The sequence below is a fragment of the Cupriavidus pauculus genome (assembly GCF_022179805.1).
GTDB classification, from domain to species: Bacteria; Pseudomonadota; Gammaproteobacteria; order Burkholderiales; family Burkholderiaceae; genus Cupriavidus; species Cupriavidus pauculus_E.
Genome location: NZ_BPUO01000001.1, coordinates 390666 through 503139, shown reverse-complemented (window position 1 = coordinate 503139; position 112474 = coordinate 390666). Strand labels below are relative to the sequence as shown.

The 112474-nt window shown below is 65.1% G+C and carries 106 protein-coding genes and 1 tRNA gene (2 of these 107 only partly in view); 73 read left to right on the top strand and 34 right to left on the bottom strand.

Going from position 1 to position 112474, the window contains the following annotated elements:
* The 3 genes in view from MFF62_RS02530 to MFF62_RS02520 are tightly spaced (at most 6 nt apart) and all read left to right on the top strand, a layout consistent with a single transcriptional unit that may run on beyond the window.
* Positions 1-2117, top strand: the 3' portion of a protein-coding gene (locus MFF62_RS02530) for an ABC transporter permease (protein WP_404990560.1). The gene continues 439 nt to the left of window position 1, outside the view; only the last 2117 of its 2556 coding nucleotides appear in the window; its start codon lies off the left edge, out of view; it ends in the stop codon at positions 2115-2117.
* A gap of 6 nt (positions 2118-2123) precedes the next feature.
* Positions 2124-2543: a group II truncated hemoglobin gene (locus MFF62_RS02525; protein WP_238259450.1), complete on the top strand. Its 420-nt coding sequence runs from the start codon at positions 2124-2126 to the stop codon at positions 2541-2543.
* The gene (locus MFF62_RS02520) at positions 2530-3132 is read left to right on the top strand and encodes a DUF924 family protein (protein WP_238259448.1); all 603 of its coding nucleotides are present in this window, start codon (positions 2530-2532) and stop codon (positions 3130-3132) included. Before MFF62_RS02525 ends, MFF62_RS02520 begins: the two co-directional genes overlap by 14 nt.
* A gap of 21 nt (positions 3133-3153) precedes the next feature.
* On the opposite strand, the gene MFF62_RS02515 is transcribed toward MFF62_RS02520, so the two are convergent.
* Positions 3154-3849 (bottom strand): DUF1120 domain-containing protein, encoded by a 696-nt coding sequence (locus MFF62_RS02515; RefSeq protein ID WP_238259439.1) that lies wholly within the window; start codon positions 3847-3849, stop codon positions 3154-3156.
* A 208-nt stretch (positions 3850-4057) separates the two neighbouring features.
* Here MFF62_RS02515 and MFF62_RS02510 point away from each other — a divergent pair, with 208 nt between their 5' ends.
* Positions 4058-4777, top strand: coding sequence for a TetR/AcrR family transcriptional regulator (locus tag MFF62_RS02510; RefSeq protein WP_238259437.1), 720 nt, complete (start codon positions 4058-4060; stop codon positions 4775-4777).
* The gene (locus MFF62_RS02505) at positions 4774-5358 is read left to right on the top strand and encodes an LOG family protein (protein WP_238259435.1); all 585 of its coding nucleotides are present in this window, start codon (positions 4774-4776) and stop codon (positions 5356-5358) included. Before MFF62_RS02510 ends, MFF62_RS02505 begins: the two co-directional genes overlap by 4 nt.
* Positions 5359-5428: 70 nt before the next feature.
* Here the strand turns inward: MFF62_RS02505 and MFF62_RS02500 are convergent, their stop codons facing one another.
* From MFF62_RS02500 to MFF62_RS02465, 8 genes are all read right to left on the bottom strand, one after another.
* Positions 5429-5923, bottom strand: coding sequence for a diacylglycerol kinase (locus MFF62_RS02500; protein WP_238259432.1), 495 nt, complete (start codon positions 5921-5923; stop codon positions 5429-5431).
* The gene (locus MFF62_RS02495) at positions 5853-6968 is read right to left on the bottom strand and encodes a glycosyltransferase family 4 protein (protein WP_238259430.1); all 1116 of its coding nucleotides are present in this window, start codon (positions 6966-6968) and stop codon (positions 5853-5855) included. Before MFF62_RS02495 ends, MFF62_RS02500 begins: the two co-directional genes overlap by 71 nt.
* A gap of 136 nt (positions 6969-7104) precedes the next feature.
* Positions 7105-8109, bottom strand: coding sequence for a UDP-2,3-diacylglucosamine diphosphatase (locus MFF62_RS02490; protein ID WP_238259428.1), 1005 nt, complete (start codon positions 8107-8109; stop codon positions 7105-7107).
* Between the two features lie 108 nt (positions 8110-8217).
* Positions 8218-9240, bottom strand: coding sequence for an esterase/lipase family protein (locus MFF62_RS02485; protein WP_238259426.1), 1023 nt, complete (start codon positions 9238-9240; stop codon positions 8218-8220).
* The gene (locus MFF62_RS02480; protein ID WP_238260125.1) at positions 9237-9776 is read right to left on the bottom strand and encodes an RDD family protein; all 540 of its coding nucleotides are present in this window, start codon (positions 9774-9776) and stop codon (positions 9237-9239) included. Before MFF62_RS02480 ends, MFF62_RS02485 begins: the two co-directional genes overlap by 4 nt.
* A 118-nt stretch (positions 9777-9894) precedes the next feature.
* Positions 9895-10707 carry a DUF3106 domain-containing protein gene (locus tag MFF62_RS02475; RefSeq protein WP_238259425.1) on the bottom strand — a complete coding sequence of 271 codons (813 nt, stop codon included), beginning with the start codon at positions 10705-10707 and terminating at the stop codon, positions 9895-9897.
* A 2-nt stretch (positions 10708-10709) separates the two neighbouring features.
* Positions 10710-11150: a DUF3619 family protein gene (locus MFF62_RS02470; RefSeq protein ID WP_238259423.1), complete on the bottom strand. Its 441-nt coding sequence runs from the start codon at positions 11148-11150 to the stop codon at positions 10710-10712.
* Positions 11147-11713: an RNA polymerase sigma factor gene (locus tag MFF62_RS02465; RefSeq protein ID WP_238259421.1), complete on the bottom strand. Its 567-nt coding sequence runs from the start codon at positions 11711-11713 to the stop codon at positions 11147-11149. The genes MFF62_RS02470 and MFF62_RS02465 overlap by 4 nt, the downstream gene beginning before the upstream one ends.
* A 386-nt stretch (positions 11714-12099) precedes the next feature.
* Here MFF62_RS02465 and MFF62_RS02460 point away from each other — a divergent pair, with 386 nt between their 5' ends.
* From MFF62_RS02460 to MFF62_RS02430, 7 genes are all read left to right on the top strand, one after another.
* Positions 12100-13863 (top strand): acetolactate synthase 3 catalytic subunit, encoded by a 1764-nt coding sequence (locus MFF62_RS02460; protein ID WP_238259419.1) that lies wholly within the window; start codon positions 12100-12102, stop codon positions 13861-13863.
* Entirely contained in the window at positions 13863-14354 is a 492-nt protein-coding gene (gene ilvN, locus MFF62_RS02455) for an acetolactate synthase small subunit (RefSeq protein ID WP_238259407.1), read from the top strand. Before MFF62_RS02460 ends, ilvN begins: the two co-directional genes overlap by 1 nt.
* Positions 14355-14484: 130 nt before the next feature.
* Complete coding sequence (gene ilvC, locus MFF62_RS02450; protein WP_238259398.1) at positions 14485-15501, top strand: ketol-acid reductoisomerase; 1017 nt, start codon at positions 14485-14487, stop codon at positions 15499-15501.
* A gap of 266 nt (positions 15502-15767) precedes the next feature.
* A complete protein-coding gene (locus MFF62_RS02445) occupies positions 15768-16421 on the top strand; it encodes a phosphatidylserine decarboxylase (protein ID WP_238259396.1) in 654 nt (217 codons plus the stop codon).
* 31 nt (positions 16422-16452) lie between these two features.
* Positions 16453-17355, top strand: a complete 903-nt coding sequence (gene pssA / locus MFF62_RS02440) for a CDP-diacylglycerol--serine O-phosphatidyltransferase (protein WP_238259394.1) — start codon at positions 16453-16455, stop codon at positions 17353-17355.
* 70 nt (positions 17356-17425) lie between these two features.
* On the top strand, positions 17426-17929 hold the full coding sequence (lysM, locus tag MFF62_RS02435) for a peptidoglycan-binding protein LysM (RefSeq protein ID WP_238259392.1): 504 nt from the start codon (positions 17426-17428) through the stop codon (positions 17927-17929).
* A 285-nt stretch (positions 17930-18214) separates the two neighbouring features.
* Complete coding sequence (locus MFF62_RS02430; RefSeq protein WP_238259389.1) at positions 18215-19756, top strand: 2-isopropylmalate synthase; 1542 nt, start codon at positions 18215-18217, stop codon at positions 19754-19756.
* 121 nt (positions 19757-19877) lie between these two features.
* On the opposite strand, the gene MFF62_RS02425 is transcribed toward MFF62_RS02430, so the two are convergent.
* Positions 19878-20417: a hypothetical protein gene (locus tag MFF62_RS02425; protein WP_238259387.1), complete on the bottom strand. Its 540-nt coding sequence runs from the start codon at positions 20415-20417 to the stop codon at positions 19878-19880.
* Positions 20418-20517: 100 nt separating this feature from the next.
* On the opposite strand from MFF62_RS02425, the gene MFF62_RS02420 reads away from it, so the two are divergent.
* The 48 genes from MFF62_RS02420 to ureG all read left to right on the top strand — a co-directional run bounded on the left by MFF62_RS02420 (position 20518) and on the right by ureG (position 67402).
* Positions 20518-21801: a branched-chain amino acid ABC transporter substrate-binding protein gene (locus MFF62_RS02420; RefSeq protein ID WP_404990556.1), complete on the top strand. Its 1284-nt coding sequence runs from the start codon at positions 20518-20520 to the stop codon at positions 21799-21801.
* Positions 21802-21967: 166 nt separating this feature from the next.
* Complete coding sequence (rpsO, locus tag MFF62_RS02415) at positions 21968-22231, top strand: 30S ribosomal protein S15 (RefSeq protein WP_238259385.1); 264 nt, start codon at positions 21968-21970, stop codon at positions 22229-22231.
* 454 nt (positions 22232-22685) lie between these two features.
* The gene (gene pnp, locus MFF62_RS02410; RefSeq protein WP_238259369.1) at positions 22686-24854 is read left to right on the top strand and encodes a polyribonucleotide nucleotidyltransferase; all 2169 of its coding nucleotides are present in this window, start codon (positions 22686-22688) and stop codon (positions 24852-24854) included.
* Between the two features lie 160 nt (positions 24855-25014).
* Positions 25015-26019: an NAD(P)H-quinone oxidoreductase gene (locus MFF62_RS02405; protein ID WP_238259366.1), complete on the top strand. Its 1005-nt coding sequence runs from the start codon at positions 25015-25017 to the stop codon at positions 26017-26019.
* A 144-nt stretch (positions 26020-26163) separates the two neighbouring features.
* Positions 26164-26901 carry a triose-phosphate isomerase gene (gene tpiA / locus MFF62_RS02400; RefSeq protein WP_283205300.1) on the top strand — a complete coding sequence of 246 codons (738 nt, stop codon included), beginning with the start codon at positions 26164-26166 and terminating at the stop codon, positions 26899-26901.
* Positions 26902-26951: 50 nt separating this feature from the next.
* Entirely contained in the window at positions 26952-27320 is a 369-nt protein-coding gene (gene secG, locus MFF62_RS02395) for a preprotein translocase subunit SecG (RefSeq protein WP_238259364.1), read from the top strand.
* A gap of 209 nt (positions 27321-27529) precedes the next feature.
* Positions 27530-27614: transfer RNA gene (locus MFF62_RS02390), tRNA-Leu, on the top strand.
* Between the two features lie 172 nt (positions 27615-27786).
* Positions 27787-28146, top strand: coding sequence for an NADH-quinone oxidoreductase subunit A (locus MFF62_RS02385; protein WP_124684872.1), 360 nt, complete (start codon positions 27787-27789; stop codon positions 28144-28146).
* 6 nt (positions 28147-28152) lie between these two features.
* Positions 28153-28635: a NuoB/complex I 20 kDa subunit family protein gene (locus tag MFF62_RS02380; protein ID WP_008643342.1), complete on the top strand. Its 483-nt coding sequence runs from the start codon at positions 28153-28155 to the stop codon at positions 28633-28635.
* 1 nt (position 28636) lies between these two features.
* Complete coding sequence (locus tag MFF62_RS02375) at positions 28637-29236, top strand: NADH-quinone oxidoreductase subunit C (RefSeq protein ID WP_238259352.1); 600 nt, start codon at positions 28637-28639, stop codon at positions 29234-29236.
* A 10-nt stretch (positions 29237-29246) separates the two neighbouring features.
* Complete coding sequence (locus tag MFF62_RS02370) at positions 29247-30500, top strand: NADH-quinone oxidoreductase subunit D (RefSeq protein ID WP_238259349.1); 1254 nt, start codon at positions 29247-29249, stop codon at positions 30498-30500.
* Between the two features lie 220 nt (positions 30501-30720).
* Positions 30721-31221: an NADH-quinone oxidoreductase subunit NuoE gene (nuoE, locus tag MFF62_RS02365; RefSeq protein ID WP_238260119.1), complete on the top strand. Its 501-nt coding sequence runs from the start codon at positions 30721-30723 to the stop codon at positions 31219-31221.
* A gap of 1 nt (position 31222) precedes the next feature.
* A complete protein-coding gene (gene nuoF / locus MFF62_RS02360) occupies positions 31223-32518 on the top strand; it encodes an NADH-quinone oxidoreductase subunit NuoF (protein WP_238259348.1) in 1296 nt (431 codons plus the stop codon).
* 13 nt (positions 32519-32531) lie between these two features.
* Positions 32532-34904: an NADH-quinone oxidoreductase subunit NuoG gene (gene nuoG, locus MFF62_RS02355; RefSeq protein ID WP_238259345.1), complete on the top strand. Its 2373-nt coding sequence runs from the start codon at positions 32532-32534 to the stop codon at positions 34902-34904.
* A gap of 18 nt (positions 34905-34922) precedes the next feature.
* Positions 34923-35987 carry an NADH-quinone oxidoreductase subunit NuoH gene (gene nuoH / locus MFF62_RS02350; protein ID WP_238259343.1) on the top strand — a complete coding sequence of 355 codons (1065 nt, stop codon included), beginning with the start codon at positions 34923-34925 and terminating at the stop codon, positions 35985-35987.
* Between the two features lie 71 nt (positions 35988-36058).
* Positions 36059-36550, top strand: a complete 492-nt coding sequence (gene nuoI / locus MFF62_RS02345; protein ID WP_238259333.1) for an NADH-quinone oxidoreductase subunit NuoI — start codon at positions 36059-36061, stop codon at positions 36548-36550.
* 159 nt (positions 36551-36709) lie between these two features.
* Positions 36710-37351 (top strand): NADH-quinone oxidoreductase subunit J, encoded by a 642-nt coding sequence (locus tag MFF62_RS02340; protein ID WP_238259331.1) that lies wholly within the window; start codon positions 36710-36712, stop codon positions 37349-37351.
* A gap of 16 nt (positions 37352-37367) precedes the next feature.
* The gene (gene nuoK / locus MFF62_RS02335) at positions 37368-37673 is read left to right on the top strand and encodes an NADH-quinone oxidoreductase subunit NuoK (protein ID WP_029050842.1); all 306 of its coding nucleotides are present in this window, start codon (positions 37368-37370) and stop codon (positions 37671-37673) included.
* A gap of 59 nt (positions 37674-37732) precedes the next feature.
* Positions 37733-39823: an NADH-quinone oxidoreductase subunit L gene (gene nuoL, locus MFF62_RS02330; protein ID WP_238259329.1), complete on the top strand. Its 2091-nt coding sequence runs from the start codon at positions 37733-37735 to the stop codon at positions 39821-39823.
* Positions 39824-39850: 27 nt separating this feature from the next.
* Positions 39851-41317 carry an NADH-quinone oxidoreductase subunit M gene (locus MFF62_RS02325; RefSeq protein ID WP_238259327.1) on the top strand — a complete coding sequence of 489 codons (1467 nt, stop codon included), beginning with the start codon at positions 39851-39853 and terminating at the stop codon, positions 41315-41317.
* Between the two features lie 18 nt (positions 41318-41335).
* A complete protein-coding gene (gene nuoN / locus MFF62_RS02320) occupies positions 41336-42811 on the top strand; it encodes an NADH-quinone oxidoreductase subunit NuoN (RefSeq protein ID WP_238259325.1) in 1476 nt (491 codons plus the stop codon).
* A 17-nt stretch (positions 42812-42828) separates the two neighbouring features.
* A complete protein-coding gene (locus MFF62_RS02315; RefSeq protein ID WP_238259323.1) occupies positions 42829-43137 on the top strand; it encodes a DUF2818 family protein in 309 nt (102 codons plus the stop codon).
* 41 nt (positions 43138-43178) lie between these two features.
* Positions 43179-43823 carry an NUDIX domain-containing protein gene (locus MFF62_RS02310; protein WP_238259321.1) on the top strand — a complete coding sequence of 215 codons (645 nt, stop codon included), beginning with the start codon at positions 43179-43181 and terminating at the stop codon, positions 43821-43823.
* Between the two features lie 162 nt (positions 43824-43985).
* Positions 43986-44948, top strand: coding sequence for an esterase/lipase family protein (locus MFF62_RS02305; protein ID WP_238259319.1), 963 nt, complete (start codon positions 43986-43988; stop codon positions 44946-44948).
* Positions 44945-45925 carry a lipase secretion chaperone gene (locus tag MFF62_RS02300; RefSeq protein WP_238259317.1) on the top strand — a complete coding sequence of 327 codons (981 nt, stop codon included), beginning with the start codon at positions 44945-44947 and terminating at the stop codon, positions 45923-45925. Before MFF62_RS02305 ends, MFF62_RS02300 begins: the two co-directional genes overlap by 4 nt.
* Positions 45926-46118: 193 nt before the next feature.
* Entirely contained in the window at positions 46119-46586 is a 468-nt protein-coding gene (locus MFF62_RS02295; RefSeq protein WP_238259315.1) for a DUF1178 family protein, read from the top strand.
* Between the two features lie 90 nt (positions 46587-46676).
* Positions 46677-47879 carry an acyl-CoA dehydrogenase family protein gene (locus tag MFF62_RS02290; protein ID WP_238259313.1) on the top strand — a complete coding sequence of 401 codons (1203 nt, stop codon included), beginning with the start codon at positions 46677-46679 and terminating at the stop codon, positions 47877-47879.
* Positions 47880-47892: 13 nt separating this feature from the next.
* Positions 47893-49011: an acyl-CoA dehydrogenase family protein gene (locus MFF62_RS02285; RefSeq protein WP_238259309.1), complete on the top strand. Its 1119-nt coding sequence runs from the start codon at positions 47893-47895 to the stop codon at positions 49009-49011.
* Between the two features lie 64 nt (positions 49012-49075).
* Positions 49076-49528: a MaoC family dehydratase gene (locus tag MFF62_RS02280; RefSeq protein WP_238259307.1), complete on the top strand. Its 453-nt coding sequence runs from the start codon at positions 49076-49078 to the stop codon at positions 49526-49528.
* Between the two features lie 143 nt (positions 49529-49671).
* Positions 49672-50145: a MaoC family dehydratase gene (locus tag MFF62_RS02275; RefSeq protein ID WP_238259306.1), complete on the top strand. Its 474-nt coding sequence runs from the start codon at positions 49672-49674 to the stop codon at positions 50143-50145.
* A 593-nt stretch (positions 50146-50738) separates the two neighbouring features.
* Positions 50739-51707, top strand: a complete 969-nt coding sequence (cyoA, locus tag MFF62_RS02270; protein ID WP_238259304.1) for a ubiquinol oxidase subunit II — start codon at positions 50739-50741, stop codon at positions 51705-51707.
* 8 nt (positions 51708-51715) lie between these two features.
* Positions 51716-53689 carry a cytochrome o ubiquinol oxidase subunit I gene (cyoB, locus tag MFF62_RS02265; RefSeq protein WP_238260110.1) on the top strand — a complete coding sequence of 658 codons (1974 nt, stop codon included), beginning with the start codon at positions 51716-51718 and terminating at the stop codon, positions 53687-53689.
* Positions 53690-53694: 5 nt separating this feature from the next.
* The gene (gene cyoC, locus MFF62_RS02260; protein ID WP_238259303.1) at positions 53695-54339 is read left to right on the top strand and encodes a cytochrome o ubiquinol oxidase subunit III; all 645 of its coding nucleotides are present in this window, start codon (positions 53695-53697) and stop codon (positions 54337-54339) included.
* On the top strand, positions 54340-54690 hold the full coding sequence (gene cyoD, locus MFF62_RS02255) for a cytochrome o ubiquinol oxidase subunit IV (RefSeq protein ID WP_238259302.1): 351 nt from the start codon (positions 54340-54342) through the stop codon (positions 54688-54690).
* 514 nt (positions 54691-55204) lie between these two features.
* Complete coding sequence (urtA, locus tag MFF62_RS02250) at positions 55205-56461, top strand: urea ABC transporter substrate-binding protein (protein WP_238259301.1); 1257 nt, start codon at positions 55205-55207, stop codon at positions 56459-56461.
* A 112-nt stretch (positions 56462-56573) separates the two neighbouring features.
* Positions 56574-58211, top strand: coding sequence for an urea ABC transporter permease subunit UrtB (urtB, locus tag MFF62_RS02245; protein WP_238259300.1), 1638 nt, complete (start codon positions 56574-56576; stop codon positions 58209-58211).
* A gap of 1 nt (position 58212) precedes the next feature.
* On the top strand, positions 58213-59412 hold the full coding sequence (gene urtC, locus MFF62_RS02240) for an urea ABC transporter permease subunit UrtC (RefSeq protein WP_238259299.1): 1200 nt from the start codon (positions 58213-58215) through the stop codon (positions 59410-59412).
* Entirely contained in the window at positions 59409-60257 is an 849-nt protein-coding gene (gene urtD / locus MFF62_RS02235; RefSeq protein ID WP_238259298.1) for an urea ABC transporter ATP-binding protein UrtD, read from the top strand. The genes urtC and urtD overlap by 4 nt, the downstream gene beginning before the upstream one ends.
* Before the next feature lie 2 nt (positions 60258-60259).
* On the top strand, positions 60260-60952 hold the full coding sequence (urtE, locus tag MFF62_RS02230) for an urea ABC transporter ATP-binding subunit UrtE (RefSeq protein ID WP_238259297.1): 693 nt from the start codon (positions 60260-60262) through the stop codon (positions 60950-60952).
* A 128-nt stretch (positions 60953-61080) separates the two neighbouring features.
* On the top strand, positions 61081-61962 hold the full coding sequence (locus tag MFF62_RS02225; RefSeq protein WP_238259296.1) for an urease accessory protein UreD: 882 nt from the start codon (positions 61081-61083) through the stop codon (positions 61960-61962).
* A gap of 24 nt (positions 61963-61986) precedes the next feature.
* Complete coding sequence (locus tag MFF62_RS02220; protein ID WP_238259295.1) at positions 61987-62289, top strand: urease subunit gamma; 303 nt, start codon at positions 61987-61989, stop codon at positions 62287-62289.
* Between the two features lie 49 nt (positions 62290-62338).
* The gene (locus tag MFF62_RS02215; RefSeq protein ID WP_238259294.1) at positions 62339-62977 is read left to right on the top strand and encodes a HupE/UreJ family protein; all 639 of its coding nucleotides are present in this window, start codon (positions 62339-62341) and stop codon (positions 62975-62977) included.
* 21 nt (positions 62978-62998) lie between these two features.
* The gene (locus MFF62_RS02210; RefSeq protein WP_238259293.1) at positions 62999-63304 is read left to right on the top strand and encodes an urease subunit beta; all 306 of its coding nucleotides are present in this window, start codon (positions 62999-63001) and stop codon (positions 63302-63304) included.
* A complete protein-coding gene (ureC, locus tag MFF62_RS02205; RefSeq protein ID WP_238259292.1) occupies positions 63304-65022 on the top strand; it encodes an urease subunit alpha in 1719 nt (572 codons plus the stop codon). Before MFF62_RS02210 ends, ureC begins: the two co-directional genes overlap by 1 nt.
* A 4-nt stretch (positions 65023-65026) precedes the next feature.
* Entirely contained in the window at positions 65027-65599 is a 573-nt protein-coding gene (gene ureE, locus MFF62_RS02200; protein ID WP_238259291.1) for an urease accessory protein UreE, read from the top strand.
* A gap of 12 nt (positions 65600-65611) precedes the next feature.
* Positions 65612-66070, top strand: a complete 459-nt coding sequence (locus MFF62_RS02195) for an endonuclease domain-containing protein (protein WP_238259290.1) — start codon at positions 65612-65614, stop codon at positions 66068-66070.
* Positions 66067-66759 carry an urease accessory protein UreF gene (locus tag MFF62_RS02190; RefSeq protein ID WP_238259289.1) on the top strand — a complete coding sequence of 231 codons (693 nt, stop codon included), beginning with the start codon at positions 66067-66069 and terminating at the stop codon, positions 66757-66759. The genes MFF62_RS02195 and MFF62_RS02190 overlap by 4 nt, the downstream gene beginning before the upstream one ends.
* A 19-nt stretch (positions 66760-66778) precedes the next feature.
* Entirely contained in the window at positions 66779-67402 is a 624-nt protein-coding gene (gene ureG / locus MFF62_RS02185) for an urease accessory protein UreG (protein WP_238259288.1), read from the top strand.
* A 48-nt stretch (positions 67403-67450) separates the two neighbouring features.
* On the opposite strand, the gene MFF62_RS02180 is transcribed toward ureG, so the two are convergent.
* The 3 genes from MFF62_RS02180 to MFF62_RS02170 all read right to left on the bottom strand — a co-directional run bounded on the left by MFF62_RS02180 (position 67451) and on the right by MFF62_RS02170 (position 70214).
* A complete protein-coding gene (locus tag MFF62_RS02180) occupies positions 67451-67816 on the bottom strand; it encodes a helix-turn-helix domain-containing protein (RefSeq protein WP_238259287.1) in 366 nt (121 codons plus the stop codon).
* Between the two features lie 316 nt (positions 67817-68132).
* Entirely contained in the window at positions 68133-68825 is a 693-nt protein-coding gene (locus MFF62_RS02175; RefSeq protein ID WP_238259286.1) for a glutathione binding-like protein, read from the bottom strand.
* A gap of 126 nt (positions 68826-68951) precedes the next feature.
* Positions 68952-70214 carry an acyl-CoA dehydrogenase family protein gene (locus MFF62_RS02170; protein WP_238259285.1) on the bottom strand — a complete coding sequence of 421 codons (1263 nt, stop codon included), beginning with the start codon at positions 70212-70214 and terminating at the stop codon, positions 68952-68954.
* A gap of 162 nt (positions 70215-70376) precedes the next feature.
* On the opposite strand from MFF62_RS02170, the gene MFF62_RS02165 reads away from it, so the two are divergent.
* Positions 70377-71321 carry a LysR family transcriptional regulator gene (locus MFF62_RS02165; protein ID WP_238259284.1) on the top strand — a complete coding sequence of 315 codons (945 nt, stop codon included), beginning with the start codon at positions 70377-70379 and terminating at the stop codon, positions 71319-71321.
* A gap of 225 nt (positions 71322-71546) precedes the next feature.
* A complete protein-coding gene (locus MFF62_RS02160) occupies positions 71547-72707 on the top strand; it encodes a CAP domain-containing protein (RefSeq protein ID WP_238259283.1) in 1161 nt (386 codons plus the stop codon).
* 65 nt (positions 72708-72772) lie between these two features.
* On the opposite strand, the gene MFF62_RS02155 is transcribed toward MFF62_RS02160, so the two are convergent.
* From MFF62_RS02155 to MFF62_RS02140, 4 genes are all read right to left on the bottom strand, one after another.
* Positions 72773-74016 (bottom strand): IS3 family transposase gene (locus MFF62_RS02155; protein ID WP_238259282.1). Its coding sequence is split into 2 segments (ribosomal slippage): positions 72773-73660 and positions 73663-74016, totalling 1242 coding nucleotides; the frame shifts between segments, so codons are not numbered across the junction.
* An 89-nt stretch (positions 74017-74105) separates the two neighbouring features.
* Positions 74106-75419, bottom strand: coding sequence for a hypothetical protein (locus tag MFF62_RS02150; RefSeq protein WP_238259281.1), 1314 nt, complete (start codon positions 75417-75419; stop codon positions 74106-74108).
* On the bottom strand, positions 75416-76018 hold the full coding sequence (locus MFF62_RS02145) for an RNA polymerase sigma factor (RefSeq protein WP_238259280.1): 603 nt from the start codon (positions 76016-76018) through the stop codon (positions 75416-75418). The genes MFF62_RS02150 and MFF62_RS02145 overlap by 4 nt, the downstream gene beginning before the upstream one ends.
* A gap of 21 nt (positions 76019-76039) precedes the next feature.
* The gene (locus MFF62_RS02140; RefSeq protein WP_238259279.1) at positions 76040-77746 is read right to left on the bottom strand and encodes a vWA domain-containing protein; all 1707 of its coding nucleotides are present in this window, start codon (positions 77744-77746) and stop codon (positions 76040-76042) included.
* Between the two features lie 231 nt (positions 77747-77977).
* Here MFF62_RS02140 and ggt point away from each other — a divergent pair, with 231 nt between their 5' ends.
* The gene (gene ggt / locus MFF62_RS02135) at positions 77978-79882 is read left to right on the top strand and encodes a gamma-glutamyltransferase (RefSeq protein ID WP_238259278.1); all 1905 of its coding nucleotides are present in this window, start codon (positions 77978-77980) and stop codon (positions 79880-79882) included.
* 86 nt (positions 79883-79968) lie between these two features.
* On the opposite strand, the gene MFF62_RS02130 is transcribed toward ggt, so the two are convergent.
* From MFF62_RS02130 to MFF62_RS02115, 4 genes are all read right to left on the bottom strand, one after another.
* Complete coding sequence (locus MFF62_RS02130; RefSeq protein ID WP_238259277.1) at positions 79969-80973, bottom strand: Bug family tripartite tricarboxylate transporter substrate binding protein; 1005 nt, start codon at positions 80971-80973, stop codon at positions 79969-79971.
* Between the two features lie 400 nt (positions 80974-81373).
* Positions 81374-82450: a phosphotransferase gene (locus MFF62_RS02125; protein ID WP_238259276.1), complete on the bottom strand. Its 1077-nt coding sequence runs from the start codon at positions 82448-82450 to the stop codon at positions 81374-81376.
* A gap of 73 nt (positions 82451-82523) precedes the next feature.
* A complete protein-coding gene (locus MFF62_RS02120) occupies positions 82524-83303 on the bottom strand; it encodes an oxepin-CoA hydrolase, alternative type (protein ID WP_238259275.1) in 780 nt (259 codons plus the stop codon).
* A gap of 74 nt (positions 83304-83377) precedes the next feature.
* On the bottom strand, positions 83378-84901 hold the full coding sequence (locus MFF62_RS02115; RefSeq protein WP_238259274.1) for a 3-hydroxyacyl-CoA dehydrogenase: 1524 nt from the start codon (positions 84899-84901) through the stop codon (positions 83378-83380).
* Positions 84902-85076: 175 nt separating this feature from the next.
* Between MFF62_RS02115 and MFF62_RS02110 the strand changes: the two genes are divergently transcribed.
* Positions 85077-85718, top strand: a complete 642-nt coding sequence (locus MFF62_RS02110) for a glutathione S-transferase (protein ID WP_238259273.1) — start codon at positions 85077-85079, stop codon at positions 85716-85718.
* Positions 85719-85925: 207 nt separating this feature from the next.
* On the opposite strand, the gene MFF62_RS02105 is transcribed toward MFF62_RS02110, so the two are convergent.
* Both MFF62_RS02105 and MFF62_RS02100 read right to left on the bottom strand, forming a co-directional pair.
* Positions 85926-87095 (bottom strand): pyridoxal phosphate-dependent aminotransferase, encoded by a 1170-nt coding sequence (locus MFF62_RS02105; RefSeq protein WP_238259272.1) that lies wholly within the window; start codon positions 87093-87095, stop codon positions 85926-85928.
* A 69-nt stretch (positions 87096-87164) separates the two neighbouring features.
* Positions 87165-87665, bottom strand: coding sequence for a putative toxin-antitoxin system toxin component, PIN family (locus MFF62_RS02100; protein ID WP_238259271.1), 501 nt, complete (start codon positions 87663-87665; stop codon positions 87165-87167).
* A gap of 40 nt (positions 87666-87705) precedes the next feature.
* On the opposite strand from MFF62_RS02100, the gene yaaA reads away from it, so the two are divergent.
* Together yaaA and MFF62_RS02090 are read left to right on the top strand one after the other, a co-directional pair.
* On the top strand, positions 87706-88491 hold the full coding sequence (gene yaaA / locus MFF62_RS02095; RefSeq protein WP_238259270.1) for a peroxide stress protein YaaA: 786 nt from the start codon (positions 87706-87708) through the stop codon (positions 88489-88491).
* Positions 88492-88516: 25 nt separating this feature from the next.
* Entirely contained in the window at positions 88517-89659 is a 1143-nt protein-coding gene (locus MFF62_RS02090; protein WP_238259269.1) for a M14 family metallopeptidase, read from the top strand.
* Between the two features lie 238 nt (positions 89660-89897).
* Here MFF62_RS02090 and MFF62_RS02085 read toward each other — a convergent pair whose 3' ends face one another.
* The 3 genes from MFF62_RS02085 to MFF62_RS02075 all read right to left on the bottom strand — a co-directional run bounded on the left by MFF62_RS02085 (position 89898) and on the right by MFF62_RS02075 (position 92781).
* Entirely contained in the window at positions 89898-90653 is a 756-nt protein-coding gene (locus MFF62_RS02085; protein WP_404990539.1) for a BspC domain-containing protein, read from the bottom strand.
* A gap of 250 nt (positions 90654-90903) precedes the next feature.
* Positions 90904-91776, bottom strand: coding sequence for an N-formylglutamate amidohydrolase (locus MFF62_RS02080; protein WP_238259268.1), 873 nt, complete (start codon positions 91774-91776; stop codon positions 90904-90906).
* An 18-nt stretch (positions 91777-91794) separates the two neighbouring features.
* Positions 91795-92781 (bottom strand): tripartite tricarboxylate transporter substrate binding protein BugE, encoded by a 987-nt coding sequence (locus tag MFF62_RS02075; RefSeq protein ID WP_238259267.1) that lies wholly within the window; start codon positions 92779-92781, stop codon positions 91795-91797.
* 175 nt (positions 92782-92956) lie between these two features.
* Here MFF62_RS02075 and MFF62_RS02070 point away from each other — a divergent pair, with 175 nt between their 5' ends.
* Complete coding sequence (locus MFF62_RS02070; RefSeq protein WP_238259266.1) at positions 92957-93859, top strand: LysR family transcriptional regulator; 903 nt, start codon at positions 92957-92959, stop codon at positions 93857-93859.
* Positions 93860-93883: 24 nt separating this feature from the next.
* Here the strand turns inward: MFF62_RS02070 and MFF62_RS02065 are convergent, their stop codons facing one another.
* The 3 genes from MFF62_RS02065 to MFF62_RS02055 are packed head-to-tail and all read right to left on the bottom strand — an operon-like array spanning position 93884 to position 96562.
* Positions 93884-95059 (bottom strand): vWA domain-containing protein, encoded by a 1176-nt coding sequence (locus tag MFF62_RS02065; protein ID WP_238259265.1) that lies wholly within the window; start codon positions 95057-95059, stop codon positions 93884-93886.
* Positions 95060-95072: 13 nt separating this feature from the next.
* Complete coding sequence (locus MFF62_RS02060) at positions 95073-95666, bottom strand: GNAT family N-acetyltransferase (RefSeq protein ID WP_238259264.1); 594 nt, start codon at positions 95664-95666, stop codon at positions 95073-95075.
* A 17-nt stretch (positions 95667-95683) separates the two neighbouring features.
* On the bottom strand, positions 95684-96562 hold the full coding sequence (locus MFF62_RS02055) for an AAA family ATPase (RefSeq protein WP_238259263.1): 879 nt from the start codon (positions 96560-96562) through the stop codon (positions 95684-95686).
* A 504-nt stretch (positions 96563-97066) separates the two neighbouring features.
* Here MFF62_RS02055 and MFF62_RS02050 point away from each other — a divergent pair.
* Both MFF62_RS02050 and MFF62_RS02045 read left to right on the top strand, forming a co-directional pair.
* Complete coding sequence (locus tag MFF62_RS02050; RefSeq protein WP_238259262.1) at positions 97067-97411, top strand: c-type cytochrome; 345 nt, start codon at positions 97067-97069, stop codon at positions 97409-97411.
* Positions 97412-97424: 13 nt separating this feature from the next.
* Positions 97425-97823: a c-type cytochrome gene (locus tag MFF62_RS02045; protein WP_238259261.1), complete on the top strand. Its 399-nt coding sequence runs from the start codon at positions 97425-97427 to the stop codon at positions 97821-97823.
* A 64-nt stretch (positions 97824-97887) separates the two neighbouring features.
* On the opposite strand, the gene aroG is transcribed toward MFF62_RS02045, so the two are convergent.
* Positions 97888-98967: a 3-deoxy-7-phosphoheptulonate synthase AroG gene (aroG, locus tag MFF62_RS02040; protein WP_238259260.1), complete on the bottom strand. Its 1080-nt coding sequence runs from the start codon at positions 98965-98967 to the stop codon at positions 97888-97890.
* Between the two features lie 150 nt (positions 98968-99117).
* Between aroG and MFF62_RS02035 the strand changes: the two genes are divergently transcribed.
* Positions 99118-99312 (top strand): hypothetical protein, encoded by a 195-nt coding sequence (locus MFF62_RS02035; RefSeq protein WP_238259259.1) that lies wholly within the window; start codon positions 99118-99120, stop codon positions 99310-99312.
* Positions 99313-99449: 137 nt separating this feature from the next.
* Entirely contained in the window at positions 99450-100505 is a 1056-nt protein-coding gene (locus MFF62_RS02030) for a class I SAM-dependent methyltransferase (RefSeq protein ID WP_238259258.1), read from the top strand.
* A gap of 67 nt (positions 100506-100572) precedes the next feature.
* Here MFF62_RS02030 and tldD read toward each other — a convergent pair whose 3' ends face one another.
* From tldD to MFF62_RS02015, 3 genes are all read right to left on the bottom strand, one after another.
* The gene (gene tldD, locus MFF62_RS02025; RefSeq protein WP_238259257.1) at positions 100573-102033 is read right to left on the bottom strand and encodes a metalloprotease TldD; all 1461 of its coding nucleotides are present in this window, start codon (positions 102031-102033) and stop codon (positions 100573-100575) included.
* Positions 102034-102102: 69 nt separating this feature from the next.
* Positions 102103-102927 carry a carbon-nitrogen hydrolase family protein gene (locus tag MFF62_RS02020; protein ID WP_238259256.1) on the bottom strand — a complete coding sequence of 275 codons (825 nt, stop codon included), beginning with the start codon at positions 102925-102927 and terminating at the stop codon, positions 102103-102105.
* A gap of 62 nt (positions 102928-102989) precedes the next feature.
* On the bottom strand, positions 102990-107294 hold the full coding sequence (locus MFF62_RS02015; RefSeq protein WP_238259255.1) for a YhdP family protein: 4305 nt from the start codon (positions 107292-107294) through the stop codon (positions 102990-102992).
* Between the two features lie 232 nt (positions 107295-107526).
* Here MFF62_RS02015 and glnE point away from each other — a divergent pair, with 232 nt between their 5' ends.
* Complete coding sequence (gene glnE / locus MFF62_RS02010) at positions 107527-110397, top strand: bifunctional [glutamate--ammonia ligase]-adenylyl-L-tyrosine phosphorylase/[glutamate--ammonia-ligase] adenylyltransferase (RefSeq protein ID WP_473700880.1); 2871 nt, start codon at positions 107527-107529, stop codon at positions 110395-110397.
* 61 nt (positions 110398-110458) lie between these two features.
* Positions 110459-111025: a rhombosortase gene (gene rrtA, locus MFF62_RS02005; RefSeq protein ID WP_238260106.1), complete on the top strand. Its 567-nt coding sequence runs from the start codon at positions 110459-110461 to the stop codon at positions 111023-111025.
* Positions 111026-111044: 19 nt separating this feature from the next.
* Here the strand turns inward: rrtA and mprA are convergent, their stop codons facing one another.
* On the bottom strand, positions 111045-112474 hold the 3' portion of the coding sequence (gene mprA, locus MFF62_RS02000; protein WP_238259253.1) for an MprA protease, GlyGly-CTERM protein-sorting domain-containing form. Its footprint extends 208 nt past the window's final position; the window shows 1430 of its 1638 coding nt (coding positions 209-1638); its start codon lies off the right edge, out of view; its stop codon occupies positions 111045-111047.

Here is a 112474-nt window from a genome sequence, read left to right as displayed (position 1 = left end):
GCGCCGAAACCAGCGCGGAGGGCGTTCCCGCGCCCGGCACCGTGTGGGTGGACGAGGCGCTGCTGATCTCGCTGGGCCTGCGTGTGGGCGATGGCCTGCAGCTTGGCGGCAAGACGTTCCGCATCGACCGCATCATCACGCAGGAACTGGACCGTGGCGCGGGCTTCATGAACTTCGCGCCGCGCGTGCTGCTGCCGATGTCGGACCTGGCCAGCACCAAGCTGATCGGCTGGGGCAGCCGCGTGACCTACCGCCTGCTGGTGGCGGGGCCGGATGCGGCCGGGGACGTCTATCGCCAATGGGCGACCGCCGAGATCGAGCGGCGCCATCTTCGCAATACGCGTGTGGAATCGCTGGAATCGGGCCAGCCGCAGATGCGCGCCACGCTGGACCGCGCCGAGCGGTTCCTGTCGCTGGTGGCGGTGCTGTCGTCGATGATCGCGGCGGTGGCCATCGCCATGTCGGCGCGGCGCTTCATGCAGCGCCATACCGACGCCACGGCCGTCTACAAGTGCATGGGCCTGTCGCGCGGGCAGATCCTGGCCGCGTTCGGCATTGAATTCACGCTGCTGGGCCTGGGCGGCGCGCTGGTGGGCGTGGCGCTGGGCTATGCGGCGCACTACGGCCTGCTGGCGTCGCTGGGTGGCATCCTCCAGGTGTCGCTGCCGCATCCGACCGTGGTGCCCGCGCTGGTGGGCGTGGCGGCGGGGCTGGTGCTGCTGACCGGCTTTGCGCTGCCGCCGCTGCTGGCGCTGACCCGGATCGCGCCGCTGCGCGTGCTGCGCCGTGACATCGGCCTGCCGCCCGTGTCGGCGTGGACGGCCTACGCGCTGGGCCTGGGCGCCTTTGTCGCGCTGCTGATGGTGGCCGCGCGCGATCTCAAGCTCGGCCTCACCACGGCGGGCGGATTCGTCGGCGCCGGTGTGGTGTTCGCGTTGCTGGCGCTGGGGCTGCTGATGGCGCTGTCGCGCACCATGCGCGGTCGCGCCCGGGGCAGCGTGGGCTGGCGCTTCGCGCTGGCCGTGCTGGAGCGCCGCCGTGGCGTGACGGTGCTGCAGACCGTGGCGCTGGCCGTGGGCCTGATGGCGCTGCTGCTGCTGGGCATGACCCGCAACGACCTGGTCGATTCCTGGCGCAATGCCACGCCGGCCGATGCGCCGAACCGCTTCATCATCAACATCCAGCCCGACCAGCGCGAACCGCTGCGCGCCATGCTGGCCAGGAGCGGGGTCGACGACCTGCTGTATCCGATGGTGCGCGGCAGGTTGATCCAGATTGGCGACCGGCCGGTACAGGCCAGCAGCTATCCCGACGGCCGTGCGCGCAACCTGGTGGAGCGCGAGTTCAACCTGTCCTACATGGACCACGTGCCCGATGGCAACGAAGTGGTGGCCGGCCGGTGGGAAGGCGGCGCGTCGGTGGAGGAGGGCATCGCCAAGACGCTCCACATCCAGTTGGGCGATACGCTGCGCTTCGATGTGGCGGGCCAGATCGTCGAGGCGCCGGTCACGTCGCTGCGCAAGCTGGAATGGGGCTCGATGCGCGTGAATTTCTTCGTGATCCTGCCCGTCGCCAAGATGCAGGGCCTGCCCGAGACCTACATCACGTCGTTCCACCTGCCGCCGCCCAAGGCGGCGCTGGGCAATCAGCTCACCTCGGCATTCCCGAACATCACCGTGGTGAACACGGACCTGATCCTGCGGCAGATCCAGAACGTGCTCGACCAGGTGATCGCGGCCGTGGAATTCCTGTTCGTGTTCACGCTGCTGGCCGGGGTGACTGTGCTGTATGCGGCACTGTCCGGCGCGCGTGACGAACGCAAGCGCGACGCGGGCCTGCTCAAGGCGCTGGGTGCGCCGGCTGCGCTGGTGCGGCAGACGCAGTACGCGGAATTCCTGGTGGTGGGCGGGCTGGCCGGCTTCCTGGCCAGCCTGGGCGCGATTGCCGTGGGCTGGGGGCTGTCGCAGTTCGTGTTCGACTTCCCGTACCGCTTCAATGGCTGGATCGTGCCGGTCGGCGTGGTTTCTGGCATGCTGTGCGCTTTTGCCGGCGGCTGGCTCGGTTTGCGCGAGGTGTTGCGGCAACCGGCGCTGGCCACGCTGCGCGATGTGAACTGATTGGCAATGATCACCGAACCTTCTGAACCCGAAGACAACCGCGAGGAAATCACCGCCTATGAACTGATTGGCGGAGAGACGCGCGTGCGCGAGCTGGTCGACCGTTTCTACGACTTGATGGACCTGGAAACCCAGTTCGCGGGGCTGCGCTCGCTGCATCCGCCATCGCTGGACGGCTCGCGCGACAAGCTGTTCTGGTTTCTGTGCGGCTGGCTGGGCGGTCCCAACTATTTCATCGATCGCTTTGGCCATCCGCGCCTGCGCGCGCGCCACATGCCGTTCGAGATCGGCACCAGCGAGCGTGACCAGTGGATGCGCTGCATGGCGCTGGCGATGCAGGACGTAGGCTTGTCCGATGACCTGCAGATGCGCCTGATGCAGGCGCTGTTCCAGACCGCCGACTGGATGCGCAATGTCCAGCGCTAACGCGCTGCCGGAAGCGGCGCGGGCCGTACTCGATTTCTGGTTCGGCCAGCCGGGCTCGCCGGACTGGAACGTGCAGCGCCGTGACTGGTTCGCCAAATCGGATGCGTTCGATGCGCGGATTCGTGAGCGGTTCCTGGCCACCTGGCAGGCCATCCACGACGGCGAGCCCGACGACTGGTCGGTGACACCCGAAGGCGCCTGCGCGCGCATCGTGCTGCTGGACCAGTTCCCGCGCAACATGTTCCGGGGCGACCCCCACAGCTTTGCCACCGACGGCCAGGCATTGGCGCTGGCGCGGCGCATGCTGTCCGACGGATCCGACCGGATGCTGCCGACGCCGTGGCACCGCGTGTTCTGCTACCTGCCGTTCGAGCATGCCGAATCGCTGTCTGATCAGGACATCTCGGTGCGTGAAACGAGCGCGCTGCGCGACGACTCGGCCGGCAAGGTGGATACGGTGGAGTGGGCGATCAAGCATCGCGACGTCATCGCCCGTTTCGGTCGGTTCCCACACCGCAACGCCATGCTGGGCAGGCCAAGCACCCCCGACGAACTGGCATTCCTCAAACAGCCGGGCTCGCGCTTCTAAGTTCCGGGTACTGACCTCCGGCTAGAGATACTGGATCGTGAAGGTCGCCAAGCCGTCGATCGGGATCTCCCGCGTCAACGGCGGCAGGTCGGACTTCTTGTTGATGCCTAGATTGATCTTGTAGACCTGGGTGATCGACTTGAAACTGCCCGGCTGCACGGTGCCCGAGGCAGGCGCCCAGCTATGCAGGCGCGTGTCCGGGATCAGGGCGTTCGTCTGGTCATTGCGATTTGCCCAGGTGGTTCCGCCGTTGTCGGAAACGATGGTCCGGACGTTGGCGCCATCGGCACTTGGCGTGTCCTCGCGATAGATGATGTACGCGCCGACGTTGTGGCCGTCCACGGCCCCCACGCCGAACATGGAGCTGTCGTTCTGGTTCCAGTACAGGAAATAGCCGACGCCTGCGGCGACGGTGCCCTTGCGGCCATCCGTGGCCGACACCGCGACCTTGGCCGCGGCATCGCATGTCACGGTCATCGTGATGCGCTTGAAATCGAGGTTGGTGTAGGTGGACTCGCTGAGGTCCTGCGCACGGATCACGCCGAAATCGACCGTGCCGTTGTCCGCAAACGACACGTCGCACGACACCGGCAGCATGTCGGCTCGCAGCCGGAACGGCGCCGTCGACGACGCCAGGGCGCCGGGACCCGTCGGCGCCACCAGCGCGGCCAGGGCGCCTGCAAGCGCGAGCAAGGGGGTAAGGGGGCGGAAATTCACGACAGGCTCCGGGACGGTTCACTCGCGGACGATCTACAGGAAAGCCGCGTTATGGCCTGAATTCTGGTCGTCGCCGGAAACTGACTGAATAGCAAACTGACGAAATCTGCAAAGTTCCGCCAGTGACTTCGGCGCCGCGTGCGGAGGTGCCTTCGCCCGCTGTGCTTATAATCCCAATCCTGCCGATCCACAGTTTTTCCGGATATCCATGGAAGCCAAACCGCAAGCTGGTCCGCGCCGTACCCGAGACCGCATCCTCGACGTTTCGCTACGCCTGTTCAATGAACTGGGCGAGCCGAACGTCACGACCACGACGATTGCGGAAGCCATGGAGATCAGCCCAGGCAACCTGTACTACCACTTCCGCAACAAGGACGACATCATCAACTCGATCTTCGTGCGCTTCGAGCAGGAGATGGAGCGTCGCCTGAAGATGCCCGAAGACCACAAGGCCACGCTGGGCGAGAGCTGGGGTTACCTGCAGTACATGTCCGAGTTCCTGTGGAACTACCGCTTCCTGTACCGGGACATCAACGACCTGCTGGCGCGCAACCGCATGCTGGAGACGAACTTCAAGCGGATCGTCGAGCAGAAGAAGCGCTTTGCGCTGGAGATCTGCCGCCAGTTCCAGGAAGACGGCGACATGGAAGCCACGCCCGAGCAGGTGGACGCGGTGTGCACCAATATCGTCGTGATCGCCACATACTGGTTGTCGTTCCAGTTCGTGCAGCATCCGCGCCAGTACAACGATCCCGACCAGATCCGTGGCTACCTGCACGGGTCCAGCTATCACATCTTCTCGATCCTGGCGCCGTACCTGCGTGGCAAGGCGCGCGAGGCGTTTGACCAGCTGGCGCGCGAATATGCCGCCCAGAAGGCCGAAGCCGAGGCGGCCAAGGCGGCCAAGGCCGAAAAGGACAAGAAATGAAATCGGTTTGCGTGTATTGCGGTTCGAGCCCCGGTTTCCGGCCCGAATATGCCGAAGCGGCGACCGTGCTGGGCCGTACCATGGCCGAGCAGGGGCTGACGCTGGTCTACGGCGGCGGCAAGGTGGGTTTGATGGGCATCGTTGCCGACAGTGTGATGGCCCATGGCGGCGCGGTCGTCGGCGTGATTCCCGATGCGCTGATGCAGAAAGAGGTGGGGCATCGGGGCCTGACCGAGCTGCATGTGGTGCGCAACATGCACGAGCGCAAGCAGATGATGGCCGACCGGTCCGACGCCTTCATCGCCATGCCCGGCGGCGTGGGCACGTTCGAGGAACTGTTCGAGACGTTCACGTGGGCGCAGCTTGGCTATCACGACAAGCCCGTGGGCCTGCTCAACGTGGCGGGCTTCTACGACGGCATGCTGGCGTTCCTGAAGCACGCCGTGGATGAAGGATTCCTGAAGCAGGTGCATGCCGACATGCTGCACACGTCGACCCGCCCCGACGAACTGCTTGGCCAGCTGGCCGCCGCGCCGCGCGTGCGCGTGGACAAGTGGCAGGCGGGGCGCGACAAGACCTGAGCTTCGTCTCCACACGCCCGCAAGAAAAAACGCCGCCTGCAAGGGCGGCGTTTTTGTTTTGGGATGCCAGTCAGTGCAGCAATGACCCGATCCATCCCACCAGGTGCGGGCCGCCAATCGCAAGCCAGGTACCACCGCACAGGACCAGCGCCAGCATCACCGCCGCGCTGCCAAAGTCCTTGGCTCGCTTGGACAGGCTGTGGCGCTCCAGCGAAATGCGGTCGATGGCGGCCTCCACGCTGGAATTCAGCAGCTCCACGATCAGCACCAGCAGCAGCGTGCCCAGCAGCAGCACGCGCTCGACGATCGACACCGGCAGGATGAACGCGCACGGCGTGAGGATGACCACCAGTGTCAGCTCCTGGCGGAACGCGCTTTCTTCCAGCACCGCATAGCGCAGGCCAGACAGCGAGTTGATCGCCGCGTGCCAGGCACGGGTCAGGCCGCGGTTGCCCTTGTGGGGGTTCTTCTCGATCGAGTAGTCGGCGTCGGCTTCAGCCGCCCTGGTGGTGGTCTGCCGGTGCAGCGACGGATCGGGCGGTAGCGTGGGTTGGGACTTGGCCATTTTCGGGGACGACGGAAGATGCCGGGTTGTCGGATCCGCCCGCCGCGCCGGGCAGCGGACGCAGATGCGCAAGAAATTGTTCGGATGCCGCGCGCCACGAGAATTTTTCCGCATGGGCGCGCGCCGTTGCCCGGTCGATGCGCAAGGCTTCCAGGCAGGCTTCCCGCAGGTCTTCGTGCATCACGCCGGCGGGGCTGTCGCCCAGCACGTCGATGGGACCCGTTACCGGGTACGCCGCCACGGGCAATCCGCTGGCCAATGCTTCCAGCAGGACCAGCCCGAAGGTGTCGGTCTTGCTGGGAAACACGAAGACATCGGCGGAAGCATACACCCTGGCCAGTTCGGCCTGTTTGAGCACACCAAGATAGTTGGCCGTCGGATAGCGCGCTTTCAGCGCGGCCAGCGCCGGGCCGTCGCCCACCACCCACTTGGAGCCCGGCAGATCAAGCTGCAGGAAGGCTTCGACGTTCTTTTCGACGGCCACGCGACCCACGTAGAGAAAGATCGGATGGGCGGTGTTTAAAACGTTCGGCCGCTGCGCGGTGAAGACGTCCAGGTCCACGCCACGCGTCCACAGCACGCCATGCGTGATGCCGTAGTCGTGCAGGTCCTTGAGCACCACCGGGGTCGGCGCCATCACGGCACGTGCCGGGCCGTGGAACCAGCGCAGGAAGCGGTAGGTCCAGGCCAGCGGCATGCCGAAGCGCGCCTGCACGTATTCCGGAAATCGCGTGTGGTAGGCCGTGGTGAACGGGAGCTTGTGCTTGATGGCGTAGGCGCGGGCGGCCAGGCCAAGCGGCCCTTCGGTGGCGATATGCAGGGCGTCGGGGCGGAACGCGTCGATGCGGCGGCGGACCTTGGCCGACGGCAGGATCGACAGGCGGATCTCGGGGTAGGTCGGGCACGGGATCGTGCGGAATTCCAGCGGTGTGAGCAGATCCACCAGATGGCCCATGGCCTCGAGCTCGCGGCGTGTCGACTTCAGCGTGCGAACCACGCCATTGACCTGCGGTTCCCAGGCGTCGGTGACGATCATGACTCTCATTGTGGCTCCTCGGGCGGCAATGCCGTGATGGTGTGGTGTTGCGGGTCGGCGCCCGCGCGTGGCTGGCGCCGCACGGATGCGGCAGGTCAGGGGCGACGGCGGGTTCGGCGTCGCCCGCAGAGTGGCCTGGTGGAGCTCAGGCGGCGATCTCGGTGGTGCGGCGGCGGCGCCGGGTGGTGGCCTCGGGCGGATCGAGCAGCGTGGTCCAGTAGACGATCTTCAGTTCGCCTTCCATGGTCTCCACGAGCGCCGAGAGGCTTTCCACCCAGTCGCCATCGTTGCAGTAGAGCTGGCCGTCCACTTCGCGGATCTCGGCCTTGTGGATGTGGCCGCAGACCACGCCGTCGCAGCCCCGGCGGCGGGCCTCGTCGACCATGGCGTGCTCGAACGAGTTGATGTAGCTCACGGCGTTCTTGACCTGGTGCTTCAGGTACTGCGACAGCGACCAGTAGTCGAACCCCAGCCGCGCGCGGGCGCGATTGAAGTGGCGGTTCAGCGCCAGGATCATCGTGTAGAGCGAATCGCCCAGGTAGGCCAGCCATTTGGCATGCTGCACCACGCCGTCGAACAGGTCGCCGTGCACTACCCAGAGGCGCTTGCCGGTGGCCGTCACGTGCACGGCGTCCTCGCGCACGCTGACGTCGCCGAAGGCCAGGCCATCGAACTGGCGCGCACCTTCGTCGTGATTGCCGGGGATGTAGATGACCTCGGTGCCCTTGCGTGCCTTGCGCAGCAGCTTCTGCACCACGTCATTGTGGCTTTGCGGCCAGTACCAGCCACGGCGCAACTGCCAGCCGTCGATGATGTCGCCCACCAGGTACAGCACGTCGGAGTCGTTGTGCTTGAGGAAATCGAGCAGGTAGGTGGCCTGGCAGCCGGGCGTGCCCAGATGGATATCGGACAGCCAGATGGCCCGGTAGCGTTGCGCGGGCGGCTCGCCGGAGGTGGCGGCGTGGTTGCCGGAAGCAGGGGTGTCGCGCGGTGGAGCGGGGTGCGCAGAGTGCGTGGGACTCAGATCGGCTTGCGGTGGCATGAACGCCGCGAAGGCGGCTGTCATGGAGAGCGCCGCGTCAGGCCGGCCGCGCAGGCGTTGCGCAACCTTCGACAAACTGACACGTGCAGATCGGATGGCTTGAACCATGGCGGCCCCGGTATCGGCGATGGCTGCATTGGGCCAGCGCCGCATGACGGAGCCGTGACGGAAACATGAATGTCACATGAAGCTTGCGGACCGTAGGCCGGCCAGTGACTAGTGATGCGCGGGAGTGGTGACGCTGGTGGCGGCCGGGGCGGGCGCGGCGTCGGGTTGCCGCAACGATTGCAGCGCGGCGAGCGTGGCCTGCACGGCGCGGCGGTCGCGCAGCAGCGAGACATGCCCGATGCCGTCGAGCCCGATATGCTGGGCGCCCTCCAGCAGCGACGTGCCCGGCGGACCGGCGATCGAGTCGTGCCAACTGAAGACCGAGACGATGCGGGCGCGCATCGGCGGCGTCTCGGCTGCGGCGAGTGCGCGCAGCCACGGGCTCTGCCAGCGCATCTGCCGCGCATTGTGGCCGCCGCCAAAGCACGCCAGCGCGCAGCCATGGTGCGGACTGCCCAGCGTGACGATGCCCGCGCATGGCGCGTCGTCGCCTGTGCGCGCCGCCAGTACTTGCGCCGCGCGCGCGGCCAGTCCGCCCATGCTGTGGCCGACCAGCAGCGGCGGCCGGCCCGTGCGGGCGCGGATGTCCTGCATGCGTGCCAGCAGTTGCGGCGCATAGTCGTCGATGTCGCCCAGCACGGGCTCCAGGTCGATGCCTTCGCAGCGATACCCGGCCGCGGCCAGCGCGGGCGCCATGTCGAGCCAGATGGCGTGGTTGCAGCCGTAGCCGTGCACCAGCAGCACAGTTGGCGCATCGTCCAGCGGTTGGGGCGGCTGCGCGAAGGTCAGGCGCGAGCGAAACGGCTGGAGCCAGTTGAACATGCGAAAGACGGCGCGGCATTCGGCCACGTAGCCGTGCAGCGCGGCGGCGATACCTAGCGGTTGCCGTGCTGGACTCGTCGCCGGCAATGCCGGGCGGTCGCGGCGCGGAATGCCGAAGCCGGTGAGCGTGGCACCAAATGAAATCGCCACGCTGATGCCAAAGCCAAGCAGCACGGCAACGATGGCGGCGCCGAGCGCAGCCATCCATGGCCATCCATGGGACAGGGCCAGCCAGGCGGCCAGCGCGCTTGCCGCCGTTGCCTGCACGACCACGGCGGCGCGGCGCAGGGCGGCGGCCGTCAGGCTCATGGCTGGGGCGGACGCAGGTCGGTCAGGCGGGTGCCGGCCAGGCGGTCATGCAGGAATTGCCGGCGCGGGTCGAGCCACGCCAGCGAGATCCACGTGAGCAGACCCACGGTCAGCACGCCGACGAACGGCCACAGCGTGAGCCCCAAGGCGTGGCCCACCGCGGCAGCCGGCGGCAGCCACAGCCACGCCAGCACGTAGCGCAGCAGCGACTGCAGCCAGCCAGGAGGCTGGCCGGCCGTGTTCTCAACGCGGATGCGCCAGGTCTGCATGGCCAGTGTCTGGCCGTTGCGCTGCCAGAACCATGAGAAATAGACGCCAAGCACGAGGAACATCCACACCTGGTCGACATAGGGCCGGTAGATGCCGATGTGCTGCAGCAGTGGACGTGCCACGACGACGATGGCGCTGGCGGCCATCAGCACCCCAAACAGCAGGACGCCTTCGTAGAGCATGCAAAGCAGACGGCGGCGCAGCGTAGGCGTGCGTGGCGTGGTGGCTGGAGACTGGATCGGGGCGGCTGGCGTGGCGGCGGGCATGGCGCGGGACGGATCGAGACGGATCGGATTGGCGGCCATTATGCCAAACCGCGCATCGGTGGCCTTGGCGTGCCCGGGCGCCCGATGCCGGCGGATGCGGCAAGTCAGGCGTATGCGACTACGGGCGCTGCGGTTCGGACTGGTTGAAGTCGGTGGCGGCTTCGCCCGACACTGGCGGCGACAGCGTGGGGGCCGACGCAGCGCCGACCGGTACGGCGGCTGCCGGCGGCGTAGCGCCGGGCGCGGGCGCCACCGGCGCCGAAGCCGCTGCTCCCGCTGCGGTTCCCGCCACCGCTTGCGCGGCGGGCGTGGAAGCCGGCGCTGCCTCGGGCGCGCTGGCCGGGGACTTCGGGTGATGATGAATCTGGCTGCTGGTATCGGCAGGTTGCCGCTTGCCGGAGGGCAGGGCGCTGACCGCGCCGGGGCGGCGAGGCACCTTCTCGGCGGCCGCCAGCTTCTTCTTCTGTTCCTCGGGCAGCTGTTGGTAGCGATCCCATGCCTCGGCCTTCTTCTCGGCCGGCAACTGGCGTGTGATCTGGTAGTTCTCGCGTGCGAGGCGACGCTCCTGCGGTGTCATCCTGACCCACTCGGCCATCCGCTCCTGCAGGCGCTGCTGTTCCTCGGGCTTGAGCTTCGGGTACAGATCGGCAATGCGCTGCCACTTGCGCCGGTTCAGTTCCGGGATGGTGTCCCAAAGCGGCTGCAGCGGCGCCAGAATCTGACGATGCGTGGCCGACAGTTCGCCCCACGTCGGGTGCGCATTGATGACCGGGCGCGCCGCAGCCTGGCTGGCCGGCTGGGCGTGCGGGCCCTGGGCATGCGCCGAGGGCATCGTAATCTCGATCGAAAGTGCGGCTAGCGTCGCTCCGGCTGCGCAGATTGCGGCAAGCCGGCGACGGAGTGCGTCGTTGCGGGAAGTTTCGCGCGCCATCGTTATTGGTCGTCGCGCTTCAGGAATACATGGAAGCCCTGGTCGGCGTAGGCCGTGGGCGGCAGGTCGTCGAGCAGCATCGCGGCGTCCACGTCGGCAAGCTCTTCCACGCGCTTCTGCTGCTGCCAGTGGTAGATGCCCATCAGGCCGGCACCCAGTGCCACCAGCGTCCACACCAGGGCGAGCTTGCGCAGCCACGCACCGGCGCGGTGCAGCGGCGTGTCGTCTTCGTCGTCGAAGGCGTAGCCATGCGGCGCGCCCGGCAGCGCGAAGTGCGGGACGTGAGCGGGCGCTTCGGCTTTCTTCGCGGCCAGCGCAATGCGCCGTGCGGCGGCGAGCCGCTCGGAAATGTCCCGTGGCAGTGCCTCCGCCGAGGCATCGAGTGCCACGCGGATGTCATGGGCAAAGCGCCGTTCCTGGATATCTCGTTCGTTTCTGCTCATAGTCGGACCCCCCGGGCACGCAAGGCTTGCGCCAGCGTATGCGTGGCACGGGAACAGTGCGTCTTGACGCTGCCTTCCGAGCAGCCCATCACGGCTGCGGTTTCGGCTACGTCCATATCCTCCCAGTAACGCATCAGGAAAGCCTCGCGTTGACGCGTCGGCAGCCGCTGGATTTCCTGTTCGATGATCTGCATGACCTGTGCCCGCTCGACCTTGTCGGCGCTGCTTTCCGCCAGTTCGGTGCCGGCCTGGGCCTCCAGGGTGTCCAGCAGGTCGCTGTCGTCGCCGTCGCGCTCGTCACGCAGGTTCGAGAACAGCGTGACCCAGGTATTGCGTACCTTCTGGCGGCGGAACCAGTCGTGGATGGTGTTCTGAAGGATGCGCTGAAACAGGGGCGGCAGTTCGTTGGCGCCCTTGTCACCGTACTTTTCCGCCAGTTTGATCATGGCGTCCTGCACGATATCCAGTGCTGCTTCATCGTCCCGGACGGCGAACACGGCCTGCTTGAAGGCGCGGCGTTCGACGCTGGCGAGAAAGTCTGAAAGTTCCTTGTCGGTAGCCATGCAGGCGAAAACAGCAGTTGGACGGTCGGGTCAGGCCGAATGTGCTGGACTCGTCCTGTGGCACCCCGGAAATGACTGCGATCCTAGCAAAGAACAGCCGCCTTTCGCCACTCCTGTATGCAAGTGCAGACATGCTGTCCCGGCCATGCAAGGCGCGGTTGTCGCGCGCGTGCGCCGGTTCGGTGCATCCGTGCAAAAAGTTCCCGCGACGCATTTACCGCGCTGGTGCATTGCAGTATCATCGACGGTTCACGACATCAGTGGTTGTCTCATCAGACCGCTTATAAGGCGGTCTTTTCATGCAGACGCGCACCGCTTGAACCCGAGCCACAAGCCCGGCAGAGAGCATCCAAACAATTTTTTGCCGAAAATTGCAAAGGACAGAAATGAACATGCCCAGCGCGGAATTCTCCCACGCAGATAGCAATTCATCCTCCGCTCGCGAAATGATCGGAGCGGAAATCCTCGTCAACGCACTTGCCGAAGAAGGCGTCGAATACGTTTGGGGTTACCCCGGCGGCGCAGTGCTCTATATCTACGACGAGCTCCACAAGCAAAAGAAATTCGAACACATCCTGGTGCGCCACGAGCAGGCCGCCGTGCATGCCGCTGACGGCTATGCCCGCGCGACCGGCAAGGTTGGTGTCGCACTGGTGACTTCGGGCCCCGGCGTGACCAATGCCGTGACCGGCATCGCCACCGCCTACCTGGATTCGATCCCGATGGTGGTGATCACCGGCAACGTGCCGACCCACGCCATTGGCCAGGATGCGTTCCAGGAATGCGACACCGTCGGCATCACGCGGCCTATCGTCAAGCACAACTTCCTCGTGAAGGACGTGCGCGACCTGGCTGCGACGATCAAGAAGGCATTCTTCATCGCGGCAACCGGTCGTCCGGGCCCCGTGGTGGTCGATATCCCGAAGGACGTGTCGCGCAACGCCTGCAAGTTCGAGTACCCGAAAGCCGTCGACATGCGGTCGTACAACCCGGTGAACAAGGGTCACTCGGGTCAGATCCGCAAGGCCGTGGCGCTGCTGCAGGGCGCCGAGCGTCCGTACATCTACACGGGCGGCGGCGTGGTGCTTGCCAACGCCAGCGAAGAGCTGCGCGAACTGGCGGCGCTGACGGGTCATCCGGTCACCAACACGCTGATGGGCCTGGGCGCGTTCCCGGGCACGCACAAGCAGTTCGTCGGCATGCTCGGCATGCACGGCACGTATGAAGCCAATATGGCCATGCAGAACTGCGACGTGCTGATCGCCATCGGCGCGCGTTTCGACGACCGCGTGATCGGCAACCCGGCTCACTTCACGGCCCAGGCGCGCAAGATCATCCATATCGACATCGACCCGTCGTCGATCTCGAAGCGCGTCAAGGTGGATATTCCCATCGTCGGCAACGTCAAGGACGTGCTGCAGGAACTGATCGCCCAAATCAAGGCCAGCGACGTCAAGCCGCGCCGCGAGGCACTGGCCAAGTGGTGGGACCAAATCGAGCAATGGCGTTCGGTGGACTGCCTCAAGTACGACCGCAATTCCGAGATCATCAAGCCGCAGTACGTGGTGGAAAAGATCTGGGAACTGACCAAGGGCGACGCGTTCATCTGTTCCGACGTCGGCCAGCATCAGATGTGGGCTGCGCAGTTCTACAAGTTCAACGAGCCGCGCCGCTGGATCAACTCCGGCGGCCTGGGCACGATGGGCGTGGGCCTGCCGTACGCAATGGGCATCAAGAAGGCATTCCCGGACAAGGAAGTCGTCACCATCACCGGTGAAGGCTCGATCCAGATGTGCATCCAGGAACTGTCGACCTGCCTGCAGTACGACACCCCGGTGAAGATCTGCTCGCTCAACAACGGCTACCTGGGCATGGTGCGCCAGTGGCAGGAAATCGAGTACGACAACCGTTACTCGCATTCCTACATGCAGGCGCTGCCCGACTTCGTGAAGCTGGCGGAGTCGTATGGCCACGTGGGCATGCGCATCGAGAAGACGTCCGACGTCGAGCCGGCGCTGCGCGAGGCGTTCCGCCTGAAGGACCGCACCGTGTTCCTGGACTTCCAGACCGATCCCACGGAAAACGTGTGGCCGATGGTCCAGAGCGGCAAGGGCATTTCCGAAATGCTGCTCGGCGCGGAGGACCTGTAATGCGACACATCATCTCGGTCCTGCTGGAAAACGAACCGGGCGCGCTGTCGCGCGTGGTGGGCCTGTTCTCGGCCCGTGGATACAACATCGAGACGTTGACGGTGGCGCCCACCGAAGACGCGTCGCTGTCGCGGATGACGATCGTCACCTCGGGTTCGGATGACGTGATCGAACAGATCACGAAGCACCTGAACCGCCTGGTGGAGGTGGTCAAGGTGGTGGACCTGACCGAAGGCGCGCACATCGAGCGCGAGCTGATGCTCGTGAAGGTGCGTGCCGTGGGCAAGGAGCGCGAGGAAATGAAGCGCACCGCCGACATCTTCCGTGGCCGCATCATCGATGTGACCGAAAAGACGTACACCATCGAACTGACCGGCAACGGCGGCAAGCTGGATGCGTTCCTCGATGCCATCGACCGCACTGCGATTCTGGAAACCGTCCGCACGGGCGGCTCCGGCATCGGCCGTGGCGAGCGCATCCTGAAGGTCTGACCGGCGCCCCCGGCAACAGAGCACGGCCACAAGCCGACAGCAGTATCCCGAAGCGGCGCGACGAACTCCAGATCAGTAGACGTCGCGTCGCCACCCCAATACCAAGATTTGAGAAATTGAAGGAACCATCATGAAAGTGTTTTACGACAAGGACGCCGACCTCTCCCTCATCAAGGGCAAGAACGTCACCATCATCGGCTACGGCTCGCAAGGCCATGCCCACGCGCTGAACCTGAAGGAATCGGGCGTCAATGTGACGGTCGGCCTGCGCAAGAGCGGCGCGTCGTGGAACAAGGCCGTCAACGCCGGCCTGCAGGTCAAGGAAGTGGCCGAGGCAGTGAAGGGCGCCGACGTGGTCATGATCCTGCTGCCGGACGAGCAGATCGCTGACGTGTACAAGAACGAAGTGCACGCCAACATCAAGGAAGGCGCCGCGCTGGCCTTCGCCCACGGCTTCAACGTGCACTACGGTGCCGTGATCCCGCGTGCCGACCTGGACGTGATCATGATCGCCCCGAAGGCCCCGGGCCACACGGTGCGTTCGACGTACTCGCAAGGTGGCGGCGTGCCGCACCTGATCGCCGTGCACCAGAACAAGTCCGGCGCCGCCCGTGACATCGCTCTGTCGTACGCCACCGCCAACGGCGGCGGCCGTGCCGGCATCATCGAGACGAACTTCCGCGAAGAAACCGAAACCGACCTGTTCGGCGAACAGGCCGTGCTGTGCGGCGGTACCGTCGAGCTGATCAAGGCTGGCTTCGAGACGCTGGTGGAAGCCGGCTACGCTCCGGAAATGGCCTACTTCGAGTGCCTGCACGAGCTGAAGCTGATCGTGGACCTGATCTACGAAGGCGGCATCGCCAACATGAACTACTCGATCTCGAACAACGCCGAATATGGCGAATACGTTACCGGCCCGCGCGTCGTGACGGAAGAGACCAAGAAGGCCATGAAGCAGTGCCTGACCGACATCCAGACCGGTGAGTACGCCAAGAGCTTCCTGCTGGAAAACAAGGCCGGCGCTCCGACGCTGATCTCGCGCCGCCGCCTGACGGCCGAGCACCAGATCGAAGAAGTGGGTGCGAAGCTGCGCGCGATGATGCCGTGGATCGCCAAGAACAAGCTGGTCGACCAGTCGAAGAACTAAGCAGTATCGGGCAGGAGCAGGGCGCCTGGCCGTAAGCGGCCGGGTGCCTTGCAGTGCCGCAGCCGCCCAGTCGGCCGCCGGTCTCATCGATTAGATAAGACATTTCGGCGGAGACTGGGCGGCTTTTTGTTATCCTTGTCGGACTTTTTCAGGCGCAGGCCTGATTTTTTCTTATATTTCGCATCGACAGGCCCGTTTGCCCCAAAAGGCGGCGGATTTGACCGCGGGTTTGTAGAACCTGATGCGACCAACAGAACATCGCTTGCATGAACTATCCTCATCCGCTGATCGCCCGTGAAGGCTGGCCGTTCCTGGCCGGCGCTTTCATCATCTCGCTGCTGGTTCATGTCAGCGCGGGTTTCTGGTGGGCGTTGCCGCTGTGGATCATCACCGTTTTCGTGCTGCAGTTCTTCCGGGACCCGCCGCGACCGATTCCGTCGGCCCCCAACGCCATCCTGGCGCCCGCTGACGGCCGCATCGTGGTGGTCGAGAAGACCCAGGACCCGTACGCCGGCCGTGAGGCCCTGAAGATCAGCGTGTTCATGAACGTGTTCAACGTGCATTCGAACCGTGCATCGGTGGACGGCAAGGTCGAGAAGCTCGAATACTTCCCGGGCAAGTTCGTCAACGCCGACCTGGACAAGGCATCGCTGGAAAACGAGCGCAATGCAGTGGTGGTGCGCCGTGCCTCGGACGGCCAATTGGTGACGCTGGTGCAGGTGGCCGGACTGGTGGCACGACGTATCCTGTGCTACACCAAGGTGGGCGACACGCTGTCGCGCGGCCAGCGCTATGGCTTCATCCGTTTTGGCTCGCGTGTCGACGTGTACCTGCCCGTGGATGCCCGTCCGCGTGTGACGATCGGCGAAAAGGTGTCGGCTTCGGCGACCGTGCTCGCCGAGCTGGACGTCCAGGCCTGAGGCCGGACCGGTCAGCGACAGGAGACCAGGCATGGGTGCCTTCAACCGACGTAACAAGCGCGCAGGCAGCGGAAACGTGACGCACCTGCGACCGTTCCGCCATAACCAGCTGCGCAACGACGCCGCCTACGACGAAGCCGACGAGCACGACATCGAGTACGTGCGGCCGCGCCGGCGCGGCATCTATCTGCTGCCCAACGCCTTCACCACGGCGGCACTGTTCGCGGGCTTCTTCGCGATCGTGCAGGCCATGAACATGCGTTTCGACGTGGCCGCCATCGCCATCTTCGCGGCCATGGTGCTCGACGGCATGGACGGCCGCGTGGCGCGCATCACCAATACGCAGAGTGCTTTCGGCGAGCAGTACGATTCGCTGTCGGACATGACGTCGTTCGGCGTGGCGCCGGCGCTGGTGATGTACGAGTGGATCCTGCACGACCTGGGCAAGTGGGGCTGGATCGCGGCATTCGTCTACTGCACCTGCGCGGCCCTGCGCCTGGCGCGCTTCAACGCCAATATCGGCGTGGTCGACAAGCGCTTCTTCCAGGGGCTGCCCAGCCCGGCGGCGGCGGCGCTGGTGGCCGGCTTCGTGTGGCTGGCCATCGACAACAAGCTGCCGGTCAAGGAGCTGTGGATGCCGTGGGTGGCCTTTGCGATCACGCTCTATGCAGGCCTGTCGATGGTGTCGAATGCACCGTTCTACAGCGGCAAGGCGCTCGATGTGCGTTACCGCGTACCGTTCGGCATGATGGTGCTGGTTCTGGTGCTGTTCGTGATCGTGTCGTCCGATCCGCCGGTGGCGTTGTTTGGCCTGTTCGTGGCCTACGCGATCTCCGGCTACCTGCTGTGGGCCTGGCGTGCGCTGCACGGTCATCCCGGCGGGGCTGGCAAGTCGCGGCCGGCTGGCGGCAACGGTTCCGGAAACGGCAACTGACCGGATCTTCAAGAAAGGGCGCTCGTGGGCGCCCTTTGTTTTTTCGTTCCACAACCTCAAGGAGAATGTCATGGGCATGTTCGACTTCATCAAGGAAGCGGGAGAAAAACTGTTCGGCAAGGGCCAGGCCCAGGCGGCACCGGCACCCGCTGGCGCCGATCCGGCCGCGGCGGCAAATGCCGATGCGGCCAACCGGGCGGCCGGGGACGCGATCGAGGCGTATATCGCGCAGATGGGGTTGTCCGCCACCGGGCTGACCGTGACCGTGGACGGCTCGCAGGGTAAGGTCACCGTGTTTGGCGTGGCGCCGGACCAGGCTACGCGCGAGAAGATCATCCTGTGCTGCGGCAACGTGCAGGGCGTGGATTCGGTCGAGGACAAGATGTCGGTCAATGTGGAGACGGCCGAGTCGCAATGGCACACCGTGGTGAAGGGCGATACGCTCTGGGCCATTTCCCAGGCGGCCTACGGCAACGGTGCCGAGTACAACAAGATCTTCGAGGCCAACAAGCCGATGCTGACGCACCCGGACAAGATCTATCCGGGCCAGAAGCTGCGCATTCCTCCGAAATAACCCGGTTGCGCACCTGCGGCAAACCGGCTATAGTCGCCGACATGATTTCGCGCCAGACCCTAATCGCTCGCACCACCCTAGGTGGCCTACTAGGCCATCAGGTCGGGACGCGCGCGCGCTAAGGGAATCGGTTACCGCCCTGGCGCGGAAATCACCAGGATTTTTTAAACGCCCCGGCCTGCATTCATGCACGCCGGGGCGTTTTGCATTTCGATCCGAATGCCCGGTGTCGTGAAAAGCGGGACGGCGGACCAGCACATAAGTACAGCCCAGGAGCTCCACAAAATGTCTGACAAACTCATCATTTTCGACACCACCTTGCGCGACGGCGAGCAATCGCCCGGTGCGTCGATGACCCGCGAGGAGAAGATCCGCATTGCACGTCAGCTCGAGCGCCTGAAGGTCGATGTGATCGAGGCCGGCTTTGCGGCCAGCTCCAATGGCGATTTCGAGGCGATCCGCTCGATTGCCCAGGTGGTCAAGGACTCGACGATCTGCTCGCTGGCCCGCGCCAACGACAAGGACATCGCCCGTGCCGCCGAGGCGCTGAAGCCCGCCAACTCGTTCCGTATCCACACGTTCATCGCCACGTCGGCGCTGCACATGGAGAAGAAGCTCCGCATGACGCCGGACCAGGTCTATGAACAGGCCCGTCTGTCCGTGCGCTTTGCTCGCCAGTTCACCGACGACATCGAGTTCTCGCCCGAAGACGGCAGCCGCTCGGACATGGACTTCCTGTGCCGCGTGCTCGAAGGCGTGATCGCCGAAGGCGCTACCACCATCAACCTGCCCGACACCGTCGGCTATGCCGTGCCGGAAGGCTATGCGGAACTGATCCGTTCGGTGCGCGAGCGCATTCCGAATTCGGACAAGGCCGTGTGGTCCGTGCACTGCCATAACGACCTGGGCATGGCCGTGGCCAATTCGCTGGCCGCCGTGAAGCTCGGTGGCGCCCGCCAGATCGAATGCACGATCAACGGCCTGGGCGAGCGCGCCGGCAACACGAGCCTGGAAGAAGTGGTGATGGCCGTGAAGACGCGCCGCGACTACTTCAACATGGATGTCGGCATCGACACCACGCAGATCGTGCCGGCCTCGAAGCTCGTGTCGCAGGTGACCGGTTTCGTGGTGCAGCCGAACAAGGCAGTGGTGGGTGCCAACGCATTCGCCCACGCTTCCGGCATTCACCAGGACGGCGTGCTCAAGGCGCGTGACACGTACGAAATCATGCGTGCGGAAGATGTGGGCTGGACCGCGAACAAGATCGTGCTCGGCAAGCTTTCGGGCCGCAACGCGTTCAAGCAGCGCCTGCAAGAGCTGGGAATCGAGCTGGAGAGCGAAGCCGAAGTCAACGCCGCGTTCACCCGCTTCAAGGAACTGGCCGACCAGAAGGCCGAGATCTTCGACGAAGACATCATGGCCATCGTCTCCGACGAAGAGCAGGAACACGCCAACGAGCACTATCGTTTCGTGTCGCTGTCGCAGCGTTCGGAAACCGGCGAGCGTCCGCATGCGCGCGTGGTGTTCAACATCGACGGTGCCGAGCACACCGGCGAGGCAGAGGGCAATGGCCCCGTGGATGCCACGCTGCACGCCATCGAGGGTCGCGTGAACAGCGGTGCCGAGCTGGTGCTGTATTCGGTGAACGCGATCACGGCCGGCACGCAGGCCCAGGGCGAAGTGACGGTGCGCCTTTCCAGGGCTGGCCGCATCGTCAACGGCGTGGGCACCGACCCGGACATCGTGGCGGCATCGGCCAAGGCCTACCTGGCCGCACTGAACAAGCTGCACGACAAGGCTGTGCAGAAGATCAATCCGCAGATCTGACCTTTACCTGACCTGATTCCTGCGAATGCGATGGCGGGGGCTCACAAGGCCCCAGCCGTCATGGACCGCCCGGCTCGTTGCGTACCCCGCATGGCCGGGCGGTTTGTCGTTGTGGCGCCGCTCAGCGCGGGTCCGGCCGTTCGCGCAGCGGGTCGGGGGTGATCAGCGTGCGACGCAGCACGCCAGCATCGTCGAACATGAAGTTGAACATCGAGTACCACTGGTCCTCATGCAGGAAGCGGTAGCTCCACGCTTCCTGCTTCAGCCGCGAGTAGTACTCGATCGGTTCGCGCGGCGCGCCAAAATGCTCCAGCACGTCCTTCTTGGTCCAGACGTTGACCTGCGCCTTGTACAACTCGGTGGTGGTCAGCATCTGGCGGAAATTCGTCAGCTTGCCGTCGCGGTCGAAATCCGCTGCGTAGGAATATTCGCCTAGCGGCTGCTTTGAATAAAACCAGCGCGTGGTGCCGTCGTCGAGCCGGTACACGTCGGTGGGCTTGCCGAACGTCGCCTCGACCGCGGATTGCGGCTGGCCTACCAGCTTGAGCCCGGTGTTGACCGGCGCCAGGGCAGGGCCCAGCGCTCCGCAGCCGGCCAGGGTGCTGGCTGCCAGCGCTACCGCGACGATCCAGTGCCGCGTACCTCTGGAGTGTTGCGTCATGTTCATTGATCTGTTGCAAAAAAGTGCGGTAGTCGTAGTGTAGCGGGCACGGCTGCAATGTGTGTACCATCGCGGCTTTGCAGGGGAATCTGGAGTGTAGATGGGCAGTATCCGAGTGAATGGGCTGCGGCGCTGGCTTGCCGTGGCACTGTGCTGCGCAGCCACCACCGCGATGGCGCAGCAGCCGTCGGGCGCGCCGATCCGGCTGGGCATGATCGACGGGCTGTCCGGGCCGTTTGCCAATGCCGGCGAGGCCGTGGTGCGCAACCTGCGGATCGCGGTCGAGCGCGTCAATGCGCGCGGCGGCGTGAAGCTGCCGGACGGCGCCCGCCCGCTGGAACTGGTGACGTTCGACAGCAAGGGCAATGTCGATGAGAGCCTGATCCAGTTTCGCGGGCTGGTCGACAAGCGAATTCCGTTCGTCCTGCAGGGCAACAGCTCGGCCGTGGCGAGTGCGCTCGTGGCGGCCATCAATCGCCAGAACCAGCGGCAGCCCGACGCACGCGTGCTGTTCCTGAACTATTCGGCCGTCGACCCCACCCTGACCAACGAGAATTGCAGTTTCTGGCATTTCCGCTTCGACGCCAGTGCCGACATGCGGATGCAGGCGCTGACCGAGGCCATCCGCAGCGAGCACGCGGTGCGCAAGGTCTACCTGATCGACCAGGACTACAGCTTCGGTCACCAGGTGGCCCGTTCGGCGCGCGAGATGCTGGCCACCAAGCGGCCCGATATCCAGGTCGTCGGCGACGAGTTCCACCCGATCGGCAAGATCAAGGATTTCGCGCCGTATATCGCCAAGATCAAGGCCAGCGGCGCCGATGCGGTGATCACCGGCAACTGGGGCAACGACCTGACGCTGATGGTCAAGGCGGCGCGCGAGGGCGGGCTCAAGGCGCGTTTCTACACGTTCTATGGCAACGGCCTGGGCGCGCCGGCGGCGATGGGCGATGCTGGCGTGGGTCGCGTCCTGGCGGTGGCGGAATGGCATCCGAATGTGGGCGGCGCTGCCTCCGATGCGTTCTACCAGGCGTTCCGCACGCGCTACCCCGATCCGCGTGACGATTACGTGCACCTGCGCATGCAGATGATGGTGGAGATGCTGGTGCGCGCGATCGAGCAGGCGGGTTCCACCGACGCCGTGGCGGTGGCCTACGCCCTGGAGAACATGCGCTTCACGAACGGCTTCCATGAGGCCACCGTGCGCGCCGACGACCACCAGGTGCTGCAGCCGCTCTACGTGTCGATGATGGCCCGGCAGGGCGGTGAGGTGCGCTTCGACAACGAGGGTTCCGGCTACGGCTTCCGGACCGTGAAGAAGCTCAAGACCGCCCAGACCACGCTGCCCACCACGTGCAGGATGGAGCGCCCGGCACGCAACTGACGGCCGGTGCGGGGCCGGGCTTCGCCACGGGGCGGAATTCGGCTATAATGCGCGGCTGTCGTCCGTGAGCCATCTGGCTGCGGGGGGCAGATGCCAAGTGAAATGCAAGGCACGACGCAGGTGGCACATCCCGTGCTGCGGCGGTCGCAAGTGAAAGGAAAACATCATGGCAATTGCCAACAAGTCCGAAGTCATCCAGAAGTTCGCCCGCGGTGCCAACGACACGGGTAGCCCCGAAGTCCAGGTCGCTCTGCTGACCACCCGTATCAACGAACTGACCCCGCACTTCAAGGCCAACATGAAGGACCACCACAGCCGCCGCGGTCTGCTGCGCATGGTGAGCCGTCGTCGTCGTCTGCTGGACTACCTCAAGGCCAACGACGCCGACCGTTACCGCGCCCTGATCGAAGCCCTGGGCCTGCGTAAGTAAGGTCTGCGGATGGCAGCACGAATCCTGCAAGCGTTGTACTCGCACGATTTCTCGTGAGGCCGTAATGCCTGCGCCAGCACTGCTGGGGCAGGCATTTTGCTTTTCTGGTCCGGAGGATTCCCGCCGGGCCAAGCGTTGATGTGATGTTTGTTTCACTATAATTTCGGGCGAATTTGCCCGTACGCCGTTGCGCCATGCTGTGCGACGGAGTAAGTTACCTCGCTCTTTCTGTAGCTCTGAGACACCGGAGCCGGCCAAGGAAACGGGGTTTTGTGTCATTCCATCGCGTACGTGCATCGTCACCAGCTGTTTCGACGGTGGCGCGATGGAATGGCATAGCACTTCCCTGAGACTGCGGACCGGGACAATTCCGGCAGTTCGCCTGCCGCTGCGAGCGCAGGCGTCGGCCCGCCGTAACTGTTTACGGCAGGCAAGCATGATTCAAGGAACGCTCATGACCATGTTCAACAAGATCGTCAAGGAATTCCAGTGGGGCCAGCACACGGTCCGCATGGAAACCGGCGAAATCGCCCGCCAAGCTTCGGGCGCCGTGATCGTCGACGTGGAAGACACCGTGGTGCTGGCCACCGTGGTGGCAGCCAAGAGCCCGAAGGCGGGCCAGGACTTCTTCCCGCTGACCGTCGACTACATCGAAAAGACCTACGCCGCCGGCAAGATCCCGGGTGGCTTCTTCAAGCGTGAAGGCCGTCCGTCGGAAAACGAGACGCTGACCTCGCGCCTGATCGACCGTCCGCTGCGTCCGCTGTTCCCGGAAGGCTTCTACAACGATGTGCAGGTGGTGATCCACGTGCTGTCGATCAACCCGGAAGTGCCGGCCGACATCCCGGCCCTGATCGCTTCGTCGGCCGCGCTGGCCGTGTCGGGCATTCCGTTCAATGGCCCGGTGGGCGCCGCGCGCGTCGGCTACAAGGACGGCCAGTACCTGCTGAACCCGACCCGTTCGCAGATCGCCGCTTCGGAACTGGACCTCGTGGTTGCCGGTACCGAGCGCGCCGTGCTGATGGTGGAATCGGAAGCCAAGCAGCTGTCGGAAGACGTGATGCTGGGCGCCGTTGTGTACGGCCACGAGCAGATGCAAGTCGCGGTCAACGCGATTCATGACCTGGTGCGCGAAGGCGGCAAGGCTGAGTGGGACTGGGCACCGACTGCCAAGAACGAAGCGCTGATCACCAAGGTCAGCGAGATCGCTCTGCCGCTGCTGCAGGAAACCTACCAGCTGCGCCAGAAGTCGGCCCGTAGCGCCAAGCTCAAGGAAGTCTACGCAACCGTGCAGGCCAAGCTGGCCGAAGCCGGCGTGGAAGCCGACAAGGTGGAAGTGGGCAACGTCCTGTTCGACCTGGAAGCCAAGATCGTGCGTGGCCAGATCCTGGCCGGCGAGCCGCGTATCGACGGCCGCGACACGCGCACCGTGCGCCCGATCGAAATCCGTTCGTCGGTGCTGCCGCGCGCCCACGGTTCGTCGCTGTTCACGCGTGGTGAAACCCAGGCGCTGGCAGTGGCCACGCTGGGCACCAAGAGCGACGAGCAGATCATCGACGCGCTGGCCGGTGAATACCGCGACCGCTTCATGCTTCACTACAACATGCCTCCGTTCGCCACCGGCGAAACCGGCCGCGTGGGTAGCCCGAAGCGTCGTGAAATCGGTCACGGCCGTCTGGCCAAGCGCGCGCTGATTCCGGTGCTGCCGAAGGAAGACGAATTCGCCTACACGATCCGCCTGGTCTCGGAAATCACCGAGTCGAACGGTTCGTCGTCGATGGCTTCGGTCTGCGGCGGCTGCCTGGCACTGATGGACGCCGGCGTTCCGGTCAAGGCGCATGTGGCCGGCGTGGCCATGGGCCTGATCCTGGAAGGCAACAAGTTTGCCGTGCTGACCGACATCCTGGGCGACGAAGATCACCTGGGCGACATGGACTTCAAGGTGGCTGGTACCGATGCAGGTATCACGGCACTGCAGATGGACATCAAGGTGCAGGGCATCACCAAGGAAATCATGCAGGTGGCACTGGCGCAAGCCCGTGACGGCCGCATGCACATCCTGGGCAAGATGCAGGAAGCGATGGGCCATGCGCGTACCGAGCTGTCGGAACACGCACCGCGCATGATCACGATGAAGATCCATCCGGACAAGATTCGCGAAGTCATCGGCAAGGGTGGTTCGACCATCCAGGCCCTGACCAAGGAAACCGGCACGACCATCGACATCCAGGAAGACGGCACGATCACCATCGCGTCGACGTCGACCGACGGCATGGCTGAAGCCAAGCGCCGCATCGAAGGCATCACCGCCGAAGCCGAAGTGGGCAAGATCTACGCTGGTACCGTGCTGAAGCTGCTGGACTTCGGTGCCATCGTGAACATCCTGCCGGGCAAGGACGGTCTGCTGCATATCTCCGAGATCGTCAACGAGCGCGTCAAGGACATCAAGGACTGGCTAAAGGAAGGCCAGCACGTGCGCGTGAAGCTGATCCAGGCCGACGAGAAGGGTCGTCTGCGTCTGTCGCTGAAGGCCGCACTGGCCGAAGAGGGCGGCAGCATCAGCCCGATCGTCCAGCAAGGCGATGCGCCGGCAGCGCCGGCTTCGCCGGAGCAACAGCAATAAGCTGTAGCGACGCATAGTCATACCTGCAGTACCCGAAAAAGCGGCTGGCGATGTCCAGCCGCTTTTTTGTTTACACTGCCCGTCAGTCTTTACTGCGACCCCCCTGCGATCGTGCGGATGAGTGCCGCGCGATGCAATACGACATTGATGAGGAGCGATCATGAAAGCCATCGAAATCCGTGAATACGGCGGCCCTGAAGTCCTGCAGGAAACCCAGCGTCCCGATCCGGAGCCCAAGGCTGGAGAGATCCTGATTCGCGTGGCAGCGGCCGGCATCAACCGTCCCGACGTGTTCCAGCGAACCGGCAACTATCCGGTGCCGCCGGGCGCGTCGGACCTGCCGGGCCTGGAAGTGGCGGGCGTGGTCGTGGGTGGTGACCTGTCGAATCCGGCGAACCGCTTTGGCCTGAAGGCCGGCGACCGGGTTTGCGCGCTGGTGCAGGGCGGCGGTTACGCCGAGCTGTGCACGGCACCGATCGAGCAATGCCTGCCGGTGCCGGAAGGCCTGAGCGATATCGAGGCAGCGGCGCTGCCCGAGACCTTCTTCACGGTGTGGAGCAATGTGTTCGACCGTGGCCGGCTTGGCAAGGGCCCGCGCGGCGCGGCGGAAACGCTGCTGATCCAGGGCGGCTCGAGCGGCATCGGTACCACGGCCATCCAGATCGCCAAGGCCATGGGCTTCAAGGTGTTCGTCACCGCCGGCAGCGACGACAAATGCAAGGCGTGCGAGGAGCTGGGCGCCGATCGTGCAATCAACTACAAGACGCAGGATTTCGCGGCCGAAGTGAAGGCGCTGACGGAAGGCAAGGGCGTCGACGTGATTCTCGACATGGTGGCCGGCTCTTACCTGGCGCGCGAGCTGTCGTGCATTGCCGATGATGGCCGCATCGTCATCATCGCGCTGCTGGGCGGCGGCAAGGCCGAGATTCCGCTGGGCGACATCCTGCGCCGCCGTATCACGATCACGGGGTCGACGCTGCGTCCGCGTCCGGCATCGTTCAAGGGCGCGATTGCGCAGGCGTTGCATCAGAACGTCTGGCCGCTGCTGGCGTCGGGCAAGATCAAGCCGGTGATCTACAAGGTGTTCCCGGCCGCCCAGGCCGCCGATGCCCATCGTCTGATGGAATCGAGCGAGCACACCGGCAAGATCGTGCTGACCTGGTAATTTGGTTCGCTCGGTTGCGGTTGCGCCATCACCCGCGCAATTGTGGGCCGATGACCACTGGACGTCTGCAATTGTCCGCCACGCGCTGGCGGCACCCCCTTGACCACGCTACAATAGCCGGTTTGATTTAAAGAGGGGACCCTTGTGAGACAAAAGCTGGTCATCGGCAATTGGAAGATGCATGGCAGCCTTGCCGCCAACGCGGCCCTGCTGGAAGGCATCAAGGCAGCGCCGGCCAAGGCAAAACTGGCTGTTTGCGCACCGTTCCCCTATCTTGCCCAGTGCCAGTCGCTGCTCACCGGAACCCAGGTGGCGTGGGGCGCCCAGGACACCTCGGCCGAGGTCAAGGGTGCATTCACCGGCGAAGTCGCTGCCCCGATGCTGGCCGAATTCGGCTGTGCCTATGTGCTGGTCGGGCATTCGGAGCGCCGTACGTACCACGCTGAAACCGACGCGACGGTGGCCGCCAAGGCGCTGCGCGCGCTGGAGTCGGGCCTGGTCCCCGTGGTCTGCGTCGGCGAGACGCTGGCCGAACGTGAGGCTGGTCAGACCGAAGCCGTGGTGGGTCGCCAGTTGCAAGCTGTGCTCGACGCGCTGTCTATCGAGCAGCTTGATCGAATTGTTCTGGCCTATGAGCCCGTGTGGGCCATCGGTACCGGCAAGACGGCTACGAGCGAGCAGGCCCAGGCCGTGCACGCCGCGCTGCGCGTGCAAGTGGCCGGCAAGAATGCGGATGTGGCCCAACGCATGGCCATCCTGTACGGCGGCAGCGTGAAGCCCGACAATGCGGCCGAACTGTTTTCCATGTCCGACATCGACGGGGGGCTCATTGGCGGCGCCTCGCTGAAGGCGGATGATTTCCTCGCGATCGGCAACGCCTGAATGCCGGATGCGACTGTCTGATCAGGCAAGTACGAAACGAATTTAACCAAATGGCAATTTTCAAGACTCTGTTGGTCGTCGTGCAGGTTCTGTCCGCGCTTGGCGTGATCGGCCTCGTCCTGCTGCAGCATGGCAAAGGTGCCGACGTTGGCGCCGCGTTCGGGTCCGGTGCATCGGGCAGCCTGTTCGGTGCCTCGGGCTCGGCGAACTTTCTCTCGCGCACCACGGCTGTTCTGGCGGCGCTGTTCTTCGCTTGCACGCTGGGCCTGACGTTGCTGGGCAACTACAAGCCGCAGGCTTCGCTGGGTGTCATGGGCGCAGCCCAGCAACCCCAGGCAGCATCGGCTTCGGCGCCGGCAGCATCCGCACCGGCAGCTGCTGCCGCGTCGGCTCCGGCCGCGCCTGCTGTACCGAAGTAAGCTTTGGCATCTGCGCAATAATCGAACAGTGTGTTCGCGGATTCCTGATTTAATTTGTAGTTGTGCATTGAACAAATCAGGAATCATGCGTTAGAATGCAGGGCTTGAAACGATTCCCCAGCGCGGGGCGAAAGCCAAAGGAGAAATCTCCGAGGCAACGCTTCGTAGGGTGTAAAAACCCGGCGCAAGGCAATATTGTTTCTCCCCCAGCCGACGTGGTGAAATTGGTAGACACGCTATCTTGAGGGGGTAGTGGCGAAAGCTGTGCGAGTTCGAGTCTCGCCGTCGGCACCAAACAATTGATCGGAAGTCAATGTCGCATCCATGTCATGCATGGGCTGCAGCATTGGCTCTCCGGCAGTCCGCAAGGCGGCGCCGTAGCTATGACGGGATGGCGCCTGGGGTGGGCAACAGGTCGCCGCTAGCTGGTGCTGTTGACAACATTCCAGATAAGGCTGGCCGTACCTTGACTCTCGAAGCCTACTTCCCCGTCCTCATCTTCATCCTCTTTGGCATCGTGCTCGGTGTAGCGCTGATGTCCATTGGCAGGATTCTCGGTCCCAACAAGCCTGACGCAGCGAAGCTGTCGCCGTACGAGTGCGGCTTCGAGGCATTCGAGGATGCGCGCATGAAGTTCGACGTGCGCTATTACCTCATCGCCATCCTCTTTATCCTGTTCGATCTCGAAACTGCCTTCCTGTTTCCCTGGGGCGTTGCCCTCAAGGACATCGGTTGGCCGGGATTCATCGCCATGGGCGTGTTTCTGCTGGAATTCATCGTGGGCTTCGTCTACATCTGGAAAAAGGGCGCGCTCGATTGGGAGTGATGTGAAATGGCAATCGAAGGCGTTCTCAACGAAGGCTTTGTCACGACAACCGCTGACAAGCTGATCAACTGGACCCGTACGGGTTCCCTGTGGCCCATGACGTTTGGTCTGGCCTGCTGTGCAGTGGAAATGATGCACGCCGGCGCAGCACGTTATGACATGGACCGTTTTGGCGTGATTTTCCGTCCGTCGCCGCGTCAGTCCGACGTGATGATCGTGGCCGGTACGCTGTGCAACAAGATGGCCCCCGCGCTGCGCAAGGTCTATGACCAGATGGCGGAACCGCGTTGGGTGATCTCGATGGGTTCGTGCGCGAATGGCGGCGGCTACTACCACTACTCGTATTCGGTAGTGCGTGGCTGCGACCGCATCGTGCCGGTCGACATCTATGTTCCGGGCTGCCCGCCGACGGCGGAAGCGCTGATCTACGGCGTGATCCAACTGCAGAACAAGATCAAGCGTACCAACACCATCGCGCGCAAGGGCTGACATGGCGAACCTCGATACCCTCAAGGCCGCCCTCGAGAAAGTTCTGGGCAAGCGCGTGCAGAACCTGACCGAGGCCACTGGCGAACTGACGCTGGTCGTCAAGGCCGCCGACTCGCTTGACGTTGCACGCCTGCTGCGCGACGACCCGTCGCTGCATTTCGAACAGGCCATCGACGTCTGTGGCGTGGATTATTCCGACTATGCCGAAGGCGCCTGGGCCGGCCTGCGTTTTGCCGCCGTGACCCATCTGCTGTCGGTCAAGCACAACTGGCGTCTGCGCCTGCGCGTGTTCGCGCCGGACGACGACCTGCCCGTGGTGCCGTCGCTGATCGACATCTGGAGTTCGGTGAACTGGTTCGAGCGCGAAGCGTTCGACTTCTATGGCATCGTTTTCGAAGGCCACCCGGACCTGCGCCGCATCCTGACCGACTACGGTTTCGTCGGCCATCCGTTCCGCAAGGACTTCCCGGTTTCGGGCTACGTGGAAATGCGCTACGACCCCGAGCAGAAGCGGGTCATCTACCAGCCGGTGACGATCGAGCCGCGCGAAATCACGCCGCGCGTGATTCGCGAGGATAACTACGGCGGCACGAAGCACTGAGAACGGCGTCATGGCAGATATCAAGAACTACACCCTCAACTTCGGTCCCCAACACCCTGCAGCCCACGGCGTGCTCCGCCTGGTGCTGGAGCTGGACGGCGAAGTCATCCAGCGTGCCGACCCCCACATCGGCCTGCTGCACCGTGCCACGGAAAAGCTGGCCGAGCAGAAGAGCTGGATCCAGAACGTTCCCTACATGGATCGTCTCGACTACGTGTCGATGATGTCCAACGAACACGCGTACGTGATGGCGATCGAGAAGATGGTCGGCATCGAGGTGCCGATCCGCGCCCAGTACATCCGCGTGATGTTCGACGAAATCACCCGCCTGCTGAACCACCTGATGTGGATCGGCGCCCACGCACTGGACGTTGGCGCGATGGCGGTGTTCCTGTACGCGTTCCGTGAACGCGAGGACATGTTCGACATGTACGAGGCGGTGTCGGGCGCGCGCATGCACGCGGCTTACTACCGTCCGGGTGGCGTCTATCGCGACCTGCCGGACACGATGCCGCAGTACCGTGCGTCGAAGATCCACAACGAGCGCGCCATCAAGGTCATGAACGAAGCACGTTCGGGCTCGCTGCTGGACTTCATCGAAGACTTCACGAATCGTTTTCCGACGTACGTGGATGAATATGAGACGCTGCTGACCGATAACCGTATCTGGAAGCAACGTCTTGTCGATATCGGCGTGGTCAGCCCCGAGCGCGCGCTGCAGCTTGGTTTCACCGGTCCGATGCTGCGTGGTTCGGGCATCGAGTGGGACCTGCGCAAGAAGCAGCCGTACGAGGTGTACGACCAGCTCGACTTCGACATTCCGGTTGGCACGGCTGGCGACTGCTACTCGCGCTACCTGGTGCGTGTGGAAGAAATGCGCCAGTCGAATCGCATCATCAAGCAGTGTATCGACTGGCTGCGCCGCAACCCGGGTCCGGTGATCACCGAGAACCACAAGGTGGCACCGCCGTCGCGCGTGAACATGAAGTCGAACATGGAAGAGCTGATTCACCATTTCAAGCTCTTCACGGAAGGCATCCACGTGCCGCCGGGCGAGGCGTATGCCGCGGTGGAACACCCGAAGGGCGAGTTCGGTATCTACGCGATCTCGGACGGTGCGAACAAGCCGTACCGCCTGAAGATCCGTGCGCCGGGTTATGCCCACCTGGCCGCGCTGGACGAAATGGCGCGCGGACACATGATTGCGGATGCGGTCACGATCATCGGTACGCAGGACATCGTGTTCGGCGAGATCGACCGCTAAGGGTTACCTCAGGTAACCCGTTACAGGCCGTTGCCCGGACGACGATCCGGGCGTGTTCGGCCGGCCCCGGCGGTAACGGTGGCGGCAGGTGCTTCTTGCCTGCGACGGATTGGTTAGGAATGCGCTGGAGCGTTCCGGACCGGCAGAACATGGCAGCGACGGCTGCAAACCAGTGAAGCCACGCATCAAGGCGGGGCTTCGCCGTATTACTGCAATGACCATGCTATCAGCAGAAGCTCTCAAGGAAATCGATCGCGCGATCGCGAAGTATCCGACCGACCAGAAGCAGTCGGCCGTGATGGCGGCACTCGCCGTGGCACAGGGCGAGGTGGGCTGGGTTTCCCCCGAAGTCATGCAGTTCGTCGCCAGCTACCTGGAAATGCCGCCCGTGTGGGTGGAAGAGGTGGCCACGTTCTACAACATGTATGACACCAAGCCGGTGGGCAAGTACAAGCTCACCGTCTGCACCAACCTGCCGTGCGCACTGTCGGGCGGCGAGCGGGCTGGCGAATACCTGAAGCGCAAGCTCGGGATCGACTACAACGAAACCACCGCCGACGGCTGCTTTACCCTCAAAGAGGGCGAGTGCATGGGCGCTTGCGGCGACGCACCGGTGATGATCGTCAACAACACCCGCATGTGCAGCTTCATGAGCGACGACAAGCTCGACGCCCTCGTCGAAGAGCTCAAGTCCGAAGCCGCCGCCAAGGGGGACAAGTAACATGACCTCTCTGCACGACCGTCACATCAAGCCGCTGATCCTGGCCGGCCTGGACGGCAAGAACTGGCACCTCGAGGACTACGTCAAGCGTGGCGGCTATGCGCAGCTGCGTCGTATCCTCGAACAGAAGGTACCGCCCGAGCAGGTGATTGCCGACGTCAAGGCCTCGGGCCTGCGTGGCCGCGGTGGCGCGGGTTTCCCCACCGGCCTGAAGTGGAGCTTCATGCCGCGTACGTTCCCGGGCCAGAAGTACCTGGTCTGCAACACCGACGAAGGTGAGCCGGGTACGTTCAAGGATCGCGACATCATTCGCTACAACCCGCACTCGCTGATCGAAGGCATGGCGATTGGTGCGTATGCGATGGGCATCACCGTGGGCTACAACTACATCCACGGCGAAATCTGGAACGAGTACAAGGTCTTCGAGGAAGCCCTCGAGGAAGCGCGTGCGGCCGGATTCCTGGGTGACAACATCCTGGGTTCGGGCTTCGACTTCCAGTTGCATGCCCACCATGGCTACGGCGCCTATATCTGCGGCGAGGAAACCGCGCTGCTGGAATCGCTGGAAGGCAAGAAGGGCCAGCCGCGTTTCAAGCCGCCTTTCCCGGCCAGCTTCGGCCTGTACGGCAAGCCGACCACGATCAACAACACCGAGACGTTTGCCGCGGTGCCGTTCCTGCTGGCCGTTGGCCCCGAGGAATACCTGAAGATCGGCAAGCCGAACAACGGCGGCACCAAGATCTTCTCGATCTCGGGTGACGTCGAGCGTCCGGGCAACTACGAAATTCCGCTGGGCACGCCGTTCTCCACGCTGCTGGAGCTGGCGGGCGGCATGCGCGGTGGCAAGGCGCTCAAGGCCGTGATCCCGGGTGGATCGTCGGCGCCGGTGGTGCCGGCCGACCTGATGATGGCGTCGACCATGGACTACGACTCGATCGCCAAGGCCGGCTCGATGCTGGGCTCGGGCGCCGTGATCGTCATGGACGAGACGCGCTGCATGGTGCGGTCGCTGCTGCGCCTGTCGTATTTCTACTTTGAAGAATCGTGCGGCCAGTGCACGCCGTGCCGTGAAGGCACCGGCTGGCTCTATCGCATGGTGAATCGTATTGAACACGGAGAAGGCCGCCAGGAAGACCTGGACCTGCTCAATAACGTCGCGGAAAACATCATGGGTCGCACGATTTGCGCACTCGGCGATGCCGCGGCGATGCCGGTACGCGGCATGCTCAAGCACTACTGGAAAGAGTTCGAATATCACGTCGAACACAAGCAGTGCATGGTCCCGGCCCATTCCTGAAGCGTGGCAGAACATGGTTGAACTCGAGATCGACGGCAAGAAGGTAGAGGTTGCGGAAGGCAGCCTCGTGATGGAAGCGGCCAGCAAGCTGGGCACCTACATCCCGCACTTCTGCTACCACCGCAAACTGTCCATCGCGGCGAACTGCCGCATGTGTCTGGTCGAAGTGGAAAAGGCGCCCAAGGCGCTGCCCGCATGCGCCACCCCGGTGACGCCCGGCATGAAGGTCTTCACGAACTCTGAAAAGGCCGTCAAGGCCCAGAAGTCCGTGATGGAATTCCTGCTGATCAACCACCCGCTCGACTGCCCGATCTGCGATCAGGGCGGCGAATGCCAGCTGCAGGATCTGGCGGTGGGCTACGGTGCATCGGAATCGCGCTACAAGGAAGAAAAGCGCGTGGTGTTCCACAAGAACGTGGGCCCGCTGATCTCCATGGAGGAGATGACGCGCTGCATCCACTGCACCCGCTGCGTGCGCTTTGGCCAGGAAGTGGCCGGCGTGATGGAGCTGGGCATGCTGAACCGCGGCGAGCACTCGGAAATCACGACGTTCGTCGGCCAGACCGTGGATTCGGAACTGTCCGGCAACATGATCGACCTGTGCCCGGTCGGCGCGCTGACCAGCAAGCCGTTCCGCTACTCGGCCCGTACGTGGGAACTGGGACGCCGCAAGTCGGTGTCGCCGCACGACGGCGTGGGCGCCAACCTCGTGGTCCAGACCAAGAACCAGCGCGTGATGCGCGTGGTGCCGCTGGAAAACGAAGACGTCAACGAGTGCTGGATCTCGGACAAGGACCGCTTCTCGTACGAAGGCCTGAACAGCGCCGACCGCCTGACCCGCCCGATGCTCAAGCAGGGTGGCGAATGGATGGAAACGGACTGGCAGACCGCGCTGGAATACGTGGCCAACGGCCTGGCAAGCATCAAGCGCGACCATGGCGCCGACCAGATCGCCGCTATCGCCAGCCCTCACAGCACGCTGGAAGAAATGTTCCTGCTGGGCAACCTGGTACGTGGCCTGGGTAGCGACAACATCGACTTCCGCCTGCGCCAGACCGATTTCTCGGCTGCCCTGAAGGGTGCGCCGTGGCTGGGCATGCCGGTCGCCGACGTGACCACGCTGCAACGCGCGCTGGTGATTGGCGCATCGCTGCGCAAGGATCAGCCGCTGCTGGCATCGCGCCTGCGTCAAGCTGTGAAGAAGGGTGCCCGCGTGGCCGTGATCGGTGCCGGCGGTGAAGACCTGCTGATGCCGGTTGCCGCACGTATCGACGTGGCCCCGTCGGGCTGGACCGCCGCGCTGGCTGGTGTAGCGCGCGCCGTGGCCGCCGCCAAGGGCGTGGCCGCTCCGGCTGGTACCGATGGCTTTGACGGTGGCGACGCCGCGAAGTCGGTGGCCGATGCGCTGCTGTCGGGTGAGCGCCGTGCGGTGTTCCTCGGCAACGAGGCCGTGCGTCATCCGCAATTCTCGGCGCTGCACGCGCTGGCACAGTGGATCGCCACGGAAACGGGCGCCACGCTGGGCTTCCTGACCGAAGCGGCCAACACCGTCGGCGGCTACATTGCCGGCGCGCTGCCGCAGAAGGGTGGTGCCAATGCGCAAGCCATGTTCGATGCGCCGCGCCGCGCTTACGTCGTGCTGAACGCCGAAGTCGAGTTCGATACCGCCAATGCACGCCAGGCCGTGGCCGCGCTGCAGCAGGCCGGTACCGTTGTCGTGCTGTCGCCGTTCCGTTCGGAAGCCGCCATGCAATACGCGGACGTGATCCTGCCGATCACGCCGTTCACCGAAACCGCCGGTACGTTCGTCAATGCCGAGGGCCGTGCCCAGAGCTTCAACGGCGTGGTGCGTGCACTGGGTGAATCGCGTCCGGGCTGGAAGGTCCTGCGCGTGCTGGGCAACCTGCTGGATGTGCCAGGCTTCGATTTCGATACGGCCGAGGCCGTGCGCGATGCGGCGCTGGTCAAGCTGGCTCCGGAAGCGCTCGACAACGCGACCGACGCCGCGATCCGCGTGACGGCTGCTGCCGCCAACGGTATCGAGCGTATCGCCGATGTGCCGATCTACCACGCTGATCCGATCGTGCGCCGTGCCGATTCGCTGCAGCTGACCGCGGCCTCGCGCCGTGCGATGCAGGTGGCGCTGTCGGCCGAGCTGTTCGACAAGCTCGGTGTGCAGGCTGGCGATCCGGTGCGCGTGACGCAGGACGGTGCAAGCGTGGTGCTGCCCGCGGCGCTGGAAAAGACGCTGCCGGCCAACACCGTGCGCGTGCCGGCCGCTACCGTGGCTGCTGCAACGCTGGGCGCGCTGTTCGGTACCGTCACCGTTGAGAAAGCCATCGACCTGTCGGCCGGCCAGAACACCGCCGCCACGGCCACCGTATAAGAAGAGCGAGATAGCAACATGATCGATCTCATTACCTCGCAGGGCCAGGCCATCTTCGGCAGCGCTTGGACGCTGATCTGGATCCTGATCCGTGCCGTGGTCATTGTGGTGCCGGTGCTGCTGTGCGTGGCCTACCTGATTCTGTGGGAACGCAAGCTGATTGGCTGGATGCACGTGCGTATCGGCCCGAACCGGGTGGGTCCGCTGGGCCTGCTGCAGCCGATTGCCGACGTGCTGAAGCTGCTGCTCAAGGAAGTGATGTTCCCGTCGCAGGTCAACAAGGTCATGTACCTGGTTGCGCCGCTGATGGTGCTGGTGCCGGCCGTGGCCGTGTGGGCGGTGATCCCGTTCCAGGCCGAAGTGGTGATGGCCAACGTCAACGCGGGTCTGCTCTACGTGATGGCCATCAGCTCGGTGGGCGTCTATGGCGTGATCCTGGCAGGCTGGGCGTCGAACTCGAAGTACGCGTTCATCGGTGCGATGCGCGCCGCCGCGCAGATGGTGTCGTACGAAATCGCGATGGGCTTCGCGCTGGTCACCGTGCTGATGGTGGCGGGCAGCCTGAACCTGTCGCAGATCGTGATCAGCCAGAACACCGGCTACTTCGCGGACATGGGCATCAACATCCTGTCGTGGAACTGGCTGCCGCTGCTGCCGATGTTCGCCGTGTACTTCATCTCGGGCGTGGCTGAAACGAACCGCCACCCGTTCGACGTGGTGGAAGGCGAATCGGAAATCGTGGCCGGTCACATGATCGAATACTCGGGCATGACGTTCGCGCTGTTCTTCCTGGCCGAGTACATCAACATGATCATCATCTCGACGATGACCTCGCTGATGTTCCTGGGAGGCTGGGCGCCGCCGTTCTCGAGCGTGCTCACGAACTGGATCCCGGGCTTCTTCTGGCTGGTGATCAAGGTATTCCTGCTGCTGTCGGTGTTCATCTGGATTCGAGCTTCGTTCCCGCGTTACCGCTATGACCAGATCATGCGTCTGGGCTGGAAGATCTTCATCCCGCTGACCGTGGCTTGGCTGATCATTGTGGCGATCTGGATCAAGTCGCCTTGGAACATCTGGCACTAAGAGGCCAGGCGATGGTGCGCCGCCCAGTGGGGCAGGGCGCACCGCGCTGAAATACTTAGGACGCAATCGTCATGCTGCTCGCCATCAAGGACTTTTTCAACAGCCTGCTCCTGAAGGAACTCTTCAAGGGCATGGCACTGACCGGCCGCTATCTCTTCGCCCGGAAGGTGACTGTCCAGTTCCCGGAAGAGAAGACGCCGATGTCGCCGCGATTCCGCGGCCTGCACGCACTGCGCCGCTACCCCAATGGGGAAGAGCGTTGCATCGCATGCAAGCTGTGCGAAGCGGTGTGCCCGGCCCTGGCCATCACGATCGAGTCGGATGTACGTGACGACGGCACCCGCCGCACCACGCGCTACGACATCGACCTGACCAAGTGCATTTTCTGCGGCTTCTGCGAAGAAGCCTGCCCGGTCGACGCCATCGTCGAAACGCACATTCTCGAGTACCACGGCGAGAAGCGCGGCGACCTGTACTTCACCAAGGACATGCTGCTGGCAGTGGGCGACCGCTACGAGCCGCAGATCGCCGCGGCCAAGGCTGCGGACGCGAAGTACCGCTAAGCCGGCAGGACGGGCGAGGCACGGTGTGCCGGACCCGACAATGAATTTGACGTGCCCCGCAGGGGCACAACCAAGAGAAGCAAACCGCTGCCGATGCGCGGGCCGCCCCCTGAAGGGCAGTCCGGGCTGGCGCGGCCCAAAGAGGATCCGATAGGGACCATGGAACTCACGACAGCCATCTTCTACGCCTTCGCCCTGGTGCTGGTGCTCTCCGCACTGAAAGTCATCACGGCGAAGAACCCGGTGCATTCCGCACTGTTCCTCGTCCTGGCGTTCTTCACCGCCGCGGCGATCTGGATGATCCTGAAGGCCGAGTTCCTCGCCATCCTGCTCGTGCTGGTCTACGTGGGCGCCGTGATGGTGCTGTTCCTGTTCGTGGTGATGATGATCGATATCGACATCGAGCACCTGCGCCGCGACTTCTGGACATACGTGCCGATGGCTTCGATCGTCGGTGCGCTGATCATTGCCGAAATGGCGATCGTGCTGGTGCGCAACTTCATCGGCACCACCAACGCCGTGCTGCCGCCGGGCGCGCAGGATCCGAACTACTCGAATACCGCCGCGCTGGGCAAGCTGATCTACACCGACTATGTGTACGCGTTCGAAGTGGCCGGCATCATCCTGCTGGTGGCCATTGTTGCCGCCGTGGCCCTGACGCTGCGCCGCCGCAAGGACGTGAAGGCACAGGACGTGGGTGCCCAGCTGCGCGTACGCCGCGAAGATCGCGTGCGCATGGTAAAGATGCCGGCCGAACGCCGGGCCGAAGCGGATGCCACGGGCACCGCCAACAAGAACTAAGCCCGGAGAACCCGCTGTGCTGTCTCTCGCTCACTTTCTCGTCCTCGGTGCCATCCTTTTCGCGATCAGCATCGTTGGCATCTTCCTGAACCGCAAGAACGTCATCGTGCTGCTGATGGCGCTCGAACTGATGCTGCTTGCGGTGAACATGAATTTCGTCGCCTTCTCGCACTACATGGGCGATCTGGCCGGACAGGTTTTCGTTTTCTTCATCCTCACGGTGGCCGCCGCCGAGTCGGCTATCGGTCTGGCAATTCTGGTCGTGCTGTTCCGAAACCTGGACACGATCAACGTGGACGACATGGATACCCTCAAGGGCTGACATGCACGCACACGACATGAACCAAGACCGCATCCCGACCGCATACCACTAAGCGTCCTATGGCAACCACGCTCAACCCCAACCTGCTGCTGGCGATTCCGCTGGCACCGCTCGCCGGTGCCGCGATAGCCGGTCTGTTCGGTACCAAGTTCTTCGGCACGTTTTCCTCGGAGTCGCGCGGCGGCCGGGCCGTGGCGCACACCTCCACGATCCTGGGCGTTGCCATTGCATTCGTCCTGTCGGTGATGGTGCTGCTCGACGTGATCGACGGCGCCGGCTACAACGCCACCGTGTACGAATGGATGGCCCTCGGATCGCTGAAGATGGAAGTCGGCTTCCTGGTCGATTCGCTGACGGCGATGATGATGGTCGTAGTGACCTTCGTCTCCCTGATGGTGCACATCTACACCGTCGGCTACATGGACGGAGACCCCGGCTACAACCGGTTCTTCGCCTACATCTCGCTCTTCACCTTCTCGATGCTGATGCTGGTGATGAGCAACAACTTCCTGCAGCTGTTCTTCGGCTGGGAAGCCGTGGGCCTGGTCTCGTACCTGCTGATCGGCTTCTGGTACACGCGTCCGACCGCGATCTTCGCCAACCTGAAGGCGTTCCTGGTCAACCGCGTGGGCGACTTCGGCTTCATCCTCGGCATCGGCCTGCTGCTGGCATACGCCGGCAGCATGAACTACACGGACGTGTTCGCCCAGCGCGATCAACTGGCGACCGTGCTGTTCCCGGGTACCGACTGGCTGATGATCACCGTGGCCTGCATCTGCCTGTTCATCGGCGCGATGGGCAAGTCGGCGCAGTTCCCGCTGCACGTCTGGCTGCCTGATTCGATGGAAGGCCCGACCCCGATCTCGGCACTGATCCACGCGGCAACCATGGTGACCGCCGGCATCTTCATGGTGGCGCGCATGTCGCCGCTGTTCGAACTGTCGGACACCGCGCTGTCGTTCGTGCTGGTCATCGGCGCGATCACCGCGCTGTTCATGGGCTTCCTGGGCATCATCCAGAACGACATCAAGCGCGTGGTGGCGTATTCCACGCTGTCGCAGCTGGGCTACATGACCGTCGCACTGGGCGCTTCCGCCTACTCGGTGGCCGTGTTCCACCTGATGACGCACGCGTTCTTCAAGGCACTGCTGTTCCTGGGCGCCGGTTCGGTCATCATCGGCATGCACCACGACCAGGACATCCGCAACATGGGCGGCCTGCGCAAGTACATGCCCATCACGTGGATCACGTCGCTGGTGGGTTCGCTGGCGCTGATCGGTACGCCGTTCTTCTCCGGCTTCTACTCGAAGGACTCGATCATCGAGGCGGTGGCCGAGTCGCACCTGGCCGGTTCGGGCTTCGCATACTTCGCGGTGCTGGCTGGTGTGTTCGTGACCGCCTTCTACTCGTTCCGCATGTACTTCCTGGTGTTCCACGGTGAAGAGCGTTTCGGCAAGGCCCACGCTCACGACGACCACCACGACCACCATGACGAGGAAGACGCGCACGGCGACGACCATCATCATGGCCTGGCTCCTGGCCAGAAGCCGCACGAGTCGCCGTGGGTGGTGACGCTGCCGCTGGTGCTGCTGGCCATCCCGTCGGTGATCATCGGTGCCATCGCGATCGAGCCGATGCTGTTCGGCGAGTTCTTCAAGCACGGCATCGCGTTCAAGGACGTGATCTTCGTCGGCGAGAACCACCACGCGATGAAGGAACTGGAAGAGGCGTTCCACGGCTGGGTACCGATGGCGATCCATTCGCTGACGACCCCGGTGCTGTGGCTGGCCATTGCCGGTGTGGTGCTGTCGTGGTTCTTCTACATGAAGCGCCCGGACATTCCTGCCGCCATCAAGCAACGCTTCTCGGGTATCTACACGCTGCTGGACAACAAGTACTACATGGACGCGATCAACCAGGCCGTGTTTGCACGCGGTGCGCGTCTGCTGGGTACGGGTCTGTGGAAGGGCGGTGACCAGAGCTTCATCGACGGCCTGTTCGTCAACGGTTCGGCTCGTGTGGTGGCGTCGTTCGCCGCGGCCAGCCGTTACCTGCAGTCCGGCTATATCTACCATTACGCTTTTGCGATGATCATCGGCATGCTGGTGCTTTTGACGCTGACGATCACTGGCGTGATAGGCACCAAGTGATAGGCACCGAGTAAGGAAAACAAACAAATGGTTCTGTCTCTCGCAATCTGGCTGCCTATCTTCTTCGGCCTGCTGGTATTGATGTTCGGTTCCGACCGCAGCAAGTGCTTCGTGCGCTGGATGTCGCTGTTCGGCGCCATCGCCAGCTTCGTCGTGACGCTGCCGCTGGTGTTCCACTTCGATACGTCGACGGCTGCAATGCAGTTCGTCGTGCAGGCGCCGTGGATCGAGCGCTTCAACATCGCCTATCACCTGGGCGTCGACGGCATCTCGATGTGGTTCGTCGTGCTGACCGCGTTCATCACCGTGATCGTCGTGATCTCGGCCTGGGAAGTGATCACCGAGCGCGTGGCCGAATACATGGCCGCGTTCCTGATCCTGTCGGGCCTGATGGTCGGCGTGTTCTGCGCGCTGGACGGCATGCTGTTCTACGTGTTCTTCGAAGCCACGCTGATCCCGATGTACATCATCATCGGTGTCTGGGGTGGTCCGAACCGCGTGTATGCCGCGTTCAAGTTCTTCCTCTACACGCTGCTGGGCTCGCTGCTGACGCTGGTTGCCCTGCTGTACCTGTACAACAAGACCGGTACGTTCGACATCCTGAGCTGGCACCAGGCCAAGCTCACGTTTGAAGAACAGATCCTGATCTTCCTGGCGTTCTTCATGGCCTTTGCCGTGAAGGTGCCGATGTGGCCGGTGCACACCTGGCTGCCCGACGCCCACGTGGAAGCACCGACCGGTGGTTCCGTCGTGCTGGCCGCGATCATGCTGAAGCTGGGTGCCTATGGCTTCCTGCGTTTCTCGCTGCCGATCGCGCCGGACGCCAGCCACTACATGGCCCCGTTCATCATCACGATCTCGCTGGTCGCGGTGATCTACATCGGCCTGGTGGCGCTGGTGCAGTCCGACATGAAGAAGCTGGTGGCGTATTCGTCGATCGCCCACATGGGTTTCGTGACGCTGGGCTTCTTCATCTTCAACGACCTCGGCGTGGAAGGCGGCATCATCCAGATGATCTCGCACGGCTTCGTGTCGGGTGCCATGTTCCTTGGCATCGGCGTGCTGTATGACCGCGTGCACTCGCGCCAGATCGCCGATTACGGCGGTGTGGTGAACGTGATGCCGAGGTTCGCTGCGTTCTCGGTGTTCTTCGCCATGGCCAACTGCGGCCTGCCGGCTACCTCGGGTTTCGTCGGCGAGTTCATGGTCATCCTGGCATCGGTCAAGTTCAATTTCTGGATTGGCCTGCTGGCTGCCACGGCCCTGATCCTGGGCGCAGCGTACTCGCTGTGGATGGTCAAGCGCGTGATCTTTGGCGACATCGTGCACCAGCATGTGCGCGAACTGGTGGACCTGAACAAGCGTGAATTCCTGATGTTCGGTCTGCTGGCCATCCTGACGCTGTACATGGGTCTGTACCCGAAACCCTTCACCGATGTGATGCACGCCTCGGTGGTGAACCTGCTGTCCCACGTGGCACAGTCCAAGCTGTAAGCGGGGGAGAGAAATATCATGCAATCGTCCTCTAGCCTGGCCCCGGTGGCGCCAATCATTTTCCTGGCGGTCGCCATCGCGGCGATCAACTGGATCGACTTAGCGCGCGGCAAGGGCCGCACCAGCGTGGCGTACCCGTTGTCGCTGATCACCACGCTGGTCCTGACTTTCTGGTTCGCGCTGGATGCGGCCAACGGTGAAACGCACTATGTGTTCGCCAACCTGGTCGTGGTGGACCCGATGGCCAACGTGCTGTCGGCGTTCTGCTCGCTGGGCATGTTCCTGACGCTGATCTACACGCGTACCTACCTCGGTGCGCGCGACATGTTCGCCGGCGAGTTCTACATGCTCGCGCTGTTCACGCTCGGCGGCCAGCTCGTGATGATCACCGGCAACAACTTCCTGACCCTGTACCTGGGCCTGGAACTGCTGTCGCTGTCGTCGTACGCACTGGTGGCACTGCGCCGCGAGTCGCGCGTGACGTCGGAATCGGCCATCAAGTACTTCGTGCTGGGTGCGCTGGCTTCGGGCTTCCTGCTCTACGGCATGTCGATGATGTACGGCGCAACGGGTTCGCTGAACCTGGGTGAAGTCTTCCGCGTGGTGGAGTCGGGCCGCGTCAACATGACGATGCTGGCCTTCGGCGTGGTGTTCATCGTGGCGGGCGTGTCGTTCAAGCTCGGCGCCGCACCGTTCCACATGTGGATTCCGGACATCTACCAGGGCTCGCCGACCGCGGTGACGCTGCTGATCGCCGCCGGCCCGAAGGTTGCCGCGTTCGCGCTGATCATGCGCCTGCTGGTGGAAGGTCTGCTGCCGCTGGCTACCGACTGGCAGATGATGCTGGTGGTGCTGTCGATCATCTCGCTGGCAATCGGCAACCTGACCGCAATCGTCCAGACGAACCTGAAGCGGATGCTGGCGTACTCGACCATCTCGCACATGGGCTTTATCCTGCTGGGCCTGGTGTCCGGCGTGGTGGCGAACAAGGCGGATGGCGCAGCCAATGCGTACAGCGCGTCGATGTTCTACTCGATCACGTACATGCTGACCACGCTCGGCACGTTCGGCCTGATCCTGATCCGCACGCGCAAGGGCTTCGAGGCCGAAACGCTGGACGACCTGAAGGGCATGTCGCGCCGTCATCCGTGGTTTGCGCTGCTGATGCTGGTGATGATGTTCTCGATGGCCGGCATTCCGCCGACCGTCGGCTTCTACGCCAAGCTGGCCGTGCTGTCGGCTGTGGTCAAGGCCGGCATGAGCTGGCTGGCCGTGGTGGCGGTGGTGTTCTCGCTGATTGGCGCGTTCTACTACCTGCGCATCGTGAAGCTGATGTACTTCGACGCACCGACCGGAGAAGAGCCGCTGGAAGCGTCGGCGGGCGTGCGCTCGATCCTGAGCCTGAATGGCCTGGCCGTGATCCTGCTGGGTCTGTTCCCGGCGGCGCTCATGAACCTGTGCTACGAGGCCATTCGCGCCACGTTGGCGTCGTAACGTAACAAGGTGACGTCATGAGTTCCTCGGCGGGCGGTTGGTTTGTCATCCTGCTGGCACTGGTCTGTGCCAACCTCCCGTTCGTCAACCAGCGCCTGTTCGCGGCGGTGGGCCTGAAGTGGGCCCGCAAGCCGCTGTGGCTGCGCGTGGGGGAACTGTTCGTCTGGTATGTGGTGGCCGGTGTGGCCGGTTTTGCGGTGGAAGCGAGCCTCGGCAACGCCTTCCCGCAGGGCTGGCAGTTCTACGCCATCACTGCCTGCATGATGCTGGTGTTTGCCTTCCCGGGCTTCACCTGGCAATACCTGGTCAAACATCGCACGGCCTGAGGGCTTGCCCGCTCCGGTGCCGTCGCATACCCGGAGCGTTCATGACCGACAAGACTTCTTCCGCGTCGCCCCAGACTTCTGACGTCTCGGACGACCATCTCCGCGAAACGCCGGTTGCATCGGCCACCATCCATCGCGGCAAATTCCTCACGCTCAAGCAAGACATCGTCCGCCTGCCCGACGGCAAGCAGACGGGACGCGAGTACGTGCTGCATCCGGGCGCGGTCATGATGATTCCGCTGTTCGACGACGGCACGGTGCTGATGGAGCGTCAGTTCCGTTATCCGGTGGGCGAGGTGATGCTCGAATTCCCGGCCGGCAAGCTCGATCCGCAGGAAGGCGCGCAACGTTGCGGCGAGCGCGAGTTGCTGGAAGAAACCGGCTACACCGCCAAGCGCTGGGACTACCTGACGCGCATCCACCCGGTGATTTCCTATTCGACCGAGTTCATCGACCTGTTCCTGGCCCGTGACCTGACGGCCGGCGAGTCGAAGCTCGACGACGGCGAGTTCCTGGAGACGTTCATCACGCCGGTGGGGCAGGTGATCGACTGGGTGCGGCAAGGCCGCATTACCGATGTGAAGACGATCATCGGCGCGTTCTGGCTTGAAAAGATCGTCTCGGGAACATGGCAGCCGGGCGAGCAGGCCGAGCCGCCGTTTCCGGTGACGCGGGTCGCCGGCTGACCGGCTTTCCCGCTTCAGTCGTGGCAATTGCTGTCCTTGCAGTGTCACATTGAAACAAGGAATTTCTCTTCATAGCATGGGTATGGCCTTGGGCTTCGCAATGCCTGACGGCAGATTGTGGGCGCGCCGCAGTTGGCGCGCCGCGAATCAAAGGAGGCACCCATGCTACGCAGGACGATTTCCGGATTTGCATCGCTCGCCGCCGCGGCACTGATTTCGCTGTTGCCGGCCCCGGCACACGCGACGCCGTCAGATTATGCGAGTACCCAGTACCCCATCATTCTCGTCCACGGAGGATTGGGGACTTCGCAGTATCTCAGTCTCGCCAATTATTTCTACGGCATTCCAGAGGACCTCGCGAACAACGGCGCGGAAGTCTACGTCGTGCAGCTCAGCGCGGTGAATGGCGAGGGGCCCGACCGGCGCGGTGGACAACTGGTCCAGTGGATGCAGGACTTCATGGTCGTGAATGGTCCGACCAAGTTCAACCTGATCGGCCACAGCATGGGCGGCCTGAGCTCGCGCTATGCGGCCACCGTGCTGCCGAACAACGTGGTGTCCGTGACCACGATCGGTACGCCGCACAAAGGCATGGAGCTGTTCGATTTCTCGGGCGAGCAACCCTATGCGGTCCAGGTGACACTCAGCCTGGTGTTCAACCTGATCGGGTACGCGATCGATCTCACGTCCGGCCAGCCTTTGCCGCAGGATGCGCTGGCCGCGCAGCAGCAGCTTTCGACCGAAGGCTCGGCGCAATACAACGCGATGTATCCCAGCGCCGGGTTGCCCGCGACTTGCAGCTCACCGACTGGCGAGTCCGAGGTCCGGAATGGCCAGACGCAGCTGTTGTACTCATGGATGGGCAATGCGTCGGGCACGAACGTGCTGGATCCATCCGATCTGGTGTTCGTTCCGGTCGGGCAGCTCATCGTGTCGCGCGGTGGCGGCAGCAATGACGGATTCGTGTCGGTATGCAGCGCGCGCTTCGGCAAGGAGCTGGGCATCTATGCCTGGAACCACTTCGACGAGGTGAACCAGATTCTCGGCTTGCGCGGCCTGTGGTCGGCCGACCCGGTCGCAGTCATCCGGCAGCATGTCAACCGTCTGAAACTGGCCGGCCTGTGAACCGTATCGGCAGGGGGTGGGTGGCGGTGGCGGCGGTCATTGCCGCCGCCACCATTTTTGCCTACCGGCAAACCGATGAAGCGACGCCCGATAAGGTGGCGCGTTCCGGCGTCGGCGTTCCGGCACGGATCGAGGCGGCAGGGAATGTTCCGGGCCGAGACGACGGCGCAGCCCGCAGCGACACCAACGCACCTGATGGGCTCCAGATCGATGCGAAAGGGCGGCTGCGTGTCACGCGGCAAACGCGGGACCTGTTCGAATACTTCCTCGCCAGTCTTCCAAAGCCGGATCGTGAACGGCAGATTGCTAGGCTGAACGACCACATCGTCAAGACGCTGGCGCAATCCGCGCCGCTCGCGCGTGACCAGGCGCTGGACCTGGCCAGGCGTTTCGTGTCCTACATGGATGCCCACGACGCGCTGCTGAAGTCGTACGGCTTTGCCCGCCATCCCAACGTGTCGAATGCCGAAGAGCTGCCCCGGATCGCGGAGTTCCTGCGCAAGCGTTCCGACATGCGGCGCGAGTATCTGGGAGACGAGGTCGCCCGTATTTGGTACGGCGACGACGAAGACCGCGAACAGCGGATGCTTGCCAGCCTCCAGGCCGGCCAGGGCGCACGGGCGGAGCCGGCTCCCCTGCCGCGTGCGCAGGCGCTGACGCAGCAGTTTCAGGCCCTGCGCGAAAAAGGGGCCAGCCCCGCCGCATTGCGCGAATTCCTGCGCGCCAATGTCGGAGAAGATGCGGTGCGGAGCTTCGATGCACAGCGCAGCGACGACGCGCTGTGGGCCGGCAAGTACGCCAGCTATCGTGCCGATGTGGCGTCGGTCGCCATCCATGGCGGACTCGATGCCGCCGAGACCCAGCGGCAACTCGAAGCCATCCGGAAGCAGCATTTTCCCGATGCCGGCGATGCGGCGCGTGCTGCAATGCAGGACGCCAACCCCTCGCCGCCGGCCTCGGCGCCGCAGGGCAGGTAGCGTCCGAATCCTGTAAGCTTGCATCCGCCTCGGGGCGGGGTTTTCCCTCGGTTTGACGGGGCTTGGCGCCGCCGGCATGGGAATTGTGTTTCGCACGTATCCTGCCAGGCGAAAAACGGTCCGAAAAAAATTAGCACGACCGTTCACAAAATTTCGATTCACGGCTAACATTGCCCGACGGGCTGGAAAGATCATGAAGGTGCTCGACCTGCGCTGTGCGCATGACCATCGTTTCGAGGGCTGGTTTGCTTCGGAGGAAGATGCGCAGTCGCAGATTTCACGCGATCTCGTCCAATGTCCGGTTTGTGGCGACCATGCGGTCAGCCGCCTGCCCAGCGCGCCGCGCCTGAATCTTTCAGGCGCCACCGCAAAGCCGGCGCCGACGCAGCGCCGCGATGGCGAACCAGGTAACGCCGAAGCGCAGCAGATGATGCAGGCGCTGCAGGCGCACTACCTGAAGGCCGTGCGGCAGGTGCTGGCACAGACCGAGGACGTGGGCGAGCGCTTCGTCGAGGAAGCACGGCGCATGCATTACGAGGAGGCGCCCGAACGCGGTATCCGCGGTTCGGCCACCGCCGAGGACGTGCAGGCGCTGGCCGACGAGGGCATCGACACCTTTCCGCTCATCGTGCCGGACGCTTTGAAGCAGACGGCCCACTGAACAAGCATCCTGTGCCCGGTTTTACCAGCGCAGCGATGCGCAGGTAAAACAATCGGCCGGCGCCCGCCGGCACCACCACTGGAGACGGGCATGGATCTCAACTACTCGGCGGCCGACGACGCCTTCCGTCAGGAAGTGCGCAGCTGGCTCGAAGCCAACCTGCCGGCGGAAATCCGCGAAAAGGTTCTCAACCACCGCCGCCCCAACCGCGACGACCTGGTGCGCTGGCACAAGACGCTGGCCGGCAAGGGCTGGTCGGCCCCGCACTGGCCGGTCGAGTTCGGCGGCACGGGCTGGAACGCCACGCAACGCCATATCTGGGACGAGGAAAATGCCCGCGTCGGCGCGCCCGGCGTGCTGCCGTTCGGCGTGGCGATGGTTGCCCCCGTGATCATGAAGTACGGCAATGCCGAGCAGAAGTCGTACTACCTGCCGCGTATCCTCGATTGCACCGATTGGTGGTGTCAGGGCTATTCGGAGCCGGGTTCGGGTTCGGACCTCGCGTCGCTGAAGACCCGCGCCGAACTGACGTCGGACGGCAAGCACTACATCGTGAACGGCCAGAAGACCTGGACCACGCTGGGCCAGCATGCCGACATGATCTTCTGCCTGGTCCGTACCGATCCGGAAGCCAAGAAGCAGGAAGGCATCTCGTTCCTGCTGATCGACATGAAGACGCCGGGTATCACCGTGCGCCCGATCATCATGCTCGACGAAGAGCATGAAGTGAACGAAGTCTTCTTCGACAACGTGCAGGTGCCGGTGGAAAACCGCGTGGGCGAGGAAAACCGCGGCTGGACGTACGCCAAGTACCTGCTCGGCCACGAGCGTACCGGCATTGCCCGCGTGGGCGCGTCCAAGCGCGAACTGGGCTTCCTGAAGCGCGTGGCGCGCCAGCAGCAGAAGAACGGCAAGCCGCTGCTGGAAGATCCGGTGTTCGGCGCCAAGGTGGCCGCACTGGAAATCGAACTGATGGCACTCGAGATCACCGTGCTGCGCGTGGTGTCGAGCGAGGCGGCTGGCAAGGGCCCCGGCCCGGAGGCATCGATGCTCAAGATCAAGGGCACCGAGATCCAGCAGCTGCTGACCGAACTGATGGTGGAGGCCGTGGGCCCGTACGCCCAGCCGTTCGACACGCCGTACCTCGAGTGCGAGACCGAGCACGCCGTGACCGGCTACGACGACGCCGCGCCGCTGGCCGCGTTCTACTTCAACTACCGCAAGACGTCGATCTACGGTGGTTCCAACGAAATTCAGAAGAACATCATCAGCCAGATGATTCTGGGGCTGTGAGGAGACACGCAACATGAACTTCAATCTCGGCGACGAACAGAAACAATTGGCCGACGCGATCCGTCGCTTTGTCGAAAAGAGCTACGACTTCGAGTCGCGCAAGAAGAACATCAAGACCGATGCCGGCTACGGCGCGCAAGCCTGGGGCGCCCTGGTGGAGCTGGGCCTGACCGCGCTGCCGGTGCCGGAAGCGCAGGGCGGCTTCTCGGGCACGGCCGTCGACATGATGGTGGTGCAGGAGCAACTGGGCCGCGGCCTGGTCGTGGAACCGTACTTCGCCACCGTGGTGGCCGCGCATGCACTGAAGGTGGCCGGTGGCCAGGAAGCGCTGCTGGAGCAGGTGGCTGGCGGCGAAGTGAAGCTGGCCACGGCGTTCAACGAGCCGCAGGCTCGCTATGAACTGAACAACGTGACCGTGACGGCCAAGGGCGGCAAGCTCAACGGCCGCAAGGTGGTGGTGATCCACGGCGCCCAGGCTGACAAGCTCGTGGTGTCGGCGCGCACCAGCAGCGGCCAGTCGGACCGTGACGGCATCTCGCTGTTTGTGGTCGACACGAACGGCGCTGGCGTTACCGTCAAGGACTACCGCACGATCGACAACCTGCGCGCCGCCGACGTGACGTTTGCCGACGCACCGGCCACGCTGCTGGGCACCGAAGGCAAGGGTTTCGACGTGGTGGAAGCCACGGCTGACTACGCCGCCGTGCTGCTGTGCGCCGAGGCCGTGGGCGTGATGGACACGCTGAACGCCGCCACGCTCGAGTACGCGAAGACGCGCCAGCAGTTCGGCGTGCCCATCGCGCGCTTCCAGGCGCTGCAGCATCGCATGGTCGAGATGTTCATCCACGCCGAGCAGTCGCGTTCGATCACGCTGCTGGCCGCAGCGCGCTTCGAGGAAGCGTCGCCGGAAGAGCGTCGCCGCTACGTGTCGGCCGCCAAGGCGCGCGTGGGCCAGGCAGCCCGCTCGGTGGGCCAGGAGGCCGTGCAGATCCACGGCGGCATGGGTGTGACCGACGAACTGCCGGCCGCGCACATGTTCAAGCGGCTGACGCTGATCAACACGACGTTCGGCGACGTGGACCATCACCTGGGCCGTTTCGCCAGCCAGCCGGGCTTCCAGGAAGCCGCCTGACGATCAAGTCTGACCTGAACCGCGCCGGTGACCCCGAGCGCGGTTTTTTGCTTTGGAGCCCCCGATGTCCAACAAGATGTATTTCGAAGACTATGTGGTCGGCAGCGAGATTCCGCTGGGCAGCTACCACGTCACCGAAGAGGAAATCCTGGCGTTTGCGCGCCAGTACGACCCGCAGCCGTTCCATATCGACAAGGCGGCGGCTGAGACCAGCATCTACGGCGGACTGATCTCCAGCGGCTGGATGACCTGCGGCATCATGATGCGGCTGCTGGTACAGTCAATGGGCGACCGCTCGACCAGCATGGGTTCGCCGGGCGTGGACGAGGTGCGCTGGATCAAGCCGGTCTACGCAGGCGACACGCTGACCGCCGTGCTGAAGATCCTGGAAACCCGCCCGTCCACGTCCAAGCCCGACCGCGGCGTGGTGCTGACGCAATGGGTGGGCACGAACCAGAAGGGCGAAGTGGTCTGCACGGTCAAGGGCATGGGCATGTACAAGCGGCGGCCGGCGTAGTTGTCTGGCCAAATGTTTTGTTGAATTTCGCCCCTCTCCCGCCTTGCGGGAGAGGGGCGCAAGAAAAAAACCTCTCCCACCGCGCGGGAGAGGGAAGCAAGTCAAGAACACCCCTCGCCAATAAAGCAAAGGAGACAAGCCCTATGCGCACCATCGCATCGCTGGAAGAACTGGAGTCCCTCCAGGGGCAGGAAGTTGCCGTCAGCGACTGGTCCGAGATCACGCAGCAGCAGGTCAACCAGTTTGCCGAGGCGACTGGCGATCATCAGTGGATCCACGTCGACGTGGAGCGCGCCAAGCGGGAATCGCCGTTCGGCGCCCCGATCGCGCACGGATTCCTGACGCTGTCGCTGTTGCCGAAGTTCATGCACGAGGCCATCCATATGGAAGGCGTGAAGATGGGCGTCAACTACGGCCTGAACCGCGTGCGATTCACCTCGCCGGTGCCGGTCGGCAGCCGGCTGCGCGCCCGCGTGAAGCTGCTGAAGGTGGAGCGGCTTGATCCGCTGCCGAACGGACTGACCGGTGCGCAATCGACCTGGGAAGTCACGATCGAGCGCGAGGGCAGCGACCGTCCGGTCTGCGTGGCGGAATCGATCAGCCGCCGCTACTCGTAGCCGCGCGCGTAGCGTGAGAAAGAGGGGCCGCGAGAACGCGGCCCCTTTGCTTTGTCCAGAAGAATCGCATCGGCAGATATGTTCACGGCGTGATCTGTTTCCTTTGCGCGACATCAAAAACATTGTCCGATTAAAAGAACAGTGTTTCTGTTCCGTTTGGGTTTACCCGCAATGTTGCGTTGCGGTACATTCGCGCCCACGATGTTTTAAGTAATGCGATATCCGCTCGGAGACCGTTCTTGCTGCGCTGGCGAGGTGGTCAAAAGCAGGCGGAAATCGCGTGGGCATCGTGACACAACGCTCGTCCCGGTGGCTGCTCCGAACCGGGACCGATCGCAGTTCAGGCAGTCGGTTACCTCAGCGCACGCTTTCCGCCTCAGGCGATTCGCGCACGCAGTCGTTCAGTTGCTGTCCAGCCGCGCTCACGGCGTTGCCCGGCCGCATGGTCCGCCGGCGCTTGCTCGCCCCATCAAAGCACGCGCCAGCTTTGGACACGTCCCCGGTTTTTCCCAGCCCAGCCAGCCCGTTGCCCCGTGCAGCAGGCGGCGGTGCCACGCTTGTGCACAGGCGTGGCGCAACCAGACCGTCGTGACATGAAGACACCAACAATGCCGCGCCTGACGCGGTACCTGCCTTGCCTTGGCCTGCTCCTGCTGGCCGGCTGCGACTTTGCGCTGATGAACCCGAAAGGGCAGGTCGGCGTGGATATCAAGGGCATCATCCTGATCGCCACCTGGCTGATGCTGCTGGTCGTGGTACCAGTGATCGTACTGATCGTCGTGTTCGCGTGGAAATACCGCGCCAGCAACAAGGCTGCCACCTACGACCCCGACTGGTCGCACTCGACCAAGATCGAAGTGGTGGTCTGGCTGATTCCCTGCCTGATCATCATCGCGCTGGGCATCATCACCTGGAAGTCGTCGCACGATCTCGACCCCTACAAGCCGCTGGAATCGAACGTCAAGCCGGTGCAGGTCGAAGCCGTGGCGATGAACTGGAAGTGGCTGTTCATCTATCCGGAACTGAAGATCGCGACGGTCAACCAGCTCGCGCTGCCGGTGAACACCCCGGTGAATTTCAAGATCACGTCGGATTCGATCATGAATTCGTTCTTCATCCCCCAACTGGGCAGCCAGGTGTACGCCATGGCCGGGATGGAGACCAAGCTGCACCTCATCGCCAACGAAGCCGGCACGTATGACGGCATGTCCGCCAACTACAGCGGCGGCGGCTTCTCGGGCATGAAGTTCAAGACCATCGCCATGACGAACTTCGAGTTCGACAAGTGGGTGGAACAGGTGCGCGCGTCCAGCAAGCAACTGGCCTCGGAGGACTACAAGGTCCTGGCGAAGCCGAGCGAGGCAGATCCGGTGACGTACTTCGGCAAGGTTGAAGACGGACTGTTCACGGGTGTCCTGCACCAATACATGGGCCACGACGGCCGCGCCATGGCCCGCGAGGGTTTCGATGGCGGCCCGGTCTGCACGTCGCGTAATACGCTCGGCGAAGAGCGTGTATCCATGGCCACGCCGGCCAAGCCGGCCGTGGGCGCGCAAATCTAGGAGCAATGATGTTTGGCAAATTGAGTTTGTCGGCGATTCCGTTTCATGAGCCGATCATCATGGTCACACTGACGGCAGTCGCCCTTGGCGGGCTGGCGCTGCTTGGTGCGATCTCGTACTTCAAGAAGTGGGGTTACCTGTGGACCGAGTGGATTACCTCGGTTGACCACAAGCGCATCGGCATCATGTATTCGCTGGTGGCGCTGATCATGCTGCTGCGCGGCTTTGCCGACGCCATCATGATGCGTACCCAACTGGCCGTGGCCACCAATGGCTCCACCGGCTTCCTGCCGCCCGAACACTATGACCAGGTGTTCACGGCGCACGGCGTGATCATGATCTTCTTCGTGGCCATGCCGCTGATGACGGGTCTGATGAACCTCGTGGTGCCGCTGCAGATCGGCGCACGCGACGTGGCATTCCCGTTCCTGAACACGCTGAGCTTCTGGCTGTTCGTGGCCGGCGCACTGCTGGTGAACGTGTCGCTGGGCGTTGGTGAATTCGCGCGTACCGGCTGGCTGGCGTATCCGCCGCTGTCGGGCCTGGACTACAGCCCTGGCGTGGGGGTGGATTACTACCTCTGGTCGTTGCAGATATCAGGGCTGGGCACGCTGTTGACCGGCGTGAACTTCCTGGTGACGATCCTGAAGATGCGCGCCCCGGGCATGACCCTGATGCGCATGCCGGTGTTCACCTGGACCGTGCTGTGCACGAACGTGCTGATCGTGGCCGCCTTCCCGGTGCTGACGGTGTCGCTGGCACTGCTGGGCCTGGACCGCTACTTCGACATGCACTTCTTCACGAACGATGGCGGTGGTAACGCCATGATGTACGTGAACCTGATCTGGATCTGGGGCCACCCCGAGGTCTACATCCTGGTGCTGCCGGCGTTCGGTATCTTCTCGGAAATCATTGCCACGTTCTCGGGCAAGAAGCTGTTCGGCTACAAGTCGATGGTGTACGCAACGAGCGCGATCATGGTGCTGTCGTTCATCGTGTGGCTGCATCACTTCTTCACGATGGGCTCTGGTGCCAACGTGAATGCGTTCTTCGGCATCACGACGATGATCATCTCGATCCCGACGGGCGTGAAGATCTTCAACTGGCTGTTCACGATGTACCGTGGCCGCGTGCAATTCACGTCGCCGGTGCTGTGGACGCTGGGCTTCATGATCACGTTCGTGATCGGTGGCATGACCGGTGTGCTGATGGCCGTGCCGGCAGCAGACTTCGTGCTGCACAACAGCCTGTTCCTGATCGCCCACTTCCACAACGTGATCATCGGCGGCGTGCTGTTCGGCTACCTGGCCGGCATCACCTACTGGTGGCCGAAGGCGTTCGGCTTCAAGCTGAATGAACGCCTGGGCAAGTGCGCGTTCTGGTGCTGGATCGTCGGTTTCTACTTCGCGTTCATGCCGCTGTACGTGCTGGGCCTGATGGGCATGACCCGTCGCCTGAACCACACCAACAACCCGGAATGGACGCCCTGGCTGCATCTGGCCGTGGTGGGCGTGGTGTTCGTGGCGCTGGGCATCTTCTTCCAGGTGCTGCAGATCGTCGTGTCGATCCGCGACCGCAAGAAGCTGGCCGACGTGACGGGCGACCCGTGGGGTGGCCGTACGCTGGAATGGGCTACGTCGTCGCCGCCGCCGTTCTACAACTTCGCGCACACCCCGGTGGTGCGTGACCTGGACGCGTTCACCGACATGAAGGCCCGTGGCGAAACCATGCGTACCGACGGCTTCGAGCAGATCCATATGCCGAAGAACACCGCCGCCGGTTTCTACATGGGTGCCTGGAGCCTGGCACTGGGCTTCGCGCTGGTCTGGCACATCTGGTGGCTGGCCGCCGTGGGCCTGGTCGGCATGGTGGTGGCGTTCATCCGCCGCGCCAACGATGACCACATCGACTACTACGTGCCGGCCGCCGAGGTCGAGCAGATCGAAACCCGCTACCAGCAGCGCGTTGCTGCACAGGGCTGATAACGATGTCGACAGAAGTTCTTGACCGCTTTGGGGCGCAAGCCCCCGCGCATGCGCACTCGCACGACGAGACGCATGACCACGCCCATCACGACACCAGCGAGAACACCATCTTCGGTTTCTGGCTGTACCTGATGAGCGACTGCATCTTGTTCGCGTGCCTGTTCGCCGCATTCGCCGTCCTGCGCGGCGAAGTGGCTGGCGGCCCGTCGGGCAAGGAGCTGTTCGAGCTCAACTACGTGCTCGTGGAAACGGCAATCCTGCTGTTCTCGTCCATCACCTACGGCTTTGCCATGGTGTCGATGCAGAACCAGCAGCGTGGCCGCGTGATGTTCTGGCTGGCCGTGACGTTCCTGCTGGGTGCAGGCTTCATGGCCATGGAAATCAACGAGTTCGCGCACCTGATTCACGAAGGTGCCGGCCCGAGCCGCAGCGCATTCCTGTCGTCGTTCTTCACGCTCGTGGGTACCCACGGCCTGCACGTGGCCAGCGGCATGGTGTGGATGCTGGTGCTGATGTGGCAACTGTCGAAGAAGGGCCTGACCCCGGCAGTCAGCAAGCGCCTGAACTGCCTCAGCCTGTTCTGGCACTTCCTGGACGTGGTCTGGATCGGTGTGTTCACCGTGGTCTACCTGATGGGAGCAATGTAAATGGCACAGCAACACGCAAGCGCCGCCCATGGCGCGTCGCATGGCCACAGCAGCGTCAAGTCCTATGTGATCGGCTTCGTGCTGGCGGTGATCCTGACCGTGATCCCGTTCAAGATCGTGATGGACGGCTCGATCGACCGCGCCACCACGCTCTGGATCATCCTGGGCATGGCCGTGGTACAGATCATCGTGCACCTGAAGTACTTCCTGCACCTGGACGGTTCGGATGGCCAGAAGTGGAACGTGATGGCCCTGCTGTTCACGATCCTGATCCTGTTCATCGTGCTGGCCGGTTCGCTCTGGATCATGCACAACATGAACGCCAACATGATGCCGTGGATGAGCAAGTGACCCTGGTCGCTGTCATCTGACGAAGAACGGAGCCTGCGGGCTCCGTTTTTTTTTGGGCTTTCGGCTTTGCTCCTGGTTTGCGCCCCTCTCCCGCGTTGCGGGAGAGGGGCGGGGGTGAGGGCGCAGCGGTTCAAATTGCGAGGTGTCGCGATTCACGCACAGGCCCTCACCCCCAACCCCTCTCCCGGAGGGAGAGGGGAGCAAGAAACCAGGAGAGGGGAGCGAAAACAAGAGGGGACCCAAAACAAGGCGAGCAAAACCGGTGCGCGACGCACCGTCCAGCCATCCCCATGCACCGCGCACGCATCGCTGCACGATTGAGGTGCAGGCGCCGCGATTTTCCCCTTCCTTCCGCGAGCACCGTCCTGGTGCGTCGCCTGCCTTTCCTTCGCGTTTTGTCACGTCCCCGATGCCTGGCAACGGTTTGCGGGTGGCTGCCCCCATGGCACGCTAGTTGCAGAAGCATCACCCGGGGTGCGTAGTCCCTACTAAACACGACAAACTGGGAGCTGCAATGAAACGACGTGACATGCTGAAGCTGTCGGCGGTGGCCGCCGCGGCGATGATCGGTACCAGCCCGCTGATGGCACAGACGAAGGAACCGATCAAGATCGGTATCCTGCATTCGCTGTCGGGCACCATGGCCATTTCCGAGACTTCGCTCAAGGACGTGGCGCTGATGACGATCGACGAGATCAACAAGAGCGGCGGCGTACTGGGTCGCAAGCTTGAGCCCGTGGTGGTGGACCCCGCATCGAACTGGCCGCTGTTTGCCGAGAAGGCACGCCAGCTGATCACCAAGGACAAGGTTGCCGTCACGTTCGGCTGCTGGACGTCGGTGTCGCGCAAGTCGGTGCTGCCGGTCTATGAAGAGACCAACGCGCTGCTGTTCTACCCGGTGCAGTACGAAGGCGAGGAAATGTCGAAGAACGTGTTCTACACGGGTGCCGCGCCGAACCAGCAGGCCATCCCCGCCGTGGAATACCTGATGAGCAAGGAAGGCGGCGGCGCCAAGCGCTACTTCCTGCTGGGCACCGACTACGTCTACCCCCGCACCACCAACAAGATCCTGCGCGCGTTCCTGAAGAGCAAGGGCGTGGCCGACAAGGACATCGAAGAGGTCTACACCCCGTTTGGCCATAGCGACTACCAGACCATCGTCGCCAACATCAAGAAGTTCTCGCAGGGTGGCAAGACGGCCGTGATCTCGACGATCAACGGCGACTCGAACGTGCCGTTCTACAAGGAACTGGGCAATGCCGGCCTGAAGGCCAAGGACGTGCCGGTGGTGGCGTTCTCGGTGGGTGAAGAAGAACTGCGCGGCATCGACACCAAGCCGCTGGTGGGCCACCTGGCCGCCTGGAACTACTTCATGTCGGTCAAGAACGGCGAGAACGACGCGTTCAAGAAGCAATGGGCGGCATGGGTCAAGGCCAACAACCTGCCCGGCGGCGACAAGCGCGTGACCAACGACCCGATGGAAGCCACCTACGTGGGCATCCACATGTGGGCGCAGGCTGTGAAGAAGGCCGGCACCACCGACGTGGACAAGGTACGCGCCGCCATGTACGGCCAGACCTTCAAGGCACCGGACGGCTTCACGCTGACCATGGGCGACAACCACCACCTGTACAAGCCGGTGATGATCGGCGAAGTGAAGGGCGACGGTCAGTTCAACGTGGTCTGGAAGACGCAGAAGCCGATCCGCGCCCAGCCGTGGAGCCCGTTCATCGCGGGTAACGAAGGCAAGGCCGACAAGGTCGGCAACTAAGCCGGCCGATAGCCGCGGCTATGCGCTCCCTCTCCCGCCTGGCGGGAGAGGGAGCAACCTCCGGAAACAAGAGCACAAGACGCGAACCATCGCGCTTCAACAAGACTCCTGAATGCACCGATCGATCCCATCATGGCTACGCGCCATGCTTGCCGCGCTGCTGCTGGCCGCCGCCCCGCTCTGGGCCGCCACGCCGCTCACGCAGGCCGACCTCAAGCCGCTGGTCGAAGACGACTTCGATGCCAAGACTGCCGCGCTGACCAAGGTCACGCAGGCACCCGCCGAACAGGCCGGCCCGATCCTGAAGGCGCTGCAGGACGACGCGTTGCAGTACGCGCCGTCGGTTGGCATGGTGCGCCAGGACGGTGACAAATATCTGGATGCCGTCAGCGGCAAGCCCGTCGCGGTCAAGAGCGACGAGCTGGAAGGGCTGACGCTGAACAATTCGCTGCGGACCATCGTCGACAGCGCGGCCAGCAGCCTGCTGCTGCAGTCGCCCGACATCGCGGTGCGTACGCAGGCCATCAACACGCTGTTCGACCAGCCCGAAAATGCCACGCGCGAATCGGTGGAAGCCGCGCGCAAGGCAGAGGCCGACGCCGGCCTGCGGGCGCGGCTGGACGTGATCTGGGCCAACACGGTGCTGGCGCAAGGCACCGATGCCACGCGCGATGCGCGGCTCGAAGCCATCCGCATCCTGGGCAGCGACAGCAATCCGCAGTCGCGCCAGAAGCTGATGCCGCTGATGGAAAAGGACGACGCCGGCAAGTACCGCGAACCCGACGAGGATGTGCGCGTGGCCGCCCAGAAGGCCATCGACCAGCTGCGCAGCGAGCAACGCCGCGCCGAACTGCTGGGCAATGTGTTTGCCGGCCTGAGCCTGGGCAGCGTGCTGCTGCTGGCCGCGCTGGGCCTGGCCATCACGTACGGCCTGATCGGCGTCATCAACATGGCGCACGGCGAATTCCTGATGATCGGCGCCTATGCCACCTACGTGGTGCAGTCGCTGTTCCGCGCCTACGCACCGCCCGAGGCCTTCGGGCTGTACCTGGTGGCGGCGCTGCCGGCATCGTTCCTGGCAGCCGGTCTGGTCGGTTTTGCCATCGAGCGGATCGTGCTGCGCCACCTGTACGGCCGTCCGCTGGAAACGCTGCTGGCCACGTTCGGTATCAGCCTGCTGCTGCAGCAGGGCGTGCGCACGATCTTCGGCGCGCAGAACGTGGAAGTGGCCAATCCGGCGTGGATGAGCGGCGGCTTCGAGGCGATGGCCGGGCTGGTCATCCCCTACAACCGCGTGGTCATCATCGCGTTCGCGCTGGCCGTGGTGGCCGTGGCGTGGGCCGTGCTGAACCGCACGCGCCTGGGCCTGTTCGTGCGCGCCACCACCCAGAACCGCACCATGGCGGCCTGCGTGGGCGTGCGTACCTGGAAGGTGGACAGCTACGCGTTCGCGTTCGGTGCGGGCATCGCCGGCCTGGGCGGCTGCGCGCTGTCGCAGATCGGCAATGTCGGCCCCGACCTGGGGCAGGCGTACATCATCGACTCGTTCATGGTCGTGGTGCTCGGCGGGGTGGGCCAGTTGGCCGGCACTATCGTCGGCGCGTTCGGCCTGGGTCTCATCAACAAGTTCATCGAGCCGTTCTACGGCGCGGTGCTGGCCAAGATCTTCGTCCTGGTGCTGATCGTGCTGTTTATCCAGAAGCGGCCGCAGGGACTTTTCGCGCTCAAGGGGCGCAGCGCGGAGGCCTGACATGAGCAGCTTTTCCTCTTCATCCCGCAAGGCGTTCACGCTGTCGGTACCCGAGCGCCAGCCGCTGTTCTCGCGCCCCGTGTGGCTGCTGCTGGTGGCGCTGACGGTGGTCGTGGCGATTGGCGTGCCGGTGTGCGCGCTGGTGTTGCCGGAGAACCATCCGCTGCACCTGTCGGCGTATGCACTGACGCTGGTCGGCAAGATCATGTGCTTTGCGCTGGCCGCCATCGCGCTGGACCTGGTGTGGGGCTACTGCGGCATCCTGAGCCTGGGCCATGGCCTGTTCTTCGCGCTGGGCGGCTATGCGATGGGCATGTACCTGATGCGCTCGATTGGCCGCGAAGGCGTCTACAAGAGCGACCTGCCGGACTTCATGGTGTTCCTGGACTGGAAGGAACTGCCGTGGTTCTGGCACGGCACCGAGCATCTGCCGTACGCGCTTCTGCTGGTGGTACTGGTGCCGGGCGTGCTGGCGTGGCTGTTCGGCTTCTTCGCGTTCCGCTCGCGCATCAAGGGCGTGTACCTGTCGATCATCACGCAGGCGCTGACCTATGCCGCGATGCTGCTGTTCTTCCGCAATGAAACCGGTTTTGGCGGCAACAACGGCTTCACCGATTTCAAGCGCATCGCCGGCTTCGCCATCGCTGCGCCGCAGACCCGCGCCGCGCTGTTCGTGCTGACCTTCCTGGCGCTGGTGGCAGGGTTCGTTGCCTGCCGCTATATCGTCACGTCGAAGCTGGGCCGCGTGGTCACTGCCGTGCGCGATGCCGAGATGCGCGTGATGTTCTCGGGCTACAACCCGCTGGGCTACAAGCTGTTCGTCTGGACGTTCTCGGCCGTGCTGTGCGGCATTGCCGGCGCACTGTACGTGCCGCAGGTGGGCATCATCAACCCGGGCGAGATGTCGGCAGCCAATTCCATCGAGATGGCCGTTTGGGTGGCCGTGGGTGGGCGTGGCACGCTGATCGGCCCCGTGGTTGGCGCGTTCCTGGTGAACGGCGCCAAGACGATGTTCACGGCTTACTTTGCCGAGTACTGGTTGTTCCTGCTGGGCGCGATGTTCGTGCTGGTGACGCTGTACCTGCCCGATGGCGTGGTGGGGCTGGTGCGCCGGGTGCTGGGCAAACGCACCACGACGGAGAAGATCGAGGCGGCTACAGATGAGCCGGTTGCCGCGCCGCAACAAGGGAGCAACGCATGAACGCCGCACTGGGAGTGGAGCAGGCCGAAAGCGGCGATGCCACCGGGCTGGGCCGCATCGTCGAGCCAGGCGTCATCGACATCACGCACGGTCCCATCCTCTACATCGAGGACCTGACCGTGCAGTTCGACGGCTTTCGCGCGCTGAACAAGCTGTCTCTGGCGATCGACCACGGCGAGCTGCGCTGCGTGATCGGTCCGAACGGCGCCGGCAAGACGACGATGATGGACGTCATCACCGGCAAGACCGGCCCGCGCAATGCCAACGTCACCGGGCGCGTGTTCCTGGGGCAGACCATCGACCTGATGCGCATGACCGAGCCGAAGATCGCGCAGACCGGCATCGGCCGCAAGTTCCAGAAGCCCACCGTGTTCGAGCAGCACGCGGTGTGGGAAAACCTGGAACTGGCGATGAAGGCCGACAAGCGCTGGTGGTCGTCGCTACGCGCGCGGCTGACCGGCGAGGGCCATCGTCGCATCGAGGAAACGCTGGCGCTGACCGGGCTTGAAGATGAAGCGTACCGGCCTGCCGGGCTGCTCTCGCACGGCCAGAAGCAGCGGCTGGAAATCGGCATGCTGCTGATGCAGCAGCCGCAGCTCTTGCTGCTGGACGAGCCCGTGGCCGGCATGACCGATGAAGAGACCATGCAACTGGCGGCGCTGCTCAACAGCCTGCGCGGCAGTTGTTCGATGATGGTCGTGGAACACGACATGGAGTTCGTGGCCGCGCTGGCGGGCGACGCCGGCAAGGTCACGGTGCTGGCCGAAGGCAGCCTGCTGGCCGAGGGCACGCTCGATGCCGTCAAGCGCGATGAACGCGTGATCGAATCCTACCTGGGAAGATAACGATGCTGCAGGTCAATGCACTGAACCAGTACTACGGCGGCAGCCACATCCTGCGCAACGTGTCGTTCGAGGTGCCGCACGGCAAGCTGACCACGCTGCTGGGCCGCAACGGCGTGGGCAAGAGCACGCTGCTCAAATGCCTGATGGGCGTGGTGCCCACGCGCAGCGGCAGTGTGAGCTGGGAAGGCAAGGCGCTGGAGAAGAAGGCGCCTTACGAGCGGGTGTCGGCGGGCCTGGCCTACGTGCCGCAGGGCCGCGAGATCTTTCCGCGCCTGACCGTCGAGGAAAACCTGCTGATCGGCGCGGCCAGCCGTGGCAAGCCTGCCGGTGTGCCGGACCGCATCTACGAACTGTTTCCCGTGCTGCGCACCATGCGCCAGCGCCGGGGCGGCGACCTGTCGGGCGGCCAGCAGCAACAGTTGGCCATCGGACGCGCGCTGATGAGCGAGCCGCAGTTGCTGATCCTGGACGAGCCCACCGAAGGCATCCAGCCGTCGATCATCCAGGACATCGGCCGCGCGCTGCGCCTGCTGGTGGACGAATTCGGCATGACGGTGCTGCTGGTGGAGCAGTACTACGAGTTCGCGCGCCACCTGGCCGACCATTACGTGGTGATGAGCCGCGGCGAGGTTGTGGCCAAGGGCGAGGGCGCGACGATGGAACAGGACGGTGTACGCGAACTGATCGCGGTGTAAGCCGGTACAGGCCGAGGCAGGCCGTTCGTGGCAGTGCCTGCCGCCTCACCTTCCGGTGCGGGCGGCGGCGCGCTATGATCGGTTGAATTGATCGGTCAATCGCCGCGCCCCCGCGCCATCCACGATCCATGCGTCATCCCGATTTCCCTTCATCGCTCGCCATGCCCGCCGCATGGCACGCCAAACTGCGCCTGCGCTTTGCCGAACGCGCGGGCCGCGCTACCATGGTCGAGCGCCGCCACGAAGGCCCGTTGCGCGTCCAGAAGCCGCTCTATCCGGAAGGCCCGATCTGCCACGGCGTGGTGCTGCATCCGCCGGCCGGCGTGGCTGGCGGCGACGTGCTCGACATCGACATTGCGGTGGAAGCGGGCGCGCACGCGGTGCTGGCCACGCCCGGCGCGACCAAGTGGTACAAGTCGCAGGGCCGCGAGGCCGCGCAACAGGTGCGCATCGACGTGGCCGCTGGTGCCCGGCTCGACTGGCTGCCGCAGGAGAACATCGTGTTCGACGATGCCCGCGCGCGCATCGCCACCGACGTGGTGGTGGCGCCCGGCGGCAGCGCCATCGGCTGGGATGCCGTGGTGCTGGGCCGGCTGGCGTCGGGCGAGCACTGGGGCAGCGGCTCGCTGTGGCTGGACACACGCATTGCCACCCCGGATCGCGCGCTGTGGATCGAGCAGTCGCATTTCGATGCCGGCTCGCCGCTGCGTGGCGCGCTGGCGGGCATGGACGGCCTGCCCATCCTGGCCACGCTGTGGGCCGTGGGGCAGGGCGCCACGCAGGAACTGGCCGAGGCGCTGGCCGAGCAACTGCCGTACCGGCCTGACCTGCGCGCCGGCGTGACCTGCCTGGCGGGCCAGGCGCCCCGGGCCGAACAGCCGATGCTGCTGGTGCGCGTGCTGGGCCGCGACATGGAAGCGGTGCGGCACCTGATGATCGATTGCTGGAATACCTTGCGCATGCCGATCCACGGCGTGCCCGCCCGCCCGTTGCGGCTGTGGGCGACCTGAACAACCAAGAACGGACCCATCGACATGGAACTGACTCCGCGCGAGAAAGACAAGCTGCTGATCTTCACCGCCGCACTGCTGGCCGAGCGCCGCCGCGCGCGCGGGCTCAAGCTCAACTATCCCGAGTCGGTGGCGCTGATCACCGCCGCCATCATGGAAGGCGCGCGCGACGGCCGCACCGTGGCCGAGCTGATGCATGAAGGCACCACAGTGCTCAAGCGCGAGGACGTGATGGACGGCGTGGCCGAGATGATTCCGGAGATCCAGGTGGAAGCCACCTTCCCGGACGGCACCAAGCTCGTCACCGTGCATCACCCGATCGTCTGACTACCTGATCGCCCAAACACGAACGCTCAACAAGAAGAGGATGAACCCTATGCATCGCAACCTCCGCTCGCGCCTGATTGCCGGCGCCACGCTGTCGCTGGCCACCGCATCGGCCTTCGCGCATCCGGGCCATGACGGCGCCACCGTCGGTGCCAGCCTGTTCGCCGGCCTGGCCCACCCGTTCACGGGCGCCGACCACCTGCTGGCCATGGCCGCCGTGGGCGTCTGGAGCGCGCTGGCCGCTACGCCCAAGGGCGCGTTCGGCGGCGACACGTCGAAGATGGACCTGCTGCGCCTGCCGCTGGCGTTCGTTGCCATGATGCTCGTGGGTGCCGCGCTGGGCCTGGGCGGTGTGGCACTGCCGGCCGTGGAGCCGATGATCGCGGTGTCGCTGCTGGTGATCGGCCTGCTGGTGGCCGTGCGCGCGCGTCTGTCGGCAATGGCCGGCATGGCCATCGTGGGCGGCTTCGCCTTGTTCCACGGCTATGCACACTGCGCCGAACTGCCGGCAACGGCTGCGGCGCTGCCGGGCGTGCTGGCCTATGTAGGCGGGTTTGCCGTGAGCACGATGACGTTGCACGTGATGGGCATCGGCGCCGGCGCGTTCCTGCGCCGTCACGCGGGCTGGATCGCACGCGTGGCAGGGGCGGGCGTGGCGCTGTATGGCATCGGCCTGCTGGTGGCCTGAAGTCCGCACAGGAGCACGGCGATGATTCCCGGTGAACTGATGCCGCTGGACGGCGAGATCGAGCTGAACGTGGGCCGCGCGACGGTCAGCGTTACCGTCGCCAATACCGGCGACCGGCCGGTACAGGTGGGGTCGCATTTCCACTTTTACGAAACCAATGCGGCACTGGCGTTCGACCGCGAGGCCGCGCGCGGCTTCCGACTCGATATCGCCGCCGGCACGGCCGTGCGCTTCGAGCCAGGCCAGTCGCGCACGGTGCAACTGGTGGCGCTGGACGGTGACCGCATCGTCTATGGCTTCAACGGCAAGATCATGGGAGCGCTGTGATGAGCGTGAAGATTTCGCGGCAGGCCTATGCCGAGATGTTCGGCCCCACCACCGGAGACCGACTGCGCCTGGCTGACACCGGCCTGATCGTCGAGGTGGAGAAGGACTACACGATCTACGGCGAGGAAGTGAAGTTCGGCGGCGGCAAGGTGATTCGCGACGGCATGGGGCAGAGCCAGCGCATGTCCGCCGACTGCGTCGACACGGTGATCACCAACGCGCTGATTATCGACCACTGGGGCATCGTCAAGGCCGACATCGGGCTCAAGCATGGCCGCATCGCCAGCATCGGCAAGGCCGGCAATCCCGATATCCAGCCCGGCGTGACGATCGTGGTCGGGCCGGGTACCGAGGTCATCGCCGGCGAAGGCATGATCGTCACCGCGGGCGGCATCGACACGCATATCCACTTCATCTGCCCGCAGCAGATCGACGAGGCGCTGATGAGCGGCGTGACGACGATGATCGGCGGAGGCACGGGCCCGGCCACGGGCACGTTTGCCACCACGGTCACGCCGGGGCCGTGGTACATGGAACGCATGCTGCAGGCCGCCGATGCCTATCCGATGAACATCGGATTCCTGGGCAAGGGCAATGCCAGCCAGCAGGCACCGTTGACCGAACAGGTGGAGGCCGGCGCCATCGGCCTGAAGCTGCACGAGGACTGGGGCACCACGCCGCAGGCCATCGATACGTGCCTGTCCGTGGCCGATGCCACCGATACCCAGGTGGCCATCCACACCGATACGTTGAACGAAGGCGGCTTTGTCGAGGCAACCATCGCCGCGTTCAAGGGCCGCACGATCCATACGTACCATACCGAAGGCGCCGGCGGCGGCCATGCGCCCGACATCATCAAGGTCTGCGGCGAGGCCAACGTGCTGCCGTCGTCGACCAACCCGACGCGGCCGTACACCGTGAACACACTCGACGAGCACCTGGACATGCTGATGGTCTGCCATCACCTGGACCCGGCCATCGCCGAGGACATCGCGTTCGCGGAATCGCGCATCCGTCGCGAGACGATTGCGGCCGAAGACATCCTGCACGACCTGGGCGCGTTCTCGATGATCTCCAGCGACTCGCAGGCCATGGGCCGCGTGGGCGAGGTCATCATCCGCACGTGGCAGACCGCGCACAAGATGGCGGCGCAGCGCGGCAAGCTGCCTGGCGACCCGCACGATGCGCGCGGCGGCCACGACAACTTCCGCGTGAAGCGCTATATCGCCAAGTACACGATCAATCCGGCGCTGACCCACGGCATCGCGCACGAGGTGGGTTCCATCGAAGTGGGCAAGTGGGCCGACCTGGTGCTGTGGAAGCCGGCATTCTTCGGCGTGAAGCCGAGCTTGATCCTCAAGGGCGGCATGATCGCGGCGGCGGCAATGGGCGACCCCAACGCGTCGATCCCGACGCCGCAGCCCGTGCACTACCGGCCGATGTTTGCATCGGCGGGTGGCGCGCTGCCCAGGTCGTCGCTGACGTTTGTCTCGCAGTCGGCACTCGCGGCCGGCGTGGGCGAGCGCTACGGACTGGCCAAGACGCTGGCGGCCGTGCGCGGGTGCCGCACCGTCAGCAAGCGCGACATGGTGCACAATGACTGGCAGCCAAACGTCACCGTCGACCCCGAGACCTACCAGGTCGTGGCCGACGGGCAGTTGCTGATTTGCGAGCCCGCCACCGTGCTGCCGATGGCGCAACGTTACTTCCTGTTCTGACGCCGTGATCAAGATCGATAAAGTTCTGCCGGCCCCGCACGGTATCGCTCCCGTGCTGGTGCGCCGCGCCCCGAAGCTCGTCCTGCCGTTCGGCGACCGCAGCAAGAGCCGCCTGCGCGCGGTGCTCGACAACGGCACCGAAGCCGCGCTGTTCCTGCCGCGCGGTACCGTGCTGCGCGGCGGCGATCTGCTGGTGGCCGAGGACGGCACGTTTGTCGAAGTACAGGCAGCGGCCGAAGCGGTGCTGCAGGTCAGCGCCAGCGATCCGCAGGCCCTGATGCGCGCGGCGTATCACCTGGGCAACCGGCATACGCCAGTGGAAGTGGGACGCGACTACCTGCGGCTGGAATACGACGCGGTGCTGGCGGATATGCTGGCGCGGCTTGGTGTGCAGGCTGAACGCTCGGATCAGCCGTTCGAGCCCGAAGCCGGCGCGTATGGCGGCGGGCACAAGCATGGGCACGATGCGACGTTTGCGGAAGACTATGCAAAGGCGCAGGAAGTGTTCGCGCATCACCATGACCACGATCATGGGCATGACCACGTGCATGACGAACACTGCGGACATCGGCATTGAACGGATGTGATCGTGGATCAAAGGCTTGCCCTCACCCCCAACCCCTCTCCCGCAAGCGGGAGAGGGGAGCAAACCAACGGTGCTAACAGCACCACCCCCAGCCCCTCTCCCTCTGGGAGAGGGGCTGGGGGTGAGGGCCGGCGCCTGAACACCCACGAATTCGCCCGCAAGCTCCGTACGCAGCAGACACCGGCGGAAGAGCGCCTCTGGTACTACCTGCGCGACCGTCGCCTGCTCGGCCTCAAATTCAAACGCCAAGCCCCCATCGGCCCCTACATCGCCGACTTCCTCTGCCAGGAGCACAACCTGATCATCGAAGCCGACGGCAGCCAGCACGGCTCGCTCAACGATTTCGACCGTGACGCCTGGTTGCGCGAAAAGGGCTACACCGTGCTGCGTTTCTGGAACAACCAGTTCCATCAGGAAATCGACGGCGTGCTGGAAACCGTCCGTCGGGCCGTGCTGCCATGACCCACCTCCCGCAACTCATCTCCCTGCTGCACCTCGCATCGCCCGCGCTGCCGATTGGTGGCTTCAGCTATTCCCAAGGGCTGGAGGCCGCCATCGACTGCGGCATGGTGACCGACGCCGCCACGGCCGAGCGCTGGATCCGCGACAACCTTGTACACGTGCAGGCCCAGTGCGAGGCGCCGGTCTGGCTGCTGCTCCATCGCGCCTGGCTGGCGCGTGACCACGCGGCGGTGGCCAGGTGGAACGACTGGTTCCACGTTACGCGCGAAACGTCTGAATTGCGGCTTGAAACCGAGCAGATGGGCTGGTCGCTGGCCAAGCTGGTGGGACAGATGGAGTGGGGTGACGAGCCGATGCGCGAGATGTTGCGCGTGCTGTCGCCGCTGTGCCTGCCCACGGCGTTCACGGCGGCCTGCGTGGCGCTGGACATCGGCGAGCGCGATGGCCTGGCCGCCTATGCGTTCAACTGGGCCGAAAATCAGGTGGCGGCCGCCATCAAGGCCGTGCCGCTAGGCCAGGTAGCTGGCCAGCGGATGCTGCGTGGCCTGCACGGCCATGTACTCGACGCCGCGGAAGAGGCGGCGCAGCGCGCCGATGCCGTACCGCCACGGCTTTCCACGTTTTCTCCGATGCTGGGAGTCTTGTCCGCGCGGCACGAGACGCAGTACTCCCGGCTGTTCCGCTCATAGCTCCTTCGGAAATCCGATCATGACCCGTACCAAGAAGAATCCTCCGTTGCGCGTTGGCGTGGGCGGCCCAGTAGGGTCCGGCAAGACCACCTTGCTGGAAATGCTGTGCAAGGCCATGCGCGACCGCTACGACCTGGTGGCCATCACCAACGACATCTACACCAAGGAAGACCAGCGCCTGCTGACCATCTCGGGCGCGCTGCCGGCCGAGCGCATCATGGGCGTGGAAACGGGCGGCTGCCCGCACACTGCGATCCGCGAGGATGCGTCGATCAACCTGGAGGCGGTGGATCGCATGCTGGCCCGCTTTCCCGATGCCGACGTGGTCTTTATCGAATCGGGTGGCGACAACCTGGCGGCCACGTTCAGCCCGGAACTGTCCGACCTGACGATCTACGTCATCGATGTGGCGGGAGGGGAGAAGATTCCGCGCAAGGGCGGACCGGGAATCACGAAGTCAGACCTGCTGGTGGTCAACAAGACCGACCTGGCACCTTACGTGGGCGCGTCGCTGGAAATCATGGAAAGCGACACGCGCAAGATGCGCGGTGAGCGGCCGTTCGTGATGGGAAGCGTCAAGTCCGGACAAGGACTGGAACAGGTGATTGCCTTCATCGAGCAGCAGGGCATGCTGAACGTGTAAGTTCGCATGCGCCTGCCCGAGCGCCGCCCCTGCTGGGGGCAGGGCGCTTCAGCGTACGTGCCGGCGCGCCAGTGCGCGCGCCACACCCGCCACGACGTCGCGGTCGACGTCGTTCAGCTCCGACATATATCGCAGCGTGGCCTGTACTGCAGGCGACTGCTCCGGCTCGAACGGCGAGCGCGGGACCTCTGCCACGGCGCCTTCCACAGGATGCTTTTTGAAGTCAAGCATCTCATTGGGCGCAACACCAAGCGTGTCGGCGAGGGTACAAATGTTATATAGCGCAACATTGCGCGTGCCGCGTTCGATGCCGCTGAGGTACGATCTTGCCAGGCCGCTTTCCAACGACAGGGCTTCCTGAGACCAGCCGCGCTGTTTGCGCAGCCAGGTCAAATGCCGCCCGAACAGCTTCAATGGATCTGCTGTCATATGCTGCTTTGTGGATAGTAAGTCGCTAAGTCGGTCGAGCCTAAGGGTTCGACGTATGGCGAACGACAACCTATAGGTCGTCGTTCTATCGGTGCCACATGTGCATCGTAGGGGATGCAAGTGTCCGCAATGCGGCACAGATGGCCGAGCGGCCGGCGATTACAGGCAAGGTTGATGCCTCAAGTCAGGTCTGGCGATCGATGCCGCACCCGGCATCGATTTCTCCCGATGTGTCATTCAGGCAACGCCGGCGCAAGTGAATACCCACCACATGGGCGCGCCGGACGTGCTCACATAGGCCCTAGCGACGCTGATATTGCGTGGCGCCGAACAGGACCTCGCGCTCCTTGTCGGTGTGCAGCGGCTTGCGTTCCTTGGCCAGTACCTCGACGCCGCGCTTCACGGCAGGGCGCTCGGCAATCTCGTTGAACCAGCGCTTCAGGTGCGGATAGTCGTCCAGATCCACGCCCTGGTTCTGCCAGCTCCGCAGCCACGGGAACGTGGCGATATCCGCGATCGAGTAGCTGTCGCCGGCCAGCCAGGCATGGGTCGACAACTGCTTGTCGATCACGCCGTACAGCCGCTTGGCCTCATTCGTGTAGCGGTTCACCGCATATTCGATCTTCTCGGGCGCGTAGATGCGGAAATGGTGCGCCTGGCCCAGCATTGGCCCGACACCACCCATCTGGAACATCAGCCACTGCAGCGCATCGTACTTGCCACGTACATCCTCGGGCAGGAACTTGCCCGTCTTGCTGGCCAGGTACAACAGGATCGCGCCGGACTCGAACAGCGAGATCGGCTGGCCATCAGGGCCGTCGCTGTCGACGATCGCCGGGATCTTGTTGTTGGGACTGATCTTCAGGAAGTCGGCGCCAAACTGGTCGCCGGCACCGATATTGATGGGATGAACCCGGTACTCGAGGCCGCATTCCTCGAGCATGATGTGGACCTTGTGGCCGTTCGGGGTGGCCCAGCTGTAGACGTCAATCATGTACAACGCTCTCCATGAAAGATTGGCCGGGGCATTTAAGCACAGAGTGAATAACCCTGCTGACGGTGCATGAAAAAGGCCCGGCGCATGGCCGGGCCTCCTCGTACAGCTAAGTGGACGTGACGGTCAGGAACCGCGCGTCACCGGCATGTGGATGCGGTCCGCGCTCACGTTCATGTGCTTGGCCAGTTCCAGCTTGGCAATGGCGTTGCGGTGGACCTCGTCCGGACCATCGGCCAGGCGCAGCGTGCGCTGGTGGGCCCACCAGTTGGCCAGCGGGAAGTCGCCCGACACACCGGCCGCGCCGTGAACCTGGATGGCGTTGTCGATGACGCGCAGCGCCACGTTCGGTGCCACCACCTTGATCATCGCGATCTCGGCCTTGGCCACCTTGTTGCCCACGGTGTCCATCATGTAGGCGGCCTTCAGCGTCAGCAGGCGCGCCATCTCGATGTCGCAGCGCGCATCGGCGATGCGTTCCTGCGTCACGCCCTGGCGGGCGACCGGCTTGCCGAATGCCACGCGTTCCAGGCTGCGCTTGCACAGCAGTTCCAGCGCGCGCTCGGCCACGCCGATGCTGCGCATGCAGTGGTGAATACGGCCCGGGCCCAGGCGGCCTTGGGCGATCTCGAAGCCACGGCCTTCGCCCAGCAGGATGTTGCCAGCCGGCACGCGCACGTTCTTCAGCTCGATTTCCATGTGGCCGTGCGGCGCGTCGTCGTAGCCGAACACGGGCAGGAAGCGCTTGATGGTGATGCCCGGTGTGTCGGCCGGCACCACGATCATCGATTGCTGTTCATGGCGGCCTGCCTCGGGATCGGTCTTGCCCATCACGATGTAGACCTTGCAGCGCGGATCGCCGGCGCCCGACGACCACCACTTGGTGCCGTTGATCACGTAGTGGTCACCGTCACGCTCGATGCGGCAGGCGATATTGGTGGCGTCGGACGATGCCACGGCCGGCTCGGTCATCAGGAACGCCGAACGGATCTCGCCGCGCAGCAGCGGCTCCAGCCACTGGTCCTTCAGTTCTTCCGATGCGTAGCGCTCCAGCGTTTCCATGTTGCCGGTATCGGGCGCGGCGCAGTTGAACACTTCGGCCGACCAGGGCACCCGGCCCATGATCTCGCACATCGGTGCGTATTCCAGGTTCGACAGGCCTTCGGGCGCGCGCTTGGAGCGCGGCAGGAACAGGTTCCACAGGCCGGCCTCGCGGGCCAGCGGCTTCAGTTCCTCGACCACCTTGGTCGGTACCCACGCGTTGCCGGCTTCGCGATTGGCCTGCACCTCGGCGTAGAAGCGCTTTTCGTTCGGATAGATGTGCTGGTCGAAAAACGCCAGCAGCCTGGCCTGCATGGCCTTGACCTTGGGCGAGTACTCGAAATCCATGGGGTCTCCTCGTGGGTTTGGTGGGCACGCCGTGCCGACTGTGGCTACTCTAGCGGAACGCTGCAAATTAGAAAAATGAATTTTCTGGATTGGTCAGTATCAATTCGCTGCATTCCATGCCAGAATGCGCGACATTGATGCTTCAGCGCGCAGGAAGGTGCCATGCAACTGAGCCGGATCGACCTCAACCTCTTCGTCGTGTTCGACGCCATCTACAGCGAGGGCAGCATCACGGCCGCCGCGCGCCAGCTCAACCTGACGCAGCCGGCCGTGAGCCATGCGCTGGGGCGCATGCGCACGCTGTTCGACGATCCGCTGTTCGAGCGGCGGGGGCAGGGCATGGCGCCCACGCCGCTGGCCCGCTCGCTGGCGGGCGAGGTGCGCAGCGCGCTGCAATCGTTCGCGCGCACGCTGCAGGACACTCCACACTTCGACCCCGCCAACACCACGCGACGCTTCACCATCGGCATGCGCGACGCGCTGGAAAGCACGCTGCTGCCGCCGCTGATGGCGCGTGTGACCGCGCTGGCGCCCCACGTGGAAATCGCGGCCATCCGCTTCGACCGCCGCGAGATGGAGTCGGAACTGCTGGCGGGCACGCTGGACACCGCCATCGACATCCTGCTGCCGGTGTCGCCGGCCATCCACCACGGCGCGTTCATGTCCGATCCGATGGTGGTGCTGGCGCGGCGCGACCATCCGCTGGTCAAAAAGGAACTGACGCTGGAACGCTACCTGGCGGCCGAGCACGTGCACGTGTCGTCGCGGCGCCGGGGCGCCGGGCTGGAAGACCAGGCGCTGCATCGCATGGGGCTGACGCGCCGCGTGCGACTGCGCTGCCAGCACTACGCGGCCGCCTGCCGCGTGGTCAGCTGCACGGACCTGCTGGCCACCCTGCCGCTGCGCTACGCGCGCATCGCCAACGAGCCGTATGCCAACCGGCTGCTGTCGCTGCCGTTCAAGGTGCCGTCGCTGGAACTGCACCTGTACTGGCACGCCGGCGGCGAGAACGATGGCGCCAACCGCTGGCTGCGCGAGCAGCTGATGGCGGTGATGAACTCGCTCGGAAGCGGCATGACGGACGTGTCGGGCGGCGCCGACACCTGAGGCCACGCACCTCGGCCGGGCGGCGTGCAGCGCGCTCGGATCACAGCGTAAGAAAATGTTCGAAAGATGGACGGTGTTGGTAGGCATCCTTACCATCACCCCGTTCCATCTGTCCCGGACGCCTCACATTCGTGGCGCAGCAGCGCCCAGGCGTCGTCCCGGCCCATGCGCCGGGATGCGGGCAGTTTCCCCAATTCCAGACCAGAGACATCGAGGCGAATCCACATGCCAGGGAAACACTTGCGCACTGCTTTCATCAACGGACGACCGATTGCCCTCGGCGCCATCGCCGCCTGCGCGGCCCTGACGCTGGCCGCATGTGGCGGCGGTGACGGCGGCAGTTCCGCAACGTCCAGTGGCGCCCCGCAATCGGGCAACGCCGCGCAGTCGGCCGCCAACGGCCAGGCCGCCCCCACCGCCGGCGCCCCCACGACGGGCGGCACCGACCGCGCGTGCTACACAGTGTCCGGCAGCGCGCCGGCCCCGGTCACCGGTTCGGTCGCGCTGCTGCCTGCACGCGGCACGGGCGTGTCGGGCTACACGGTGCTGGGCGATGCGCGCAGCGCGGGCCTGTGCTACGCCAACTATCGCCGCGAACAGGTGGGCCTGGCGCCGCTGACGGCGCGCGATGCACTGAACACCGTGGCGCAGAACCACACGGCCTATATGCTGGCCAACAACACGCTGACGCACGACGAGCAGTCGGGCAAGACCGGCTACACCGGCGCGGCGCCCAACGACCGCATCCAGGCCGCGTATTCGAGCAATGCCACGGCCGAAGTGGTGGCCGGCGCCAACCGCTGGACGTCGCAAGCCGGCGCGAATCTGTCGATGACGCCCAAGGACCAGCTCGTGGTCGATCTGGTCGACGCACCGTTCCACCGCGCGGCGCTGCTGGGCAGCTACGGCTCGGCCGGCAGCGGCTTTGCCGAAAGCGTCGGTGCGGGCAGCAGCGGCGGCACGCAGGCGTACTACTACCAGACCATCGACCTGGCCGACCGCAGCGTGGGCGGCGCCGACAACCAGATGGTCGCGTATCCGTATAACGGCCAGGCCGACGTGCCGGTAAGCTGGGTCAACAACGAAAGCCCGAACCCCGCGCCGTCGTACGCCGGCAAGACCATGGGCTACCCGGTGACCGTGCAGTCCGTCAACACGTCGCTGACGTTCAATGCCGATACGTTCTCGATCACCGACGCGTCAGGCAACAACATTCCGTGCGAGAAAGTGGATGCGCGTACGTCGGGCATGTCCAGCGCCGCGAGCGGGCTGGCGATCTGCACGCCGCGTACGCCGCTGGCCAGCAAGACGCGCTACAACGTGACCGTCGGCGGCACGTTGAACGGGCAGGGCGTGAACCTGAACTGGTCGTTCACCACGCTGTAAGCACGCTGCGTCGTGGGTGTCAAGTCCTGACATAGGTTGACAGCTTTTTTGGCTGCGGACGGCCCCTATTGGGCCAAGGCAACCGACGCCCGATGGATCTCATCGGGCGTTTTGTATTTCAGTGCCTGATGTGGCCGTTCCCGGTTATAGATCCGGACAGACTCCCTCACCATGCGGGTCGCTTGCTGCAGGTCATTTGGTCGGTTCAGCAGGAATTCGCCCTTGAGAATGCCGTTGATGCGTTCGGCCAGAGCGTTCTGGTAGCAGTCGTAGCCGTCGGTCATCGAGCAGGTCAGGCCATGCCGCTCGTGGATGGCCTGGTAGTAAGTGGAGCAGTATTGAATTCCACGGTCCGAATGGTGTATCAGTGGTTGCCGCGTCTGGCGCGAGCGCAGCGCCATCTTCAGCGCCTGGCTCACCTGCTCGGTCTGCAGGCTGTCATGGACGTGGTAGCCCACGATCTTTCGCGAGTAGGCGTCCGTGACCAGGCTCAGATAGACCGTCTGCCGGGCGGTGGGAAGGTACGTAATGTCGGCAACCCAGACTTGTTCGGCCGCATTGGGCACTACCTTCCGCGGCCCATCCTTGAGCAGGCTCGGGTGGCGCCGGAAGCGGTGATGGCTGTGGGTGGTCTTGTGATAGGCCCGAAGCGGCTTCACCAGCAGCCTGGCCGCACGCAGAACGTCGAACAGCCGGTCACGGCCCACCCGGATATCCGCCTTCTCCAGCGGAGTTCGCAAGACCTGTTGCAGCTTGCGCGTGCCCATGCGTGGCTGGCGCAGCCGCACCTCGGTGACCATGGCGCAAATACTGGCATCCCGAGCGGTCTGCTTGAGTTCGCTGTGGCGACGCTTGTAGTACGCCTGCCGGCTGATGCCAATGTAACGGCAAGCCCTGCTAACGCTTAGCCCTTGGACGAGCTCTTGCGCGAGGACTTGCCCGAAGGCTTTTTTACCATGCGAACCCCGTGCTCCTTCTGGATCACGTCGATCACCGCTTCGAACAACCGCGCTTTCTCCTGCGCCTCGCGCAACTGGACCTCCAGTTCCTTGATACGCTGCTCCGGCGTGCCCGGTTTGGTCTTGTCTTGATTTTTCATCGTGGCGTACCGGGCGCCCTGTGGCAACGAGCCGCTCCAGTCCTGTAATCCGTGCTTGCGCAACCATACCAGCACTGTGGACCGCCCCTGGATTCCGTACTTGTGTTGCGCCTGCTTGTACGTCAGTTCGCCTTTTTCTACTGCCTCCACCACCGCCAGCTTAAAAGCCAGCGTGTAGTCACGTTGGGTTCGCTTCCGATCCGCCTCCAAGGCACTCTCCTCATCACTGCGAGAAAAGTGTCAACCTTATTCAGGACGAGTCAGGGTGAAGAAAAAAGGGAGGCATTGCCTCCCTTTTTTTATTTGGTGTCGGACGGTGCCGCGCTTTGCTCGATGCGCAGTTGTCCGCGCGCCAGGCCGTCGTCGCGCCCGATGCCATAGGGCGCAGCGGGGCGCGCATCGGTCGGCATGGCGGCCCAGAGCCGTGCCACCCAGTCACGGACGGCCGCGTTGTCGGGCTCGGCGCTCCAGACGTGCAGCGACTTGCCGGGACGCCACTGCATGGCCACCGACGCCGGATCGTCTTCCAGCGTGACGGTGGCCGATTTCCCGGCCATCCTGGCAGTTGCGTGTTCCGTTGCCACTTCCGCCTGCGCGGTCATCGATGCAACCGGTGCCGGTGCCGGAGCCGACATCAACGCCGACTGTGGCGCACGCCGCGCGCGCATTTCCGCGGCCATGGCGGGAGCCGGTGCGGCCGCGGCTGAGGGCGGTGGCGGTGCTGATGGTGCGAACGCTGGCGCTGCGTCGGGTTGCGCTTGCATCGGTGGCGCGGGGGCTGCCGGTGCCGGGGCAATCGGCGCAGTCGGTGTCATCGGCTCGGCCTGCGCCAATACGGTGGGCGCGGCCGGGGCACTCTGCTTGCTAGCGGTCGGTGGCGGGGCCGTGGGCTTGCGCACCGGCTCAGCCTTCGGTGCGACGCGTTCGGGCAACACCTCCGGCGCGGCCTTTGCTGCGGCAACAGGCGGCACAGATTCGGCTGGTGCGGGTGCCGACGCCACCGGCGCCGGCGCCTCGGCAAGCATGACGGTCGACGATAGCGACGCGGTCGTCGGTGTGCCATCGTCGAGCTGGGTCAGCACGAGCTTGGTGGCCAGGCCTGTGACGGCAAACGCGGTGGCCGCGACGCCGAGCGATTTCCACCAGCGCGACAGCCGTGCCGGGCGCTGTGGCGTGCGTGGCGCCACTGGGGTTTGCCGATGCGCTGCGGCCTGGGTCTGCAGCCAGGCTTCCGTGGCTTCGCTCACGTGTGCCCCCAGTACATCGGCCGCTGGCTTGCCCTGCGCCATCTGGTCGAATACGGCCTGACGTCGCGCTTGCTGCGCGGCCTGCATCGCGGCCGCTTCACGCATCACGCTGTCGGCAAGGCCGGGCGGGGCGACGAACGTTGGCGATGGCGCGGTAGCACGCGCCGCCGTCTGGTCCGCATCGCGTTCCGCCTCGGCCACCATGCGTGCCTGCACCGCGCGCGCGGCGGTGCTCACCGCCACGGCCAGGGAGGCGGGCGCCTCGAACGGCGGTAGTTCGCGCAGCAGCGCGGAGAGCCGGTCTTCGCCGTCGATGAAACGCTCGGCGGCATCGAGCGGGCGATGGTCGGGAGGCGCCGCGCTCATGGCCGGGTCTCCTGCATCATCGCGCCGTCGTCCAGCACGGATCGCAGCTTTGCAAACGCATAGCGCAGCCGGCTTTTGACGGTCTCGAATTTCTCGCCCAGCGTGGCCGCGATTTCCTCGACGCTCATGTCGCTGAAGTAGCGCAGCACCACAACCTCGCGCTGCGCCACAGGCAGTTGCAGCAGCGCCTGGCGCACGCTGGCCAGATGCTGGCGCAATTGCGCCTCGGCTTCCGGCGTCAGGTCATCGGCGGGTATCTCGGCCTGTTGCTCGTCGAGCGACTCGCGCAAGCGTGCATGCGCGCTGCGTACCTGGTCGAGCCAGGCATTGCGCGCAATCTGGAACAGGAAGGTGCGAAACGCGGCGGTGGGCGTGTAGTCGCCGCAGCGCGTCATCAACTGGATCCAGGTCTTCTGCGCGATGTCCTCGGCCTCGCCGGTGTCGCCCCGGCATAGCCACGCCACGTAGTTGAACAGGCCGCCGTTATGCCGGCGGAACAGTTCGGCGATGGGCGCTTCGATGACGCCGCCCGCGACCAGCAGCATCAGGTCGGCGTCGGGCAGCGCGGCGATATCGGGGGCGGCTTGCACAGGTGTCATGGCAACGAGTATAGACGGCGGTCAGCGGGCACCCTGGGTGGTCGGCGCTGGCGTGGTCTGCAGCGACTGCGCCAGCGACACGAGCTTCAGGAACTCGCCGCGATAGCCGAAGCTGTCGGCGCCGCGTGCATCGCGGGCCAGTGCCAGGGCCTGGTCGAATGTCCAGTCGCCCGTGAACTTGCCGCCGCGCAGCACCTGACCAAAGCCACTGACCGCCGCGGCAAAGCGGAAGTCGGCATCGCCCTGCGCCAGCGGCCGAATGGCCTGGCGTCGAACCGTGAGGTCGGTCAGTTCACTGGCCTTCGCAGCGGGCCGCTTGAAGCGCAGTTTCACATGGGCGAGTTCGTCGCCGCCGCTTGCCTTGGTGGCCGGCCGGTAGCGCAGGTCGTCGATCAGGCCGGGGGCATCGGTCAACGTCAGTTCATAGAGCGCCGTGACCGTGTGGCCCGCGCCGATATCGCCCGCATCGACCTTGTCATTGTTGAAGTCCTCACGCGCCAGCATGCGGTTCTCGTAGCCGATCAAGCGGTACTCGCGCACGGTGTCGGGGTTGAATTCGACCTGGATCTTCACGTCGCGGGCGATCGTGGCCAGCGTCGAGCTCATCTCGCTGACCAGCACCTTGTTGCCTTCCATCAGGTTGTCGATGTACGAGTAGGCGCCGTCGCCGGCATCGGCCAGTTGCTCCATCAGCCGGTCGTTGTAGTTGCCGGTGCCAAAGCCGAGCGTGGACAGCGACACGCCCGACTTGCGCTTTTCCTCGACCATACTCTTCAACTGCCGGAAATCGGTGATGCCCACGTTGAAGTCGCCGTCGGTGGCCAGCAGCACGCGGTTGATGCCGCCGGTAATGAAGCTCTGCTGTGCGGCCTGGTAGGCCAGCGCAATGCCGCTGGCGCCGGCCGTGCTGCCGCCAGCCACGAGTTGATCGATGGCGCTGGCGATGGCCGCCTTCTCGCTGCCGGGCGTGGGCGGCAGTGCCACACGCGTGCTGCCTGCATAGGTGACCAGCGTGATGCGGTCTTGCGGCCGCAGGTTGCCGACCAGCAGCTTCAGCGACGACTTCAGCAGCGGCAGCTTGTCCTTCGATTCCATCGACCCGGAGACATCGACCAGGAACACCAGGTTGGCGGCGGGCAACTGCGCGCGCGCCACGTCCTGGCCCTTGATGCCGATGCGCAGCAGCACGTTCTTCGGCCGCCACGGCGCCGGCGCGAGCGCGGTATGCACGGCGAACGGCTTGCCGTCGGTGGGTGCGGCGTAGTCGTAGGGGAAGTAGTTGACCAGTTCCTCGACGCGCACGGCGTCGGATGGCGGCAACCGGCCTGCATTGAGCATGCGGCGCACGTTGCTGTAGCTGCCGGTGTCGACGTCGATGCTGAACGTGGAGACGGGCGCCTGGGCCACCTGTTTCACACCGGCATCCTCGATCGTGGCGTATTGCTCGCGGTCTTGCTGCGGCATCGCGTAGGCCGGTGCGTGCCTGTACAGGGCCACGGATGCCGGTGGCGCAAACGGTGCCGGTGCCGGTGCTGGCGACGGCGACGGCGACGGCGCAGCATCGGACATGGCTTTGTGCTCCGCAAGGGGGGGCGAAGGCTCGATGGCGCGCGGAGCCGTGGGCGGCGTCACGTCAGCCTGTTCCCCCACCGGCCCCGATCCACTGCAGGCCACCAGGCCCACCGCAAGCCACGATGCGATGGCGGATAGCAGAAACCTCTGGCGCATGATGTTCTCCTTGTTGGGCATGCATTGAGCTGGACTGCCATGTAACGGGGCATCGGCGGATCCGGGGTTGCGCGGGCGCAAATTTGTTGCGAAAGCCTTGGGGTTTCCTCGGGGTCGGTGGGAGAAGGGCACCGCGAGGCGTGACGAGCTCGGACCATTCGCATGTTCGTTCGTCACTGTTCGTCACTTTCGCCGCTACAATCGCCTGAGCTTCCCCCCAGGAGACACGGCATGACCGACGATGTGGCAGCACCTTTCAAGGTTTCAGGTTCCCATTCCGCGCCCTGGCGCGCCACGCTGGCGGTGGCGCTGACCGCGCTGCTGGCCGCCTGCGGCACCACCGACAAGGACGCAGGCAAAGCTGCGGCCACTGCGGCCCCGGCTTCCGCGCCGGCCGCGCAGGCAGCCATGCCGCCGGCACCCGAAGTGTCTTCGGGCTATCGCCCGGACATGACCACCAGCTACGCGCAGAAGCACATGGCAGCGGCGGCCAATCCGCTGGCCACTGAGGCGGGACGCGAAATCCTGCGGGCCGGCGGTTCGGCCATCGATGCCGCCGTGGCCATGCAGGCCGTGCTGACGCTGGTTGAGCCGCAAGCCACGGGCATTGGCGGCGGCGCATTCATCATGTACTGGGACGGCAAGCGTGTGCAGGCCTACGATGGCCGCGAAACCGCGCCGGCCGGTGCGACGGAAAACCTGTTCCTGCGCCCCGACGGCAAGCCGATGGAATTTTCCGAAGGCCAGGTCGGCGGACGCTCGGTAGGCGTGCCCGGCGTGCTGCGCGCGCTGGAAATGGCGCATCGCGAGCACGGGCGCCTGCCGTGGGCGCGCCTGTTCCAGCCGGCCATCCGCCTGGCGGACAAGGGCTTCCCGATGTCGCAGCGGCTCTACACGCAGGTGGCGGCCGACAAGTTCATGGGTGGTTCGCCCGAGATGACGGCCTACTTCCTCGATGCGCAGGGCAAGGCCAAGCCGGTTGGCACGCTCGTCAAGAACCCGCAACTGGCGCAGACGCTGCGCGAGATTGCCAAGAGCGGCCCCAACGTCTTCTACAACGGTCCGATTGCGCGCGATATCGCGGCCAAGGTCAACGGGCACAAGAACGCCGGCAGCCTGTCCGAAGCCGACCTGAAGGGGTACAAGGCCAAGGTCCGCGTGCCGGTCTGCACGGACTACCGGCAGTGGAAGATCTGCGGCATGCCGCCGCCGTCGTCGGGCGGCATTGCCATCGCGCAGATCCTGGGCACGCTCGAAGCGCTGGAGAAGCGGGACCCGCGTTATGCGCTGACCGCGTTGAAGCCGGTGAAGGTGAGCCTGCCGTCACTGGTGGAGCCGAATCCGCTGGCCGTCCACGCTGTTTCCGAGGCTGACCGGCTGGCCTACGCCGATCGCGGCCTGTATGTGGCCGATGCCGACTTCGTGCCGGTGGATGTGGCCGCGATGGTCAATCCGAACTACCTGGCCGAGCGCGCGGCGCTGATCGGCGACAAGAGCATGGGCAAGGCCCAGCCCGGCACGCCGCCCGGCGTGAAGGTGGCCTTTGCACCGGACCGCTCGCCCCCGCGCATTTCGACCTCGCAGATCGTGGCGGTGGATAACCGTGGCGGCGCGCTGTCGATGACGACCACCATCGAGTCGTACTTCGGCTCGCACATCATGGTGCGCGGCTTCATGCTCAACAACCAGCTGACCGATTTCTCGTTCGCGCCGAGCGAGAACGGCAAGCCGGTGGCCAACCGCGTGGCGCCGGGCAAGCGGCCGCGTTCGTCGATGGCACCGACGCTGGTGTTCGACCGCCAGAGCGGCAAGCTGGTGGCGGCGCTGGGGTCGCCGGGCGGGTCGCAGATCATCGAATATGTGTCGAAGACGCTGGTGGGCCTGCTCGACTGGGACATGGACGTGCAGCAGGCCGTAGGCATGGCCAACTTCGGCAGCCGCAATGGCCCGACCGAGGTGGAGCGGGGCCTGGTCACGCCGCAACTGGTGGAGGCGCTGAAGCAGCAAGGCCATCAGGTGGCCGAGATCGAGATGACCAGTGGCACGCAGGTCATCATGCGCAAGACGGTCAACGGCAAGCCGGTATGGGCCGGTGGTGCGGACCCGCGTCGCGAGGGTGTGGCGCTGGGTGACTGACGCACGCAGGATGGCTGCAGCATAAAAAAACGGGCGCGAAATTCGCGCCCGTTTCAGTACTGCTCCTGCTTTTTTTGATACCAGACTTAGGCGTCCAGTTTGACCCCTGCCGCCTTGACCACGGTGGCCCAGCGCTTTTCTTCAGCCTGGAACCACTTGGCGGTTTCGGCCGGCGACATCGTCACCACCTCGGCACCCTGACCGGCCAGATTGGCGCGGATCTCGGGCGTGCGGATGATCTTGATCAGTTCCGTATTGATGCGCTGGACCAGCGCATCGGGCATGCCCGACGGTGCCATCACGCCTTGCCAGGTGCCCGATTCGAAATTCGGCACGCCGCTTTCGGCGATGGTCGGCGTCTGGCCCACCAGCGCCATGCGGGTGCGCTTGGACACTGCCAGCAGCTTGAGCTTACCCGACTGCACGTGCGGGTAGGTGGCCAGCATGCCGTTCATCAGCACTTGCGCGGTGCCGCCCACGGTGTCGGCAATCGCCTGCGCGCCACCCTTGTACGGCACGTATTGCCAGGCCGCCTTGGTGGCCTGCTGCACGGCTACGCCGGCCAGGTGCGGCGCGCTGCCGATGGCGGTCACGGCAAAGTTCAGCGTCTGCTTGTGCGACAGCTCGACCAGTTCCTTGAGGTTGTTGGCCGGCACCGACGGATGCACGACCAGCAGGTGCGGCGAGTAGGCCAGCATGGCCACGGCCTTCAGGTCCTTGTCCGGATTGAACGTGAGCTTGGTATAGACCGACGGCGTGATGGCCAGGGCACCCACGTCGCACAGCAGCAGCGTGTGGTTGTCCGTGCCGGCCTGCGCCACCACGGCGGCGCCGATGTTGCCGTTGGCGCCCGGGCGGTTGTCCACCACGATCGGCTGGCCCAGCGCTTCGCCAAGCTGCTTGCTGATCAGGCGGGCAATGATGTCCGACGAACCGCCGGCGGGGTAGGGCACCACGAGGCGGATCGGCTTGACCGGCCATTTGTCCTGGGCCCAGGCCGAAGCCGGCGCGAGGATGCCGGACGTGCCGACCGTACCAAGGGCCGCGAGGCCCGGAAGCTGGCCAAGAAATTGGCGGCGAGAAGAGGTCATGCTGTGTCTCCAGTCAACACTTATCATCAGTCGTCGTACAACGATTGGCTGGAGTGTATGCCCGCTTGCCGCTTGGGTCTATCGGGAAAACACGTAGTACTTGCGGCGTAAATGTAGGGACAAAACAGGTGAGAAGGGCGGGGAGGGAGCGCGGAAAGGTGCGGGTTTGTGCTCAGTTGTCTGATGACATTGAGGCGTTCCCGCTTGCGATGTCTTGCTCCCCTCTCCCGCATGGCGGGAGAGGGGCTGGGGGTGAGGGCTTGGCGGTTCAAATTACGACTGTCGCGGTTTGAACCGCTGGCCCTCACCCCCAACCCCTCTCCCAGGGGGAGAGGGGAGCAAGGCAGGGGGCTCTCCCAGAGGGAGAGGGGAGCCACTTAGGGAGCTAACAAAAACCGCCTCAAGCCCCCGACTTCTTCGCGTATTCCCAGCCCATTTCCGCCATCGGCCTTGCCCGCTTGCCGGCGTCCAGTGCCTGGGCCGACGACGCCGTGCCGTCGACCACGCGTTTCATGATGCCCTGCAGGATGCCGGCGATCCGGAACATGCTGAAGGCGAGGTAGAAATTCCAGTCGCCGGTGATCGGGCGGCCCGTGCGCTGTTCGTACAGGCGGCGGTAGGTGGCTTCGTCGGGGATGCCCAGCGCCTTGTGGTCCAGGCCGGCGATGCCGCGGAACTGGCCCGGCTGGATATGCCAGCTCATGCAGTGGTAGCCGAAATCGCCCATCGGATGGCCCAGCGTGGACAGCTCCCAGTCCAGCACGGCCAGCACCCGGGGTTCCGTGGGGTGGAACATCAGGTTATCGAGCCGGTAGTCGCCGTGGACGATGCTGGTCAGGTCGGCGTCTTCCTGCGGAATATGTTCGGGCAGCCAGGCCATCAGCTGGTCCATGGCCGGGATCGATTCGGTCTCGGAGAGCTTGTACTGCTTGCTCCAGCGTTCGATCTGGCGCTGGAAGTAGTTGCCGGGCTTGCCGTAGTCGGCCAGGCCGATGGCCTTGTAGTCCACCGAGTGCAGCGCGGCGATGACGCGGTTCATCTCGTCGTAGATCGCGCCGCGTTCGCTGGTGGTCATGTCCGGCAGCGACTGGTCCCACAGCACGCGGCCGCTGACGAACTCCATGATGTAGAACGCGCGGCCGATGACATCCTCGTCCTCGCACAGCGCATACATGTGGGCCACGGGCACATCGGTGCCGGCCAGCGCCTTCATCACGCGGTATTCGCGCTCGATGGCGTGCGCCGACGGCAGCAGCTTGGCCTTCGGGCCCGGCTTGGCGCGCATCACGTAGGTCTGGCCCGGCGTGATCAGCTTGAAGGTGGGGTTGGACTGCCCGCCCTTGAACTGCTCCACGGTCAGCGGGCCGGCAAAGCCTTCCACATGCTCGCGCATCCAGGCTTCCAGCGCGCCCACGTCAAAGCGCTGCTGGTCTGCCACGGGGCGGGTTCCTTCAAAGTGCGATACGTTGCTGCTCATCTTGTCTCTCTCCGCAATATCGTTGTTTTGTGATCGTTGTCGAAGGCGTGCTGTCGGGGTTGCCGACGTCGGATTACCGATAGTTCGGCTTGCGCTTCTCCAGGAATGCCGTGATGCCTTCGCCGCCATCCGCGTGGTGAAGCGCGGCGACAAAGCTGTCGCGCTCTGCGGCCAGGTGCTGGGTCAGCGTGGCAGTGCCCGCATGGTTGATCAGCGACTTCATGCCGCGCACGGCATTGGGCGATTCCTTGGCCAGGTTCTCGGCGATGCGCAGCGCTTCGGTCAGCGCGTGGCCGGGTTGCACCACGCGATTGACGATGCCGAAGTGTGCCAGACGGGCCGGGTCCACTGGTTTGCCCTCCATCAGGATTTCGCTGGCTAGCTGGCGCGGCAGCATGCGCGCAATTTCGTACGAGCCGCCGCCATCGGGCGTCAGGCCCACCTTGACGTAGGCCATGACGAACTTGGCGTCGCTGGCGGCCACCACATAGTCGCAGGCCAGCACCAGCGAAAAGCCGGCGCCCGCGGCGGGGCCTTCCACGGCGGCGATGATGGGCTTGGGAAACGCGTGGAACGATTCGATCCACTGGTGCAGCGTCTCGATGCTCTCGGCCTGCACCGACGGCGGCTGCGAGCGATTGCCGAGCAGCCGGTTCAGGTTGCCGCCGGCGCAGAACACGCCATTGGCGCCGGTCAGCACCACGGCGCGGATCGAGTCGTCGCGCGTGGCCACTTCCAGCGCTTCCTGCGACGCGGCATAGATGTCCGGATGCAGCGCGTTGCGGGCTTCGGGGTTGGAGATGGTCAGGACGAGCGTCGCGTCGACGCGTTCGGACAGCAGTTGGGCAGTCATGGCAGCCTCGTTATCTGGGGCAGGGATGCAAATGCAAAAAGGGCGCCCCGTGTCTCGGCGGGGCGCCCACTCGATCAGGCTTCTTCGGTCAGCAGCGACAGGCCAAGGCCCGCACGGCGCCACAGCCACGGGCTCGGGCGGTAGCGCATGTCGCCGGTCAGCTGGTTCATGTTGCGCAGCACTTCCAGGATCACGCCGGCGCCGATCGTGTCGCCCAGTGCCAGCGGACCCTTCGGGTAGCCCAGGCCCAGGTTCACGGCCAGGTCGATATCGGTCGGCGTGGCAATGCGTTGCTGCGCGATGTCGCTGGCGATGTTCACGATGCAGCCGATGATGCGCTGGGCGATGAAGCCGGCCGAGTCGCGAATCACGGTCACGGGCACGCCGTCGCTGGCGAACAGGCCGTGCGCGGCGTCGCGGGCGGCGGCGCTGGTGGCCGGCGTGGTCATCAGCGTGCGGCGCTTGGTGGCTTCGAACGGCAGCAGCGTGTCGATGGCGACCACGCGCGTGGCGTCCAGGCCTTCCTGCAGCGCGGCGGTGGTGGCGTCCAAGCCCAGCGGCGTCACGACGATCAGTGCGTCGGCCGACGGCTGGTTGCCGCCTTCGACGGTCGCGCCCAGTGCGCCCAGCAGCTTCACAGCCATCGCATGGCCGCGCTCATTGGCACGGCTCACCCAGACGCTGGACGGGCGGGCATCAGGCACGGCCTTGGCGGCTGGCACCTGCTTCTGGCCTTCCGGGTACGCGTAGAAGCCGGCGCCGGTCTTGCGGCCCAGCAGGCCGCCGGTATAGCGCAGTTGCGTGATCGGCGACGGACGGTAGCGCGCTTCCTGGTAGAACTGGTTGTAGATCGATTCCATCACCGGGTGCGACACGTCCAGCCCGGTCAGGTCCATCAGCTCGAACGGGCCCATGCGGAAACCGGCCTGCTCGCGCATGATGTTGTCGATGTCGACGAACTCGGCCACGCCTTCCTGCGCGGCCTTCAGGCCCTCGATGTTCATGCCACGCCCGGCATGGTTCACGATGAAGCCCGGCATGTCCTTGCAACGCACCGGCGTGTGACCCATACGGCGCGATAGCTCCATCAGGCGGTCGCCCACGGCGGGGTCGCCCGACAGGCCGTCGATGACCTCCACCACCTTCATCAGCGGCACCGGGTTGAAGAAGTGGTAGCCCACCACGCGGCCCGGCAGCTTCGATCCCACGGCGATGGCCGTGATCGACAGCGACGACGTGTTCGACGCAATCACGGCGTCTTCACGCAGGATGGCTTCGAGCTTGGCCACGAGGTCGCGCTTGACGTCGAGGCGTTCAACGATGGCTTCCAGCACCATGTCGCAGCCGGACAGGTCTTCCAGCGCGCTGGCGGCCTTCACGCGGGCCAGGGCGGCCTCGCTGTCGGCGGCGCTGATCTTGCCCTTGTCGGCCAGTTTGGCAAACGTATCCTGCAGGTACTGGCGCGCGGCGGCCACGGCCTGGGCGTTGGTGTCGAACAGATGTACGGTCAGGCCGGCCTGGGCGGCGATCTGGGCGATGCCTCGGCCCATGGCGCCAGTGCCAACGATGCCCAGCGTCTGGATAGTGGAATTGCTCATTGTTGGTCCAAAAAAGTTGTGGCTAAATTAGCACGATCGTACGTTTTCTGCACCTTTCGCGACAGAGGCGCCGCGCATGCGGCGTGCGCTGATCGGCCATACGGGGCAGGGCAGGGAGCGGCGGTGCGGCCCCGGGTCGACACCAGCGATTCCAACCAATCTGGAGAGAGACGACATGCTGAAGCTCTGCGGTTTTGCCGCCAGCAATTACTACAACAAGGTCAAGCTGGCATTGCTGGAAAAGAACCTGCCGTTCGAGGAAGTGCTGGCGTGGATCGGGGAGACCGACCTGTCGGCATCGCCGCTGGGCAAGGTGCCCTACATCATCACCGATGCCGGCCCGCTGTGCGAGTCCGAAACGATTGCAGAGTACCTGGAGACCACCTACATCCAGGCGCCGCTGCTGCCGCAGGACCCGTTCCAGGCCGCCAAGGTGCGCGAGATCGTCACGTTCCTGGAGCTGTACCTGGAACTGACCGCGCGCGAGCTGTATGCGGAAGCGTTTTTCGGCGGCAAGGTCAGCGACCGCGTCAAGGAGCGCCAGCGCGGCCTGCTGGACAAGTACGTTCCGGCCTTCGGCAAGCTGGTCAAGTTCTCGCCGTACATCGCCGGCGACACCTTCACGCTGGCCGATTGCGCCGCGGTGTGCCACCTGCCGCTGATCTCGTCGTGCACGAAGATCATCTATGGCGAAGACCTGCTGGCGGGCCTGCCGGTGAAGGAATACCTGAAGGCGATGGCCGAACGGCCCTCGGTGCAGAAGGTCAACGCCGAACGCAAGGCGAATACGGAGTTGATGCTGAGCCGGAACAGGTAAGAGGTACTAGGTAAGAGGGTAGAGCGATCGGCTCTCGCTCTACCCTGGGTTTTTGCTCCCCTCTCCCGCAAGGCGGGAGAGGGGTTGGGGGTGAGGGCAAGCGCCTGGCGTACTAACCCGGCGCGTCAAGAACGACACGCCTGCCCTCACCCCCGCCCCTCTCCCGCGCTGCGGGAGAGGGGAGCAAACAATCGGTATTGGTGAACCTCAAATCTTCGCCAGCCGCTCCAGCGCCAGCTTCAGCGTCTCTTCCTTCTTGGCGAAGCAGAAGCGCACCACGCCTGATTCACGCGGCGCCGAGTAGAACGCCGATACCGGAATCGCCGCCACGCCGATTTCACGCGTGAGCCACATCGAGAAATCCGCCTCGCTCATGTCGGAAATGGCCGAATAGTCGACGCACTGGAAGTACGTGCCGTCCGACGGCAGCAGCTTGAAGCGCGTATTGGCCAGCCCCGCGCGGAAGTAGTCGCGCTTGGCCTGGTAGAACGCCGCCAAGTCCATGTACGGCGCCGGGTCGGCCATGTAGTCGGCCAGGCCGTGCTGCACGGGCGTATTCACCGTGAACACGTTGAACTGGTGCACCTTGCGGAATTCGTTCATCAGCGCGACCGGCGCGGCCACGTAGCCCACCTTCCAGCCCGTGACGTGATAGGTCTTGCCGAAGCTCGATACCACGAAGCTGCGGCGCGCCAGCTCGGGATGGCGCGACACCGACTCATGGCGCTGGCCGTCGTACACCATGTGTTCGTAGACTTCGTCGGACAGCAGCAGGATGTCGGTGCCGGCCAGCAGGTCGGCCAGTTGCTGCATGTCCTGCTCGCGCCAGATCGTGCCGGTGGGGTTGTGCGGCGTGTTGATCATGATCATGCGCGTCTTCGGCGTGATCGCGGCGGCCAGCTTGTCGAACGGGATGCGGAACAGCGGGGCCTCCAGCCGTACCGGCACGGCCGTGGCGCCGGCCAGTTCGATGGACGGCAGGTAGCTGTCGTAGCACGGCTCCAGAACGATCACCTCGTCGCCTGGGTGCACCGCGCACAGGATCGACGTCAGCAGGCCCTGCGTGGCGCCCGCGGTGACGGTGATCTCGGTATTCCAGTCGTACTGATGGCCGTACAGCGTGGCGATCTTGCCGGCGATGGCCTGACGCAGCTTGGGCACGCCGGCCATCGGCGGGTACTGGTTGTGGCCGGTGCGCATGGCGTTGGCCACGGCATCGACGATGCGCGGGTCGCAATCGAAGTCCGGAAAACCCTGGCCCAGGTTCACGGCGTTCTTCTCGGCGGCCAGCGCCGACATCACGGTGAAGATCGTGGTTCCCACGTTGGGCAGGCGGGACAGCGGCGGGTTCAGCGGGGCAAGGGTCGATTCGGACATGGGGCAGGGCAGGAGACGGAGTGGAACCGGTGCGACATTCTAGCGGGGATCGATCGCCGGGGCGGCCGGTCAGGCCGGCGCGGCGTGCGCGGCCAGCCAGCCGGCAAAGGCCAGCGGCGGCAGGACGTCCACTCCGCTGGAGCGGCGCAGGCGGCTCCTGAGCTTCAGCACGGCCTTGTCCTTCGACACCAGCAGCCGGGCGCGGGCGAAGTGGGCGAGTTCGATGAACTTCTGGTCGTCGGTGTCGCGGCACTTGGGCAGACGGATGGCGGCGGCGTCCGCGGGGTCGGGCAGCGGCTCCAGCGTGGCCAGGCGGTCCACCTCGGCCAGCGCGCCGGCGATGTCGACGTCAAACCGCGCGAATTGCGGATAGGCCAGCACGCGGCGCAGTTCCTCGCGGCAATCGGCCCGGATGACCGGTGCGATGGTGCCGGCGGCCAGCGCGGCGCGGATCGGCTCCACATGGGGGTCCCGGAAGACCAGGAGGTCGACCCAGATATTGGAATCGAGCACGACGACGGGCGGGTGTGACGTGCCGGGCAGGTTCCCGGCGGTGGCTTCGGTGGGCATTCGCTACAATCTCAGCTTTGTTTCTGCCCGCGATTTTGCCATGCTCCTTGCCCTGTCTCCCGCGAAGTCCCTGAACTACGAGACACCGCCGCGCGTCAAGACCCATACGATGCCGCGTTTCATTGACCGTTCCACCACGCTGATCGAGCGCCTGCGCCGTCTGGCGCCCCAGGACGTGGCCGCCCTGATGGACATCTCGGACAAGCTGGCGGTGCTGAACGTGACCCGCTACGCCGACTGGTCGCCCGAGTTCACGGCCGCCAACAGCAAGCAGGCCGTGCTGGCCTTCAACGGCGACGTCTACGACGGGCTCGATGCCAGGACGCTGTCGACCGACGACCTGGCCTTTGCGCAGAAACATGTGCGCATCCTGTCCGGTCTCTATGGCGTGCTGCGTCCGATGGACTGGATGCAGCCGTACCGGCTGGAAATGGGCACGCGGCTCGATAACGCTGCCGGCAAGGACCTCTACGCGTTCTGGGGCGACGATGTCACGAAGCTGCTGAACCGCGACATGGCCGACCTCAAGCACGAAGGCACGCCCACGCTGGTGAACCTGGCATCCGAGGAGTATTTCAAGGTGGTGCGCCCGAAGGTGCTTGATGCCCGCGTGATCACGCCGGTGTTCGAAGACTGGAAGGGCGGCCGCTACAAGATCATTTCGTTCCACGCCAAGCGCGCGCGCGGTACGATGGCACGCTACGCCGTCACGCACCGGGTGACCGATCCGGCCAGGCTCAAGCGCTTCAACGAGGACGGCTATGCCTTTGACAAGGCCGCCTCGGACGATGCGCGCTGGGTATTCCGCCGCCGCCTTGAAGACTGATACAGAGACCAAGGACCCTATCCCCATGACCTCTGCACTGCATATCTCCGCGCTGTTCGATTCGGGCGCGATCGAAGTTGAGTCGCTCGACCGCGCCGACGACATCCGCCTGCGCATCCGCGCCGATTCCCACGCCGACTTCCGCCAGTGGTTCCACTTCCGCCTGCAGGGCGCGGCGGGCCAGGCGTGCCGGCTCAGCTTCCTGAACGCCGGCGAATGCACCTATCCCGACGGCTGGCGCGACTACCGCGCGGTGGCATCGTACGACCGTGCGCACTGGTTCCGCGTGCCGACGCGCTACGACGGCACCACGATGACCGTCGAGTTCACGCCCGAGCACGACAGCGTGTGGTTCGCGTACTTCGAACCGTATTCCGACGAGCGGCACCTGTCGCTGCTGGCCACGTGCCAGCGCTCGCCGCTGGCCAGGCTGTCGCACCTGGGCAGCACCGTGGACGGGCGTGACCTGACGTGCGTGACGCTCGGCGAGCCCGGCCCGGGCAAGAAGACCATCTGGATGATCGCGCGCCAGCATCCGGGCGAAAGCATGGCCGAATGGTTCTGCGAAGGCGTGCTGCAGCGCCTGACCGGCACGGGCGCCTGGCATGGTGATCCGGTGGCGCGCAAGCTGCTGGAGCAGGCGGTGTTCCATATCGTGCCGAACATGAACCCCGATGGCTCGTCGCGCGGCAACCTGCGTACCAATGCCGCCGGGGCGAACCTGAACCGCGAATGGATGCAGCCGAGCCCGGAGACGAGCCCCGAGGTCTACCACGTGCGCCAGGCCATCGAGCGCACCGGCGTGGACCTGTTCTTCGACATCCACGGCGACGAGGCGCTGCCGTACAACTTCGTGGCCGGCAGCGAGATGCTGCCCGGCTTTACCGAAGCCCAGCGCGAGCAGCAGTCACGCTTCATTGAAGCGTTCAAGCGCGCCACGCCCGATTTCCAGGACGTGCACGGCTACGCCGCCAGCAAGTACAACGCCGACGCGCTGAAGCTGGCCTCGAAGTACATCGGCCATACGTTCGGCTGCCTGGCGCTGACGCTGGAAATGCCGTTCAAGGACAACGCCGACCTGCCCGACGAGGCGGTGGGCTGGAACGGCGCCAAGAGCGCGTTGCTGGGCACGGCGATGCTGCAGGCGGTGCTGGAGTATTTGGGGTAAGTTGGGCGGCTGTGTGTTTTGGTTTTGGTTTTGGTTTTGGTTTTGGTTTTGGTTTTGGTTTTGGCTTTTGCTTTGGTTTTTCTCCCCTCTCCCGCAACGCGGGAGAGGGGCGGGGGTGAGGGCAACGAGGTTCTGCTTGCCGATGTGGTCGGAATTTGAACCGCCGGGCCCTCACCCCCAACCCCTCTCCCGCAAGCGGGAGAGGGGAGCACGATAGCAGGGGGTGAGAACCTGATCCCTACTGCTTCTTCTTAGACTTCGACGACGTGCTGCTCTTCGTCGACGACGTCGATTTGCTCGACTTCGACGATGACGACGACTTCGCGCTGCTCTTGCCCTTCTTCTTCGCTGAAGATGTCGGGGTGGCTACCGCCGGGGCGGCGGCCGGCTCGACGATCGTGTCGCCGTTGCTGTCCAGCAGTTCGTAGGCCAGCATCATGCCGTCGTTATAGCCGCAGCGTACCTTCACCGGCTGCCACTGGGCCTCGCCACGGCGCTTGTGGGCTGTGGCGGTGAACGTGACTACCGAGCTGACGGGCACCGCCTGCTTGCCGGGCGAGAAGCGGCCTTCCCAGCGTTCCTCGCTGGCTTGTCCGCCGGACAGTGCGCCGGTCGGGATCTTCAGGGCATCGTAGGTGGCCGAGCGCGGCACCACCCAGCTTGCATGGGCGGCGCAATCGGCCACGTCGGCGGTGGCATTCTCCGTTTTCATCAACTGCTCGCGCATCTTGGTCCGGTACTCGGCCAGGCTGACGCGTCCCTTGTCGGGCAGCGTGACCGTGGTGGTCGGCGGCGTCTTGTTGATGACGGGAGGTGGCTTGACGGCGGGGGTGGTGGTAGTGGCGGCGGCGGGCGTGGCGGTCGGTGTGCCGGCCACGGCGGCGGTCTCGTCGGTCGGCGCGGTAGCGCAGCCGGCCAGCGCGATGGCGCCTGCCACTGCGGCAGTCAGCATGCGAAGCTGGCTGCCGAACAGTTCGGAAATTCGTCGGATCACGGGATCGTCTTTGCTTGGGAAAGCAAGGAGGGTTGGCGAAGGATTGCCATGATAGAGGAAAGCCCGCCGGCGAAGTTCCTAAATCTTGTTACCCTTCGTTCTAACTGCTTACAACTTGCACGCATCGGCCGCGATTACATGCGCGTAGTAACAGATGTCCCGCGAATCGTGTACTGAGGGGAACCCCGAGAGACGCATGCAGCGTGTCCCGAGTGGGCGGACGCCGTTGCGGCGCCCGCCTGGGTGGACGTCAGAACGTGCGGGCGAAACGCAGCAGTTCGTCCATCAGCGCGTTGAGATCGCGCTTGAGCTTGTCGAAGCCGGCCGTGTGGACCAGGCCCACTTCGTCCATGTACAGCTTGCGATTGACCTCGAGCTGCAGGCTGTGGCGGTTGGCTTGCGGCTGACCCACCACGCGCACGATTTCCACGCCCTTGTACGGGTGGTTGCGCCACACGTCGTAGCCCATTTCCTTGAGCACCGCCTCCACGCGATCGGTAAAGCGCGTGTCGCACGTGGTGCCGTCACGGTCGCCGACCACGAAGTCCGGATGCTGCAGGCCCGGATGCTCGGTCGCGAACTTCGCGGCCTCGCTCGGCATCGAGTGGCAGTTGATGTGGAACACGTTGCCATGCCGCGCCACGGCCTCGTCCGACAACTTCTGCAGCTGCGCGTAGTACGGCAGGTAGTAGTTGTCGATACGTGCCTGCAGCTCCGCCACGCTCAGCTTGCGATCGTAGATCGGCTCGCCGGTGTCCAGCACGCGCCAGACCAGGCCCTTGCCCAGGCGCGTCTTGGACGTCTCCTGCTTCAGGCCAGGCCAGGGCGCGTCGAGCAGCGCCTCGTCGATTTCCTCCAGGCCACGGTTGGCGTCCAGGTAGCTGCGCGGAAACCCCGCGGCCAGCAGCGGGATGCCGCGGCTCGGGGCGTCGGCGTAGAGCTGGTCGACGAACGTGTCTTCCGCCTGCCGCAGCAGCGGCAGGGGCAGGTTGCCGGCGTAGTGGAAATCGGCCGGATACGTGGTGCAGCTGTGCGGGGAGTCAAGAAACAGCGGTCCGCTCGCGCCTTCCGGCATCTGCAGGAAGTACGGGCGGTCCGCGGTCTTTCGTTCTGCTTCGGTCATTCGAACTGCCGGTGAGGATTAATCCAGGGAGATCTTGGCGGCAGCGGCCACCTTCTTGTTCTTGGCCACTTCGGTCGCGATCTGCTGCGCGAAGTGCTGCGGCGTATCGCCAACCGGCGTGGCGCCCAGCTTTTCCAGCTTGGCCTTCACATCGGGCAGGGCCAGCACCTTGATGGCGGCGGCGTTCAGCTTGGCCTGGATGTCGGCCGGCAGCTTGGCCGGGGCGATCAGGCCAAACCAGGCGGCGTCGTTCACTTCGGGCAGGCCCAGTTCGGCAAACGTCGGCACGTTCGGCAGGGCGGCCACACGCTTGGGGGCGGCCACGGCCAGGGCGCGCAGCTTGCCGCCTTCGATGAACGGCAGCGACGACGGCAGGTTGTCGAACAGGATCTGTACCTGGCCGGCCAGCGCGTCGTTCAGCGCCGGGCCCACGCCCTTGTACGGCACGTGCAGCAGTTCGGTCTTGCTGCTCATCTTGAACAGCTCGCCCATCATGTGCGACACGCTGCCGTTGCCGGCCGAGCCGTAGGCCAGCTTGTTCGGCTCCGACTTGGCCAGTGCGATGAACGACTTCATGTCGGTGGCCTTCACGTTCGGGTTGATGCTCATCACGTTGGGCACCGAGGCCAGGTTCGTGATGGTCGTGAAGTCCTTGGTGGCGTCGTATTGCAGGCGCGGGTACACGGCCGGGTTGATGCCGTGCGTCGAGGCGGTGGCAATGCCCAGCGTGTAGCCGTCCGGCGCGGCCTTGGCCAGGTAGCCGGTGCCGATGCTGCCGCCGGCGCCGCCGCGGTTATCTACCACCACGGCCTGGCCCAGTTGCTGGCCCAGCTTGTCGGCGACGATGCGCGCGACGATATCGGTGGTGCCGCCGGCCGGGAACGGCACGACGAGCGTGATCGGCTTGGTCGGGTACGTGCCCTGGGCAAAGGCGGGCAGGGTCAGGCCGGCAGCGGCAAAGGCGGTGGCGGTAGCCAGGATCTTGAGCAGGGGACGGCGTTGCATCGAGGGGATTCCGGTCGAAAGGTAATAGAAAGGAGAGGAGAGCCGGTCTCTGCGGACCTGATCGAGGGCAATGCAAAAAATTGTGCTTCCCGATTCTGCGCGCCAATGCAACTTCGGAGCAAACGATTTAAAATCCCTAGCTCATTCCATTTGGTATTGAAGTAAGGGGTGGTTCATGCGGCGCATATGTCCGTCGATGACCGAATTAATGGCGTTCGAAGCGGCCGCGCGGCATAGCAGCTTCACGGTGGCAGCGCGCGAACTGCACGTGACGCAGGGCGCGGTCAGCAAGCAGGTACGCAGTCTGGAGTCATTCCTGGGCGTCGAACTGTTCGAGCGTGTGCGGCAGCGGCTGCTGCTGACCGAGGCCGGGTCACGCTACCTGGAACGTATCCGGCCCAGCCTGACCGAGATCGAGGCGGCCAGCGTCGAGTTGATTGCCAAGCAGGGGCGCGGCGGCATCCTGCATCTCGCCAGCATGCCCACGCTCGGTGCGAAATGGCTGATCCCTCGGCTACCGCAGTTCTTTGCCAGGCATCCCGAAGTCACGCTCGAATTCGTACCGCATGCGCAGGGCTATGATTTTTCCCAGCCCGACCTGGACGCGGCGATCCGCTTTGGCGACGGCGTCTGGCCCGGCAGCCTGGCCGACTACATGACTGGCCGCGAGGTGTTGCCGGTGTGCCGGCCCGGCCTGCTCGTGCACGAGCCCGACGGCGTGGCGCGGACGCCCGCCGCGTTGATGAAATACCCGCTGCTGCACCATACGACCGTGCCCGAGGCGTGGCCGGACTGGTTGTCCGCACTGGGCATCTCGACGAAAAAGGCGTGGAGCGGGGCGCGCTTCGACCAGTTCACGCTGCTGACGCAGGCGGCGGTCTCGGGGCTGGGCATCGCGTTGATCCCGCGCTGCCTGATCGAGGAGGAACTGGCCACGGGGTCGTTGATCGTGGCGCATCCGGCGCGGGTGCTGGCGCGCAAGGGCTACTACCTGTGCTACCCGGAGCAGAAGGCCCACTTGCCGGCGTTGCTGACGTTCCGGCAGTGGCTCATGGAAGGCGTCGACGTGGTTGCCTGATACCGGCGATGCCTTCCCGGCAACTTACTTCGTCAGCACCTTCATCGCTTCTTCCAGCCCTGCCAGCGTCACCGGATACATGCGGTTCTTCATGATCTGGTTGATCACCGTGATGGACTGGCGGTATTGCCACAGGCCCTCGGGCTCGGGATTGAGCCAGACGAAGCGCGGAAACTGATCGATCATGCGATTGAGCCAGACCGCGCCCGCCTCGGCATTGTTGTACTCGACCGACCCGCCCGGCTGCAGGATCTCGTACGGGCTCATCGTCGCGTCGCCGACAAAGATCACCTTGTAGTCCGGCGTGTACTTGTGCATCAGGTCCCACGTGGCGATCTTCTCCGCATGGCGCCGGCGGTTGTTCTTCCACACGTGGTCGTACAGGCAGTTGTGGAAGTAGTAATACTCCAGGTGCTTGAACTCGGTCTTGGCGGCCGAGAACAGTTCTTCCACGCGCTTGATGTGGTCGTCCATCGATCCGCCCACATCCATCAGCATCAGCACCTTGACCTTGTTGTGGCGCTCGGGCCGCAGCTTGATGTCGAGCATGCCGGCGTTGGCCGCCGTGGAATGGATGGTGTCGTCGAGATCGAGTTCGGTGTCGGCGCCTTCGCGCGCAAACCGGCGCAGGCGGCGCAGCGCCACCTTGATGTTGCGCGTGCCCAGTTCCACCTGGTCGTCGTAGTCCTTGTAGGCGCGCGCCTCCCAGACCTTAATCGCGGTGCGGTTGCCCTTGGACGGTCCGCCGATGCGGATGCCCTCGGGGTTGTAGCCGCCGTGCCCGAACGGCGACGTGCCGCCCGTGCCGATCCACTTGTTGCCGCCTTCGTGCTTTTCCTTCTGCTCTTCCAGCAGTTGCTTCAGGCGCTCCATGAGCTTGTCCAACCCGCCCATGGCCTCTATCTTGGCCTTTTCCTCTGCCGACAGCTCGCGCTCCAGCGTCTTCTGCAGCCAGTCCAGCGGGATGTCGCTCTTCCAGTCCACCAGACTCTCGATGCCCTTGAAGTACGCGGCAAAGGTCTGGTCGAACTTGTCGAAGTGCTTCTCGTCCTTGACCAGCGTCATGCGGGACAGGTAGTAGAACTCGTCGATCGACGGCGTAATGACCTGCGCGCGCAGCGCTTCGAGCATCGTCAGGTATTCCTTGACCGATACCGGCAGCTTGGCGTGGCGCAGCGAGAAGAAAAAGTCGATCAGCATGGCTTGGCTCCGATCAACGCGGACGTTCGAGCTGGAATTGCAGGTGCGCGCGCACCGTTGGCCATTCGCTGGCGATGATCGAGAACACCACCGTGTCGCGGAACGATCCGTCGGGCATGCGCTGATGGTTGCGCAGCACGCCGTCCTGCTTGGCGCCAAGGCGCGCGATGGCCGCGCGGCTCTGGTGGTTCATCCAGTGCGTCCGGAATTCCACGGCGATGCAGTCGAGCGTCTCGAACGCATGGCGCAGCAGCATCAGCTTGCATTCGGTGTTCAGCGCCGTGCGTTGCACGCGCTGGGCGTACCACGTCGAGCCGATCTCTACGCGACGGTTCTTGCCGTCGATGTTCATGTAGGTGGTCATGCCGGCCACGCGGCCGTCGGCATCGAGCACCGTGAACGGTTGCATCGAATCCTGCGCCTGCAGGCCCAGGCGACGCTCGATCTCGGCTTCGATGGCGTCGGGGGCCGGCACGCTGGTGTACCAGAGGCGGTGCAGGTCGCCATCGGCCGCGGCCTCGCGCAGCCCGGCGGCATGCTCCATCGACAGCGGTACCAGCGCGGCGTGTTGGCCGGTCAGTGTGACCGGCTGGACGAACTTCGTCATCGGTTGAGCCCCGTGGATCAGCGGTTGGCGCGGTTCATGAACACCAGGCGCTCGAACAGGTGCACGTCCTGTTCGTTCTTGAGCAGCGCGCCGTGCAGCGGCGGAATCGCGGCCTTGCGGTCGGGGCTGCGCAGCGCCTCGGCCGGAATATCCTCGGCCATCAGCAGCTTGAGCCAGTCGATCAGTTCCGACGTGCTCGGCTTCTTCTTCAGGCCGGGCAGGTTGCGCATCTCGTAGAACGCTTCCAGTGCCGCGGCCACCAGTTCGCGCTTGATGCCGGGATAGTGCACGTCAACGATCTGCTGCATCGTTTCCGCATCGGGAAACTTGATGTAGTGGAAGAAGCAGCGGCGCAGGAAGGCGTCGGGCAGTTCCTTTTCGTTGTTCGACGTGATGATCACCAGCGGGCGGTGCCGGGCCTTGATCAGTTCGCGCGTCTCGTAGACGTAGAACTCCATGCGGTCCAGTTCGCGCAGCAGGTCGTTCGGGAATTCGATGTCGGCCTTGTCGATTTCGTCGATCAGCAGCACCACGGGCTGCTCGGCCTCGAACGCCTGCCAGAGCACGCCCTTGACGATGTAGTTCTTGATGTCGTGCACGCGGTTGTCGCCCAGCTGGGAGTCGCGCAGACGCGACACGGCATCGTATTCGTACAGGCCCTGCTGGGCCTTGGTGGTGGACTTGATGTGCCACTGCATCAGCGGCATACCCAGCGCGGCGGCCACTTCCTCGGCCAGCATGGTCTTGCCGGTGCCGGGCTCGCCCTTGATCAGCAGCGGGCGTTGCAGCGTGCGCGCGGCGTTGACGGCCAGCTTCAGGTCGTCGGTGGCCACGTACTGGGCGCTACCTTCGAACTTGACCTGCTGGGACGGATTGGCGTTGGCGGTGGTGGACATGAGGCAACCTGGGTGTATCGCGCCCGGCCTGCCAGGCAGGACGGTCGAGTGACAATGGGAAACAACAACCGGGTGGGCCGGGAGGGTGCGACAACGGGCGCCGACAACCCGAAATTCGGCCGGAATAGGCCAGTATAAGAGCAGATGGCCATTCGCGTTCAGTGGGGCTCACCCCAAGGGCCACGCCGTGGACTGCCGCGTGCGCGCTGCGGTACAATGCGCCGGTTTGACGCGCCCCCAGTCAATATCCTCCTCACGCCCGGCAGTTCCGCCACCAGAGACATGGCGGAGCATCGGGAGGCGGCAACAGCGCGAGATGGTTGCAGAATGGTGTTCGAGCACCGCGGCACATCAGCATATCGCCCGGCTGCGCCTTTGTCTGACCGGCTTCGCCCGCGCCAGATCTCCGGCAATCCGCTCCACATCCCCGTTCCAAGCATGCCGTCTGGCGCCCCAGCGAGGGCAGGTCACACGCGGTTTAACACTTCCCAATCAGCTACGAAAATGAAAAAGCTCCTCACGATGGTAGTGTTGGGCGCGGCCGCAACGGCAGCGCATGCCCAGGACAAGGGCACTGTCGACACCGCCAAGGATAAGGTTGCCATGTGCATCGGCTGCCATGGCATTCCGGGTTATCGCGCCTCGTTTCCAGAAACCTACGAGGTACCGATGCTGGGCGGCCAAAGCGCCAAGTACATCGAAAACGCGCTCAACGGCTACAAGAAAGGCGATCGCAAGCATCCCACCATGCGCGCGATTGCGGCGAGCCTGACCGAGAAGGACATCGCCGATGTGGCGGCGTACTACTCGCAGCAGAAGCCCGGTACCCAGAACAACACGCTCAAGTAAAAGGCCGCTGATCATGAAGACGTTGAAAGTTGTGTCATACATGCTGGGCGCGTGGGTGATGGGTGGCGCGGCGTTGTCCGCCCAGGCCGCCGACATCGCCGCCGGCCGTGCGCTGGTGGAGAAGGGTGGTTGCGTGGCCTGCCACGGCAAGGACCTGAACGCCCCGATTTCGCCCGACTATCCGAAGCTGGCTGGCCAGCATCCGGACTACCTCTATCACGCGCTGACGTCGTACCAGGTCAGCGGCAACCCGCTGGTTGGCCGCACCAACGCCATCATGGCGGGCCAGGTCAACAGCAACCCGGCCGTGACCGGCAAGGACGGCAAGCCGCGCCCGTTCACGCGCTCGGAACTGAAGGACATCGCCGCCTATATCGGATCGCTGAAGGGCGACCTGGTGCTGAAGAAGTAAGCGGGCCGGAAAGCGAAAACGCCGACCTGATGGTCGGCGTTTTCATTTGGGGGATGCGCTCAGGTCAGTTGCCGCTGCCCGATACCAGGCGGCGCTGCTTGACCGCGTTGGCCAGCGTTTCCAGGATCGAGATCGAATCGTTCCAGCCGATGCAGGCATCGGTCACGGACTGGCCGTAGGTCAGGTCTTCCACCGGCGTGCCCTGCACGTGGTCCTGGCGGCCAGCCACCAGGTGCGATTCCACCATGACGCCGACGATGCGCTGGTCGCCGCCGGCCATCTGGCGGGCGATGTCCTCGCAGACCGGCAACTGGTTCTCGTGCTTCTTGCTGCTGTTGGCGTGCGAGGCATCGATCATCAGGCGTGCGGCCAGGCCAGCCTTGGAGATCGCGTCACAGGCTTCCTGCACGCTGGCGGCGTCGTAGTTCGGCGCCTTGCCGCCGCGCAGGATGATGTGGCAATCCTCGTTGCCCGACGTCGACACGATGGCCGAGTGGCCGCCCTTGGTCACCGACAGGAAGTGGTGCGGCTGCGACGCGGCCTTGATCGCGTCGACGGCGATCTTCACGTTGCCGTCGGTGCCGTTCTTGAAGCCCACCGGGCACGACAGGCCCGACGCCAGTTCGCGGTGCACCTGCGACTCCGTGGTACGGGCCCCGATGGCACCCCAGCTCACCAGGTCGGCGATGTATTGGGGGCTGATCATGTCCAGGTATTCGGTGCCGGTCGGCACGCCCATTTCGCTGATGTTCAGCAGCAGTTCGCGCGCGGTGCGCAGGCCGTCGTTGATCTTGAAGCTGCCGTCCATATGCGGGTCGTTGATCAGACCCTTCCAGCCCACCGTGGTGCGCGGCTTCTCGAAGTAGACGCGCATGACCACTTCCAGCTCGCCGGCGAAGCGTTCGCGCTGCACCTTGAGCAGCTTGGCGTATTCCAGGGCCGCGCGCGTGTCGTGGATCGAGCACGGGCCGATGATGACGATCAGGCGGTCATCCATGCCATGCAGGATGCGGTGCATGGCCTGGCGGGCGCCGTAGATCACGTCGGACGCCGCTTCGGAGCAGGCGAATTCGCGGATCAGGTGCGCCGGCGGCAGCAGTTCCTTGAGTTCGCGAATACGCAGGTCGTCGGTGTTCTTCAGCATGATGGCTCCGGGTCTTGTGAGGTCTTGATTCTGGTTGGGTTCTGCGTCGGCGACCGTGGCGGGCATAAAAAAACCGCCAGGGTTGCTGGCGGTCTTTTTTGCATTCGAGGTTGCTTACAGCTGTCCCTCTCTATCCGCCAGCGGTGTGAGATGCCAAAAGAAGTAAAAGTAAAACTTGGCGGACATGGCGGAAATCGGTTCGGCTGTAGCGAGCTTGATATCGGTTTTACGCTGATGCGTGAAATTTATGCTGCGGCGCGGACTGGCGAGGCATTTTATTGCGCCGCGACCTCCAAAACTACGGGGCGCGGTCGCCGCTCGCGCGACAACGAAGCATCTTTATAGCGCTTTTCCTTGGCGCTGGCAAGCCGCAGGTGCAACAGATTTAAGCCGGTACTGAGTGGCACCGCTTGCCTATATTGGAATGGTACGTCCCGGGACGAGGGCGGCGGAACAAGAATCAGCAGGTGGAGGTGCCGATCATGTCAGTCGATGAGGGAAGGCTGAATGCCTTCATGGAGAAGTTCGTCCATGACATTGGGGCCGTGATGCACGCGGCGACGGTGGTGGTGGGCGACGAGCTGGGTTTGTACAAGGCGCTGGCCGAAAAACCGATGACCGCCGCCACGCTGGCGGAGAAAACCCGCACCGATCCGCGCTACCTGCGCGAATGGCTGTCGGCCCAGGCGGCCAGCGGGTATGTCGAATACGATGCCGGCACCGACATGTTCTCGCTGACCGAGGAACAGGCGTTCGCGCTGGCCCAGGAAGGCAGCCCGGCCTTCATTCCCGGCGCCTTCCAGATCGCAGTGGCGCAGTTCCGCGCGATTCCGCGCATGATCGATATCTTCCGTAATGGCCGTGGCCTGGGCTGGCATGAACACGACCCGGCGCTGTTCCACGGCACCGAGCGGTTCTTCCGGCCCGGCTATGCCGCGCACCTGGTCAGCGAATGGATTCCGGCGCTCGAAGGCATGGCGGCGCGGCTCGCGGCCGGTGCCACGGTGGCAGACGTGGGCTGCGGCCATGGGGCATCGACCATCATCATGGCGCAGGCGTTTCCGCAGGCTACGTTTCGTGGCTTCGACTATCACGAACCGTCGATCCGCTACGCCACCGAGGCCGCCCGCCGCGCCGGCGTGGGCGATCGCGTAACTTTCGAGGTGGCATCGGCCAAGGATTATCCGGGCCAGGACTACGACCTCGTGGCCGTGTTCGACTGCCTGCACGACATGGGCGACCCGGTCGGCGCCGCGCGCCATATCCGCGAAACGCTGAAGCCCGACGGCTGCTGGATGATCGTGGAACCGTTCGCCAACGACAACCTGCAGGACAATCTCAATCCGGTGGGGCGCGTGTTCTATTCGGCGTCGACGTTCATCTGCACGCCGGGTTCGAGATCACAGGAGGGAGCGATGTGCCTGGGGGCCCAGGCCGGGGAGGCACGCATGAAAGGCGTGACGGAGCAGGGCGGCTTCGGACGCTTCCGCCGGGCGGCACAGACGCCGTTCAATCTGGTTTATGAGGTGAGGCCGTAGGACCTACTTTGGCGTTGCTCCCCTCTCCCACAAGTGGGAGAGGGGAGAAAGACGAAGGCGGTAGTCCTTAAGCCGTCCCACCCACCGTCATGTTTTCAATCCGCAGCGTCGGCTGGCCCACGCCAACCGGCACGCTCTGACCTTCCTTGCCGCAGACGCCCACGCCCGAATCCAGGCGCATGTCGTTGCCGATCATCGTCACGTCCTTGAGCGACTCAGGGCCGTTGCCGACCAGCGTCGCGCCCTTGACCGGGTACGTGATCTTGCCGTCCTCGATCATGTAGGCCTCGCTGGCCGAGAACACGAACTTGCCGTTGGTGATGTCCACCTGGCCGCCGCCGAAGTTCACGGCGTACAGGCCACGCTTCACGCTGGCGATGATTTCCTGCGGGTCGCGGTCGCCGTTCAGCATGTAGGTGTTGGTCATGCGCGGCATCGGCAGCGCGGCGTAGCTCTCGCGGCGGGCGTTGCCGGTGACCGGCATCTTCATTAGGCGCGCGTTGAGCGTGTCCTGGATGTAGCCGGTCAGGATGCCGTCCTCGATCAGCGTCGTGCACTGCGTGGGGTTGCCTTCGTCGTCCAGGTTCAGCGAACCGCGACGATTCTCGATCGTGCCGTCGTCCACCACGGTCACGCCCTTGGCCGCCACGCGCTGGCCCATCATGCCTGCGAACGCCGACGAACCCTTGCGGTTGAAGTCGCCTTCCAGGCCGTGGCCCACGGCTTCGTGCAGCAGCACGCCGGGCCAGCCCGGGCCCAGGACCACGGTCATCGCGCCGGCCGGAGCCGGACGGGCCTCCAGGTTGATCAGCGCGGATGCCACGGCCTCGTCCACGTACTTGCTCAGCAGGTCGTCGGTGAAGTAGCCGTACGCATAGCGTCCGCCACCGCCCGACGATCCGATCTCGCGCCGGCCGTTCTGCTCGGCGATGACCGTCACGGACACCCGCACCAGCGGACGCACGTCGGCGGCGATCACGCCGTCGCTGCGCGCCACCAGCACCACGTCGTACTCGCCGGCCAGTCCGGCCATTACCTGCACCACGCGCGGGTCCTTGGCGCGGGCCAGCTTCTCGATCTTTTCCAGCAGCGCCACCTTTTCGGTGGCCGTCATCGAATCCAGCGGATCGTTGGGCGTATAGAGATTGCGGCCCGTCTGCGATGCCATCGAACCCGCTACCTTGACGCGGCCGCTACCGGCACGGCCAATGGTGCGGGTGGCTGCCGCCGCTTGCGACAGCGCGGCCAGGCTGATGTCGTCCGAATATGCGAACGCGGTCTTGTCGCCCGACACGGCGCGCACGCCCACGCCCTGGTCGATGCTGAAGCTGCCCGACTTGACGATGCCTTCCTCCAGGCTCCACGCCTCGTTGCGCGTGTGCTGGAAGTACAGGTCGGCGTAGTCGACCTTGTGCGTGAAGATGTCGGCCAGCACGCGCTGGAGCTTGGCCTCGTCAAGGCCGTACGGTGCCAGCAGCAGTTGTTGCGCGGTGGCCAGGTTGCGAATTCCGAGATCTCCGGCGTTCATGATTGTCCTTGGTCTTGAGCCCCGTGGCGTCCGGGCCACGGTGGAATGCAAACGATAATGCCCTGAATCCTACAGTACGCGATGGCGCAGTGCCGGCAGGTTCTGACGTACCTCGGCCAGTCGCGCCGGGTCCACCATGCCCGATACCACGCCTTCGCCCTCGGGCAGCACGCCCAGCAGTTCGCCCCACGGGTCCACCAGCATCGAATGGCCCCAGGTGCGCCGGCCATTGTCGTGCTTGCCGCCCTGTGCGGCCGCCAGCACATAGCACTGGTTCTCGATGGCGCGCGCGCGGATCAGGATCTCCCAGTGCGCCTGGCCAGTGGTGTAGGTGAAGGCGGCCGGCATCAGAATCAAGCTGATGCCGTCGCCACCCTTGGCCAGGCCGCGATAGAGCTCGGGAAAGCGCAGGTCATAGCAGATCGACATCGCCACGCGGCCGCACGGCGCATCGAACGCCACCGGGCTCTTGCCGGCCAGGATGGTGCGCGATTCGTCGAAATTCTCGGTGCCCTTGGTAAAGCCGAACAGGTGGATCTTGTCGTAGCGGGCCACGCGCTCGCCATGCGGATCGAAGACCAGCGACGCGTTGTACACGCGGGCCGGGTCGTCGCACCACATCGGCAATGTGCCGCCCACCAGCCAGATACGATGCCGGCGCGCGGCGTCGGCCAGAAAGCGCTGCACCGGGCCGTCGCCCTCGCGTTCGCGGATCGCCACCTTGTCCGACTCATGCCGGCCCATCATGCAGAAGTACTCGGGCAGCAACACGAGCCCGGCCCCGCCACTGGCGGCTTCCGCAATCAGAGTCTCGGCGCGCGCCAGGTTGTCTTCCAGCGACGTGCCAGTCACGGTCTGGATGGCGGCGACACGGAACGGAGCGGCTGCGGTCATCGTGGCTTCCTTTTTGGGGCTTGTCGGGGGATCAAGGGGGACAGGTGCGGCGGGCCGCGCCATCAACGCGTGAAGACGCCCGAGCGTTCCTGCACCGGCGCCTGACGCGGCTTATTGTCCTCCACTTTGGTCACCTTGGGGTCGGCCCACGACCCGCTCACGTGATAGTGCTGCGTGAACACCTTCGAGAACTCGTCGGCGAACAGCAACTGGGCGGCCAGCGTGCCGATGCCAAGCACCGGATTGATGAACGCCGCGGCCACCGAGGTGGTGGTCGCGTTGATGCGCGGCACCACGTCCACCTGCAGGTCCTGCGTTTCGTGCAGCAGGTCGGCCGTGCCGGTCATCGATGCCATCACCTGGCTGCCCTTGAAGCGGAAGTCGTTGATCGTGCCCACGCCGTTCTCGATCGTGCCCGAGCCGTTGATGTCGTCGAACACCAGGCCCTTGCTGGCCACCGAACGGAAGTCCAGCGTGGCAAAGCGCAACAGGCTCTGCAGGCTCAGTACCCCCAGCAGCCGCGCCGCGCCCGGCTCCACGCTGAGAATCTGACCGTTTTCCAGGCTCAGGTTCAGGCGCCCCGACAGCGTCGGGTAGTCGATCGACATCGGCGACCCGCGCCATGCGATGCGGCCTTCCAGTGATCCCTTGCCGTCGCGCAGCGTGTGGGCCAGGCCAAAGCCGTCCAGCACGTCGCCGGCGTTGCGGATGTCGAGCTTGAAGTTCAGCAGCGTGCGGCGGCCTTCGGTGGGCAATGCATTGCCCTGCGCCGCGGCCTCGCGCAGGCGGCGCGGCAGCCGCCAGCTACCGTTGCCGGTCAGCGTGGCGCCGGGCTGTTCGATGCTCAGGCTGTCCAGCGTCCACACGGGCTGGTTGTCGATGTGGCTGGTATGGGCCTTCACTTCCAGCTTGCCGAAGTTGCGGCCATGCAGCACGAACTTGTCGACGGCCAGGTCCAGCGCGGGCATTTCCTCCACGCTGCGCGTGATGGCGTCGGTCATGTGGCCGTCGTCGGTGGCGTCGGGCACTTCCAGGCGCGCCAGGCGCACAGTCAGCGAGCCGGCCGGGTGGTTGCTGTCGCGCCGCCATTGCCCGTTGCCGGCAACCTGGCGCGAGGCCATCTGCAGGTTCCAGTCGCCGTTCTCGCGAATGGCGTCGATCGATACGTCGTCGAGGTTGCGGCCGAAGGCGTCGAGCGTCTTCGTGCGCACGGCGATGCGCTCGGGCAGGAATGGCGACGAGCGGTCGACGTCCGCGCCGGGCTTGCGCTCGTCGGACCCCTGGTCGAGTACGGAGCGCCAGGCGTCCACGTCGAGCCGTTCGGCGGTAATCGCCGCGCTCACGCCCGAGGACGGCAGCGGGGCGGGTTGGCCCACGCCGATGCCGCCGGCCAGCACTTCGGTGGTATCGCCCCGGCGCAGCACGTAGCGCGCGCTGGCGCCGTTGCCAAGCTGCAGCGTCACGTCGTCCAGCCCGGCGCGGTTGGCCGAGGGGCGCAGTTCGAAGCGCAGCGGCATGTCCTGGCCCGCGAGCTTTGCCAGCGGCGGCGGCAGGTCCAGCGCCAGTCCGTTCAGGTCGGAAGCCACCTGCACCTGCAGGCGCTTGTCGCGCACGCCAACCACGGCGGAGTAGGGCGTGCTGCCTTCGATGCGCTTGCCCAGCGCGGCGTTGCCGGCGCCCAGCACGTCGCGCAGTGCCTGCGCCGTGGCCGTGCCACCGATGGCCACGTGGGTGGTGCCGTCCGGCTGCGTGCCGCCGGTGATGCGCGTCTCGCCGCCAAGAAAGCGGCCGCGCACGTTGTGAAGCTGGAAGCCGTGCTCGTCGAACGCCACGGCGCCCGTGGCGCCATACAGCGTCGGCAGGTCCTGGAACAGCGTCACGTCGTTGCCGGGAAAGCGGAACTCGCCGTTCACCTTCGATCCGGCCGCGTGGCTCAACGGCAGGTCCAGCTTCAGCTTGAGTTCGCCGGCGCCGGGGGCGCGCGCGTTCTCGGTGACGTTGCCGGTCCACCCCTTGACCGGGGTGGCCGCCACATAGCGCAGGAATCCCTGCACGGGGCCCGTGGCGCTGCCGTCGATCATCAGGTGCCCGTGATCGCTGAGGTCGTCGATGCGGCCGTTCACGTCGCGCAGGACGATGCCCGGAATGCCGCGCACGCCGGCCTGCTTGACCTGGAACGACATCGTGCTGCGCTCGAACAGCAGGCTGCCGGAGATGTCCGCGAAGTCGGGCCAGGCGCGGCCGGCGTCGGCCACATGGTTGCCATTGCCGTTGCCATTGGTCACGCCATCCACGTTGGGGCCGGTCTCGTGCGGCGCGATCTGGTAGCTGACGTTGCGCACCGGTACTTCCACGCGGAAGTCGCCGGCCTTGGCGAACGGCGGGTGGAACGGGAAGTGGTAGAGATCGCCCTTGACCAGGAACTTGACGTCATACGCCTCGCCGCCCACCAGCGCGCCTTCCAGGTAGTGGCGCGTGGCTGGCATGGTGCTCGGCAGGTAGCGCGGCACCCGGTTGGCCAGCGCGCGGTTCAGTTCGCCGGACAGGTCGGCGATGCCGCTGGGGCCATCGCCGCCCTCGCGCCAGCTGCCGCGCACGGTGCCGGCCGTGTCGGTGTTGGCAAAGCGGATGCCGTCGGTGGTGACCACGAGCTTGTCGCCATCATGGCGCCAGCGCACTTCGCCGCGCAGTTCGTCGAACGGCAGGAGCGGGTCGTCGAATACGCCCGGGAAGCTCATCGTGGCGCCGGTGCTGTCCACGCGGGCCGTGCCCTGGCGGTCGTCGAAGCTGAAATTGCCGGACAGCCGGGTAAAGCCCGGCGTGCCGGTATGCGGCTTGCCGTCGGGGCCCACGGCCGGCACGGCCGGCTGGCTGTTGATCGATACGCCGCGCAGCGTGCCCTGCACCGTGTAGTGCGGCGTGCCCGGCCCGCGCGACAGCAGCCCGGGCCGCTCGCGTGCCCACGTGACGTCGAGGTTGTCGATGTGGCCGGCCGGCTGCAGTGCGCGCAGCTGGCGCAGCACGACGGTGTCGATCGGCATCGACGTGGCCAGCGCGCGCACCGTGTTCAGGTCGAAGGTCGGCGCGCGCAATGCGAACTTGCGTAGCTGGCCGGCGTTGTCGCGGGTCCAGTCGATGGTGACCTTGCGCATGCCTTCGCGCCACGACGCATCGGCGGCGGAAGGCGGCCCGGCCTGCTGCTCGGCTTGCCACAGCAGCGTGTCGATGGTCAGCGAGTTGCTGCCGGAGCGGTCGCCCTTGTGCAGCAGCAGCGCCTGCGCATTGGCCAGCTTGAGCGGCTCGACCGCGCCCGACAGCCGCAGGTCCACGCCCGACGCCCGCAACCGCATCTGGCTGCGCAGCACATGTCCGCCGCGCAGGTCGATGGTGCCGTCGGTGCTGAAGACGCCGCTGTCGACGTTGTCGAAGATCGCCAGGTAACGCTGTACCACCGGCAACTGCAACTGGTTGAATGCCCAGCTGGCCTGGCCCGCCCAATGCCGCCAGTTGCCGGCGCCGGACAGGTAGTCGTGCCGCAGGTTGGCCTGGAACACCAGCGGCTGGGGCGCCAGCGACGCGCTGCGCGCCTCCAGCCGCACCACGTGCTGGGCGCCGTGGCGCTCGGTGGTGAAGTGGATGTCGGCCACGTCCAGCTGGGGCAGGCGGGCCTTTTCGTCCAGCCAGCGCAGGTTGCCGCTCTTGAGTTCGATGCGGCCCTGCGACAGCAGCCAGTTCAGGAAAGGATCGTTGTCGCTGGCCTTCTGCGTGGCCTCGACCGGCATGCCCGCCACCAGCAGCGCGCCCTTGGGCGTGCGGCGGATCAGCACATCGGCGCGGTCGGCGGTCAGGCTGGCGAACTGCAGCGTCAGTGCCGGCACCGACTGCCAGGACAGCCGGCCTTCGAGCGTGGCCGCCGACAGCAGCATGCGCCGCTCGGCGTCCACCGCCTGCACGTTGCTGGCGCGGAACGCCGGGTGCCAGCCGTCCCAGTAGGTGTCGAGCTGGCCGATGGTCAGGTTGGCGGAAAGCGCGGCCGAGCCTTGCTGTTCCAGCCACTGGCGCGCGGCATGGGCCTGGGGCCAGAGTACAAAGCGGATGAGCAGGACGGCGACCACGGCCAGCGCGGCCAGCACGGCGGCGATGCGCAGCAGCGTGCGCCATAGGCGGGCCCAGGCCGGATGGCGCACCACGGCGCCCAGGCCCTGCCACGTCGCGACCAGTGCGCGACGGACGAACGCCAGCGCGCGACGGCCTCGGCCGGGCGCGGGATCATGCGAAACAGGGGAGGCGGCGACCACAACGGTACCGTCACCGCCCGCGCGTGGGGATGCGGAACCGTCGTTGGGCGCGGTGGGGCGGCTGGACATGCGCAGATTATCCGACAATACTTACCGCTCTCCAAAGTGGTGCGAGCGAAGCGCCACCGCGGTCTACACGGCGCCTGCCCGAAATGCAAAAGTAACTGGAATGACTGTCCCTGATCCGACGAGTTCCGCCGCGGGCAATGCCGCGGCTTCGACCGGCCCGCAGCCCCAGCTGGATGGCGCCGGAGCCACTTCGATCCTGGCCTCGCCAGGCGCCGCCGGTCCGATCGGCAACATGGCCCAGGGGGCCTTTGCCACGATGACGGCGCAGGGGTTGAGCCCCGCCGATTGCGAGGGCCACGTATTGTACTCGGCGGCGTACTCCCATTACGCACGGCGTGTACTGGCCGCGCGGCCCGGCATGCCGGCCGTCGTCACCGACGCGGCCGTGGGGCCAATTACCCGCGACTGGATGGAAGCCCGCCTGGCGGCGCTGCATCAGCCGTCGGCCGACGCCGAGGCCGCCGCCGGCCAGGCGCTGCGCCGGCTGCGTGCCGAAGTCATGTGCACGGTGATCGAGCGCGACCTGCGCGGGCTGGCCACGCTGGCCGAGATCACGGGCGCCATGACGGACCTGGCCGAGTTGTCGATCCAGCATGGCCTGCGCGTGCTGGGCGACGACCTGGCCGCCACGTTCGGCCGGCCCACCGGCGACCAGAGCGGCGAGGTGCAGGAGCTGGTGGTGGTGGGCATGGGCAAGCTGGGCGGACGCGAGCTCAATGTGTCGTCCGACATCGACCTGATCTTTCTCTACGACGAGGATGGCGACACGCGGGGCGGATCGCGCAGCCTGTCGAACCACGAGTATTTCATCCGGCTGGGCCGGCGGCTGATCACGCTGCTGTCCGAGGTGACCGGCGACGGCTACGTGTTCCGCGTGGACATGCGCCTGCGCCCGAACGGCGACGCCGGGCCGCTGGTCTGCAGCTTCGGCATGCTCGAGGAATACCTGGTGGTGCAGGGGCGCGAGTGGGAGCGCTATGCCTGGATCAAGGGCCGCGTGGTGTCGGCCGTCGACACGCCGCACGCCGAACGCGCCGCCGCGCTGCTGGGCCGCATGACCACGCCGTTCGTGTTCCGCCGCTACCTGGACTACGGCGTGATCGCGGCCATCCGCTCGCTGCACGCGCAAATCCGCGCCGAAGCCGCCAAGCGCAGCGGCGGTCTGGCGGGGCATGGCGTGAACCAGCGCTCGTTCAATATCAAGCTGGGCCGGGGCGGCATCCGCGAGATCGAGTTCATGGCGCAGGTCTTCCAGCTGATCCGTGGCGGACAGGACCCCGCGCTGCGCGTGCGGCCCACGCTGGAGGTGCTGGATGTGGCCGTGGCGCGCAACCTGCTGCCGTCGGGCCAGGCCGAACAACTGGCCGATGCTTACCGCTTCCTGCGCCAGCTCGAACACCGGCTGCAGTATCGCGACGATGCGCAGACGCACCACCTGCCCACGTCGGACGATGAACGCGAAGCCGTGGCGCACATGATGGGCTGTGCCGACTGGCCGGCGCTGGTGGCGCAGATGAACGCGCTGATGGACCCGGTGGCGCAGCAGTTCGAAGCCACCTTCGCCGACCCGTTCGCGGACGGCGAAGCCGCGCAGAGCGAACCGCTGTGGCCGGCGCTGGTGCGCGAGGAAATGTCGTCGCGCGCGTCGCAGTCGAACCCGGGCGACGATGACGACGTCACCGATCCGCAGTCGTCGCCGTGCCAGGCCCTGCAGGCGGCCGGCTTCAGCGACTGCGCCGGGCTCTACGACCGCCTGCGCGCGATCGGCACGTCGCTGCGATACCGCGCGCTGTCGGAAACCAGCCGGGGCCGCTTCGACTTGCTGGTCAACCGCGCGCTGGAACTGGCCGTGAAGCAGGACGATGCCGACGCGACGATCGGCCGCTTCCTGGACTTCCTGGACGCCATCAGCCGGCGCGCCTCGTATCTGTCGCTGCTGTCGGAGTATCCGCAGGCCATGGACCGCGTGGCGCAGACGCTGCACGCGTCACGCTGGGCCGCCACCTATCTGACGCGCCATCCGCAACTGCTGGACGAACTGCTCGACAGCGAATCGCTGGCCAGCGCGCCCGACTGGGCCGGTTTCCGCGAGCGGCTGGCCGAGCGGCTGCACGCGTCGGACGGCCAGGTCGAAACGCAGATGGACATCCTGCGCCGCGAGCACCATGCCGAGACGTTCCGCATCCTGCTGCAAGACCTGCAGGGCCTGCTGACGGTGGAGCAGGTGGCCGACCGCCTGTCGGACCTGGCCGATGCGATGCTCGAAGTCACGATGCAGGCCGTGTGGCGCCAGCTTGCCACGCGCCATCGCGACGAGCCGCGCTTCGCCGTGATTGCCTACGGCCGGCTGGGCGGCAAGGAACTGGGCTATGCATCGGACCTGGATCTGATCTTCCTGTACGACGACGACCACGAGCGCGCGCCCGACGTCTACGCCGCGTACGCACGCCGGCTGATCACCTGGCTCACGAGCCATACGGCGGCGGGCATGCTGTTCGACGTGGATACCCGGCTGCGACCGAATGGCGCGGCGGGGCTGCTGGTGACGAGTTTCGACGCGTTCCGGCGCTACCAATTGCGCGAGGGCGACAACACCGCGTGGGTGTGGGAACACCAGGCGCTGACGCGCGCGCGTTTCTGTGCCGGCGACCGCGAGATCGGCAACCGTTTCGAGGATCTGCGCGAAGAGATCCTGCGCCAGCCGCGCGATGCCGTGGCGCTGCGCGAGGAAATCGGACAGATGCGTGCCAAGGTGGCCGAGGGCCATCCGAACCCGACCGACCTGTTCGACCTGAAGCACGATCGCGGCGGCATGGTCGATATCGAGTTCACGGTGCAATACCTGGTGTTGCTGCATAGTGGTGCGCATCCGGAACTGACGCGCAACGCGGGCAATATCGCGCTGCTGCGCATGGCGGGCGTGCTGAACCTGATCGACGCCGGCCTGGCGCTGGCCGTGGGCGATGCCTACCGGCTGTTCCGCGCGCGGCAGCACAAGCTGCGGCTCGACGGCCAGGACCAGGCGCGGGTGGCGCCCGACAGCGTGGCGGCGCAGACCGCGCCGGTGCGTGCGCTGTGGCAGGCCGTGTTCGGCCAGGGCTGAGGCGCGGGTGAGCGCGGACGCGCCGCCCGTCGTCGCCACGCGGTTGCCCGGCTGGCCCGCCATGCTGGCCACGGTGGCGGGCGTTGCCGCGCTGGCGGCGCTGTTCACGTTCGTGCCGTGGTGGCACGCGCACGGGCTCTACGTGCGCGACGCCGTGCGCCTGGACGGGCAGTGGTGGCGCGTGGCTACCGCAATGTGGGTTCACCTGGACTGGCGCCACTATCTGGTCGACGTAACGGCCACTGCTGGCCTGCTGATGCTGGCGGGCCGCGTCGCACGCGTGCGCGAGATGCTGCTGGTGCTGGTGATCTGCGGACTGGTCGTGCAGGTGGCGCTGCTGCGCATGCCCGAGGTTGGCTGGTATGGCGGGCTGTCTGGCGCAGCCCATGGCCTGGCGCTGTGGGCGGGGCTGCGGCTGCTGCAGGCGCCGGGCTGGTCGCGCCTGATCGGCGTGGTGACCTGCGTGATCGTGCTGGGCAAGGTGTGGGTCGAACAGTCGTGGCTGGCGGCCATCGTGTTCGACCCGTCGTGGGGCTTTGGCGTGGTGCGCGGCGCCCACGCAGCCGGCGCTGTCGCCGGCCTGGCGTGCTGGTTGCTGCAGGAGTGGTGGGGCCAGCGGCGGCCCTGAAGTCGGCCGCGCGCCGCTTCTAGCCTGGCGTCCGTCGCCGCGTGGCGAATCCCGCTAGTCCGATCATCAGCAATACCACCGCACTCCATGGCGCGAACGCGCCGCCACCGCCGCCGCCGCCGCTACTGGTCCCGCCCTGCGAGGTAGTAGCCGTTGCCGGCGGATTCGGGGCGGCCGCCAGCGCCTGGTCGGCATCGAGCAGGCCAGCGCCGCACTGGTTCGCGTTTTCGCTGCGCGCGCAGAAGGTGCCCGCCGGATGGGCGCGGGCCGTGTTCTTCAGCACGGTCGTGACCTGGGCCGGCGTCAGGGCCGGATTCACGGCGAACATCATCGCCACCACGCCCGAGACCATCGGGGTGGCAAAGCTGGTGCCGGCTGATCGGGTATTGAAGGTGTAGGTGGTGGGTCCGGCCGCGCCCGCGTTCGACAGCGTCAGAATTGCCGACGGGGCCAGGCACGTGCCATTGATGAGCTTGGTGGCGCCGCAACCGCCGCCGGGGGCGCTGATTGCAACCTTCGAGCCGGTGCTGCCGTAGCTGGCGTGGTCGCCGTCGTTGACGTGCGCCGTCACCGCGATCACGCCATTGCAGTCGCCGGGCGCCTCGACGGCCGTGGAGTTGCCGGCCGCCGCCACCACCACGACACCCGCTGCATTCAGATCGTTCACGGCCTGCTGCTCGATCTGCGAGCACGTGCCGCCGCCCAGGCTGATATTGATGACCTTGGCCGGCGTCGGGTTGGCCGGTACGCCGTTGACGGCCAGGCCACCGGCCCAGCGCATCGCTTCGACGGTATCGGACAGCAACGCGCCGCAGCGGCCCGACACGCGCACGGGCTGGATGCGTGCCGACCAGTCCACGCCGGCAATGCCCAGGCTGTTGTTGGTCGCGGCGCCCAGCACGCTGGCCACGCGCGTGCCGTGCCAGGTGCTGACGGGGTCCGTCGTGCCGTCGGAGCAGGTGACGCCCGTCGGGGTGTAGTCGCCGGGGTCGTGGGCATCGCTGTCGCGGCCGTCGCCGTCCACCGACACCGTGGTGGAGCTGATGAAATCGTAGCCCGGCACGAGCCGGCCGGCGAGATCGGGATGGTCGAGGTAGCCGGTATCGACCACGGCCACCACGACACTGCTGCTGCCGCGCGTGCGATCCCATGCGCGCGGCATGTTGATCGCGCCCGTCGCGTTGGACGACAGTCCCAGGTAGGGCTGGTTGCCGAATTCCGTATCGTTGGGCGTGGTGTCCATCGGACGCAGCCAGCGGTCCGGCACCGCGTCGGCCACGCGCGGATCTTCACGCAGCCGGCGGGCCACGGTTTCCGGATCGTCGCCGCGCTTGTCCTTGACGGTCATGAGCTGCAGCGCATTGGCCATGGGCCGCTTGACCGCCAGCTCCAGCCCGGTGTTAGACGCCACACGCTTCATGCGGGCAGTGTCGGCGCTGGTGTCGACAG

What these genes read in the sequence shown, in the direction of transcription:
- MFF62_RS02050 (WP_238259262.1), top strand. Translation starts at nt 97,067, where the DNA reads ATGAAAAAGCTCCTCACGATGGTAGTGTTGGGCGCGGCCGCAACGGCA.
- MFF62_RS02490 (WP_238259428.1), bottom strand. Translation starts at nt 8,109, where the DNA reads ATGGTTCAAGCCATCCGATCTGCACGTGTCAGTTTGTCGAAGGTTGCG.
- MFF62_RS02060 (WP_238259264.1), bottom strand. Translation starts at nt 95,666, where the DNA reads ATGACGAAGTTCGTCCAGCCGGTCACACTGACCGGCCAACACGCCGCG.
- MFF62_RS02275 (WP_238259306.1), top strand. Translation starts at nt 49,672, where the DNA reads ATGCGCACCATCGCATCGCTGGAAGAACTGGAGTCCCTCCAGGGGCAG.
- MFF62_RS02215 (WP_238259294.1), top strand. Translation starts at nt 62,339, where the DNA reads ATGCATCGCAACCTCCGCTCGCGCCTGATTGCCGGCGCCACGCTGTCG.
- MFF62_RS02380 (WP_008643342.1), top strand. Translation starts at nt 28,153, where the DNA reads ATGGCAATCGAAGGCGTTCTCAACGAAGGCTTTGTCACGACAACCGCT.
- MFF62_RS02495 (WP_238259430.1), bottom strand. Translation starts at nt 6,968, where the DNA reads ATGAGAGTCATGATCGTCACCGACGCCTGGGAACCGCAGGTCAATGGC.
- yaaA (WP_238259270.1), top strand. Translation starts at nt 87,706, where the DNA reads ATGCTCCTTGCCCTGTCTCCCGCGAAGTCCCTGAACTACGAGACACCG.
- MFF62_RS02475 (WP_238259425.1), bottom strand. Translation starts at nt 10,707, where the DNA reads ATGGCGCGCGAAACTTCCCGCAACGACGCACTCCGTCGCCGGCTTGCC.
- urtD (WP_238259298.1), top strand. Translation starts at nt 59,409, where the DNA reads ATGAACGCCGCACTGGGAGTGGAGCAGGCCGAAAGCGGCGATGCCACC.
- cyoD (WP_238259302.1), top strand. Translation starts at nt 54,340, where the DNA reads ATGGCACAGCAACACGCAAGCGCCGCCCATGGCGCGTCGCATGGCCAC.
- urtB (WP_238259300.1), top strand. Translation starts at nt 56,574, where the DNA reads ATGCACCGATCGATCCCATCATGGCTACGCGCCATGCTTGCCGCGCTG.
- MFF62_RS02170 (WP_238259285.1), bottom strand. Translation starts at nt 70,214, where the DNA reads ATGGATTTCGAGTACTCGCCCAAGGTCAAGGCCATGCAGGCCAGGCTG.
- MFF62_RS02445 (WP_238259396.1), top strand. Translation starts at nt 15,768, where the DNA reads ATGAACTATCCTCATCCGCTGATCGCCCGTGAAGGCTGGCCGTTCCTG.
- MFF62_RS02130 (WP_238259277.1), bottom strand. Translation starts at nt 80,973, where the DNA reads ATGACCTCTTCTCGCCGCCAATTTCTTGGCCAGCTTCCGGGCCTCGCG.
- ureC (WP_238259292.1), top strand. Translation starts at nt 63,304, where the DNA reads ATGAGCGTGAAGATTTCGCGGCAGGCCTATGCCGAGATGTTCGGCCCC.
- ilvN (WP_238259407.1), top strand. Translation starts at nt 13,863, where the DNA reads ATGCGACACATCATCTCGGTCCTGCTGGAAAACGAACCGGGCGCGCTG.
- MFF62_RS02070 (WP_238259266.1), top strand. Translation starts at nt 92,957, where the DNA reads ATGCGGCGCATATGTCCGTCGATGACCGAATTAATGGCGTTCGAAGCG.
- MFF62_RS02035 (WP_238259259.1), top strand. Translation starts at nt 99,118, where the DNA reads ATGCCAAAAGAAGTAAAAGTAAAACTTGGCGGACATGGCGGAAATCGG.
- MFF62_RS02285 (WP_238259309.1), top strand. Translation starts at nt 47,893, where the DNA reads ATGAACTTCAATCTCGGCGACGAACAGAAACAATTGGCCGACGCGATC.
- MFF62_RS02140 (WP_238259279.1), bottom strand. Translation starts at nt 77,746, where the DNA reads ATGCGCCAGAGGTTTCTGCTATCCGCCATCGCATCGTGGCTTGCGGTG.
- MFF62_RS02020 (WP_238259256.1), bottom strand. Translation starts at nt 102,927, where the DNA reads ATGACCGCAGCCGCTCCGTTCCGTGTCGCCGCCATCCAGACCGTGACT.
- rpsO (WP_238259385.1), top strand. Translation starts at nt 21,968, where the DNA reads ATGGCAATTGCCAACAAGTCCGAAGTCATCCAGAAGTTCGCCCGCGGT.
- MFF62_RS02210 (WP_238259293.1), top strand. Translation starts at nt 62,999, where the DNA reads ATGATTCCCGGTGAACTGATGCCGCTGGACGGCGAGATCGAGCTGAAC.
- MFF62_RS02405 (WP_238259366.1), top strand. Translation starts at nt 25,015, where the DNA reads ATGAAAGCCATCGAAATCCGTGAATACGGCGGCCCTGAAGTCCTGCAG.
- lysM (WP_238259392.1), top strand. Translation starts at nt 17,426, where the DNA reads ATGGGCATGTTCGACTTCATCAAGGAAGCGGGAGAAAAACTGTTCGGC.
- cyoC (WP_238259303.1), top strand. Translation starts at nt 53,695, where the DNA reads ATGTCGACAGAAGTTCTTGACCGCTTTGGGGCGCAAGCCCCCGCGCAT.
- MFF62_RS02065 (WP_238259265.1), bottom strand. Translation starts at nt 95,059, where the DNA reads ATGCTGATCGACTTTTTCTTCTCGCTGCGCCACGCCAAGCTGCCGGTA.
- MFF62_RS02145 (WP_238259280.1), bottom strand. Translation starts at nt 76,018, where the DNA reads ATGACACCTGTGCAAGCCGCCCCCGATATCGCCGCGCTGCCCGACGCC.
- nuoG (WP_238259345.1), top strand. Translation starts at nt 32,532, where the DNA reads ATGGTTGAACTCGAGATCGACGGCAAGAAGGTAGAGGTTGCGGAAGGC.
- rrtA (WP_238260106.1), top strand. Translation starts at nt 110,459, where the DNA reads ATGCTGGCCACGGTGGCGGGCGTTGCCGCGCTGGCGGCGCTGTTCACG.
- MFF62_RS02045 (WP_238259261.1), top strand. Translation starts at nt 97,425, where the DNA reads ATGAAGACGTTGAAAGTTGTGTCATACATGCTGGGCGCGTGGGTGATG.
- MFF62_RS02505 (WP_238259435.1), top strand. Translation starts at nt 4,774, where the DNA reads ATGAAATCGGTTTGCGTGTATTGCGGTTCGAGCCCCGGTTTCCGGCCC.
- MFF62_RS02125 (WP_238259276.1), bottom strand. Translation starts at nt 82,450, where the DNA reads ATGAGCAGCAACGTATCGCACTTTGAAGGAACCCGCCCCGTGGCAGAC.
- nuoN (WP_238259325.1), top strand. Translation starts at nt 41,336, where the DNA reads ATGCAATCGTCCTCTAGCCTGGCCCCGGTGGCGCCAATCATTTTCCTG.
- MFF62_RS02520 (WP_238259448.1), top strand. Translation starts at nt 2,530, where the DNA reads ATGTCCAGCGCTAACGCGCTGCCGGAAGCGGCGCGGGCCGTACTCGAT.
- MFF62_RS02080 (WP_238259268.1), bottom strand. Translation starts at nt 91,776, where the DNA reads ATGACCGAAGCAGAACGAAAGACCGCGGACCGCCCGTACTTCCTGCAG.
- MFF62_RS02225 (WP_238259296.1), top strand. Translation starts at nt 61,081, where the DNA reads ATGCGTCATCCCGATTTCCCTTCATCGCTCGCCATGCCCGCCGCATGG.
- MFF62_RS02500 (WP_238259432.1), bottom strand. Translation starts at nt 5,923, where the DNA reads ATGGCCAAGTCCCAACCCACGCTACCGCCCGATCCGTCGCTGCACCGG.
- MFF62_RS02030 (WP_238259258.1), top strand. Translation starts at nt 99,450, where the DNA reads ATGTCAGTCGATGAGGGAAGGCTGAATGCCTTCATGGAGAAGTTCGTC.
- MFF62_RS02510 (WP_238259437.1), top strand. Translation starts at nt 4,058, where the DNA reads ATGGAAGCCAAACCGCAAGCTGGTCCGCGCCGTACCCGAGACCGCATC.
- MFF62_RS02425 (WP_238259387.1), bottom strand. Translation starts at nt 20,417, where the DNA reads ATGACGCAACACTCCAGAGGTACGCGGCACTGGATCGTCGCGGTAGCG.
- tldD (WP_238259257.1), bottom strand. Translation starts at nt 102,033, where the DNA reads ATGAACGCCGGAGATCTCGGAATTCGCAACCTGGCCACCGCGCAACAA.
- pnp (WP_238259369.1), top strand. Translation starts at nt 22,686, where the DNA reads ATGACCATGTTCAACAAGATCGTCAAGGAATTCCAGTGGGGCCAGCAC.
- MFF62_RS02460 (WP_238259419.1), top strand. Translation starts at nt 12,100, where the DNA reads ATGAACATGCCCAGCGCGGAATTCTCCCACGCAGATAGCAATTCATCC.
- MFF62_RS02165 (WP_238259284.1), top strand. Translation starts at nt 70,377, where the DNA reads ATGCAACTGAGCCGGATCGACCTCAACCTCTTCGTCGTGTTCGACGCC.
- MFF62_RS02075 (WP_238259267.1), bottom strand. Translation starts at nt 92,781, where the DNA reads ATGCAACGCCGTCCCCTGCTCAAGATCCTGGCTACCGCCACCGCCTTT.
- ilvC (WP_238259398.1), top strand. Translation starts at nt 14,485, where the DNA reads ATGAAAGTGTTTTACGACAAGGACGCCGACCTCTCCCTCATCAAGGGC.
- cyoB (WP_238260110.1), top strand. Translation starts at nt 51,716, where the DNA reads ATGTTTGGCAAATTGAGTTTGTCGGCGATTCCGTTTCATGAGCCGATC.
- MFF62_RS02015 (WP_238259255.1), bottom strand. Translation starts at nt 107,294, where the DNA reads ATGTCCAGCCGCCCCACCGCGCCCAACGACGGTTCCGCATCCCCACGC.
- MFF62_RS02315 (WP_238259323.1), top strand. Translation starts at nt 42,829, where the DNA reads ATGAGTTCCTCGGCGGGCGGTTGGTTTGTCATCCTGCTGGCACTGGTC.
- MFF62_RS02090 (WP_238259269.1), top strand. Translation starts at nt 88,517, where the DNA reads ATGACCTCTGCACTGCATATCTCCGCGCTGTTCGATTCGGGCGCGATC.
- MFF62_RS02055 (WP_238259263.1), bottom strand. Translation starts at nt 96,562, where the DNA reads ATGTCCACCACCGCCAACGCCAATCCGTCCCAGCAGGTCAAGTTCGAA.
- MFF62_RS02430 (WP_238259389.1), top strand. Translation starts at nt 18,215, where the DNA reads ATGTCTGACAAACTCATCATTTTCGACACCACCTTGCGCGACGGCGAG.
- aroG (WP_238259260.1), bottom strand. Translation starts at nt 98,967, where the DNA reads ATGCTGAAGAACACCGACGACCTGCGTATTCGCGAACTCAAGGAACTG.
- MFF62_RS02190 (WP_238259289.1), top strand. Translation starts at nt 66,067, where the DNA reads ATGACCCACCTCCCGCAACTCATCTCCCTGCTGCACCTCGCATCGCCC.
- cyoA (WP_238259304.1), top strand. Translation starts at nt 50,739, where the DNA reads ATGAAGACACCAACAATGCCGCGCCTGACGCGGTACCTGCCTTGCCTT.
- nuoE (WP_238260119.1), top strand. Translation starts at nt 30,721, where the DNA reads ATGCTATCAGCAGAAGCTCTCAAGGAAATCGATCGCGCGATCGCGAAG.
- MFF62_RS02465 (WP_238259421.1), bottom strand. Translation starts at nt 11,713, where the DNA reads ATGGCTACCGACAAGGAACTTTCAGACTTTCTCGCCAGCGTCGAACGC.
- urtE (WP_238259297.1), top strand. Translation starts at nt 60,260, where the DNA reads ATGCTGCAGGTCAATGCACTGAACCAGTACTACGGCGGCAGCCACATC.
- MFF62_RS02290 (WP_238259313.1), top strand. Translation starts at nt 46,677, where the DNA reads ATGGATCTCAACTACTCGGCGGCCGACGACGCCTTCCGTCAGGAAGTG.
- nuoL (WP_238259329.1), top strand. Translation starts at nt 37,733, where the DNA reads ATGGCAACCACGCTCAACCCCAACCTGCTGCTGGCGATTCCGCTGGCA.
- MFF62_RS02105 (WP_238259272.1), bottom strand. Translation starts at nt 87,095, where the DNA reads ATGTCCGAATCGACCCTTGCCCCGCTGAACCCGCCGCTGTCCCGCCTG.
- MFF62_RS02375 (WP_238259352.1), top strand. Translation starts at nt 28,637, where the DNA reads ATGGCGAACCTCGATACCCTCAAGGCCGCCCTCGAGAAAGTTCTGGGC.
- MFF62_RS02150 (WP_238259281.1), bottom strand. Translation starts at nt 75,419, where the DNA reads ATGAGCGCGGCGCCTCCCGACCATCGCCCGCTCGATGCCGCCGAGCGT.
- MFF62_RS02295 (WP_238259315.1), top strand. Translation starts at nt 46,119, where the DNA reads ATGAAGGTGCTCGACCTGCGCTGTGCGCATGACCATCGTTTCGAGGGC.
- MFF62_RS02100 (WP_238259271.1), bottom strand. Translation starts at nt 87,665, where the DNA reads ATGCCCACCGAAGCCACCGCCGGGAACCTGCCCGGCACGTCACACCCG.
- MFF62_RS02175 (WP_238259286.1), bottom strand. Translation starts at nt 68,825, where the DNA reads ATGATTGACGTCTACAGCTGGGCCACCCCGAACGGCCACAAGGTCCAC.
- MFF62_RS02470 (WP_238259423.1), bottom strand. Translation starts at nt 11,150, where the DNA reads ATGAGCAGAAACGAACGAGATATCCAGGAACGGCGCTTTGCCCATGAC.
- MFF62_RS02525 (WP_238259450.1), top strand. Translation starts at nt 2,124, where the DNA reads ATGATCACCGAACCTTCTGAACCCGAAGACAACCGCGAGGAAATCACC.
- MFF62_RS02485 (WP_238259426.1), bottom strand. Translation starts at nt 9,240, where the DNA reads ATGAGCCTGACGGCCGCCGCCCTGCGCCGCGCCGCCGTGGTCGTGCAG.
- urtA (WP_238259301.1), top strand. Translation starts at nt 55,205, where the DNA reads ATGAAACGACGTGACATGCTGAAGCTGTCGGCGGTGGCCGCCGCGGCG.
- MFF62_RS02420 (WP_404990556.1), top strand. Translation starts at nt 20,518, where the DNA reads ATGGGCAGTATCCGAGTGAATGGGCTGCGGCGCTGGCTTGCCGTGGCA.
- nuoF (WP_238259348.1), top strand. Translation starts at nt 31,223, where the DNA reads ATGACCTCTCTGCACGACCGTCACATCAAGCCGCTGATCCTGGCCGGC.
- glnE (WP_473700880.1), top strand. Translation starts at nt 107,527, where the DNA reads ATGGCCCAGGGGGCCTTTGCCACGATGACGGCGCAGGGGTTGAGCCCC.
- MFF62_RS02220 (WP_238259295.1), top strand. Translation starts at nt 61,987, where the DNA reads ATGGAACTGACTCCGCGCGAGAAAGACAAGCTGCTGATCTTCACCGCC.
- MFF62_RS02480 (WP_238260125.1), bottom strand. Translation starts at nt 9,776, where the DNA reads ATGCCCGCCGCCACGCCAGCCGCCCCGATCCAGTCTCCAGCCACCACG.
- secG (WP_238259364.1), top strand. Translation starts at nt 26,952, where the DNA reads ATGGCAATTTTCAAGACTCTGTTGGTCGTCGTGCAGGTTCTGTCCGCG.
- urtC (WP_238259299.1), top strand. Translation starts at nt 58,213, where the DNA reads ATGAGCAGCTTTTCCTCTTCATCCCGCAAGGCGTTCACGCTGTCGGTA.
- MFF62_RS02280 (WP_238259307.1), top strand. Translation starts at nt 49,076, where the DNA reads ATGTCCAACAAGATGTATTTCGAAGACTATGTGGTCGGCAGCGAGATT.
- MFF62_RS02160 (WP_238259283.1), top strand. Translation starts at nt 71,547, where the DNA reads ATGCCAGGGAAACACTTGCGCACTGCTTTCATCAACGGACGACCGATT.
- MFF62_RS02310 (WP_238259321.1), top strand. Translation starts at nt 43,179, where the DNA reads ATGACCGACAAGACTTCTTCCGCGTCGCCCCAGACTTCTGACGTCTCG.
- ggt (WP_238259278.1), top strand. Translation starts at nt 77,978, where the DNA reads ATGACCGACGATGTGGCAGCACCTTTCAAGGTTTCAGGTTCCCATTCC.
- MFF62_RS02305 (WP_238259319.1), top strand. Translation starts at nt 43,986, where the DNA reads ATGCTACGCAGGACGATTTCCGGATTTGCATCGCTCGCCGCCGCGGCA.
- nuoI (WP_238259333.1), top strand. Translation starts at nt 36,059, where the DNA reads ATGCTGCTCGCCATCAAGGACTTTTTCAACAGCCTGCTCCTGAAGGAA.
- nuoH (WP_238259343.1), top strand. Translation starts at nt 34,923, where the DNA reads ATGATCGATCTCATTACCTCGCAGGGCCAGGCCATCTTCGGCAGCGCT.
- MFF62_RS02120 (WP_238259275.1), bottom strand. Translation starts at nt 83,303, where the DNA reads ATGACTGCCCAACTGCTGTCCGAACGCGTCGACGCGACGCTCGTCCTG.
- MFF62_RS02340 (WP_238259331.1), top strand. Translation starts at nt 36,710, where the DNA reads ATGGAACTCACGACAGCCATCTTCTACGCCTTCGCCCTGGTGCTGGTG.
- MFF62_RS02110 (WP_238259273.1), top strand. Translation starts at nt 85,077, where the DNA reads ATGCTGAAGCTCTGCGGTTTTGCCGCCAGCAATTACTACAACAAGGTC.
- ureG (WP_238259288.1), top strand. Translation starts at nt 66,779, where the DNA reads ATGACCCGTACCAAGAAGAATCCTCCGTTGCGCGTTGGCGTGGGCGGC.
- MFF62_RS02115 (WP_238259274.1), bottom strand. Translation starts at nt 84,901, where the DNA reads ATGAGCAATTCCACTATCCAGACGCTGGGCATCGTTGGCACTGGCGCC.
- MFF62_RS02325 (WP_238259327.1), top strand. Translation starts at nt 39,851, where the DNA reads ATGGTTCTGTCTCTCGCAATCTGGCTGCCTATCTTCTTCGGCCTGCTG.
- MFF62_RS02370 (WP_238259349.1), top strand. Translation starts at nt 29,247, where the DNA reads ATGGCAGATATCAAGAACTACACCCTCAACTTCGGTCCCCAACACCCT.
- pssA (WP_238259394.1), top strand. Translation starts at nt 16,453, where the DNA reads ATGGGTGCCTTCAACCGACGTAACAAGCGCGCAGGCAGCGGAAACGTG.